125 protein-coding genes and 1 pseudogene (1 of these 126 only partly in view) are annotated in these 109778 nt (G+C 67.8%); 64 read left to right on the top strand and 62 right to left on the bottom strand.

Going from position 1 to position 109778, the window contains the following annotated elements; translation table 11 throughout:
* From gltB to ACNTAO_RS03150, 7 genes are all read right to left on the bottom strand, one after another.
* Window positions 1–514: the 5' end (the start) of a glutamate synthase large subunit gene (gltB, locus tag ACNTAO_RS03120; protein WP_435160491.1), read on the bottom strand. 4112 nt of this gene lie to the left of the window's left edge; only the first 514 of its 4626 coding nucleotides appear in the window; it begins with the start codon at window positions 512–514; its stop codon lies off the left edge, out of view.
* Between the two features lie 220 nt (window positions 515–734).
* Window positions 735–902, bottom strand: coding sequence for an HEWD family protein (locus tag ACNTAO_RS03125; protein WP_435160492.1), 168 nt, complete (start codon window positions 900–902; stop codon window positions 735–737).
* Window positions 903–1123: 221 nt separating this feature from the next.
* Window positions 1124–3037: a hypothetical protein gene (locus tag ACNTAO_RS03130; RefSeq protein WP_435160493.1), complete on the bottom strand. Its 1914-nt coding sequence runs from the start codon at window positions 3035–3037 to the stop codon at window positions 1124–1126.
* A gap of 1965 nt (window positions 3038–5002) precedes the next feature.
* The gene (locus tag ACNTAO_RS03135; protein ID WP_435160494.1) at window positions 5003–6043 is read right to left on the bottom strand and encodes an NAD(P)-dependent alcohol dehydrogenase; all 1041 of its coding nucleotides are present in this window, start codon (window positions 6041–6043) and stop codon (window positions 5003–5005) included.
* 61 nt (window positions 6044–6104) lie between these two features.
* Window positions 6105–6812, bottom strand: coding sequence for a metallophosphoesterase (locus ACNTAO_RS03140; RefSeq protein WP_435160495.1), 708 nt, complete (start codon window positions 6810–6812; stop codon window positions 6105–6107).
* Window positions 6809–7480 (bottom strand): J domain-containing protein, encoded by a 672-nt coding sequence (locus ACNTAO_RS03145; protein WP_435160496.1) that lies wholly within the window; start codon window positions 7478–7480, stop codon window positions 6809–6811. Before ACNTAO_RS03145 ends, ACNTAO_RS03140 begins: the two co-directional genes overlap by 4 nt.
* A 116-nt stretch (window positions 7481–7596) precedes the next feature.
* Entirely contained in the window at window positions 7597–7854 is a 258-nt protein-coding gene (locus ACNTAO_RS03150; RefSeq protein WP_435160497.1) for an MTH865 family protein, read from the bottom strand.
* A 120-nt stretch (window positions 7855–7974) separates the two neighbouring features.
* Here ACNTAO_RS03150 and ACNTAO_RS03155 point away from each other — a divergent pair, with 120 nt between their 5' ends.
* From ACNTAO_RS03155 to ACNTAO_RS03190, 8 genes are all read left to right on the top strand, one after another.
* On the top strand, window positions 7975–9030 hold the full coding sequence (locus ACNTAO_RS03155; protein ID WP_435160498.1) for a M42 family metallopeptidase: 1056 nt from the start codon (window positions 7975–7977) through the stop codon (window positions 9028–9030).
* Window positions 9031–9147: 117 nt separating this feature from the next.
* A complete protein-coding gene (locus ACNTAO_RS03160; RefSeq protein ID WP_053771189.1) occupies window positions 9148–9429 on the top strand; it encodes a 50S ribosomal protein L44e in 282 nt (93 codons plus the stop codon).
* A gap of 2 nt (window positions 9430–9431) precedes the next feature.
* Window positions 9432–9605, top strand: coding sequence for a 30S ribosomal protein S27e (locus ACNTAO_RS03165; RefSeq protein ID WP_435160499.1), 174 nt, complete (start codon window positions 9432–9434; stop codon window positions 9603–9605).
* Window positions 9606–9622: 17 nt separating this feature from the next.
* Window positions 9623–10423 carry a translation initiation factor IF-2 subunit alpha gene (locus ACNTAO_RS03170; RefSeq protein WP_435160500.1) on the top strand — a complete coding sequence of 267 codons (801 nt, stop codon included), beginning with the start codon at window positions 9623–9625 and terminating at the stop codon, window positions 10421–10423.
* 20 nt (window positions 10424–10443) lie between these two features.
* Window positions 10444–10626, top strand: coding sequence for an RNA-protein complex protein Nop10 (locus tag ACNTAO_RS03175; protein ID WP_435160501.1), 183 nt, complete (start codon window positions 10444–10446; stop codon window positions 10624–10626).
* Window positions 10627–10696: 70 nt separating this feature from the next.
* Window positions 10697–11452, top strand: coding sequence for a proteasome assembly chaperone family protein (locus ACNTAO_RS03180; RefSeq protein ID WP_435160502.1), 756 nt, complete (start codon window positions 10697–10699; stop codon window positions 11450–11452).
* Between the two features lie 64 nt (window positions 11453–11516).
* Window positions 11517–12683 carry a thiolase domain-containing protein gene (locus tag ACNTAO_RS03185; RefSeq protein WP_435160503.1) on the top strand — a complete coding sequence of 389 codons (1167 nt, stop codon included), beginning with the start codon at window positions 11517–11519 and terminating at the stop codon, window positions 12681–12683.
* Window positions 12680–13117: a Zn-ribbon domain-containing OB-fold protein gene (locus tag ACNTAO_RS03190; protein ID WP_435160504.1), complete on the top strand. Its 438-nt coding sequence runs from the start codon at window positions 12680–12682 to the stop codon at window positions 13115–13117. The genes ACNTAO_RS03185 and ACNTAO_RS03190 overlap by 4 nt, the downstream gene beginning before the upstream one ends.
* 37 nt (window positions 13118–13154) lie before the next feature.
* Here the strand turns inward: ACNTAO_RS03190 and ACNTAO_RS03195 are convergent, their stop codons facing one another.
* Entirely contained in the window at window positions 13155–13916 is a 762-nt protein-coding gene (locus ACNTAO_RS03195; RefSeq protein ID WP_435160505.1) for a VOC family protein, read from the bottom strand.
* 146 nt (window positions 13917–14062) lie between these two features.
* Here ACNTAO_RS03195 and ACNTAO_RS03200 point away from each other — a divergent pair, with 146 nt between their 5' ends.
* The 5 genes from ACNTAO_RS03200 (at window position 14063) to ACNTAO_RS03220 (ending at window position 19455) form a co-directional block, all read left to right on the top strand.
* On the top strand, window positions 14063–14494 hold the full coding sequence (locus ACNTAO_RS03200; RefSeq protein WP_435160506.1) for an EamA family transporter: 432 nt from the start codon (window positions 14063–14065) through the stop codon (window positions 14492–14494).
* Between the two features lie 96 nt (window positions 14495–14590).
* Window positions 14591–16036, top strand: a complete 1446-nt coding sequence (locus ACNTAO_RS03205; protein WP_435160507.1) for an MATE family efflux transporter — start codon at window positions 14591–14593, stop codon at window positions 16034–16036.
* 449 nt (window positions 16037–16485) lie between these two features.
* Entirely contained in the window at window positions 16486–17355 is an 870-nt protein-coding gene (locus ACNTAO_RS03210) for a hypothetical protein (protein ID WP_435160508.1), read from the top strand.
* A gap of 15 nt (window positions 17356–17370) precedes the next feature.
* Window positions 17371–18357, top strand: a complete 987-nt coding sequence (locus ACNTAO_RS03215) for a glycosyltransferase family 4 protein (protein WP_435160509.1) — start codon at window positions 17371–17373, stop codon at window positions 18355–18357.
* On the top strand, window positions 18358–19455 hold the full coding sequence (locus ACNTAO_RS03220; RefSeq protein WP_435160510.1) for a glycosyltransferase: 1098 nt from the start codon (window positions 18358–18360) through the stop codon (window positions 19453–19455).
* A gap of 40 nt (window positions 19456–19495) precedes the next feature.
* On the opposite strand, the gene ACNTAO_RS03225 is transcribed toward ACNTAO_RS03220, so the two are convergent.
* From ACNTAO_RS03225 to ACNTAO_RS03260, 8 genes are all read right to left on the bottom strand, one after another.
* Complete coding sequence (locus ACNTAO_RS03225; RefSeq protein ID WP_435160511.1) at window positions 19496–20323, bottom strand: metallophosphoesterase; 828 nt, start codon at window positions 20321–20323, stop codon at window positions 19496–19498.
* Window positions 20323–22062 carry a hypothetical protein gene (locus tag ACNTAO_RS03230; protein ID WP_435160512.1) on the bottom strand — a complete coding sequence of 580 codons (1740 nt, stop codon included), beginning with the start codon at window positions 22060–22062 and terminating at the stop codon, window positions 20323–20325. Before ACNTAO_RS03230 ends, ACNTAO_RS03225 begins: the two co-directional genes overlap by 1 nt.
* Window positions 22059–23330, bottom strand: coding sequence for a Single-stranded DNA binding protein (locus ACNTAO_RS03235; protein WP_435160513.1), 1272 nt, complete (start codon window positions 23328–23330; stop codon window positions 22059–22061). Before ACNTAO_RS03235 ends, ACNTAO_RS03230 begins: the two co-directional genes overlap by 4 nt.
* Window positions 23331–23464: 134 nt before the next feature.
* Window positions 23465–24187, bottom strand: coding sequence for an ABC transporter ATP-binding protein (locus ACNTAO_RS03240; RefSeq protein WP_435160514.1), 723 nt, complete (start codon window positions 24185–24187; stop codon window positions 23465–23467).
* Window positions 24184–24951: an ABC transporter ATP-binding protein gene (locus ACNTAO_RS03245; RefSeq protein ID WP_435160515.1), complete on the bottom strand. Its 768-nt coding sequence runs from the start codon at window positions 24949–24951 to the stop codon at window positions 24184–24186. The genes ACNTAO_RS03240 and ACNTAO_RS03245 overlap by 4 nt, the downstream gene beginning before the upstream one ends.
* Window positions 24948–25973: a branched-chain amino acid ABC transporter permease gene (locus ACNTAO_RS03250; protein ID WP_435160516.1), complete on the bottom strand. Its 1026-nt coding sequence runs from the start codon at window positions 25971–25973 to the stop codon at window positions 24948–24950. Before ACNTAO_RS03250 ends, ACNTAO_RS03245 begins: the two co-directional genes overlap by 4 nt.
* Window positions 25970–26842: a branched-chain amino acid ABC transporter permease gene (locus ACNTAO_RS03255; RefSeq protein ID WP_435160517.1), complete on the bottom strand. Its 873-nt coding sequence runs from the start codon at window positions 26840–26842 to the stop codon at window positions 25970–25972. Before ACNTAO_RS03255 ends, ACNTAO_RS03250 begins: the two co-directional genes overlap by 4 nt.
* Before the next feature lies 1 nt (window position 26843).
* The gene (locus ACNTAO_RS03260; RefSeq protein ID WP_435160518.1) at window positions 26844–28154 is read right to left on the bottom strand and encodes an ABC transporter substrate-binding protein; all 1311 of its coding nucleotides are present in this window, start codon (window positions 28152–28154) and stop codon (window positions 26844–26846) included.
* 245 nt (window positions 28155–28399) lie between these two features.
* On the opposite strand from ACNTAO_RS03260, the gene ACNTAO_RS03265 reads away from it, so the two are divergent.
* Window positions 28400–28735, top strand: coding sequence for a DUF7510 family protein (locus ACNTAO_RS03265; RefSeq protein WP_435160519.1), 336 nt, complete (start codon window positions 28400–28402; stop codon window positions 28733–28735).
* Between the two features lie 17 nt (window positions 28736–28752).
* On the opposite strand, the gene ACNTAO_RS03270 is transcribed toward ACNTAO_RS03265, so the two are convergent.
* From ACNTAO_RS03270 to ACNTAO_RS03295, 6 genes are all read right to left on the bottom strand, one after another.
* A complete protein-coding gene (locus ACNTAO_RS03270; protein WP_435160678.1) occupies window positions 28753–29781 on the bottom strand; it encodes a glycosyltransferase family 4 protein in 1029 nt (342 codons plus the stop codon).
* A 103-nt stretch (window positions 29782–29884) separates the two neighbouring features.
* On the bottom strand, window positions 29885–30163 hold the full coding sequence (locus tag ACNTAO_RS03275) for a DNA-directed RNA polymerase subunit L (RefSeq protein ID WP_435160520.1): 279 nt from the start codon (window positions 30161–30163) through the stop codon (window positions 29885–29887).
* Between the two features lie 111 nt (window positions 30164–30274).
* A complete protein-coding gene (locus ACNTAO_RS03280; RefSeq protein ID WP_435160521.1) occupies window positions 30275–30913 on the bottom strand; it encodes a 30S ribosomal protein S3ae in 639 nt (212 codons plus the stop codon).
* Entirely contained in the window at window positions 30910–31227 is a 318-nt protein-coding gene (locus ACNTAO_RS03285) for a KEOPS complex subunit Pcc1 (protein WP_435160522.1), read from the bottom strand. The genes ACNTAO_RS03280 and ACNTAO_RS03285 overlap by 4 nt, the downstream gene beginning before the upstream one ends.
* The gene (locus ACNTAO_RS03290) at window positions 31227–32387 is read right to left on the bottom strand and encodes an exonuclease RecJ (RefSeq protein WP_435160523.1); all 1161 of its coding nucleotides are present in this window, start codon (window positions 32385–32387) and stop codon (window positions 31227–31229) included. Before ACNTAO_RS03290 ends, ACNTAO_RS03285 begins: the two co-directional genes overlap by 1 nt.
* 34 nt (window positions 32388–32421) lie before the next feature.
* Window positions 32422–32892 carry a 30S ribosomal protein S15 gene (locus ACNTAO_RS03295; RefSeq protein ID WP_435160524.1) on the bottom strand — a complete coding sequence of 157 codons (471 nt, stop codon included), beginning with the start codon at window positions 32890–32892 and terminating at the stop codon, window positions 32422–32424.
* 301 nt (window positions 32893–33193) lie between these two features.
* Between ACNTAO_RS03295 and ACNTAO_RS03300 the strand changes: the two genes are divergently transcribed.
* Both ACNTAO_RS03300 and ACNTAO_RS03305 read left to right on the top strand, forming a co-directional pair.
* Window positions 33194–33877 (top strand): PHP domain-containing protein, encoded by a 684-nt coding sequence (locus ACNTAO_RS03300; protein ID WP_435160525.1) that lies wholly within the window; start codon window positions 33194–33196, stop codon window positions 33875–33877.
* A 37-nt stretch (window positions 33878–33914) separates the two neighbouring features.
* Window positions 33915–35243 (top strand): asparagine synthase C-terminal domain-containing protein, encoded by a 1329-nt coding sequence (locus ACNTAO_RS03305; RefSeq protein ID WP_435160526.1) that lies wholly within the window; start codon window positions 33915–33917, stop codon window positions 35241–35243.
* 309 nt (window positions 35244–35552) lie between these two features.
* Here ACNTAO_RS03305 and ACNTAO_RS03310 read toward each other — a convergent pair whose 3' ends face one another.
* Window positions 35553–36179 carry a uracil-DNA glycosylase family protein gene (locus ACNTAO_RS03310; RefSeq protein WP_435160527.1) on the bottom strand — a complete coding sequence of 209 codons (627 nt, stop codon included), beginning with the start codon at window positions 36177–36179 and terminating at the stop codon, window positions 35553–35555.
* A 317-nt stretch (window positions 36180–36496) separates the two neighbouring features.
* On the opposite strand from ACNTAO_RS03310, the gene ACNTAO_RS03315 reads away from it, so the two are divergent.
* Both ACNTAO_RS03315 and psmB read left to right on the top strand, forming a co-directional pair.
* Complete coding sequence (locus ACNTAO_RS03315) at window positions 36497–36670, top strand: hypothetical protein (protein ID WP_435160528.1); 174 nt, start codon at window positions 36497–36499, stop codon at window positions 36668–36670.
* A gap of 114 nt (window positions 36671–36784) precedes the next feature.
* Window positions 36785–37516 (top strand): archaeal proteasome endopeptidase complex subunit beta, encoded by a 732-nt coding sequence (psmB, locus tag ACNTAO_RS03320; protein ID WP_435160529.1) that lies wholly within the window; start codon window positions 36785–36787, stop codon window positions 37514–37516.
* Window positions 37517–37589: 73 nt separating this feature from the next.
* On the opposite strand, the gene ACNTAO_RS03325 is transcribed toward psmB, so the two are convergent.
* Together ACNTAO_RS03325 and ACNTAO_RS03330 are read right to left on the bottom strand one after the other, a co-directional pair.
* Window positions 37590–38324: a protein sorting system archaetidylserine synthase gene (locus ACNTAO_RS03325; RefSeq protein ID WP_435160530.1), complete on the bottom strand. Its 735-nt coding sequence runs from the start codon at window positions 38322–38324 to the stop codon at window positions 37590–37592.
* Window positions 38325–38392: 68 nt separating this feature from the next.
* Window positions 38393–38770 (bottom strand): SlyX family protein, encoded by a 378-nt coding sequence (locus ACNTAO_RS03330; protein ID WP_435160531.1) that lies wholly within the window; start codon window positions 38768–38770, stop codon window positions 38393–38395.
* 244 nt (window positions 38771–39014) lie between these two features.
* Between ACNTAO_RS03330 and ACNTAO_RS03335 the strand changes: the two genes are divergently transcribed.
* Both ACNTAO_RS03335 and ACNTAO_RS03340 read left to right on the top strand, forming a co-directional pair.
* Entirely contained in the window at window positions 39015–39791 is a 777-nt protein-coding gene (locus tag ACNTAO_RS03335) for a bacteriorhodopsin (RefSeq protein WP_435160532.1), read from the top strand.
* 47 nt (window positions 39792–39838) lie between these two features.
* On the top strand, window positions 39839–40063 hold the full coding sequence (locus ACNTAO_RS03340; RefSeq protein ID WP_435160533.1) for a hypothetical protein: 225 nt from the start codon (window positions 39839–39841) through the stop codon (window positions 40061–40063).
* Window positions 40064–40081: 18 nt separating this feature from the next.
* Here ACNTAO_RS03340 and ACNTAO_RS03345 read toward each other — a convergent pair whose 3' ends face one another.
* On the bottom strand, window positions 40082–42154 hold the full coding sequence (locus ACNTAO_RS03345; protein ID WP_435160534.1) for an AAA family ATPase: 2073 nt from the start codon (window positions 42152–42154) through the stop codon (window positions 40082–40084).
* Between the two features lie 248 nt (window positions 42155–42402).
* On the opposite strand from ACNTAO_RS03345, the gene ACNTAO_RS03350 reads away from it, so the two are divergent.
* The 4 genes from ACNTAO_RS03350 to ACNTAO_RS03365 all read left to right on the top strand — a co-directional run bounded on the left by ACNTAO_RS03350 (window position 42403) and on the right by ACNTAO_RS03365 (window position 46865).
* Window positions 42403–44385: a bacterio-opsin activator domain-containing protein gene (locus ACNTAO_RS03350; protein ID WP_435160535.1), complete on the top strand. Its 1983-nt coding sequence runs from the start codon at window positions 42403–42405 to the stop codon at window positions 44383–44385.
* On the top strand, window positions 44382–44831 hold the full coding sequence (locus tag ACNTAO_RS03355; protein WP_435160536.1) for an SRPBCC family protein: 450 nt from the start codon (window positions 44382–44384) through the stop codon (window positions 44829–44831). The genes ACNTAO_RS03350 and ACNTAO_RS03355 overlap by 4 nt, the downstream gene beginning before the upstream one ends.
* Window positions 44832–44917: 86 nt before the next feature.
* On the top strand, window positions 44918–46051 hold the full coding sequence (locus ACNTAO_RS03360; RefSeq protein WP_435160537.1) for an SPFH domain-containing protein: 1134 nt from the start codon (window positions 44918–44920) through the stop codon (window positions 46049–46051).
* 196 nt (window positions 46052–46247) lie between these two features.
* On the top strand, window positions 46248–46865 hold the full coding sequence (locus tag ACNTAO_RS03365) for a winged helix-turn-helix transcriptional regulator (RefSeq protein WP_435160538.1): 618 nt from the start codon (window positions 46248–46250) through the stop codon (window positions 46863–46865).
* A 54-nt stretch (window positions 46866–46919) separates the two neighbouring features.
* Here ACNTAO_RS03365 and ACNTAO_RS03370 read toward each other — a convergent pair whose 3' ends face one another.
* From ACNTAO_RS03370 to ACNTAO_RS03380, 3 genes are all read right to left on the bottom strand, one after another.
* The gene (locus tag ACNTAO_RS03370) at window positions 46920–47174 is read right to left on the bottom strand and encodes a DUF7123 family protein (protein WP_435160539.1); all 255 of its coding nucleotides are present in this window, start codon (window positions 47172–47174) and stop codon (window positions 46920–46922) included.
* A gap of 144 nt (window positions 47175–47318) precedes the next feature.
* Complete coding sequence (locus ACNTAO_RS03375) at window positions 47319–47969, bottom strand: DUF84 family protein (RefSeq protein ID WP_435160540.1); 651 nt, start codon at window positions 47967–47969, stop codon at window positions 47319–47321.
* Window positions 47933–48814 (bottom strand): helical backbone metal receptor, encoded by an 882-nt coding sequence (locus tag ACNTAO_RS03380; protein ID WP_435160541.1) that lies wholly within the window; start codon window positions 48812–48814, stop codon window positions 47933–47935. The genes ACNTAO_RS03375 and ACNTAO_RS03380 overlap by 37 nt, the downstream gene beginning before the upstream one ends.
* Window positions 48815–49030: 216 nt before the next feature.
* On the opposite strand from ACNTAO_RS03380, the gene ACNTAO_RS03385 reads away from it, so the two are divergent.
* From ACNTAO_RS03385 to ACNTAO_RS03475, 19 genes are all read left to right on the top strand, one after another.
* Entirely contained in the window at window positions 49031–50002 is a 972-nt protein-coding gene (locus ACNTAO_RS03385) for a transcription initiation factor IIB (RefSeq protein ID WP_435160542.1), read from the top strand.
* A 39-nt stretch (window positions 50003–50041) separates the two neighbouring features.
* On the top strand, window positions 50042–50455 hold the full coding sequence (locus ACNTAO_RS03390) for a DUF7994 family protein (protein ID WP_435160543.1): 414 nt from the start codon (window positions 50042–50044) through the stop codon (window positions 50453–50455).
* 24 nt (window positions 50456–50479) lie between these two features.
* Window positions 50480–51223 carry a type I 3-dehydroquinate dehydratase gene (locus ACNTAO_RS03395; RefSeq protein ID WP_435160544.1) on the top strand — a complete coding sequence of 248 codons (744 nt, stop codon included), beginning with the start codon at window positions 50480–50482 and terminating at the stop codon, window positions 51221–51223.
* Between the two features lie 75 nt (window positions 51224–51298).
* Complete coding sequence (locus ACNTAO_RS03400) at window positions 51299–51907, top strand: trimeric intracellular cation channel family protein (RefSeq protein ID WP_435160679.1); 609 nt, start codon at window positions 51299–51301, stop codon at window positions 51905–51907.
* A gap of 71 nt (window positions 51908–51978) precedes the next feature.
* Window positions 51979–52383, top strand: coding sequence for a DUF4864 domain-containing protein (locus ACNTAO_RS03405; RefSeq protein ID WP_435160545.1), 405 nt, complete (start codon window positions 51979–51981; stop codon window positions 52381–52383).
* Window positions 52380–52865 (top strand): metalloprotease family protein, encoded by a 486-nt coding sequence (locus tag ACNTAO_RS03410; protein WP_435160546.1) that lies wholly within the window; start codon window positions 52380–52382, stop codon window positions 52863–52865. Before ACNTAO_RS03405 ends, ACNTAO_RS03410 begins: the two co-directional genes overlap by 4 nt.
* Before the next feature lie 75 nt (window positions 52866–52940).
* A complete protein-coding gene (locus ACNTAO_RS03415) occupies window positions 52941–53894 on the top strand; it encodes a rhomboid family intramembrane serine protease (RefSeq protein ID WP_435160547.1) in 954 nt (317 codons plus the stop codon).
* A 10-nt stretch (window positions 53895–53904) separates the two neighbouring features.
* The gene (locus tag ACNTAO_RS03420; RefSeq protein ID WP_435160548.1) at window positions 53905–54768 is read left to right on the top strand and encodes an endonuclease V; all 864 of its coding nucleotides are present in this window, start codon (window positions 53905–53907) and stop codon (window positions 54766–54768) included.
* An 80-nt stretch (window positions 54769–54848) separates the two neighbouring features.
* Entirely contained in the window at window positions 54849–55865 is a 1017-nt protein-coding gene (locus ACNTAO_RS03425; RefSeq protein ID WP_435160549.1) for an aldo/keto reductase, read from the top strand.
* Between the two features lie 92 nt (window positions 55866–55957).
* Window positions 55958–56395 carry a hypothetical protein gene (locus ACNTAO_RS03430; protein ID WP_435160550.1) on the top strand — a complete coding sequence of 146 codons (438 nt, stop codon included), beginning with the start codon at window positions 55958–55960 and terminating at the stop codon, window positions 56393–56395.
* A gap of 43 nt (window positions 56396–56438) precedes the next feature.
* The gene (locus tag ACNTAO_RS03435; protein ID WP_435160551.1) at window positions 56439–57479 is read left to right on the top strand and encodes a zinc-dependent alcohol dehydrogenase family protein; all 1041 of its coding nucleotides are present in this window, start codon (window positions 56439–56441) and stop codon (window positions 57477–57479) included.
* A 77-nt stretch (window positions 57480–57556) separates the two neighbouring features.
* Complete coding sequence (locus ACNTAO_RS03440) at window positions 57557–57829, top strand: DUF7385 family protein (RefSeq protein ID WP_435160552.1); 273 nt, start codon at window positions 57557–57559, stop codon at window positions 57827–57829.
* A gap of 153 nt (window positions 57830–57982) precedes the next feature.
* Window positions 57983–58696, top strand: a complete 714-nt coding sequence (locus ACNTAO_RS03445) for a cob(I)yrinic acid a,c-diamide adenosyltransferase (protein ID WP_435160553.1) — start codon at window positions 57983–57985, stop codon at window positions 58694–58696.
* The gene (locus tag ACNTAO_RS03450; RefSeq protein WP_435160554.1) at window positions 58696–59046 is read left to right on the top strand and encodes a DUF8152 family protein; all 351 of its coding nucleotides are present in this window, start codon (window positions 58696–58698) and stop codon (window positions 59044–59046) included. The genes ACNTAO_RS03445 and ACNTAO_RS03450 overlap by 1 nt, the downstream gene beginning before the upstream one ends.
* Window positions 59047–59054: 8 nt before the next feature.
* On the top strand, window positions 59055–60713 hold the full coding sequence (locus ACNTAO_RS03455) for a cobyric acid synthase (protein WP_435160680.1): 1659 nt from the start codon (window positions 59055–59057) through the stop codon (window positions 60711–60713).
* A gap of 32 nt (window positions 60714–60745) precedes the next feature.
* Complete coding sequence (locus tag ACNTAO_RS03460; protein WP_435160555.1) at window positions 60746–61405, top strand: metal-dependent transcriptional regulator; 660 nt, start codon at window positions 60746–60748, stop codon at window positions 61403–61405.
* Window positions 61406–61467: 62 nt separating this feature from the next.
* A complete protein-coding gene (locus ACNTAO_RS03465) occupies window positions 61468–62160 on the top strand; it encodes a LysE family translocator (protein WP_435160556.1) in 693 nt (230 codons plus the stop codon).
* 97 nt (window positions 62161–62257) lie between these two features.
* Complete coding sequence (locus ACNTAO_RS03470; RefSeq protein ID WP_435160557.1) at window positions 62258–63310, top strand: NAD(P)-dependent glycerol-1-phosphate dehydrogenase; 1053 nt, start codon at window positions 62258–62260, stop codon at window positions 63308–63310.
* A gap of 45 nt (window positions 63311–63355) precedes the next feature.
* A complete protein-coding gene (locus tag ACNTAO_RS03475) occupies window positions 63356–63991 on the top strand; it encodes a DUF420 domain-containing protein (RefSeq protein ID WP_435160558.1) in 636 nt (211 codons plus the stop codon).
* A gap of 53 nt (window positions 63992–64044) precedes the next feature.
* Here ACNTAO_RS03475 and ACNTAO_RS03480 read toward each other — a convergent pair whose 3' ends face one another.
* Window positions 64045–65349 (bottom strand): M28 family peptidase, encoded by a 1305-nt coding sequence (locus ACNTAO_RS03480; RefSeq protein WP_435160559.1) that lies wholly within the window; start codon window positions 65347–65349, stop codon window positions 64045–64047.
* Window positions 65350–65466: 117 nt separating this feature from the next.
* Here ACNTAO_RS03480 and ACNTAO_RS03485 point away from each other — a divergent pair, with 117 nt between their 5' ends.
* The gene (locus tag ACNTAO_RS03485) at window positions 65467–66240 is read left to right on the top strand and encodes an NAD(+)/NADH kinase (protein ID WP_435160560.1); all 774 of its coding nucleotides are present in this window, start codon (window positions 65467–65469) and stop codon (window positions 66238–66240) included.
* Between the two features lie 14 nt (window positions 66241–66254).
* Entirely contained in the window at window positions 66255–66698 is a 444-nt protein-coding gene (locus ACNTAO_RS03490; RefSeq protein WP_435160561.1) for a DUF7313 family protein, read from the top strand.
* Window positions 66699–66896: 198 nt separating this feature from the next.
* On the opposite strand, the gene ACNTAO_RS03495 is transcribed toward ACNTAO_RS03490, so the two are convergent.
* The 9 genes from ACNTAO_RS03495 to ACNTAO_RS03535 all read right to left on the bottom strand — a co-directional run bounded on the left by ACNTAO_RS03495 (window position 66897) and on the right by ACNTAO_RS03535 (window position 72948).
* Window positions 66897–67832, bottom strand: a complete 936-nt coding sequence (locus tag ACNTAO_RS03495) for an RNA-guided endonuclease InsQ/TnpB family protein (RefSeq protein ID WP_435160681.1) — start codon at window positions 67830–67832, stop codon at window positions 66897–66899.
* 33 nt (window positions 67833–67865) lie between these two features.
* Window positions 67866–68219 (bottom strand): hypothetical protein, encoded by a 354-nt coding sequence (locus tag ACNTAO_RS03500; protein ID WP_435160562.1) that lies wholly within the window; start codon window positions 68217–68219, stop codon window positions 67866–67868.
* Between the two features lie 279 nt (window positions 68220–68498).
* Window positions 68499–68771 (bottom strand): DUF7314 family protein, encoded by a 273-nt coding sequence (locus tag ACNTAO_RS03505; protein ID WP_435160563.1) that lies wholly within the window; start codon window positions 68769–68771, stop codon window positions 68499–68501.
* A 4-nt stretch (window positions 68772–68775) separates the two neighbouring features.
* A complete protein-coding gene (locus ACNTAO_RS03510; RefSeq protein ID WP_435160564.1) occupies window positions 68776–69207 on the bottom strand; it encodes a DUF7315 family membrane protein in 432 nt (143 codons plus the stop codon).
* A 20-nt stretch (window positions 69208–69227) separates the two neighbouring features.
* Complete coding sequence (locus tag ACNTAO_RS03515) at window positions 69228–70016, bottom strand: cytochrome b family protein (protein WP_435160565.1); 789 nt, start codon at window positions 70014–70016, stop codon at window positions 69228–69230.
* Window positions 70017–70020: 4 nt separating this feature from the next.
* The gene (locus ACNTAO_RS03520; protein ID WP_435160566.1) at window positions 70021–70830 is read right to left on the bottom strand and encodes a cytochrome b; all 810 of its coding nucleotides are present in this window, start codon (window positions 70828–70830) and stop codon (window positions 70021–70023) included.
* A 7-nt stretch (window positions 70831–70837) separates the two neighbouring features.
* A complete protein-coding gene (locus ACNTAO_RS03525) occupies window positions 70838–71227 on the bottom strand; it encodes a DUF7318 family protein (RefSeq protein ID WP_435160567.1) in 390 nt (129 codons plus the stop codon).
* Entirely contained in the window at window positions 71224–71877 is a 654-nt protein-coding gene (locus ACNTAO_RS03530; protein WP_435160568.1) for a halocyanin domain-containing protein, read from the bottom strand. Before ACNTAO_RS03530 ends, ACNTAO_RS03525 begins: the two co-directional genes overlap by 4 nt.
* A 96-nt stretch (window positions 71878–71973) precedes the next feature.
* Window positions 71974–72948 carry a DUF7319 domain-containing protein gene (locus tag ACNTAO_RS03535; RefSeq protein ID WP_435160569.1) on the bottom strand — a complete coding sequence of 325 codons (975 nt, stop codon included), beginning with the start codon at window positions 72946–72948 and terminating at the stop codon, window positions 71974–71976.
* A 104-nt stretch (window positions 72949–73052) separates the two neighbouring features.
* Between ACNTAO_RS03535 and ACNTAO_RS03540 the strand changes: the two genes are divergently transcribed.
* The 7 genes from ACNTAO_RS03540 (at window position 73053) to ACNTAO_RS03570 (ending at window position 78818) form a co-directional block, all read left to right on the top strand.
* Window positions 73053–73535, top strand: coding sequence for a DUF7321 family protein (locus ACNTAO_RS03540; protein WP_435160570.1), 483 nt, complete (start codon window positions 73053–73055; stop codon window positions 73533–73535).
* A 56-nt stretch (window positions 73536–73591) separates the two neighbouring features.
* Window positions 73592–74212: an HAD family hydrolase gene (locus ACNTAO_RS03545; protein WP_435160571.1), complete on the top strand. Its 621-nt coding sequence runs from the start codon at window positions 73592–73594 to the stop codon at window positions 74210–74212.
* Window positions 74209–75249, top strand: a complete 1041-nt coding sequence (locus tag ACNTAO_RS03550; protein WP_435160572.1) for a CobD/CbiB family cobalamin biosynthesis protein — start codon at window positions 74209–74211, stop codon at window positions 75247–75249. The genes ACNTAO_RS03545 and ACNTAO_RS03550 overlap by 4 nt, the downstream gene beginning before the upstream one ends.
* On the top strand, window positions 75246–76049 hold the full coding sequence (cobS, locus tag ACNTAO_RS03555; protein WP_435160573.1) for an adenosylcobinamide-GDP ribazoletransferase: 804 nt from the start codon (window positions 75246–75248) through the stop codon (window positions 76047–76049). The genes ACNTAO_RS03550 and cobS overlap by 4 nt, the downstream gene beginning before the upstream one ends.
* Window positions 76050–76128: 79 nt before the next feature.
* Complete coding sequence (locus ACNTAO_RS03560) at window positions 76129–76845, top strand: NTP transferase domain-containing protein (protein WP_435160574.1); 717 nt, start codon at window positions 76129–76131, stop codon at window positions 76843–76845.
* A 93-nt stretch (window positions 76846–76938) separates the two neighbouring features.
* Window positions 76939–77946, top strand: coding sequence for an aminotransferase class I/II-fold pyridoxal phosphate-dependent enzyme (locus tag ACNTAO_RS03565; protein ID WP_435160575.1), 1008 nt, complete (start codon window positions 76939–76941; stop codon window positions 77944–77946).
* Entirely contained in the window at window positions 77943–78818 is an 876-nt protein-coding gene (locus ACNTAO_RS03570) for an adenosylcobinamide amidohydrolase (RefSeq protein ID WP_435160576.1), read from the top strand. Before ACNTAO_RS03565 ends, ACNTAO_RS03570 begins: the two co-directional genes overlap by 4 nt.
* Here ACNTAO_RS03570 and ACNTAO_RS03575 read toward each other — a convergent pair.
* The 3 genes from ACNTAO_RS03575 to ACNTAO_RS03585 form a co-directional block, all read right to left on the bottom strand.
* Window positions 78815–79636, bottom strand: coding sequence for an MBL fold metallo-hydrolase (locus ACNTAO_RS03575; RefSeq protein WP_435160577.1), 822 nt, complete (start codon window positions 79634–79636; stop codon window positions 78815–78817). The genes ACNTAO_RS03570 and ACNTAO_RS03575 overlap by 4 nt on opposite strands.
* A 39-nt stretch (window positions 79637–79675) precedes the next feature.
* A complete protein-coding gene (locus ACNTAO_RS03580) occupies window positions 79676–81508 on the bottom strand; it encodes a radical SAM protein (RefSeq protein ID WP_435160578.1) in 1833 nt (610 codons plus the stop codon).
* An 87-nt stretch (window positions 81509–81595) separates the two neighbouring features.
* Complete coding sequence (locus tag ACNTAO_RS03585) at window positions 81596–82510, bottom strand: DUF429 domain-containing protein (RefSeq protein WP_435160579.1); 915 nt, start codon at window positions 82508–82510, stop codon at window positions 81596–81598.
* 54 nt (window positions 82511–82564) lie between these two features.
* Here ACNTAO_RS03585 and ACNTAO_RS03590 point away from each other — a divergent pair, with 54 nt between their 5' ends.
* The 3 genes from ACNTAO_RS03590 (at window position 82565) to ACNTAO_RS03600 (ending at window position 84318) form a co-directional block, all read left to right on the top strand.
* The gene (locus tag ACNTAO_RS03590; RefSeq protein WP_435160580.1) at window positions 82565–82720 is read left to right on the top strand and encodes a DUF7559 family protein; all 156 of its coding nucleotides are present in this window, start codon (window positions 82565–82567) and stop codon (window positions 82718–82720) included.
* 4 nt (window positions 82721–82724) lie between these two features.
* Window positions 82725–83156, top strand: coding sequence for an Hsp20/alpha crystallin family protein (locus tag ACNTAO_RS03595; protein ID WP_435160581.1), 432 nt, complete (start codon window positions 82725–82727; stop codon window positions 83154–83156).
* A 139-nt stretch (window positions 83157–83295) separates the two neighbouring features.
* Window positions 83296–84318: a glutathione S-transferase family protein gene (locus ACNTAO_RS03600; protein ID WP_435160582.1), complete on the top strand. Its 1023-nt coding sequence runs from the start codon at window positions 83296–83298 to the stop codon at window positions 84316–84318.
* Between the two features lie 60 nt (window positions 84319–84378).
* On the opposite strand, the gene ACNTAO_RS03605 is transcribed toward ACNTAO_RS03600, so the two are convergent.
* Entirely contained in the window at window positions 84379–85080 is a 702-nt protein-coding gene (locus tag ACNTAO_RS03605; protein ID WP_435160583.1) for an HD domain-containing protein, read from the bottom strand.
* A 170-nt stretch (window positions 85081–85250) separates the two neighbouring features.
* Between ACNTAO_RS03605 and ACNTAO_RS03610 the strand changes: the two genes are divergently transcribed.
* The 3 genes from ACNTAO_RS03610 to ACNTAO_RS03620 all read left to right on the top strand — a co-directional run bounded on the left by ACNTAO_RS03610 (window position 85251) and on the right by ACNTAO_RS03620 (window position 87128).
* Window positions 85251–86048: an alanyl-tRNA editing protein gene (locus ACNTAO_RS03610; RefSeq protein WP_435160584.1), complete on the top strand. Its 798-nt coding sequence runs from the start codon at window positions 85251–85253 to the stop codon at window positions 86046–86048.
* A 102-nt stretch (window positions 86049–86150) separates the two neighbouring features.
* Complete coding sequence (locus ACNTAO_RS03615; RefSeq protein WP_435160585.1) at window positions 86151–86474, top strand: transcription factor S; 324 nt, start codon at window positions 86151–86153, stop codon at window positions 86472–86474.
* Between the two features lie 105 nt (window positions 86475–86579).
* On the top strand, window positions 86580–87128 hold the full coding sequence (locus ACNTAO_RS03620) for a DUF6517 family protein (RefSeq protein ID WP_435160586.1): 549 nt from the start codon (window positions 86580–86582) through the stop codon (window positions 87126–87128).
* Here the strand turns inward: ACNTAO_RS03620 and ACNTAO_RS03625 are convergent.
* The 3 genes from ACNTAO_RS03625 to ACNTAO_RS03635 form a co-directional block, all read right to left on the bottom strand.
* A complete protein-coding gene (locus ACNTAO_RS03625; protein WP_435160587.1) occupies window positions 87125–87676 on the bottom strand; it encodes a DUF7332 family protein in 552 nt (183 codons plus the stop codon). The two genes, ACNTAO_RS03620 and ACNTAO_RS03625, sit on opposite strands and share 4 nt — an antisense overlap.
* A gap of 74 nt (window positions 87677–87750) precedes the next feature.
* On the bottom strand, window positions 87751–88170 hold the full coding sequence (locus ACNTAO_RS03630) for a methylglyoxal synthase (RefSeq protein ID WP_435160588.1): 420 nt from the start codon (window positions 88168–88170) through the stop codon (window positions 87751–87753).
* Between the two features lie 48 nt (window positions 88171–88218).
* A complete protein-coding gene (locus ACNTAO_RS03635; RefSeq protein ID WP_435160589.1) occupies window positions 88219–90144 on the bottom strand; it encodes a beta-CASP ribonuclease aCPSF1 in 1926 nt (641 codons plus the stop codon).
* A gap of 212 nt (window positions 90145–90356) precedes the next feature.
* Between ACNTAO_RS03635 and ACNTAO_RS03640 the strand changes: the two genes are divergently transcribed.
* Window positions 90357–90866 carry a DUF7984 family protein gene (locus tag ACNTAO_RS03640; RefSeq protein ID WP_435160590.1) on the top strand — a complete coding sequence of 170 codons (510 nt, stop codon included), beginning with the start codon at window positions 90357–90359 and terminating at the stop codon, window positions 90864–90866.
* 83 nt (window positions 90867–90949) lie between these two features.
* Here the strand turns inward: ACNTAO_RS03640 and ACNTAO_RS03645 are convergent, their stop codons facing one another.
* On the bottom strand, window positions 90950–92269 hold the full coding sequence (locus ACNTAO_RS03645) for an RNA-guided endonuclease InsQ/TnpB family protein (protein WP_435160591.1): 1320 nt from the start codon (window positions 92267–92269) through the stop codon (window positions 90950–90952).
* 38 nt (window positions 92270–92307) lie between these two features.
* Here ACNTAO_RS03645 and ACNTAO_RS03650 point away from each other — a divergent pair, with 38 nt between their 5' ends.
* Complete coding sequence (locus ACNTAO_RS03650) at window positions 92308–92451, top strand: hypothetical protein (protein WP_435160592.1); 144 nt, start codon at window positions 92308–92310, stop codon at window positions 92449–92451.
* Window positions 92452–92597: 146 nt separating this feature from the next.
* On the opposite strand, the gene ACNTAO_RS03655 is transcribed toward ACNTAO_RS03650, so the two are convergent.
* From ACNTAO_RS03655 to ACNTAO_RS03690, 8 genes are all read right to left on the bottom strand, one after another.
* Window positions 92598–93464, bottom strand: coding sequence for an SDR family oxidoreductase (locus tag ACNTAO_RS03655; protein WP_435160593.1), 867 nt, complete (start codon window positions 93462–93464; stop codon window positions 92598–92600).
* 87 nt (window positions 93465–93551) lie between these two features.
* Window positions 93552–94034, bottom strand: coding sequence for a GNAT family N-acetyltransferase (locus ACNTAO_RS03660; protein ID WP_435160594.1), 483 nt, complete (start codon window positions 94032–94034; stop codon window positions 93552–93554).
* A 56-nt stretch (window positions 94035–94090) separates the two neighbouring features.
* Window positions 94091–94867, bottom strand: a complete 777-nt coding sequence (psmA, locus tag ACNTAO_RS03665; protein ID WP_435160595.1) for an archaeal proteasome endopeptidase complex subunit alpha — start codon at window positions 94865–94867, stop codon at window positions 94091–94093.
* A gap of 4 nt (window positions 94868–94871) precedes the next feature.
* Window positions 94872–95351, bottom strand: a complete 480-nt coding sequence (locus tag ACNTAO_RS03670; RefSeq protein ID WP_435160596.1) for an Rpp14/Pop5 family protein — start codon at window positions 95349–95351, stop codon at window positions 94872–94874.
* Window positions 95348–95992 (bottom strand): class I SAM-dependent methyltransferase, encoded by a 645-nt coding sequence (locus ACNTAO_RS03675; RefSeq protein ID WP_435160597.1) that lies wholly within the window; start codon window positions 95990–95992, stop codon window positions 95348–95350. Before ACNTAO_RS03675 ends, ACNTAO_RS03670 begins: the two co-directional genes overlap by 4 nt.
* Window positions 95976–96728, bottom strand: a complete 753-nt coding sequence (locus ACNTAO_RS03680) for an RNase P subunit p30 family protein (protein WP_435160598.1) — start codon at window positions 96726–96728, stop codon at window positions 95976–95978. Before ACNTAO_RS03680 ends, ACNTAO_RS03675 begins: the two co-directional genes overlap by 17 nt.
* A 74-nt stretch (window positions 96729–96802) precedes the next feature.
* Window positions 96803–97672, bottom strand: a complete 870-nt coding sequence (locus tag ACNTAO_RS03685; RefSeq protein ID WP_435160599.1) for a DUF6498-containing protein — start codon at window positions 97670–97672, stop codon at window positions 96803–96805.
* Between the two features lie 35 nt (window positions 97673–97707).
* Window positions 97708–97905: a DUF5800 family protein gene (locus tag ACNTAO_RS03690; RefSeq protein WP_435160600.1), complete on the bottom strand. Its 198-nt coding sequence runs from the start codon at window positions 97903–97905 to the stop codon at window positions 97708–97710.
* Window positions 97906–98116: 211 nt separating this feature from the next.
* On the opposite strand from ACNTAO_RS03690, the pseudogene ACNTAO_RS03695 reads away from it, so the two are divergent.
* Window positions 98117–99037, top strand: a pseudogene (locus ACNTAO_RS03695) (polymer-forming cytoskeletal protein); the annotation flags it as partial.
* Window positions 99038–99740: 703 nt separating this feature from the next.
* Here the strand turns inward: ACNTAO_RS03695 and ACNTAO_RS03700 are convergent.
* Window positions 99741–100520 carry a ribonuclease H-like domain-containing protein gene (locus tag ACNTAO_RS03700; RefSeq protein ID WP_435160601.1) on the bottom strand — a complete coding sequence of 260 codons (780 nt, stop codon included), beginning with the start codon at window positions 100518–100520 and terminating at the stop codon, window positions 99741–99743.
* Between the two features lie 156 nt (window positions 100521–100676).
* On the opposite strand from ACNTAO_RS03700, the gene ACNTAO_RS03705 reads away from it, so the two are divergent.
* Window positions 100677–101186, top strand: coding sequence for a CBS domain-containing protein (locus tag ACNTAO_RS03705; protein WP_435160602.1), 510 nt, complete (start codon window positions 100677–100679; stop codon window positions 101184–101186).
* A gap of 46 nt (window positions 101187–101232) precedes the next feature.
* Here the strand turns inward: ACNTAO_RS03705 and ACNTAO_RS03710 are convergent, their stop codons facing one another.
* Window positions 101233–103395 carry an alpha-amylase family glycosyl hydrolase gene (locus tag ACNTAO_RS03710; protein ID WP_435160682.1) on the bottom strand — a complete coding sequence of 721 codons (2163 nt, stop codon included), beginning with the start codon at window positions 103393–103395 and terminating at the stop codon, window positions 101233–101235.
* Between the two features lie 126 nt (window positions 103396–103521).
* On the opposite strand from ACNTAO_RS03710, the gene ACNTAO_RS03715 reads away from it, so the two are divergent.
* Entirely contained in the window at window positions 103522–105606 is a 2085-nt protein-coding gene (locus ACNTAO_RS03715) for a DUF7997 domain-containing protein (RefSeq protein WP_435160603.1), read from the top strand.
* Between the two features lie 56 nt (window positions 105607–105662).
* Here ACNTAO_RS03715 and ACNTAO_RS03720 read toward each other — a convergent pair whose 3' ends face one another.
* The 4 genes from ACNTAO_RS03720 to ACNTAO_RS03735 form a co-directional block, all read right to left on the bottom strand.
* A complete protein-coding gene (locus tag ACNTAO_RS03720; RefSeq protein WP_435160604.1) occupies window positions 105663–105845 on the bottom strand; it encodes a DUF7511 domain-containing protein in 183 nt (60 codons plus the stop codon).
* Window positions 105846–105954: 109 nt separating this feature from the next.
* The gene (gene hisF, locus ACNTAO_RS03725; RefSeq protein ID WP_435160605.1) at window positions 105955–106773 is read right to left on the bottom strand and encodes an imidazole glycerol phosphate synthase subunit HisF; all 819 of its coding nucleotides are present in this window, start codon (window positions 106771–106773) and stop codon (window positions 105955–105957) included.
* Between the two features lie 129 nt (window positions 106774–106902).
* The gene (locus ACNTAO_RS03730; RefSeq protein WP_435160606.1) at window positions 106903–107904 is read right to left on the bottom strand and encodes a glycosyltransferase; all 1002 of its coding nucleotides are present in this window, start codon (window positions 107902–107904) and stop codon (window positions 106903–106905) included.
* Between the two features lie 55 nt (window positions 107905–107959).
* Window positions 107960–108232 (bottom strand): MarR family transcriptional regulator, encoded by a 273-nt coding sequence (locus ACNTAO_RS03735; protein ID WP_435160607.1) that lies wholly within the window; start codon window positions 108230–108232, stop codon window positions 107960–107962.
* Window positions 108233–108407: 175 nt separating this feature from the next.
* On the opposite strand from ACNTAO_RS03735, the gene ACNTAO_RS03740 reads away from it, so the two are divergent.
* Complete coding sequence (locus ACNTAO_RS03740) at window positions 108408–109124, top strand: class I SAM-dependent methyltransferase (protein WP_435160608.1); 717 nt, start codon at window positions 108408–108410, stop codon at window positions 109122–109124.
* A gap of 71 nt (window positions 109125–109195) precedes the next feature.
* Here the strand turns inward: ACNTAO_RS03740 and ACNTAO_RS03745 are convergent, their stop codons facing one another.
* Window positions 109196–109597 carry a TRAM domain-containing protein gene (locus ACNTAO_RS03745; RefSeq protein WP_435160683.1) on the bottom strand — a complete coding sequence of 134 codons (402 nt, stop codon included), beginning with the start codon at window positions 109595–109597 and terminating at the stop codon, window positions 109196–109198.
* Window positions 109598–109778 lie beyond the last annotated feature (181 nt).

The following is a 109778-nucleotide window of genomic DNA, read 5'->3' on the forward strand; positions in this document are numbered from 1 at the left end:
TGAATCGCTCGGCGAGTCCCGCACCCTCGACCGGAGCGACGAAGAGTTGGGCGACGTGTGGCTCGGATTCGAGCGCGGTCTCGCCGAGCCCCTCGTTGTTCGTCGGCACGTCTCGCCAGGTGAGCACCTCGAGTCCGTATACCGAGAGCACCTCGGCGATGACGTCGTGAATCTCTGCCTGGACGCTCGGTTCGGTCGGCATGAACACCGACCCTACTGCGTACTCCGAGGGCAACTCGGCGTCGACGACGGTTCGGAAGAAGTCGTCCGGGCGTGCCACCATGATCCCGGCGCCGTCACCGGTGTTCTCTTCTGCGCCGGTCGTTCCCCGGTGTTCGAGGTTCTCTAACAGCTGTACTGCGTCCGATACCGTCTCGTGAGTCGGTCCGCCGTCGAGATCGACGACCCCACCGATACCACAGTTCGACCGGTCGTCAGCCGGGTCCGCGAGCCCCTCTCGCTCGCGACCGGCGTCGGTCGGTGACGTGCGGGTGGTACTACGTGACTTGGTCATACGTACACACACGGAGCGCCGCTTAAATGTATAACCCTGATACGGGTAGGATCTATCGCATACACATTAGGGAATATAAGGTAATTATTCATCAGGGGTGGATATCAGGACATACAGTCACGGATCGATCAGTTATATCTCCAGCTGCGACAGATAGTACTATCATCGTAGAGAATACTGGGCGGACGACGCGCGGCTTCGGATATATATCGCCGTATGTTCACCGTTCGATCGGCACGTACGTACCGTTGATGTCCCAGTGGTGGATACAGTAGACGTCTCCTACCTCGGTTGCGATCTGCCAGCCGTCGGCTTCTTCGTCCCAGTGTTCGGTACGGCCACATCGTTCACACGTTCGCTCCGTCGGCGGTGCAATCGTGACGCCCATGACGCTCGCTACGCGGCTCCGTACAAAAAGCGTACCGTCGTCGACTCCCGACGAACCACGATGTCCTGCTCGCGACGTCACCGTGTGTCACGTGCAGTTGCGCACCCACCGCGTCACCGTACGACATTGACGTCACCCTGCACGAGAGATCCCGATGCAACTCATGCACGCGCGACAAGCCTACAATGTCGTCGTGAAAGGAGGTCAGACGGGCCGCGGTCTCACTCCGCTCGTATGCGCGCCGCAATTCCGGCCACGACGAGGAGTGCGACGACGGCCGGTACGATACCGAATCCAGAGACGTCGTACGCCGTTCGGCGAATCGGGGCGTCTTCGAAGCCCGGAAGTTCGTCCGACCGAGCGGTGCCGCTCAGTTCCTCGGCCCGTGACTCTCCACCGTCGGGAGTCGAAGAGACGGCCTCCGAGGTGGCGTCGGATTCTTGATCGGCGGGCCCGGACCGTCGCTCCTCGTCCACAGAACGTTCGCTCGGATCGACGGCGGGAGTGGTGTGAGTGGTGAGCACGGACTGAACGCCAGATCGCTGACTCGTGTTCGTCGCTTCCCCACTGCTTCTTGTACCTGCTGTGGCTGTGCCATCGGCGGGTTGGCCGCCACCACCACCGCCTCCGCCACCACCACCACTACTGCCGCCTCCGCCACCACCACCACTACCGCCGCCTCCGCCGCCTCCGCCGCCACCACCACCGCCACCACCACTCCCGCCAGCACCACCGCCACCACTGCCGCCTGCGTCCGCCCCAGTACCGTCGTTACCTCCTCCAGGACCGGCCGCTTCGTCTGGGCCACCTTGCGTGTGGTTGCCGTCCGTGGTGCCGTCGTCGGCCTCACCGCCCGAGATGCCGGCACCGCCGCTACTACCGTCGCCGTCGGCACTCCCGTTGGTACCACCGCTAGTGCCACCCGCGTCCCCAGTCTCGTTGCCTGGGTCGGCACCAGAGCTGGTGTTGCCACTGCCCCCCTCGACCCCACTGCCGGTCTCACCCTCGGTGTTTCCACCGTCGGTCCCGCTCGCGTCCGTCCCATCGCTCCCGCTTTCACTACCACTGTCTTCACCACCGCCACTCCCTCCCCCACTCGTTCCGCCACCACTCGCTCCGCCACCACTCGCTCCGCCACCACTCGTTCCGCCACCACGGCTGCTTCCCCCGTCGCTCGTCCCGCCATCTCCGCTCGTCCCGTCGGAGCTACTGCCGGAGGTCCCGGTACTGTCGCTTTCGTCGCCGTCTGCGCTCCCACCAGTGTCGCCGTCGGTGGGCGTCGAGGTGTCCGTCGTCGAGTCTGTGTCTCCTGTGGTAGCGTCCGGGTCGGTGGGTTGTGTCTCGTTCGAGTCGGACGAATCGGTGGTGGTCTCGTTTGTGCCAGTCGTGTTCGACGGCGACGAGCTGGTGTTCGTCGCGTCGGCATCGGCGGTCGACGGCTCGTACCGGAGCGGTACGGACACGGTCTCTGCTTCCGGGTCACTGCTACCCGAGAGCCCCCGGAGTCGGTCGTCTGTCACCGAAAACGTCGGTGTGAGAGACGCCGTGGTCCCGTCTGCGTGCGTCGACGATCCGAGCGTCTCGGCCACGCTCCCGACGAGGTACAGCCCGTCGGTGTGAGTGACGACCGTCGTCCCCGCAGCCGTCGTCCAGACGCTTCGATTGGTTGGTGTGTCGTGAGCGGTCCACACGGTGAACTCGAGCCCGGCGATCTCGTCTAGGTCGGTCCCCGTCTCGAGCGATCCGGGTTGCGTCGCCTCGTAGCCATCCAGCCCGGTCGCCTCGATCGCGTACACGACGGTGTCGTCGTCCGTCACCGTCGTCGCCGGTGTGAGGGTCCCGTTCGAGCGTGCCTCCGCGATCGCAGCCGGTGAGTCGAAGGCCGTCGGCTCGCGTGACGTCGCGTAGACGGTCAGGTTGCTCGTCGACCGGTTCTCGAGGCTGACTGTCGTCGTCTCCGTCGCACCGCTCGGATTCGCCGTAGCAGTGAGGACGTACGCTCCAGGTGACAGGGATCCATTCGTCGACGTGGTCGACACCGACGTCACGGTCGTGGAGGGAGACACAGAGAGGAGTTCGCCGGCGAGAGACGGGTCACCGAGTGCGTAGGTGTTGACCCCGATCGGAGTCGGCACAGACCGTGGAGTCGAGACCGTCGCAGTCGCGAGCGCGCCGGTATCGTTAACGGGTGAGAAGGCGAGAGAGGTGGTGTTTGCATCCGCGGATATGTTGGCGTTGACAACTTCACCAGCAGTGTGGCTTGAGCTGGTCAATGAAACGTTGCTGTACGTATCATCGCTACTGACAAATGTAAAGGTGTAGTTGATCTCATGAGCAGAACTGTTGAAGTAATATTGACCAGTTTTGAACTGTGTGGTGTTGTACGTGATATATGATGATTCGCTGTTATGTGTTCCTATTCCAGCTAGTTCTGAGTGCGCACTGTCTATTACTCGATAAGCTTCTACTGTGTCTATCTGGCCACTTACATTCACAGCAAGGGACCCAGTATCGTAGATAATCTTCCCATCGTACGAGCTCTGAGTATCGAATGTGTGTGAACTGGCTACGTCACCAGAAGGAGCAGGGACAGATATAGTCGCGCTGTCGGAAACACCATTTGATACAAAACCTCGAATGGTGTCTGAATTTGGCAGAATAGAGAGATCCTCGTGAGAAAGAGAATTATTCTCCAGTCGATCTTCAACTAGTCGCACGGTGACTGCGTATCGGTTGGATTGCGAAATAGGGCCACCCCGGTTAAATCTGCTTGATAGGTTTATTCTAACATCTGTGTTTGCTCCAGAAATTATTTCGGAGGCTCCGATATACTCTGATTGCAACATATTATTATTCTGATCTACTGGATGTGCCGTCAGAATATACGAGGTATTTCCGTTGTTTCTATCATCGACTTCGACATTTTTAATTCTGAGCTCACGTATGTTAGAATTATTATACTCTACATCAGTAAATTCGACCTGAGAAAAATAGAGATCCCGCGTCTTACTTACAATTGCCTCTTGTTTGAGATTATCTGGAAATAACTCTCCGGGAGAATAATTACTCTCGTTCATCAGCTGTCTAGGAATTAAGTAAGCCGTCTGAGGGCCTGGGAATCTATTCAGGTATCGGATTGGGATCGATATCTGATGCTGCCCATTAAGATCGTCAGCAGAAAACGATTTGATACCTGCAATGTTTGTGTTGTTTTGCTTATATCCAATGACAATCGTACTATTGATGTTTGAATTAACCCGATCAAACGTTACCCCAGGCATAGTATGTCGGCCAGTGGTTAGATCACTAGAACCGGTGGCCTGATCCCTAAAGTCAACAGACGCATCAGCAATCGTAAACTGTTCAGTTAAGTTATATTCGGCAGCGCTTGACAACGGCTCGCTACGGGGCCGTGTGTGGTGACTGCTCACCTCAATCGGGTACCGAAGTTCAGAGCCACCGGTTGCATTCACTGACGACAATCCATCTATGATGAGTTGGTCGATATGGATACCTGACTCAGATTCGGTACCGTTAATTACCATATGGAGGCTTCTGTTCCCGTCTGAAGATTCATACATTTCCTGACGTACTAAACTCGCGTTCGAAACAGCCGTTACTCTAGCTGATGAAGTATCTACGCCTCTGGACTGAATTACTGACAGATCAATGCTTAATAGGACAAGTTCATCCTCAAAGCCAGGGCCAGGTGTATCAATGCCGACACTGTGTATTACGTGAGCCGAGTCACCAGGCACAAACAGTTCTGGTGTGCCTGAGTTGCTCAGATAGATATCATCTGTTGATGCTGCACTCACACTAGACAGTTCTGTAGCAAGCATGCCACCAGCAACAACCAACAGCACGATCACCGTTACCCAGAGCGTATTGTTAGCGTTCATGTGTGTCTCCCCCTCCGAGAGCCGTCGCTAGCGAAGAACGCGACCTCCTACTCCGCTCCGCCCACGGACTGGCGGGCACCGACGGGTGGTGGGGCACGTTCACCGAGACGTATCGATTATAAATTTATTTCGAGCCGAGTAGTTTCTTCGTCGTGAAACGTCTCCAGCGCCCAGAAGTGGTGACCGGTTCTCGGGGCTCTACGGCGTGATGACGGCTCGCCCGTCGATCTCGCCGTGTTCGAGCTTTTCGGCGACCGTGTTCACGTCGTCGAGGTTGTATCGGCTCGTGTGTAAGTCGACGTCACCCTGCTCCACGAGCGCGACGAGCTCTTGCAGTTCGGCGTATCGCCCGACGATGTTCCCGACGAACGAGAACTCACCGTTCACCAGCGCCTGGGCCGGCTCGTGGACGTGGCCGCCGTAGCCGATGATGTGGTGGTCGCCGCCAGCCGCGGTGATGTCCGGCGCGTACGCGGTCGTCATGTCCTCGCCGACGAAGTCGAGCACCTGTGCGGCGCCGGTGTCGTCGGTGATCGCCGCCACCTCCTCGCGGACGTCGGCGTCTGTGGGATTGACCACGGCGTCGGCACCGTATCGTTCGGCGAGGTCCAGTGCTGAGTCTTTCACGTCGACTGCGGTGATCCGTGCGGCACTCATCGCGTCGAGACACTGCAGGCCGATGTGGCCGAGTCCCCCGATACCGATGACGACCGCGTGGTCGCCCGGGTTGAGCGCTCGGGCGGCCTTCTTCGCGGCGTGATACGCGGTAATACCGGCGTCGGCGTGCGGCGCGATGTCGGCCGGGTCGACCCCGCCGGGTAGCGGGATCACCGACCGCTCGCTCGTGTGGAGGTAGTCGGCGAAGCCGCCGTCCGTGGTGAGCCCGTTGAACGCGTCGTTCTCACAGTACATCGTCTCGCCAAGCCGGCAGGGCCGGCACGTCCCACAGGTCTGTACCGGGTGACAGATCACCGCGTCACCCGCCGAGACGAGTTCGACGTCCTCACCCGTCTCGACGACCGTTCCCGCGTTCTCGTGACCGAGCGTCATCGGGAGCTCCTGAGGGACGTACTCTGCCCACATTCCCTCAATGATGTGATTGTCCGTCTGACACCAGCCGGCACCCTCGACGTCGACTATCACGTCGCTCGCACCTGTAGCACTCGGTCGGTCGACCTCGTCGATTTCGAGTCCCTCGGTCATGTCGTCGGTGTACGCGTGGAGTCGTGCTGCTTGCATGCACGGCACACTTCGCGGAGGGCTGTCATAAACGTTCGTTATGAATGGTCGAGGCGTCCGCTCACAGGAGCGGCCGGAGGTCGCCGAGCGGCGGAAATCGCAGCGATTCGCCGGCGTCGTCGTCGAACACGATCGGTTCGAGCGCGTCTGCGTCGGTCACCAGTGGTGAGCCGAACGCCTCGGCGGTCAAGTCGTTGACGACGACGCCGGACGCGAGCCGGGTGAACGCCGGGAGACACACCACGTCCGCGCCACGGAAACACGCCCGACCGTGGAGCACACACGGGTGGCGGGCGCCCTCGAGGACGATCGTCGGGTGGACGTGTCCGATCAGGTAGCTGTCGGCCGTCGTCGTCGGCAGTTCGTGGCCGTGACAGACGACCGTGTGTGAGCTCGTACCGTCGTCTGCGAGGACGTACTCGTCGTGGAGGGGGCCGTCCCACGCGTTCGTGAGTCCGACGTCGTGGTTACCGGCGACGAGGACGAGGTCGGCACCGGCGTCTTTACACGTGGTCTCGAGCGCTTCGAGCGCCTCGCGGCTGTGGTCGCTCACCCGACCGAACGTGTGGACGACGTCGCCGGCGATCACGACCGTTTCGGGGTCGAACCGGGCGAGTAGTCTGCCGAGCCGCTCACGCACGTCTGTCGCCGCCCCGAGCGGCAGTGAGACCGCAGACGATTCGTCGCGACCGACGTGCGTGTCGGCGATCACGAGCGTCGCAGCCGTCTCGAGGTACGCCCCTCGCCCAACAACCGTGAACGCCGTCACCGACCGAACCCGGGTCGTGTCGTCCGTGCACCGCCCCGGGTGGGTTCCGGTCGGCTCCCGTCGGCGTGGTCGCTCGCCGTGGCGTACGCCTCCTGTACCCGCCGAAACGCCTCTTCGTCGCCGCCACGGTCGGGGTGGGCGTCTTTGACCCGCTCGCGATAGGCGTCTCTCACCGCGTCGGGGTCGGCACTCGGGGGGAGCCCGAGCTCGGCGAAGGCGTCCGCGACGGACCGGTTCGGGACCGACCGACCTGCGGGCGACGCCCGGTCCGGCTCCGAGACGTCGAACGGGAGGCGTCGACCGAGACCACGGCCCGGCATCTCGTGTTCACACAACACCGCGTAGACGTCTGTATCGTCGAGCTGGAAGTAGTCGCGCGCATCGAAGGTCACCGCGACGTTCCGCGCCGGAAGGTAGAACGGGACGCTGACCCCATCGACAGCGTGGTTTTCGTGGAATTGCTCGTCGATAGCCGTCAAGTACGCCCGTATTTCGGCGTGTCGGCGTTCTCCGATTCCGCCGGACCCGTCTCCGCCTGGCCCTTCTTGAGGCGGGGAGAGCCGGCTGCCGAAGTAGAAGACGAGTGCGACGCCGACCGAGGCGACCGCTCCGAGCGCGACGCCGGCGATCACCCACGGCGGAAGGCCACTGGGTCCAACCACGGTCACGCCCGATGTAACGCGGCTGGGAGTATGAATCCCTCGGAGCTGGTCGCGTCGTCGACGGCCGTACTCACGTAGGGTGCGTCAGAGACACGTGTGACCAGCCGAGCACACGTCACCGGTCAGATCAGTCCGTTCGCCTCGACGGCAGCCATCACGTCGTCGACGAGCGCCTCGACGCTGTCGTACGGAAACTCTTGTTCGCCGGCGAGCTTGGTGGCGAGCTCCATGGCCGTGAAGCTGACCTCGCCCGCCTCGAATCGCGTCGCCGGACCGTCCGGGAGCGCCGGAACGAGGTCCATCTGGCTCTCGACGGGGAAGTCTGCGCCGGCGAACGCGTCGAGGAACTGTTCACGAAGCTCCGTTTTGGCCTCTGTCATGTGCACACGTGGCCAGAGCGCCCGCAAAAGGATTGCGACCAGACTCGTGCGAGCTCGCTCGCCGCGATGTCGGATACGGAATCCTACGATACTTTGCCGCTGGAACCGATAACATCACGTATGGATTCGCCGTTCGACGACGACCTGCTCCGTGAACTCACCGACGCCTGTGGCGTCCCCGGCTACGAAGACGACGTGCGCGATGTCGTCCGTCGCGAACTCGACGAGACGGTCGACCGCGTCCAGACCGATGCGATGGGAAACGTGGTCGGCACCCTCGAGGGGTCGGGCGATACCAGCGTCGCGGTGGCAGCACACATGGACGAGATCGGGTTCATGATCCGACACGTCACCGACGAGGGGTTCGTCCAGGTCGATCCGCTCGGCGGGTTCGACGCGCGGGTGCTCCGAGCCCAGCGCGTGACGATCCACACTGCGGACGAGGACCTCACCGGCGTGATCGGATCGGTACCACCCCACACGCTCACCGACGAACAGCGCGAGGCCGACGACGAGGTCGCCGACGTGTACATCGACCTCGGACGCGACGCCGAGGCGGTCGCGGAACTGGTGAGCGTCGGCGACCTCGTCACGCTAGACCAGACGCTGACCGAGCTGGGCGACTGTGTGACTGGCAAAGCGCTCGACGACCGCGTGTGTCTGTTCGCGATGCTCGAGGCGGCCCGACGGGTCGAGGACCCGGCCGTGACGATCCACTTCGCCGCGACGGTACAAGAGGAGGTCGGGCTTCGTGGGGCCAACGCGCTCGGCGTGGACATCGATCCCGACCTAGCGATCGCCCTCGACGTCACCGTCGCCAACGACGTCCCGCAGATCGGCGAGCCGGCGGACGCGGTGACTGAAGTCGGCGAGGGAGCGGCGATCAAGCTCAAAGACTCCTCGGTGATCACGAGCCCGAAGGTCCATCGACGCCTGACCGCGGTCGCCACCGAACGCGACATCCCCCACCAGCACGAGGTGCTCCCGGCCGGTGGGACGGACACGGCGGGCTTCCAGAACAGTCACGGCGCGAAGCCCGTCGGCGCGATATCGATCCCGACGCGGTACCTACACACCGTCACCGAGACGGCCGCCGTCGACGACGTCGTCGCCACGATCGACCTCCTGACCGGATTTCTGGAGACCGAGACCGGCGAGCACGACTACACGCTGTAGCGGTCGGGCGTCTCGTCGAAGCGGTGAGAGGCGGAGCCGTCCACGGCTCCCCGTGGCCGGTGCAGACCAAACTCGTTTTAACTGTCGGCGTCGAATCACGGGATAAGGTAGTTATCTATGGAGATGCCACGCCGATTCAATACGTACTGCCCGCACTGTGACTCCCACCAGGAGCACGAGGTCGAGAAGGTGCGCTCTGGCCGCGCGACCGGAATGAAGCGCGACGCCCGACAGCGGCGCCGCGCCCTCGCGACGATCGGGAACGCCGGCGGGTACTCGAAGGTGCCCGGTGGCGACAAGCCGACGAAGAAGACCCACCTCAAGTACCGCTGTGGCGACTGCGGGAAGGCACACATGCGTGAAGGGTGGCGCGCCGGCCGACTCACCTTCCAGGAGTGAGCATGGCAGGAAGCTTCTACCGCGTCGTCTGTGCGGACTGTGAGAACGAACAGGTCGTCTTCGGCAAGGCCGCGTCCGTCGTGTCGTGTGCCGTCTGCGGCACGACGCTCGCGACCCCCACGGGTGGGGACGCCGAACTGCAGGGCGACGTCGTCGAAACCGTCGAGGCACGGTAACCGCCTCACATCCACTCATGAAGTACAGCGGCTGGCCCGAACCCGGTGAGCTCGTGGTCGGCGACGTCGACGAGATCGCCGACTTCGGCGTCTTCGTCGACCTCGACCAGTACGAAGAAAAGCGCGGCCTGTGTCACATAAGCGAGGTGGCGTCCGGCTGGATCAAGAACGTTCGCGACCACGTCCGCGAGGGACAGACGGTCGTCGCGAAGGTGCTTGAGGTCGACAAGTCGTCGAACCAGATCGACCTCTCGATCAAAGACGTCAACGAACACCAGCGCAAAGAGACGATCCAGGACTGGAAAAACGAGCGGAAGGCCGACAACTGGATGCTCATCGCGCTGGGTGAGGACGTCGCCGACGACCGCTACACCTCGGTCGCGAACGCCCTGTTGCGCGAGTACGACTCGCTGTACGACGCCTTCGAGGCGGCGGCGATCCGTGGAGAGGAGGCCCTCGAGGACGCCGACATCGACGCGGACGCGGCCGAGGCGATCGTCGCCGCGGCCCGCGAGAACGTGTCGGTGCCGTACGTCGACGTGACGGGGTACGTCGACCTCGAGTCGACGGCTGCTGCGGGCGTCGACGACGTGCGTGAGGCCCTCGAGGCGGCCGCAGGGAACGGCGAGATACCCGACGGCGTCGACCTCGACGTGGCGTACGTCGGCTCGCCGGAGTACCGGATCACGGTCCGGGCGCCCGACTACAAGACGGCCGAAGCACAGCTCGAGGCGGCCGCCGAGCGCGCCCGTGAGACGATAGCTGCCGCGGGCGGAACTGGCGCGTTCCACCGTGAACGCCGCGAAGACGACGAGTAACGCCGGTACTGGAACGCCCGATGCGATCCGACATTCGCGTGTGCTCGACATGGGAGACCGTTCACGACCGACCGGTGTACACGCTCACCGATACCTGTCCGATCTGTGGTGCGCCGGCCGAAAACAGCGCACCTGCACCCTTCGATCCGACGGATCGGTACGGGAAGTACCGTCGTCGGGCGCGTTCTGACGCCCCCGAGTGACGACCGGCCGTACGAGCGAGGAACGTCCAAATAGCCACGCTCTTGTGACCGCCGACCGGACGGACGCGGTATGGACGACATCGAGATCGACGAGGTGGCGACGCCGACACTCGCGGAGCCGGTGCTCATCGAGGGGCTCCCGGGTGTCGGGCACGTGGGGAAGCTCGCCGCAGAGCACCTGCTCGAAGAGTGTGACAGCGAGCTGGTGCGCCGGGTGTACTCGACCGAGTTCCCACCGCAGGTGAGCGTCGATGGCGACGACGGGGTCGCATCGCTCACGTGTGCGGAGTTTCACGCGGTCGAAACCGGGGGATCGGACCTACTCGTGTTGACCGGCGACCACCAGGCGGGGTCGAACGAGGGACACTACCGGCTGACGTCGACGTTCCTCGACGTCGCCGAGTCGTTCGGGGCGACGCGCGCGTTCGCACTCGGTGGCGTCCCGACCGGCGAGTTCGTCGAGGAGTACACCGTCCTCGGCGCGGTGTCAGACGAGGCGCTCTCCGCGGAGCTCCGCGAGGCCGACGTCGAGTTTCGGACCGACGAGCCGGCCGGCGGGATCGTCGGCGTCTCTGGGCTCGTGCTCGGACTCGGATCCCGTCGCGGGCTTGAGGCGGCGTGCCTGATGGGCGAGACGAGCGGGTACCTCGTCGATCCCAAGAGCGCCCGGGCGGTCCTCGAGTCGCTCTCGACGCTGCTCGAGTTCGACCTCGCGTACGAATCGCTCGAAGACCGCGCCGAAGAGATGGAAGAGGTCGTCGGAAAGATCCGAGAGATGCAAGACGGTCCGGCCATTCCCGACGACGACCTGCGGTACATCGGGTGAGTCGGCCGCGCAGGGTGTTCGGGTTTCGGCAGAGCTAAATCGGGTCCACGGTCATCGATCGTGTATGACCGAGGTACGCGTCGCCGGCGTCGGACTCACGCGGTTCGGCTCGCACCCGGACCGAACCGGCCGGGACCTCTTCGCGACGGCGGCCGAGCGGGCGTTCGCCGACGCGGACGTCCCGCGTGCAGACGTAGCGCGGCTCAACTACGGCAACTTCATCGGCGCGCTTGCAGAACAACAGGGACATCAAGCGCCGTTGATGGCTGAAGCCGCGGGAATCCGTGCGCCCGCCACCCGCTACGAGTCGGCGTGTGCGTCCGCCGGGGTCGCAGTACGGGAGGCAGTTCGGACGATCCGTGCCGGGGATGCCGACGTCGTCCTCGCCGGCGGCATGGAACGGATGACGAACCTCGAGACGCCGGCGGTGACGGAGGGCCTCGCGATGGCCGCCGACGACCTCTTCGAGGTTCACGCCGGCGTGACGTTTCCCGGGGCGTACGCGCTGTTGGCCCGGGCGTACTTCGAAGCACACGGTGGCACCCGACGCGACCTCGCACACGTCGCCGTAAAGAACCACGCGAACGCGGTGCCGAACGAGTACGCGCAGTTCCGCGATCCGATCTCCGTACGAGACGCGCTCGACGCCCCACCAGTGGCCGACCCGCTGCACCTCTACGACGCCTGTCCGATCACCGACGGGGCGAGCGCTATCGTGCTCGTCTCGGCGTCGTACGCCGCCGACAACGACATCGACGCGCCGGTAGCCGTCACCGGAGCCGGCCAGGGGTCAGACCGGATGGCGCTCGCGGACCGAGCGGACCTCACGCGAACGCCGGCTGCGGTCGCCGCCGCGGAGACGGCGTACGACGCGGCTGGCGTCGAACCCGACGACGTCGACCTCGCGGAAGTTCACGACTGTTTCACCATCGCAGAGGTGCTCGCGATCGAGTCGCTCGGGCTGGCCGAACCGGGTGCCGGCGTCGCTGCCGCTCGCGACGGGGTGACGACTGCCGACGGCGACACCCCGGTGAACCTCTCTGGCGGGCTCAAAGCGAAGGGACACCCCGTCGGTGCGACGGGTGGCTCACAGATCGTCGAGGTGACCCGACTGTTGCGCGGTGACCACCCGAACAGCGAGCACGTCCCGGACGCGCGGGTCGGCGTCGCACACAACGCCGGCGGCACGGTCGCGAGTGCGGTCGTCCACGTGCTGGAGGTGGCCCGATGAGCGACCGCAAGGGGGGGTACAACGAGTGGCTCGACGCGCTTCGAGACGACGACGGACACGCACTCGTGTGTCCGGACGGGCACGGGTCGCTTCCGCCGCGCCGGGCGTGTCCGACGTGCGGGGCGACCACGCTGTCGCGTGAGCCGCTACCGGAGACGGGTACCCTGAAGACGTTCTCCGTGGTCCACGTCCCGCCGCCGTCGTTCGCCGGTGACGCCCCGTACGTGACCGCGATCGCGTCGTTCGGTCCGGTTCGGCTGACCGGTGTGCTCCGCGGCGTCGACCCGGGTACTGTCGGCGGTGGCGAAGACGGCCGCATCGACGACGGTGCCGACGTCGACGTGGGCACGCACGTTTCGGCCGATGTCGAGACGCGGGACGGAACGCCCGACCGCGTCGTCGTGTTTCAGCTGATCGAAGAAGACGCCGAGTGAAGCGTGGTCGTCGGAGTCGCTGCAGTCTGGCCGTCAGCTACTCCGTGACGATCTCGACCTCGTGGCCGTCGGGATCCGTGGTGAACGCGTAGCGGTCGTCACACGACTCGGGGTCGCGGTAGTCGGGCGCTTCACGTTCCATCAGCGTCTCCCAGGCGTCGTCGAGGTCGTCGACGGCGACCGCGAGGTGGCCCCATGCGTCGCCCATCGTGTAGCTTCGCCCGTCGTAGTTGTACGTGAGCTCGATCGACATCGCCTCGTCGGGAGCGGCCGCGGGCTCGACGAAGTAGTTCGCGAACGTGTCGGATTCCCAGCGGCTCACCTCGCCGTACTCGAACTTTCGGCTCCAGTAGCCGAGCGCCTCGTCTGCGTCCTCGACCCGGATCATGGTGTGGTCGAGACTCCACTTCGCACCGTGGTCGCGTGTTACTATCTCGACTTCATGGCCGTCGGGGTCTTTGACGAACGCGTACCGGTTGTTACACGACTCGGGATCGCGGTAGTCTTCGACGCCACCTGCAAGCAGTTCGTCGTACGACGACTGGAGTTCGTCTTCCGGCACGCGAACCGCGATGTGGCCCCAGGCGTCACCCATCGTGTATTCCCGGTCGTCGTGGTTGTACGTGAGCTCCAACAGCGCGCCGGACTCGTGGACGGACTCCGGACCGAGGAACACGTTCGTGAACGTGTCGGCCTCCCACCGGCCCTTCTCTTCGTAGCCGAGGTGCGTCTGGTACCACTCGAGGCTCTCCTCGAGGTCTTCGACGCGCATCATAACGTGGTCGACGGTAGACTCCATACGTGACAGATCGGCGGCTCGACGCAAAAACGTACTGAAGCCGGCGTGGCTCGTCGGCGACGACCCCCGCACGTGATCGTCGACCGTGATCGTCGACCGTGCCGCGATGTCGGCACACACTTGCCCGCGCCACGGAAATGACTGGTATGGACGTTAGTTACCTTCCGTACGCGATCCTGGCGATGGCCGCGTACACATTCGTGTCGCCGCTCATGCGACTCGCGACCACCGGTCCCGACGCCGTGCCAAGTGACGTCGCTGTCATCGTCTCCAACACGCTGCTCATCGGGATCGCCGTCGCCGTCGTGTGGTACACCGATCAGGGCTTCAGTGTGCATCTCGGGTCACCAAACCTGTCGTACGTGCTCGTCGCCGGCGTCTTCCTCGCGGTCGGGATCCTCGCGCTGTATCGGGCGCTCTCGCTCGGGCCGGTGAGCGTCGTGACGCCGATCTTTGCGCTGTTTCTCGTCTTCTCTTCGCTCATTGGAGTGGTGTTGCTCGGTGAGAGCTTCTCTGCGCGGAAGGCACTCGGGATCGGGTTCGCCGTCGTCTCGGTGTACCTGGTCTCCGGTGCGTGAGCCGCGCGTCTCCGGGGACGGTCGCCCGGTCGATCCGGAAACGACCGCCGCGTGAGCAAACGCCTTTGATACGTGGGCGATAGTCCCATCGGTTCAGTGGTCTCCGTCCCGAATCCGATTCGCCTCGTCGTACTCGCCGTGGGTCTGCTGCTGGCTCGACTCGGCGTCATCGACCGCCACCGAGTGGTCCGGACGACGGATCTGGCGTGGCCGCGGGTCGTCACCGGCATCGCCCGGATGTCGAAGAACGCGGTCGACGTCGCGATGGTCGGGGTCGCCATCGGCACCAGCGCAGTCGCCGGGGTTGGGTTCGCCGGGCCGTTCTGGGGGATCGCGTTCGCGATCGGCGGGGGTGCCGCCGGAGGCACGATCGCGCTCGTCTCCCAGCGCTACGGGGCCGAGACGTTCGGGGAGCTCGGAGACGCCGTCCGCGCAGGCGTGCTCCTCGTGGTCGTCGCCAGTCTCCCCGTGACGGCCGTCTTTTACGCCGTTCCCCACGAGCTCATCTCGCTGCTCTCCAGCAACGAGCGGGCGATCGCCTACGGCGCCGACTACCTGCGAATCGTCGGGTTCGGCGTCCCGTTCGCCGGACTCAACCTCGTCGCCAGTCGGGTACTCGTCGGCTGTGACGACGCGTACACCGCGATGCAGCTCCGAGCCGGCGGGGCGGCTGCGAACGTCGTGTTGAACGCGGGGTTCATCTTCGGGTTGGGCTGGGGCGTCGAGGGCGCAGCGCTCGGGACCGTCGTTTCGAACCTCGCGGTCACAGCCGCGTTCGCGCTCGGGATCGTGCGCGGGCGGCTTCCCGTGCTCGGCGCGTTCCCGGTCGCGATCGACCCGTTCGGGTCGTATCTGAACCGTGAGATGCTCGCTGATCTCGTGGAGATCGGACTCGCAGTCGGCGCGCGCAACCTCGTCTGGGTCGCCGCGGAGTTCCCGATGTTGTTCGTGCTCGATATTTTCGGGGAGACGACCGTGGCCGCGTTCGTGATCGCCCGTCGGATCTGGGGCATTATGAACACGCCTGGCTGGGGGTTCGGGCTGGCGTCCTCGAGTCTCGTCGGGCAGGCGCTCGGCTCCGAGGACCCGGCCGAAGCCGAGGCGTACGCCCGCGACATCATTCGGTTCTCCGTCGGGACGTACCTCGTGAGCGCCGGACTCGTCGCCGTCGTCGCGCCCGACGTCGTGGCCCTGTTCGTCAAGGACCCGACGGGTCCGGAGGTACCGATCGCCGTGGACCTCGTCTACGCGGCCTGTATCGCGGTCGTCTTTCAGGGCGTCTCTGGGGGCGCTGCGGGCCCGCTCGACGCGGCCGGCGACACCACCGTTCCGTTCGCGAGTCAGTTCGTCGGCATGTTCCTCGTCGCCATTCCGCTCGCGTACCTCGGGGCGACGACCGCACTCGGCCTGTGGGGGCTCTACCTCGCGTTCCTCGCCGAGACGTCGATCCCCGCGTCGATCAACTACTGGCGCTTCCGGTCCGGCCGCTGGAAGCGGATAAGTGAGGCGTACCGTCCGGATCCGGTGGCCGCAGACGACTGACAGACGGTGACACCCACGTCGTGCGGCACCCCGCTCCGAACGCCAACTCTCGCGGTGGCGCGCGCCTCGTGGGCCGCGAAGCGTGCCCACGAGCGCGTGCGAGGGATGAGCGAGTCGCCGGCGGCGACTCGCGAATCGGCTGGGGAGGGTGTGGCCCGAGTGACGCCCGGGTACCGCGGGTCGTCTCGGTCACATACCTACCACACACGTATGAGAGCGAATCGGTCCGGGAGGGCGTGGCCCAAGTGGCACTCGAGTACCGCGGTTCGTCCCGGTCACACGGCTACTCCGGACGTATGGAATCGGCTCGCGAACGCGTTGCCAACCAGCGTCTCCGGGTGTCTCGGGTCGACGCCATCACGCGGTCACCGACCATACGTCCGCTCACCTCGACGTCTCGGGGACTTCGATACACATACAACGGTCGATAGAAAACGTGTCCACAACGGATGACCGACCACCGCTTTCTCGAGTCCGACTGGGACTACTGTCTCGTGTTAGACGCCTGCCGGTACGACGTCTTCCGCGACGTCTACGACGAGTACCTCGACGGCACCCTCGAGAAGCGTCAGAGCGTCGGTTCGTCGACGCCCGAGTGGGCCTCGAAGACGTTCACCGGCGACCACGACATCGCGTACTTCTCCGGGAACCCGTTCATCAACGACCTCGGAATTCCCCTCAACGAGCTCAAGTGGGGCGCGAGCTGTGACTACGAGTGGACCGCGAGCGACCACATCACCGACATCTTCGACGTCTGGCAGACCCACTGGGACGACGACCTCGGCACCGTCCCACCGTCTGGCATCGAAGCCGCGTTCCGCGAGGAGTCCGCCGCCGTCGCCCGCGCCGACCGCACCGTCCTCCACTACATGCAGCCGCACGCTCCGTACCTCTCTTACGGCTCCGGCGGGAAGCTCAAACAGATCCAGAAGGGGATCAAAGCCCAAGGCGAGGCCGCCGACGAGGATGGCACCGACGCTCAAGACGACGGCACGCTCGCCGCCCTCTCTGACACCATCCGCCCGAAGATCGAGTCACGGCTCGAAGACAGCGAGATGGCCCAGAAGGCTGGTCTCTGGCTGGAACTCGACCCGAAAGAGCTGCTCTCGAACGGGACCCGCGTCGCCGCCTTGGAGCTGTACGAAGCAAACCTCCGGATCGCACTCGAGTCGATAGCCGACCTCGTCGACGACCTCGACGGCGACGTCGTCGTCACCGCGGACCACGGCGAGGCGTTCGGCGAAGAGGGCGTCTGGGAACACCACATCGAGACGCACATCCCCCCGCTCGTGGAGGTGCCGTGGCTCGACGTGGCGTGAGCCGATGAGGCCGCGATGAGGGTCAGCCACTACCTGGAGTTCGAAGCCCACGTCACCGGCGGGATCCGTGAGTCGGTCGCCCACCAACGGACGATGCTCGAACACCTCGACGTCGCCTACACGACCGAGCCGACGCTCGACGCGGACGTCTTCCACTGTAACCTCGTGGGCCCGCGATCCGTGTGGTACGCGAAGCGCGCGGCCGCCCGAGGCGTCCCGGTCGTCGCGAACACCCACGTGACCGCCGAGGACTTCGGCGACAGCTTCCGGTTCACGAACGCACTCGCGCGTCCGCTTCGGCCGTACCTCGCGTGGGCGTACGGCCACGCCGACGCGCTCGTTTGCCCGTCGACGTACAACCGTGAGGTGATAGCCGACTACACCGACGTGCCGACTCGCGTCATCTCGAACGGGGTCGACCACGAGAAACTCGCGGGTGCCGACGCGCTTCGCGACGAGTACCTCGACCGCTACGACCTCTCCCCACCCGTCGTCTTTCTCGTCGGCCACGTGATCAAACGCAAGGGCCTCGAGACGTTCGTCGAAGCCGCCAGGCGCCGACCCGACCTCGACTTCGCGTGGTTCGGCCCGCTCGACCGCTCGCTGAAGGGGCGTGAGACCACCCGGCTCATCGACACCGCCCCCGACAACTGCACCTTCACGGGCTACGTCGAAGACATCCGCGGCGCGTACGCCGCCGGCGACGTCTTCTTGTTCCCGACCCACGAGGAAAACGAGGGGATTGCACTCCTCGAGGCGATGGCCGCCGGCACGCCCGCGCTCGTTCGCGACATCGAGCCGTTCGCGTGGCTCGAAGACGGCGAGGAGTGTCTGAAAGTCGACGCCGACGCCGACGTCGACGCCGTCGTCGAGGCACTCGACGCGCTCACCGACCCGGCGCTGCGCGATCGGCTCGGGGCGAACGCGGCCGTCCGCAGCGAGGCGTTCGACCTCGAGACGCTCGCGGACGACTACGCCGACCTCTACGCGGAGGTGGTGTGAGTGCGGATCGGCTTTTTCACCGACAGCTACTTTCCGGGGATCGACGGCGTCACCTACACGATCGACCTCTGGCGGGCGGAGCTCGAATCCCGGGGTCACGAGGTGTTCGTCGTCTACCCAGACGGTGACTACGAACCGGGCCCGCACGAACTCCCCGTCCGGTCGCTGCCGAACCCGTTTTATCGGGGGTACCGCGTCCCGACGCTCCGCCGGCCGTCGTCGCTGCCCGACCTCGACGTCGTCCACTGTCACGGGCCCGCGCCGGTCGGCCTGCTCGGCCGCTACTACGCATACGCGAACGACCTGCCCGCGATCTACACGCACCACACCCCGATCGAGGAGTACTTCGAGCAGAGCGTCGGGCGCGAGGCGATCGCAGGCGCGCTCTCGCGGCTGTACGTCCCACTCGAGACCGCGCTGCTCGCGAGCTTCGACGTGGTGACCGCCTCGACCGCGCGGATCGACCGGGACGTCGAACACGTCCCCCTACCCGTCGGCATCGACACGGACTTCTTCGAGCCGACGGCGACCGACTGGTACTCCGAAGCGACCGTGATCGGCTACAGCGGTCGGCTCAGTCTCGAAAAGCACGTCGAACACGTGCTCCAGGTCGCCGAGCGGCTCGACGAGTACCAATTCGTCGTGGTCGGCGAGGGTCCCCGACGCGACCAGCTCGAACGCGAGGCGCCCGCGAACGTCGAGCTCCGTGACTTTCTTCCACGCGAAGACCTCCCGACCTTCTACTCGTCACTCGACGCCTTCATTACCGCCTCGACGGGCGACACGCTCGGGTTGTCGACGCTCGAGGCGAACGCCTGCGGGACGCCCGTCGTTGCGGCCGACGTCCCGCCATTCGATCAGACCATCGGTCCAGAAAACGGCGCGCGGTACGCCCACGGCGACCTCGAGGCGATGGCCGACGCCATCGAGTCGTGTCTCACGGCCGAGCGGGACACCCGGGCGGCAGTCGAGGCGTACGACGTGACCCACACCCTCGAGAGTCTGGAGTCGCTGTACCGACACGGCCGCCTGCCGGCCGACGAGCGAGCGAGCGAAGCCGAAGACGACTGGTCGCTGTCGGACGATACGGTCGAGTGAGCGTGCCGACCTGCCCACTACGACCGCGGCCGCACGCCGCTCAGATCGACCGAAAGTCGCCGAGGCGCGTCCCGTCGAGGAGGTAGGCGTCGCCCGTCACGAGCCCGTCTGGGAGGAACGGCGCGAGGAAGTCGTCGCCCGCGACGTTGATCCAGGTCCCGCCAGAGCGCTCGTTGAACGCCGGGAACACCACGAGCTCCGGAGGATCGCCGGTGAACGACTCGGAGGCGTCCGACTCGCCTGCGTCCGGTGTGCTCCCGTCCGTCTCGTAACCGAACGCCGCGGGCGACAGCGGTCCGCGGAGCCACGCGCGGGCCGTCCGTGACCCACCGACCGCGTCCTCGAGTCGAACCTGTGGGTGTTCGTGACCGACGCAGATCACGTCGGCTCCCCACAACGCGGGATCGGGCCAGGTGTGGCCGTGGAGGACACCGACCGAACCACCCCCCGGCAGGTCGTGCGTCGCGTCGGCTCCGCCGAGTACCCCGCCCCGTGGGTCGACCACGTCGATAGCCGGCCCGATCGCCTCCGCGACGCCCGCGTCGTGGTTCCCCTCGACGAGCGTCAGTGGGACGCGATCCGTGACCGCCGCGACGAGCGCCTCGAGTTCCGCCTGCTCGTCGCCGTCCGGCGCGCCGATGCGGTGGACGAGGTCGCCGAGGACGACGACACGGTCTGGGGTCGTCGCTGCGATGAGCCCCAGGAGTCGGCTGCGACGCTCGTCGGCTCGGTCGGCGAGTTCGACGCCGCGCTCGTACCGGAGACCGGCCTCGATGCCGGCGTGGACGTCGGCGACGAGCAGGGCTCGTTCTGTACCGAGGTCGGCGACCGCGGCCGGCTCGCCGACGACGGGTTCGACCCGCGCCATCAGATGGCTTTGAGCACGCCCTCGCCCGGCTCGTAACACTTGCCGCTCATCAACGCGTCCTGGACCGCGTCCTCGACCGCCTCGCGGTCGGCCCCGTGCCCGGTGACGACCTGCTCGACGACCGCCTCGCGGTCGGCCCCGTCGCCGTCGTCGAGCGACGACATCGCCTCGACGACCGCGTCTTCGAGGTCGACCGCCGGCGCACCGGCATCCGCGTCGGCCACGCTCGGATCGGCGTCCGTATCTGCAGAGGCGGTCGCGGTCGAATCGGTGTCCGTGTCAGCGGTGGTGGTCGCGGTCGAATCGACGTCTACGCCCTCGGTCAAATCGGCGTCCGCGTCTGCGTCGGTAGTCGACGCCGCGTCAACACCGGCGTCGTCTGCGACCGCAGCGCCCGCGTCTGTCGCGCCCGTCTCGACCGCCTCAAACTCGTCTGGGCCCGGCACGTCGATGTCGGCGGCACCGGGTTCGTCGACCTCCGACCCCGTGGCGAAGTCGGTGCCGAACTCTGCTTCGATCTCCTCGCGCTCGTCGTCGTCGAGCTGGAACAGCTCGTCGTCACCCGTATCTGACGCCCCGGTCGACGCCTCCTCGCTGGCCGGCGACGCGTCGTCGAGTCCTGCATCGAAGTCTCCGAGCTCGTCGAGTTCGTCGAGGCCGTCGTCGTGCTCGGCGGTGTCGGTCGGCGGCGACGACGCAGGCGTCGGCTCGGTCGTACTAGTGGTGTCGTCGACGTCGGTGGCGTCACCCGCCGTGGCGTCGACGTCGGCACCCTCGGAGTCAGCAGCTTCCGTCGCGGGTACGGCCTCAGGGGCCGCAGGCGCAGCATCGGTCTCGGGAGCCGCAGCTCCGGCCTCAGACGCAGAAGCCTCAGCCTCGGCCTCGGTTACAGCACCATCGACACCGGCGTCAGACTCCCCGATAGATTCGGCCTCGTCCACATCGACGTCGGGGTCGGCTGCGGTCTCCGAGGCGATCTCCGTCCCGACGTCCCCAGCGTCGGTTCCGATCCGGACGTCCGTCTCCGGGAGCGGCCCGATGTCGACCGAGCCGGCCGCATCGGGCTCGATCGAGGGGGCTCTGACGTCGTCGCGCTCGCCGGCGACGAGCGCCAGTGCGTCCACCGCGAGCTGGCGAACCGCCTCCACGTACGCCGATCCGGTGCCGTAGTGGTCGAACGCCAACGGAATCCCGGCCGCGAGCGCCGCCGGCGCGCCACCCGCCGTGAGCGCGTTCCGGAGGTCGTCGCCACGGAGCGAGGATTTGAGCGCGCGTTCGACCACGGCGAGCCGGTCGAGCGTCGCTTTGGCCGCCGAGACGACCCACCGGTCGCGCGTCGCCGCGTCGACCTCGCTCAGCCGTTCGGGGCGCACGGAGGTGAACACCCGATCGCCGTCGTCCGGCTCGAACGTCCGCGCCTTCCCGGTCAACGCGACGAACGCCGGCGGCTCCGCCCGCGAGAGGAACGCCTGTTCGTCCGGCTGGTACTGGCCCGCATACGTGACGAACGCGCCCGAGGGGTCGACGAGGCGGCCGCGACTCGTCTCGTCGTTGACGCGCTCGACCTCCGTGAGCACGCCCGCGACGAACAGCCGATTGACCCGCGCGCCGGTGGGCGTCACCACGTAGTTCGGCGCGCGCTCCTCGTCGCTCTCGGAGTATGACAGCGAGGCGTCGTCGAACTCGGCGGCGAACACCCGGTGTGCGACCTCTCGCGTCCCCGGCCCGTCGTCGCTCATTCGCGCACCTCCGCGAGCGCGTCTCGAGCGGCCGCCGCCGGGTCCGCCGCCGCCGGCTCGAAGTTGGTCGCGTCCAGCGTGGCGCCGTACTCGTCGACGGAGAGGCTCCCCCGAACCGTGTACGTCCGACCGACCAGGTCGGCCGCGATCGATTCCGCGACCACGTCTTTGTCCATCGCCTCTGTGGCGGCCGCGAGCGCGTCTTCGAGCCCCCCGCCGTACACGTCCGCGGTTAGTTCGTCGTCGAGCACGACGGTGACCGTGTCGGTGCCGTCGTCGAGGATCGCTTTCACACGGAGGTCGTCTTCGCCGTCGACCGCGCCGTGACTCCGGCACTGGCCGTTCTGGATCACGCGGCCGCACGTCGGACAGCGCTCGATGAGCCCCGAGCCGTCGCGCACTTCGAGCACCGTGCCGGTCACCGTGACGTCGAAGATCCCACTGGTGTCGACCGCCGCGGCGATCGAGTGGTGTGGCGCCTCGTTCGTGACCGCTATCGACGCCGACAGCGGCGTGACCGTCGAGAATCGCGTGAGGTTGATCGAGGGGACCCCGCGGAACTCGCGCGCGTAGACGTCTTCGATTCGAACGTCTGCGCCCGCTTCGAGTGCCGGCGTCGGATCCCAGTCGGTGAACGGTAGTTTACCGGTCTCGTCGCCGAGAACCCCCTCAAGGATATCCGTCTCTCCGTCGCGGCCGGAGATCGTCTTCTCGTCGACGTCGAGCACACGCACCTCGACGGTCCGCCCACGGTCGCCGGCGTCGATCTCGACAAGGTCGCGCTCACCGCCGACCGGCCGGTCGACCGCGACCGGCTCGTCGGCGATCGCGACCGTCGTCGACTCGTTGAGGTTGAGTTCGGGAGCGCCCTCCCACTCGCGAATGCCGGCGTTGCCGATCGTCAGCGAGTCGCCCGGCTCGAACCCGAAGTCCTGCCAGGCGGTGTAGTCTATCGTTCCCGTCTCGTCTGCGAGCTCGCCCTCGTGGATCGTGAGGTCGTCGCCCTGGTAGCGTATCGAACGCGTCCCCCGGGTGAGCACGCGCACGGTGACGGTGACGTTCCCGTGGTCGGTGGTGATCTCCGCGAGGTCGACCGACGTCGGCGTCGCGCCGCCCCCGTCGCCGCCGCCGTGTTTTCGTCGCACGCTCTGTACCGCCTCGTCGAGGGGTACGCTGTACTCGAGGAGGTTCTCGAGGTCCGCTTTGACCTCCGCGGTGTCTGCGCCGAGGTCGGAGGCGAGCTCCTCGGCACGGTCGGTGACGTCCATCACGACGCTCTTCGCCGGCACCGCACAAAAGGGTTCACTCGCGGCGACCGCGGCACATCGAGCGCGAGCAGCTCCCGAACGCGAGCGGCTCCACCCGCGAGCGGCCCCGAGCGCGCGACCGCAGCTACCGCCGACTACAGATCGGCGCCAGAGACCGAGAGGTAATCGCGCATCAGCTGGTCGCGCTCGCGGATCTCCGCGGTCGTCCCATTGAACACCATCTCGCCGTTGTCGATGATGTAACCCCGCTCTGCCAGCTCGAACGCGAACTGCACGTTTTGTTCGGTGAGTAAGACGGTGACGTTTCGCTCGACGACGTCTGCAAGCACTGACTGCAGGTCGTCGACGATCACGGGTGCGAGCCCCTCTGTGGGCTCGTCTAAGAGCAACACGTCCGGGTCCTGCACCAGCGCCCGAGCGACAGAGAGCATCTGTTGTTCACCGCCGCTCAGGTTCTGGCCTGCACTTTGTTTGAGCGCGGCGAGCGGCTCGAACACCTCGTACATCTCTGCGACCGTCTGTGTCGAGTCGGGTGCGAGCCGCTTCGCCAGCGTGAGGTTCTGGTGGACCGAGAGCGTCGGGAAGACGCGCCGATCCTCCGGAACGAGCTTGATTCCACGGTCGGAGATCGCGTCCGGTGACTCGCCGGCGATCGGCTCGCCGCGGTAGGTGACGGTCCCCTGTCGCGGCGGGGCGACGCCAACGATTCCACGCATCGTCGTCGTCTTGCCGGCACCGTTGCGACCGAGCAGCGTCACCACCTCTCCTTCGTCTATCGTCAGGTCGACCCCATGGATGATGTGGCTGTCGCCGTAGTAGACGTGCATGTCAGAGACGGCGAGTACGGGGTCGCTCATGGCTGTTCCCCCAGGTACGCCGTGGTGACCGCCTCGTCGTCCATCACCGTCGCTGGCGGCCCGTCGGCGATCAGCTGCCCCTGGTGTAACACGAGAATGCGGTCGCTGATGTCGAGTACCATGTCGATGTCGTGTTCGGTGAGCACGAACGTCGTCTCCGTCGTCTCGTCGATGTCTTTGATTAACTCGACCATGTCCGCAGACTCCGAGGGATTCATGCCTGCGGTTGGTTCGTCGAGCAACACGACCGTCGGGTCGGTCGCCAACGAGAGCGCGATTTCGACCTTTCGTTTGTCACCGTGACTGAGGTTCGAGACGGTCGTCTCTGCGACGTCCACCAGATTCATCATCTGGAGCACCTCACGAGCGCTCTCGGTGAGCCCTGTGTCGTCACGATAGCGCGTGCGGAGCTCCTTCGACCGGCCGGTCGCCGCGATCCGGGCGACTCGGAGGTTGTCGAGCACCGACATCCCCGGGAAGCTGTTGTTGATCTGGTACGCTCGCGAGAGCCCGCACCGGGCGATCTCGTGGGTGGGCCGTCCCGTGAGCTCGTCGCGCTCGTTGTTCGCGTCCGTAATAAACACCCGGCCGTCAGTTGGCTCAAGCGCCCCCGTGAGGAGGCTGTAAAACGTTGTCTTACCGGCCCCGTTCGGGCCGATTATCGACGTGATCTCCGTCGAGTCGATCGCGACGGAGACGTCGTCGACGGCGACGAGGTCACCGAACTGCCGTCGGAGCGACTCGGTCTCGAGCACCGTCGTCACGCCGACTCACCCCCGGTGGCCCGCGAGACGACCCAGGAGACGAATCCGGAGACACCCCGCGGGGCGAACAACACGATCCCCAAGATGAGCGTCCCGAAGATCAGCTGCCAGTGGGCCTCGAGTACGGGGAACTGGGTGATCCCCCACCGGATGTACTCGAAGAAGAACGCGCCGATCGTCGGGCCGATGAACGTGTAGGGGCCGCCGAAGACGGTGATGATCACCGGCTCCGCGCTGATCGACCAGTGGAGGTTGGCACCGGGCGACAGCGAGCCGTGTAGCGGCGCGATCAACACGCCGGCGACCCCGGTGAACAACGCCGAGACGACGAACGCCGCCCAGCGGTGGGTACGGACACCCACGCCGAGTGCGCCGGTGCGTTCTGCGTTCTCGCGGATCGCCTCCGAGACCAACCCGAACGGCGACCGAACGATCCGCCACAGCAGGTACATCGCCGGAGCCACGACGAGAAGCGTCAGGTAGTAGTACGTCACCCGGTCGTACAGCGCGAGATCGAACCCGCCGAGCGTCGCCGTGCCGAGGATGACGGAGAAGCCGTCACTGCCGTTCGTCAGCCCGAGGTAGTTCTGGATCGCGAGCACGTACAGCGCCATGCTGAACGACAGCGTGATCATCGCGAAGTAGATCTCCTCGAGTCTGACGCTCAGGTAGCCGACGGGCACCGCGACCGCGACCGCGACGAGCACGCCGAGGACGCCGGCGATCAGAAAGCCGACGAGGGGCGTCGCCCCGCCGAGGCCGAGCCCGGGGGCGACGTCGCGCATGAATATCCCAACGGTGTAGCCGGCGGTCCCGAAGAACATCGCGTGCCCGAACGAGAGCAGCCCGGTGTAGCCGTACAGCAGGTTGAACCCCGTCGCGAACAACGCCAGCGCCAGCACCTCGGTGAGGAGGTACGTCTGGAACGACGGGAGCACGAGCGGCGCGACGACGAGCAGCACGCCGACGACGGCCACCACCGACCGGGGTGGGCGCTCGACGAGCGGGTGGACATCGCTCACAGCTCTTCACCTCCGAAGAGTCCCTCGGGTCGGAAGATCAACACGAGGATCATCGCCAAAAACGGCAGCAACTGGTTGACGCCGGTGGCGACGAGCACGCCGAAGCTCTGGAAGAGCCCGATGAGCATCGCACCGACGAACGCGCCGGTGAACGACCCGAGCCCGCCGATCACGACGACGACGAAGGCGTTGATGATCACCTGGTCGCCGAGTGCGGGCGTGAACGACTGGATCGGCGTCGTGAGTGCGCCGCCGAGTCCGGCGAGCACGCTCCCTACGGCGAAGACGCCGGTGTACAGCCGCGGGACGTCGACGCCGAGAAGCGCCGCCATGTCGCGGTCACTCGAGGTGGCGCGCACGAGCTGGCCGACGTACGTTCGCGTGAGGACGTACCAGAAGACGCCCATCGCGAGGAACGCGACGACGATGACGAACAGGCGGTACGCCGGGAAGCTCACGCCGAGCACCGGGACATTCGTCGCGAACGCGGCCGGCGTCTCGACCGTTTGGGTGCCGGAGCCCCAGATCGTGCGCGTGAGGTCGCTGATGATCAACACGAGCGCGAACGTGAGGATGAGCTGATCGAGCTCGTCACGGTCGTATATCCGGCGGATGAGCCCGAACTCGACGACGGCACCGAGGAGCCCGACGGTGAGCGCGGCGCCGACCGCAGCGACCCAAAAGTTGCCGCCAGCGGCACCGACGATGGACGCAGTCGCGTACGCCCCGACCATGTAGAAGGCACCGTGTGCGAAGTTGAGCACGCCGAGCACGCCGAAGATGAGACTCAACCCGAGCGCGACCAAAAAGAGTCGGCTGCCGATGCTCAGGCCGGTGAGGATCTCCTGAATCGGGAGACCGGCGGTCATCTTAGACGCCCGCCGGGTACTCGGAGTCGGCTAGGAGCGACCGGATGGTCTCCGGCGGCGCGTCGATGCGCTCGACCGGGTCGAGCCGGCTCAGCCCGAGCTCCTCGGAGTAGGCGGTCTGTCCCCAGACGGCCGGGAGGACGGCCTGATGGCTCTCCGGATTGATGCTGAACTCGCCGATCGGTGCCGACGTGCTCATGCCTTCGAGCGCACCGGTGACGTCGTCGGCCGTGGCACTGCCGGCGGCCTCGATCGCCTGTTTGTAGAGGTACAGGCCGACGTAGGCGTTGTGGGCGTTGTACGACGGCTGCTGGTCGTTTCGCTCGACGAACGCCTCGACGAACGTGCGGTTCGCCTCCGTGTCCGGCGTCTCGAACCAGTAGCGAGTCCCCGCCCAGAGCCCGTCCGGGATGTCGCTGCCGAGCGGCCGAAGCGCGTCGGTCGCGGCGCCGAGCGTCAACACGACGTGGTCGACTTCGTCGAAGAAGGCGGTGTCTTGGGCCTGGTTGATGAACGTGACGAGGTCGCTGCCCCAGAGGCTCACGACGACGCCGTCGGGTTCGCCGTTGAGCACCTTGTTAATCTGTGGGGTGTAGTCGCTGGCGCCAAGTTCGGGGAACGCGGCAGCGTCATCGAGGTAGTCGTAGCCGAGTCCGAGGCCCTGCGTGAACGCCTTGAAGTAGTCCCACGACTGGGTCCCGAACGCGTAGTTCGGGCCGAGCGTCGTCCACGACTGCCCGTCGAGCCGCTCGGCGATCTTCGCGGCGCCGTAGACGTTCTGTGAGAGATTGACGCCGTCGCGGAACACGTAATCGTTGCCGACCGCGTTCTCCCCCTCGGTCGCGGTGACGAACGGCGTCGCCGCGTGCGTGATCATGAACGGCGTCTGGAGCTGTTCGGCGATCGGGGCGACCTGCTGGGCGACCCCGCTCGAGTCGAGGCCGATCAGGCCGTCGACGTTCTCCTCTTCGACGAGCGACCGGGCGGCCTCGATGCCGGTCGGACCACTCCCCTCGCTGTCGCGGTAAATGAGCGGCTCGATCTCTTTGCCGTCGATGCCGCCGTTGGCGTTGATCTCCTCGCGGGCCATCTCGTAGCCCAGCTGTGCGGACTCGCCGTACACCGACGCGAACCCGGAGAGAAGGTGGATGGCACCGAACGTGATCGTGTCGTTGCCGCCACCGCCGCCCGAACAGCCGGCGAGTCCGGTGATCCCTGCGGCGGCTCCTGCTTTCAGTACGGTCCGACGGTCGAGTCGCCGCGTCGAGTCCCGCCCGGTCGCCGACGTCTCGTCTGTCGTGTGGTCGATCATGATAATTTGGCCTCGCATCGTCGGAGTTGAGAGCGGTATATATTGCTTGCGAATCGGTGGTAAAATAATTACTACTATCGTACTAAATGGCCCGACAGCGCGGCGATCGTATTGGATGCTCGACGTGACGAGTGTCGCCAGGTCGGACGCCAGACGCGTCGCTTCGAGCCGACCACGACACCCACACCTAAGCCACCGACCACCACACCCTCACATCTAAGCCGTTCGCCGCCGCACTCGTGGGCATGGAGGATGTCGACATCGACACGCACGTCACCGCCGACCGGACCGTCATCGAGGTGAGCGGGAGCCGCGACGTCGCCGTCGTGGTGCGCTCTGCTGGCGGCGAACGGATCTACTTACCGCCGGAAGACTTCGACGAGCCCGTGGAGGACTCGCCGTACGCCTCACCGTACACGTCGCCGTATCAGAGCGCGGGCGCGCGTGAAGACGACGGCACGCCGTACCGAGGCGCAGTCGAGAGTACGCGGGGCGTCGTCGAGACCGTTGCGGGATTCCGCATCAGCCACCCGGAAGCGGTGACCGAGATCGACGTCTACCGGCCGAGCGAGACGGCATAAGGACCCAGCTACCCCGGCTACGCGACGTCTTCGTACACCGCGAGCGTGTCTTCGGCGACTGCTGACCAGTCGCGGCGCTCGTACGTCGGGGGCGACTCGCGGTCTAACGCCGTGATGAGCCCGTCGACGATAGACTCGGAATCCGGCGTAACCTCGACGAGACAGTCGTCGGGGAGGACCTCCGCGGCGCCACACCGCGTCGAAACCACCTGGGTGCCAGCCTCAAGCGCCTCCGTGATTGTGATCCCGAACGGCTCTGCGAACGACGGCGAGACGAACGCGTCGGCGGCGGCGTAGTAGTCGCCGAGTTCGGCCTCGGGGACGTACCCGACGAACGTGACCCGGTCGTCGACACCGACGAGCTCGACGAACCGTTTGAGCTGCTCCGTCTGGTGGCCAGAGCCGCCGACGACGAGCGTGACATCGCGGCCCCGGAGTTTCTTCATCGCGTACAACAGGTGTGCGATCCCCTTCTGGTCCGTGTGTCTACCGACGAAAAAGAGCATCTCGCCGTCGATGCCGAGGTCACCGCGGACGTCCCGACCGGAAAACTCCGGCGTCGAGAAGCCGTTGTACACCACCCTGGCGTCTGCGCCGTACAGCTCGCGGATGTCCTCGCGGACGATCTCGCTCACGGCGATGTTCGTGTCGGCGGCGTTCGCGAGCCGACGCTCCGTCTCGACCTCGCGGGTCGGCGGGTCGATGTTGCGGTCGCTCGCGAGCGAGTGGAACGAGGACACCCACGTCGCGTCCGAGGCGCGGGCGGCCTCTCGGCCGGGACCGTACCCGAACCAGTCGTGTGTGTGTATCACGTCGTACGACGGCGCGAGCTCGACGAACCGGTCGCTGAGCCGGCCGACTCGGGCCGCGACGTCGCCCTCACCGGTCTCGACGCCCTCGAGTCCCGGCTCGTCTTCGGGCGCGAGCTCGGCGGGCAACACGAGCTTCGCGTCCACGTCGAAGGCGTCGCGGAGTCCAGAGAAGAGCTCTCCGACGTGAACGTCTAACCCGCCGGTGATGTTCGGCGGATACCCCCACCCTAACATGAGCACGCTCGGCGACATACCTCACGATCGGGGAGTCGGTACTTAGATATGGTCCCTCGAACCGGGCGAGTGAGACGGCCACATAATGATCGATCGGCCGATCCTACGCCGCCGAGACGGCGTCGCGCAGCGCGCTCGTCTGGTCGGTGATCGCGGTCGCCGCCGTCTCGAGTGCGTCGAGCGGATCCTCGTCCGTCGACTTCACCGTGAGCACCGGGTCCGTCTGGCCACCCGACTGCTCTGGGTTCATGTCGTACGTCGCCGCGTCGACGGAGTCGGTCTCTAAGAGCGCTCCCTTCAGCACGTTCATGAACGTGTGGTTCTCACCGGCGATCTCGATCCGCAACTCGGCGTCCGTCTTCTCGATGACCCGCAGTTCCATACCGCAGGGTCGAGAGAACGCCGCTTCAACGTTTCGTCTCCCGGACGAGCGGGCGAATCGGTCCGCTGTTACGGCGGCGCATCGTGACGAAAGATACCGGTCAGAACCGGCTCACTCGACGGCGACGTCGCCCGCGTCGACGTCGACGGCCGCCTCCTCTTCGGCGGCGATCTCCTCGGGACGCGCCTCGAGGGTCAGCTTCTGGACCTCGACGCGGCGCAGCGGGTAGATCGTCTTCGCGTCGGCGTACACCGCCGACGAGAGGTTGCCGTCGACGATGGCGTCGACGAACGATTCGAAGGTGCGCTCGGCTGCGGCGGCGTTCACCTTGTCGATCATGACGCGGCGGATCGCCTTCTCTTGAGAGCGGTCGGCCTTCTTCGTCGTGAGCGCGACCGGCTGGACGCGGACGCGGTAGTCGTCCGTCGTCACGACCGTGATCGACGCCTCAACCTTCGAGGCACCGCGGCGGACGAGCGAACGCAGGTAGTCGCGCGTCAGCTCGTAGGTCACGAACTCGGAGTACGCCGTGTCGCTGCCCACGTCGGTCACTTTGAACGTGAGCTTGGTGTTGTTCGCGCTCGAGTCGCCGGTGAGCTCGCCGAGCGTGGTCGTGATCGTCCGACCGACGACCTGTGTCGGCTCTTCGGCGAGCGTCTCGCCGAGGGTGGCGCGGTCGAACTGTTCGGGTGCTAGTATCTCGTACCAGCGTTTCTCTCCTCTGCTCTTGGATACGGATCGTTCACTCATGTGGTGTCTGTGTGGTCTGTCTGTGTGTTCGTGTCGACTGTACTGTTCGGTCGTGTGTCGGTCGCCGCTGCGTGTTCGCTCGCGCGATCGACGACGCGGGTCGCGACCCGAAGGTTCACCACGTAGTCGTCGACGGTGGACCGGAGCCCGCCCGTCGTCGGCCGCTCAACCCGACAGACGACGGCGTCGCCGTCGGCGGTGACGGCCGTCGACTCGGTGTCGTCGGGAGCGAGCGCCCGGGCGACGAGGTCGGCCGCGGGGTGTGTCGCCCGGATCGTCGCCCGGCGTGCGTGTGACGGCGAGTCGCCGCTCATCACAGGGCCTCCCGAAACGCGGCGAGCGCGTCCGTCGGGTCGCCAGCGACGTCCATGCCACCGCGGGTGGGCGTCCCCCAGCCGGTACCGTCGGTCTCGCGGGCGGCAGCCCGACAGGCGTCACCGATCGCGCACGGTTCCGTCGCGGAGACCGCGGCGCGACCGGCAGTCTCGTCGACGGCGACCGCGACCGGCTCCGGCGACCGAAAGTCGCGAGCGATCCGGGCGACCGTCGGCAAGACCGCCCGTGTCGCGTCCACCCGGAACACGGCACACCCGTCGTACCGACCGACGGTCGCCGCATCGAGGGCGGCGTGTGCCGCGGCGCCGTGTGCGCGCCACGCGTCGAGAGCGGCGTCGACGAGGTCGTCGTCGGGTGTGGCCGACAGCGCGAGCGCCACGCCGGTTCCGGGTGCTTCGCGTGCGAGTGCCTCGAGCACGTCGGCGTAGCCGCCGACTGTCTCGAAGGGGACGTCATCGTCGTCGACGGCGTACGGACCGAGCGCCCGTTCGACCGCGGTCGCACTCCGCGCACTGGCGCCCTCGCCCGTCGCGACGTCGACGGCAACGAGCGACGCGAGCCGGCGGTGGGCGTCCGCCCCGAACTCCGCGGGGAGCTCGAGAGACTCGACCGCCGCGTGGGTCGCCTCGCGATCACCGGAGTACGGCGTCCGGACCAGCGTCGAGGCCGCGAGGTCGTCGATGACCGCCGCGGTCGGCACCGCGACGCCCGGTCGTCGGACGACGCGTCCCGCCGACTCGGCCGCGGTGAGCACGGCGTCGGAGCCATCGCCGCCGGGCGTCGACCCGGCTGCGACGACGCCGGCAAGCGCGGTCACTGGGTCCGGGTCGGCGCCCAGCGCCCGAGCGACCGCGAACGCCGTGACGCTCGCCGGGACGTGTGTCCCTGCGACGGCGTGTGGTCCCCGGTCGGCACCGACGACGACCGCGCGGTCGTCGTCGGTCGGCTCCGGACGCGGATCGGCCGCGACCCGAAGGTGGAACGGCACCGAGTGCGTCCGGAGGGCACGAGCGAGCACACCCGCAGCGGCGAGCGCGTCGCCGTCGTCGGTCGCGACGAGCCGCACGAACGGCGCCTCCGCTAAGGTGCGCGCGAGCGCGTCCGGGGCAGGCGTCGTATCGGTGGTGGCGTCGGTCACGTCTCGGGTGGCGGTCGGTTGGCTGCCGGCGTGCTCACTCGTCGGCGAGCAGTTCGGCCGCGTTCTCGTAGGTGTAGACGAACGACTCGTCGAGTTCGTCCCCGCGGTAGTAGTTCACCAGGCGGCGGATCTTCGACTCCGTGTTCTGGAGCGCGCGCTTGTTCTGGTAGTCCTGGCCGTTCTGTTCGACGTGTTCGTGGAGGCGCACCGCACGCGCGAGGAGGTGTCTGAGGTCCTCGGGGATGTCCGCGGCCGCGTCGTGCGCTTCGAGGATCTCGGTGATCTTCTTGCCGGTCGCGAGCTTGACGTCCGGGACTGGAACGCCCGTGACGCCTTCGTCGCGCAGTTTGATCCCGATGACGCTCGGGTCGTGTCCGTTCTCGTGTAGTTCGACGACGCGGGACTCGATGTCCTCGGGGTCGACGTCGCTCCACGCTGGGCTCTCGTCTGCCGTCGGCTTGTCCGAACCGGACGAGCCGCGACGGCGTGTGTGCATTCGTGCCATTGGTCGGGTTGGAACGGCACAACCGCGTCGACGGTGACCGCGCCGCCGCGAGAGACAGACCACGAATCGGCTCGTCGATACGAGCCGCACGGGCTGTGAGGCGGCGACGGCGGCGCACTGCTACGTTCCCAAGCCGTGGGTGAAAGGTCCCCGGCGCGTCGGATCCGCAGCTGTGCTGTTCCCGTCGTGAGCGACGCCACACGGGTTCTTAAACGTGTCCGTGTCGGGTCGTCGTCGATGCGGCCGGCACGACGTCTCTCGTACCGGGGAGTTTTTTTAGCCGAGATGCGAACGACGCGTCGTGTTATCGGTCGAGCTCCACGCCCACTCCGCGCTCTCGCACGACGGTCGTGACCCGGTCGACCTCCTCTTAGAGCAGGCGGCCGCGGTCGGGCTCGACGCGCTCGCGGTCACCGACCACGACGAGATCGACGCGAGCATCGAGGCGGCCGAGCGCGCCGCCGACTACGGACTCGTCGGCATCGTGGGCATGGAGGTCACGACCGCGGCCGGCCACGTCCTCGCGTTCGGCATCGACGACCTGATCCCGAGCGGCCTCGACTTCCGGGAGACGCTCGACCGGATCCACGCCGACGACGGGATCGCGGTCGTGCCGCACCCGTTTCAGAAGACGCGACACGGCGTCGCCGCCCACGTCTCCGAGGAGGCGCTCGCCAGTGCCGACGCGATCGAAGCGTACAACTCTCGGCTGTTCACCGGCCGAGCGAACCGACGAGCCGAGCGGTTCGCGCTTCGAAACGGTCTCCCCACGACCGCCGGCAGCGACGCGCACATCTCGGAGATGGTCGGGCAGGCGGTGACCGAGGTCGACGTCGACGAGCGCGACGCCTCGGCGATCCTCCGTGCGGTCGCCGACGGCCGCACGAGCGTAGTCGGCCGCCGAACCCCGTGGCGCGTCTCGCTCAGGCAGTTCGCCGGCGGCGCCAAACGCCGCGCGCTCCGAACCATCGCCGACCTGCGGTGACGGCCGACCGACGACCACAGCAGACCGCCCTCACTCGATGTCACGAGACCACACACGGCTCCCCGGCCACGACGACTTCCGCGGAGCCGACGCCGCCACAATCAGAGCCGCGATGCGAGCCCGCGATCCACTCCCCGGCACCGGCGGATTTGCCGGGAGCCTGCGAGTAGACGCCTCGGCGGTGCCCGGCGACCGGTCGACACGGGCTGGCCCCGACCGAGAGGCCGACCGGACCTCCGTGCTCGTCCGGGACGTACTCGGCCGCCAACCGCTATTCGTAGAGGCGACGGCCCCAGATCCGACGGCGCCGGACGCGTGGGGGTTCGACCCCGGCTCGCTCGCGACTCCCGAACCGGTCCCGGCGGGAGCGGTGGTCGCTGCCGATGGAGTCGTCGAGTGCTGGTCGCTCCCGGAGCCGCCGGCCGCCGAGCCGGCACAGGCCCAGGGTGCCGTCGAGTCGGCGCTCACGGCCGCACTCGCGACGCTCAATGGAGACGACGCTGCCGGGGGTGCCGATGCTGCCGGAGACACCGATGCTGCCGAGGACGACGCCCAGGGCGGACGCAGCGGCCAGGGGTCCACCGGACGGCTCGCGGTAGCGTTCTCCGGGGGCGTCGACTCCGCGCTCGTGGCGAGCGGGGTGCCGGACGCCCCGTGTTACGTCGCCGGATTCGATGGGAGTCACGACGTCGCGGCCGCCCGTGAGGCGGCGCGCGCGATGGATCGGACGCTTCGGGTGGTGACGATCACGCACGATGCGCTCCGACGGGCCGTCGTGGACGTCGCACTCGCGACCGGACGACGGAATCCGATGGACCTCGCGATCGCCGTGCCGCTGTACCTGACCGCGGAGGCGGCCGCGGCCGACGGCGTCGACCGACTGGCGGTCGGCCAGGGGGCCGACGAGCTGTTCGGCGGGTACAGCAAGGTCGTCGACCCGGCCGACGACCACCGCGTCGACGCCGATACCGTCCGTGGAGCACGAACCGAGACGGTGCGGACGCTGCCTGCACAGCTCGAACGCGACGTGCTCGCGCTGCGAGCGGCCGGCGTCGAGCCGGTCACACCGCTGTTGGACGACCGACTCGTCGCGGCGGCGCTCCGGCTGCCGGCCTCGTTGCTCGCGACGCCGACGCGGCGGAAGATCGCGCTTCGACGCGCCGCGTCTGGTCTCGTCCCCGAATCCGTGCGGACGGCCGACAAGAAGGCCGTACAGTACGGCACGTACGTCTCGCGGGAACTCGACCGACTCGCGCGCCAGCGCGGGTTCAAACGGCGGCTGGATGACCACGTCGGGCAGTACGTCGAGGCGCTCCTCGCGGAGGCGACCGAGACCGGCGAGCGTTCGGACTCACGGGGCGCGTAGGACCTCGATCGAGAAAGAACCGACTCGGGTGAGTCGGCCCTGACCAAGCCGCGTGTGGAGTACCAGTCCTGCGGCCGACGCCCGATCGTTCCGGGCGTCGTCTCGTCGGAAGGGTGGTGTGGTATAAAATCCGCGGTCTTGCGACAAATATGACCCCCGAAACCGGATGACTCCGGGCGATCGTAACAAATTACGCGCGGTTTCAGTTCGAACGTCAGGTAGCGTCGCCAGACGGGGGTCAGAATTCGACGGTTTCGATCGACGCGAGCCGGCCGACGTCCCGGTTCTCGTGCGGTCGTCGGCGTCGACTCACCGAACGAGGTACGGGTCGTTGCCGGCGAAGAACCGACCGAGGTCGCTCTCGCGGCGGAAGTCCGTCGACTGGACGTCGCACAGCGCCTCGACCAACTGGGCCCCCTCGTCTGCCTCCCAGGCAGCGGGGTCGCGGACCGGGACGACGAGCCAGCCGGAGCCGAGGAGTTCGGTGGCGTGGAGTGCCTCCATGTCGATCGTCGTCTTCCATGCGCGGGCCGTGTACGTCTCGAGGACGTGTTCGGTCGCGCGTGCGCCCACGGGCAGCAGGACGTGTGCGGCGATAGCGCGAAGCTCCGCGTCGAAGAACCGCTCCATGTCGTCGTACGACGACGGCGCGGGGTCGCCGTCCGGAAGACACATATGGAGGTACGAGAGGAAGGTACGATTCATCGATACCGGGTCGACGTCGGTCACGAGCCCGGCGTCGGCGAGCGCGTCGAAGAGGGTCGGGGACCACGGTTCGCCGGTGAACGGTATCGACGCCTCGAGGCCGCCGTGCACGCCGGGGTGGTCGCCGACGACGTGGAAGTCGGCGTTGGCGTCGCCGTATCCGGGCACGAACGACGGACAGTCGGGCTGCATCCCGAACGGGTTGTGCGTGCGGTCGGTGACGTTCTTCACGACCGGGACACAGATGCGAGTGATAATAGCCGGTTCGGTAGCGATCGGCACGCGACCGGACGGGGCAACGGGCCACGCGGCCAGACGAGGTGACTCACAGCGGACGGATGCGAGGCGGACGTACGCTCGAATATTTGGATACGTTATGCCGACGACGCGTGTCTACTGGCGCGCTGATACGCCACACACCGGCGTCGGGGGCGGAAGACGGCCCCGCGACGCCGCGTCGACGAGATCGCCAGACTGCAGCCGGATCACGCGATCTGCGCACCCGGAAGGTTTACGTGTAGCACCACACTGGCGACGACAGAGCAGTCATGTTCGATCGCATCCGCACCGCGGTGCTCTTCGGCGCACATCAGGCGACCGTCGCCGTCGGGATCTCGGCGTTCCCGGTGGCCGTGTTCGCTCGTCAACGACTCGGAATCACGCTCCCGATCCGGCGGCTCGTCGAGGCCACCGGCGAGGCGTACGACCGGATGGAGTCGTGAGGTCTTCCGACGAGTGACACTGCGGCGGGTCGCCGTCACACAAAGGCCCGTCGGAACCGGTGTCCGGTCCACGAAGGGTTGCCTTTATGAACGCGAGGGGCGAACAATCTGATAATGCGAACACCGACCGACGACTTCTCGAACGGGCTGTCCGCCGATCTCGGCCGCGACCAGCCGGTCTTCGGACCGGAACTCGGCGAGTTCGAACACACGGAACGTCGCGCCGCACAGGCTGACGGCGAGGGCGAGACCAAGACCGGGACGACGACGGTCGGGCTCAAGACGGCCGACGGCGTCGTCATGGCGACGGACATGCGGGCATCTCTCGGCGGGATGGTCTCCTCGAAGGACGTCCAGAAGGTCGAGGAGATTCACCCGCGTGGCGCGCTCACGATCGCCGGTTCGGTCTCCGCCGCTCAGAACCTCATCTCCACGCTCAAAGCCGAGACGAGCCTCTACGAGACCCGTCGCGGCGACGACATGTCGATGGAGGCGCTCTCGACGCTCACGGGGAACCTCCTGCGAACGGGCGCGTTTTTCATCGTCCAGCCGATCCTGGGCGGCGTCGACGACGAGGGGCCGCACGTGTACTCGATCGACGCACTCGGTGGCACCACAGAAGAGGAGTACACCGTCACCGGCTCCGGGTCACAGTACGCACTCGGTGTGTTAGAACAGGAATACGACGAGGACCTCTCGATCGACGAGGCTACCGCCGTCGCGGCGAAAGCGATTCAGTCGGCCGTCGAGCGCGACCTCGCGTCCGGAAACGGCATCAACGTCGCCGTCGTCACCGAAGAGGGCGTCGACATCACCCGACACGACGACGTCGACGCGTTGCTGTAAGCGAATCGACGAGTCGTCTCCTCCGTGCGCGCTCACCGTGAGCCGCCGCTATCCGGCGACGGTACCCACCGACTCACAACCGGTCGACGTCCGCCTCGCGTCGGCGCGTTTCGTCGCCCCAGTACAGCCATGGTCCCAACAAGAGATACCCAGTCGCGAGAAACAACAGCGCGAACGCGAATCCCTCGCCGATCCACGCCGGGAGTGCCCTCGCGACCGCACGGACGGCGGGCGTCACGACCACGGCCGCCTGCACCAGTCCCATCACGAGCGCGTCCTGCGCGTGGAGGTCCGGGTACCGGACCGACGATCCCATGAGGAGCGCGAAGACGGCGGCACCGGCGACGAGCAGGATCGGGTCCGTGTACCCGGCGAGGACGGCAGCCGCCAGCACCGTCGCGGCGAGAGTCGTCGGCACGCCGACGGTCTCGCCACACTCGCTGTCGTACGCGGTGTACATGCCGAGCCGGGCGACGGCCATCGCGACGAACAGGGCGGCGACGCCGATCCCCGCGGTGACGAGCCAAGGTGCCGGCGCCGCGAGCGCGGCACCGCCGACGATCGTCGCGGGCGCGACGCCGAAAGAGGCGACGTCGGCTAACGAGTCGAGGTACGGACCCGCGGGCGTCGATCCACGGCGGCGGGCGACGACGCCGTCGAGACCGTCGGCGATGGCAGCGACGAGGATCAACCTGGCGGCGAGCGCGAGGTCGACGGTGGCGGCGAGCACGGCCAGAAAGCCGACCGCGGCGTTGGCCACCGTGACCGCGTCGGCGAGCCCCAACCGGTCGACGGCCCGCATAGGCATGCGAGAAGGTCGACGACGCCGCTCTTAGGGCTTGTTATATCGGCGGCATCGAGGATGGGTGTGACCGGTCAGTACGTGTGGACCACGTGTCCACACCGGTTACACTCGATCGTGTCGCTTCGGAAGAGCCGCTCTTTCTTCTCGGTCGGTCCGTTACACTCCGGGCACACGCCGAGGTTTCGGCCGTCGGCCACGCGAGCAGAGAGGTCGAGGAACTGACTTTCGAGCCGGTCGAGCTGCGCTGATTGGGCCTCGACGACCGACTCGAGCTCCTCGATGGTCTCTTCGCGGTCCTCAAGCGCGTCGGTGAGTTCGTCCACGCGCGACTCGTACGCCTCGAGCGCCTCGACGTCGAGCGCCATCGCGTCCCCCGTCTCCTCTGCCGTCTGCTCTTCGGCAGTCGATTCGGCCTCCGTCAGCTCTTCTTCGGCGTTTTCCTCGGCCATGTCGGTACATGGAGTGCCTCGGAGATGTGATTTTGGGTTACTAGTAAGGGTCGGCGAGGTGGAGGCGTCGTCGAGTGTTGCCGGATCGATGTCACGTCCGGTCGATTCGCCCCCGATCGTGGCCAAGCGAACGTCCGGGATGCCCGATGGTGGTGTCGTGAGCGCTCCTCACCGGACTGTGTAGCGATCCTTACTATGTCGGCCTACCGTTCATTACCTAATAGTGTATATATCGAGATGCAACATGGATCCGACAGTGATGCAGGCAGGGTTCGACCTCCTGGGGGATGGTCGACCAGAAACGTTGTGGCTGGGAATCGGAACGCTACTGATGCTCATCGGGACCTTCTACTTCATCGCGAAGGGATGGGGTGTCACCGACGAGGAGGCCCGTGAGTACTACGCGATCACGATCCTGGTGCCAGGAATCGCGACGGCTGCGTATCTGTCGATGTTCTTCGGCGTCGGGTTGACCGAGGTCGAAGTGGCCGGACGTGGTACGCTCGACATCTACTACGCCCGGTACGCGGATTGGCTCTTCACCACGCCGCTGCTGTTGCTTGACCTCGCGCTGCTCGCGAAGGTCGACCGCGTCACGATCGGGACGCTCATCGGCGTCGACGCCCTGATGATCGTCACCGGTCTCATCGGTGCGCTCTCGAAGACGATGCTCGCACGGTACAGCTGGTGGCTCGTCAGCACGATCGCGTTCATCTTCGTGCTGTACTACCTGCTCACCAGCCTCCGGAGTGCCGCAAAAGAACGCTCGGCTGAAGTTCAGAGCACGTTCAACACACTCGCCGTGATAACCGCAGTGTTGTGGACCGCGTACCCAATCCTGTGGATCATCGGCACCGAAGGTGCCGGCGTCGTCGGCCTCGGCGTCGAGACGCTCGGCTTCATGGTGCTCGACGTCACCGCGAAGGTCGGCTTCGGCTTCGTGCTGCTGAGCAGCCGCGCCATCCTTCCGGACACCGACGCACCCGAGCCGTCCGCCGGTGAGGCGGCGACCGCCGACTGAGACACCGACCGACGAACCGACCCGCTGCCGACGTATTTTATCACGCAATGTCAGACACACCAGAGACCGAAGTCGCGGTACTAAACGTTCGATCCGCCGTCGGCATCGGCATTAGCTTCGTCATCGCGGCCGGAGCGCTGTTCGCGCTGCCAACGCTACAGAACACCGGGATCGGGTTCAACACCGCCTTCTGGCTCGTCTCGGCGGTCGAGCTGGTGACGGCACTCGCCATCGCGTACTTCGTGCTCAACCTGCACGAGACGCGCGGGTGAGCCGACGCCGTACCGGCATCACTCCGCCGGGACGTCCCACCGACCGTCGGTGTCGACCGACGGTTCGGTTTCGTCGAGTGCGCGCTCGACGTCCGCACGACCGACGGTGACGTCCGCGGCTGGATCGGCGGCCGCGGTGCCGTCGGTCAGCGTCGTCTCGATCGCGAGCATCGCCGCCTCCCGAACCAATGCGGCGAGGTCACCGCCGCTGTACCCGGCGGTTCGTCGGGCCACGTCGTCGAGGTCGACGTCGGGGGACAGCGGCGTCTCTCGCGTGTGGATAGCCAGTATCTCGCGGCGAGCCGTGCGGTCCGGCAGCGGCGTCTCGACGGCCGTCTCGATGCGACCCGGCCGCAACAACGCCTCGTCGATCGTCTCGGGGCGGTTCGTCGCCGCGACGACCACGACGTCCGTGAGCGGTTCGAGCCCATCGAGCTCGGTCAACAGCTGTGAGACGACGCGCTCGCCGACGCCGGTGTCGTCGCCGCGACGGGCCGACGAGATGGCGTCGACCTCGTCGAAGAAGACCACGGCGGGAGCGCTCTCGCGGGCGGTCGCGAACAGCTCTCTGACCGCGCGCTCGCTCTCGCCGACGTAGCGGTCGAGCAGCTCTGGCCCGTTCACCGAGATGAAGTTCGCGTCGCTGAGGCCGGCCGCGGCGCGCGCGAGGAGCGTCTTTCCGGTTCCCGGAGGGCCGTACAACAGCACGCCCGATGGCGGCTCGATCCCGGCGCGCTCGAAGCGGTCGGCGTACGCGAGTGGCCAGTACACCGCTCGGACGATCTCGCGTTTGGCAGCCGAGAGACCACCGACGTCCTCGAGCGACACCGAGGGGAGTTCGAGCGAGACGGTCCGGAGACCGGTCGGCTCGATCTCGTCGATGGCGCGATCGAGGTCTGCCTGCGCGACGGTCGGCTCGCCGGTCCGCCGAACCGCCCGCTCGAGAGCCGCGTCGACGACGGCAGCGACGTCAGCGAGGACGAAACCGCTGATGCGAACCGCCGTCGCCTCGAGGTCGACGTCGGCTGCGAGCGGGACGTCCCGGGTGAGCGTCTCGAGTGCGTCACACCGGTCAGCACCGGTGAGGTGGTCGAGCGCGATCTCGCGGTCGAATCGACCGCCACGACGCAGCGCCTCCGGAACTGATCCGGGGTCGGTCGTCGCCCCGACGACCGCCGTCCCGTCGGTCGCACGGAGCTCGTCGACCGGCTCACGGAGCCGGCCACCGAGCGACGACCCGGTGTCGTAGCCACCGAGTACCTCGAGATCGTCGAGCAGGACGACACACCGGTCCGCCTCTCGTGCCGTGGCGACGACGCGGTCGAGTCGGTCGCGCTGGTCGGTGCTCGGCGCCGCCCGGAGCGTCGCCGTCGAGACGGGAACGAACTCAGCGTCGGTCGCCGCGGCGACGGCCTCGACGAGCGACGTCTTCCCGGCCCCGCGCGGCCCGGAGAGCAGAATGCCGACCGACGCCGGGCGGCCGGCGGTCGTGAACGTCGACGTCTCGTCGAGCCGCGTCGCGACGACCTTGCGGAGGCGTCGGTACGTCGACTGCGGCACGGTTCGGTCGGGGTCGCCGACGCTCGTCTCCACGGCGACCGCGTCGGGCTCCTCGTCGGTGACCACGTCGAGGTCGGTCGAGGACTCGACGACCGCCGGCGACGACGGCTCGACCGCGTCCACGACGAACCGAAGCGTCAGCGCTCCGTCGAGGTGGCTCACCGTGACGGCGTCGCCGACGGTGACGGCCGTCTCCGTGAGTCGACGGCGCAACGACTCCTCGACGCGGGTGAGCGAGAGAGAGCGGTCGAGTCGGAGCCGGACGGCCTCGGCGGTGACGGGCGGTTCGCGCTCGAGTGCGACGCTGTCGCCGACGGAGACGTCCGCACCCTCGCGTAGCGACGGCCCGAGACAGACGCCCTGGTGGTCGGCACCGACACGCTCTACGACGGCCGCGGTCCGGTCTTCGCCCGTCACCGAGAGCAGGTCCCCGGTGTCGACGCCGAGTGCTGCACACACCGACGGAGGGACGCCGATGCGGCGGGACGGCAGCGACGTCGGCGGCTCAACGACGGCGACCCGGGTAGTCATGCTCTCACCGGTCTCTCGACCGTCGGCACGGCGACGAACCGCGGGTGGTGGTCGGTGTGTCCCGATCGACCGGGTGAAGCCAACATGTCGCGAGCTACGAGCGGGAGCGTCAAAGAGGCCTCGCCGTCCGGCGACGATGCCGGGCGACGGTCGCGTGCGGTCTGCAACAGAGCGCGCCGACGCCACCGATCGACGGATCGGCGACGTGACTACCAATCGTTAATGTACCCGAGCCCGAAGCGGGGGTAATGTCGGATTCGCGGGTGCTCGTCGTCCACGGAGCTGACGGGATCGACCGGGTCGTGTCGGCGCTCGAGACGGAGGGGTTCGACGTGACGGCAGCACACACGGCTGCGGCCGGCGTCGCGAAGGCCGTCTCTGGCGCGTTCGACTGTCTGATCGCCGCACACGACCTGCCGGGGGACGACGGTATCGCGCTGCTCGACGCCCTCGCGGAGTCGCGTGTGGACCTGCCGACGGTGATGGTGGCCGACGAGGCGGGCGTCTCCGCGGACGCGTACGACCGCGGCGCAGATCGGGTCGTCCGGCGCGACGGTGCAGAGACCGCCGGTCGATTGGCAAACGAGGCGGCCACGGTGAGTGCGCGCGACGGGATCGCACAGCCACAACAGGACGTGAGCGGACACGAGCCGACCTCCGCGGAGATCGAGCGGGCGATAAGCGAGTCGCCGATCGGGATCAGCCTCTGTGATCCGGACATCCAAGACTATCCGCTCGTGTACGTGAACGGTGCCTGGGAGCGACACACCGGCTACGAGCGCGAGGAGGTGCTCGGTCGAAACCCGCGGTTCCTCCAGGGACCAGAGACCGACCCAGCGACGATCGATCGGCTCGGCGAGGCGATCGGCCAAGAGGAGCCGATCACCGTCGAGATACGGAACTACCGGCGAGACGGGACCCCGTTCTGGAACGAGCTCACGATCGCTCCCGTGTACGACGACGGCGAGTTGGTCCACTACGTCGGCTTTCAAAACGACGTGACCGACCGAAAGATGGCCGAACAGCTCGCCGAAGAGCGCGCCGAGCAGATCGCCGCCGAGCGGGAGGCGCTCGACCGCGTGCTCGGGCGCGTGAACGGCCTCCTCAACGAGATCAGCCGCATCCTCGTCGAGGGCGAAAACGGCGAGACGGCCTCGCGACGCATCTGTGAGAAGATCGCCGAGGAGCCGGGGTACGCCGGCGGGTGGATCGGTGAGGTGTCGAAGAGCACCGGCCGGCTCGAGATCACCGCCTCGAGCGGGGTCGACATCGACGGCGAGGCGTCGTTCGACCTGGAGTCGGTGCCGGCGGCGGTCGAGCGAGCCGAGGAGACCGACGAAGTTCGGGGCTGTGCGCCGGGTGAGGCGGCCGGCCGATCGTTGGCACCCGACGTCATCGACGCCAGGAAGCTCCTCGTCGTCCCGATCACCTACGGCCACCACCGATACGGCCTGCTCGGGATCTACAGCAGCGAGGCCGACGCGCTCGATCGGCGCGAACAGAAGGTGTGTGAGTCGCTCGGAAAGATGATCGCGAACGGGCTCCACTCGCTGGAGACGACCCGGATGCTGACCACCGACCGCGTGATCGAACTCTGTGTCGACATCGCCGACGAGGAGTTCACGTTCTCGCAGATCGCCGACGCGGTCGGCGGACAGATAGCGCACCTCGGCACCACGCGGCTCGACGACGACGGCTGTGAGCTCTACTTTACCACCCACGTGACCGACTTCGACCGGGATCCGGTAGAGCGGCTGTCGTTCGTGGCGTCGCTCCGCGTCGTCTCGGAGACGGACGACGACGTCACCTTCGCGGTGACGACGACCGAGTCGCCGCCGTTCGCCCGACTCGCCGAACACGGCGGCGTCGTCGATGCGGCGACCGCAGAGTCGAGCACGGCGAGCCTGACGGTCGAGGTCCCGCCAGAACAGAACGTCCGGTCGATACTCGACGTGTTCCGCAGCGAGTACGACGGCGTCACCCTCCACTCGCGCGTCGAACGAGAGAACCGCGACCGCAGCCTCACCGAGTTCGCCGCCGCGGTCGACGGCCGGCTCACCGACAGACAACGCTCGGCGCTCAAGACCGCGGCGTTGAATGGGTACTTCGAGTGGCCGCGACCGGTCGACGGCGACGAGATCGCCTCACAGATGGGTATCACCCGCCAGACGTTCCACCAACACCTCAGGGCGGCCGAACGCAAGCTCGTCGAGGCGTACGTCGACCCGTGAGTCGACCGATAACGGCGGCGGACACGCGCCGGATCACAGCCGACGCCGAGACCGTGTTCGCCTTCCTCGACGACCCGCACAACCACGCGGCGGTAACACCCGGGCTCACCGACGTCAGGGACGTCGAGCGGCTCGAAAACGGCGGGAAGCGGCTGACGTACACCTATCGGATGGCGGGAGTGGGCGTCGACGGTGAGATCGTTCAGACCGTCCACGAGCCGGGCACACGGATGTGTTTCGAGCTTCGAGGGCGGCTCACCGGGACGATCGACCTCACCTTCGAGGCGGTCGACGACGAGACGATCCTCGGGTACGAGGCGGCCTACCAGCTGCCCGAGTCGCTGCTGACGGCCGCCGGTGCACCGGTGTTCAGGCGGTTCAACGCGCGGCAGCTGCGAACGACGCTCGACAACGTCGCGGCCCGCTTTGCGGCCGACGACGAGTGACACGTGGGCGAGTTCAGGCGCGGGAGGAGATCAATTCGAGCGGTTCGCAGGCGAACAATTAAGCCGCCGATAGCCCAAACAGGTGTATGTTATCGTTCCTCCTGCAGGCCGGGTTCGGACTGGCCGGTGTCGGGCTCCTCGTGCTCCTCCTCGCGGTCGTCACGATCTGGCAGTCCGTCGCGATCGTCGACGCGTACGACAAGGAGGCGCTCACCGTCTTCGGCGAGTTCCGGAAGCTGCTCGAACCGGGGATCAACTTCATCCCGCCGTTCGTCTCGCGGACGTACGCGTTCGACATGCGGACACAGACGCTCGACGTGCCGCGACAGGAGGCGATCACCCGAGACAACTCGCCGGTGACGGCCGACGCGGTCGTCTACATCAAGGTGATGGACGCGAAGAAGGCGTTCTTAGAGGTCGACGACTACAAGAAGGCCGTCTCGAACCTCGCACAGACGACGCTTCGGGCCGTCCTCGGCGACATGGAGCTCGACGACACGCTCAACAAGCGCCAGGAGATCAACGCGAAGATCCGACGCGAGCTCGACGAGCCGACCGACGAGTGGGGGATCCGCGTCGAGAGCGTCGAGGTCCGCGAGGTGAATCCCTCGAAGGACGTTCAACAGGCGATGGAACAACAGACGTCGGCGGAGCGTCGTCGTCGCGCGATGATCCTCGAGGCACAGGGTGAACGACGCTCGGCGGTCGAGCAGGCGGAGGGTGACAAACAATCGAACATCATCCGCGCGCAGGGCGAAAAACAAAGCCAGATCCTCGAAGCACAGGGCGACGCCATCTCGACGGTGTTGCGCGCGCGCTCGGCCGAGTCGATGGGCGAGCGCGCCATCATCGAGCGCGGGATGGAGACGCTCGCCGAGATCGGCCAGGGCGACTCGACCACGTTCGTCGTGCCACAAGAGCTCACCAGTCTCGTGGGCCGCTACGGAAAGGGCCTCTCGGGCTCGGACGCCCAACAGATGGAGGGACTCGAGGGGCTCGAGTTCGACGACGACACCCGCGCGATGCTCGGCCTCGACGACATCGACGAGATTCTCGGTCAGATCGACGAGGCGGCCGAAATGGACGTCGAGGAGCTCGAACAGGAGGCGGAGGCGGTAAAGAGCGGGTCGGGAGCGAACATCCGGTCGGCAGACGAGGTCATCCAAGAGATGGACGAGGAGGTTCCCGACGGCGAGGTCGAGCGGGCCGAAGAGGAGTGAGCGGGCCAAAGAGGAGTGAGCGGGCCGAAGAAGTACGAGAGACCAGTCAGTGCCAGCGGCGGTGGCCGCTGTCGGTGAGGTGAACCGATGTCAGCGGAGACTACCGCTAGTGGGGTGTGAGCCGGTCGAAATCGATCGTTTTCATCGCGATGAACCCGGCGAAGCCCTTTTTATTCACCCTGAAGTATCGACGAGTGTGACGGACGAGGTCGACGAACGAAAGCGGCGAACGCTTCGACAGTTCGCCGCGGTGGGGGCCGCAACACCGCTCGTCGGGACGACGAGTGCAGCGGCTGCTGCGGGGGACGAAGCGCCCAACGAGACCCGAGAGGCGATCCGCGGGTACGTCGCCGCCACGCCGGGCGTTCACTTTTCCAAGCTTCGCGACGACCTCCACCTCGGGACCGGCGAGACCCAACACCACTTGCGGCGACTCGAGCGAGGCGGGATCGTCGAGTCACACAAAGAAGCAGACTACCGGCGCTACGTCCCTGCCGGTCGGTTCTCCGACCGCGAGCGGCGGACGCTCAGGGTGTTGCGCCGGACGACACCGCGACGGGTGGCGATCGCACTCTTGCGTGACCCCACGGCGACCGGCGCGACCCTCGCCGAGCGGCTCGGTGTCTCACGGTCGACGATAAGTGCGGCCGCAAGCACGCTGGCCGAGGCCGGGATGCTCGACCGCACCGACGGGTACGAACTGGTCCAGCCGGAGACGACGCTCACGCTGCTCGTGCGATACGCGGACTCCTTCGACGACGAGACGGTCGCACTCGCCGACGACGCGGCCTCGATCATCACGCACGACCCGTGACTGGCGGGTGCGTCGGCTCGCCGTCGGCAGGTCGTCGACGGTCGCGGTCCAGGCTCAGGCGGTGACCATCCACGTCGTTCCCGAGGAGTACCCCCACTTTTCGACGTCGAGTTCGTCCGCGGCTTCGACGACCGCACGCATGTTCGCGCCGACCTCCTTGGCCGAGAGGCCGAGGTCGTCGGCGATGAGTCGCGACTTGAAGTAGGTCTGGTCGTCGACGTGAGCGCGAAGGTACTCGAGGATGCGAGCCTGCGTCGTCGAGAGTCGGGCGTAGTCGGCCGCCGCGGGCTCCGTGTGTGCCGTGCTCATACCGATCGGAACGGACGGACGGGTCAAAAGCCGGTTGGTACGATCGGTTAACCCGTCGTCTTCGTGCGGTTTGGGCCGCGCCCGACGGCGGAAGACCGACCGTGGACACCCCGTGTAGGTACGGACGGCGAATCCGCCGCGCGTTCAGTACAGTGGTGAGACGAAGCGGCCGAGTGCACCCGCGACGGCGACGGCGAGCGCGTCGGCCCGGTCGACGGCACCGGCGGTCAGGGCCGCCGCGGCGCCGCCACGTCTCGCGACGCCGGTCGTGTCGAGGACGTCGTCCATCACGGCTCCGAGCTCGGAGCCGTCGTCGAGTCGCGCGGCGACGTCTGCGGGAAGTTCGATGCTCGGCCCTGCGGCACGGCCAACGTGATCGCCGTCGTCGACGGCCGCCCACATCACCAGGTACCGGCCGTCGATCCCGTCGTAGGTGGCGACGCCGCCCTCGAGACCGACGCCGAGATCGTGCGGGCCAGCTTCGAGGACCGCTGCGGCGCGGTTCACGGCGCCCGTCGCGGTCTCGGCGTGGCCCGTCGGCTGGTCGCTCACCCCGGAGGGAACCGGAACGGCCTCAACGGCCGGTATCCGGTCGTCGTCGTCGTCGGGTGCGCCAGCCGGGCTGCCGTCGACCCCGTCGACGGCCGACTCGGGTTCAGCGTCGGCCGCGAGCCAGGCGAGCGCCCGGGTGGTCGCTCGACGCTTCGCCGGATTGCCACTCCCGACGCCGATGCGTCGGTCGTGGAGCGGCGCTGGGATCACGACGGCCCCGTCGAGTCGAGTGCGGTCGTACACGAGTCGGGCGACGGTGCGTCGATTGGTGCCCGAGGGTCGGCCGCCGTCGGCGGCCCAGCGGGGACCGAGTCGGGGTCGACGACCCCGAAGAGCCCGGCGAGTCGCTCGATGCCGACGACGAGCACGGGGCTCGGTTGGTTCAACAGCGAATCGTCGATCACGTGCACCGGGGCGTCGACCCAGTCGCGCTCGGCGACGGTCGCCGGGTCGACCCGCTCGCCGTGCCCGCACACGTGGACGACGACGTGGTCGGGGTCGGCAGCCGCGACCGCCGACGGGTCGACCTCGCGGGACCGCGCACCGGCCTCGACGAAGGGGTAGGTGCCACCGGCTGCGGCGACCGCGTCCGGAACCCAATTGCCCGCTGCCATCGGCGGGTCGGACCACTCCTCACAGTAGACGACGGGACGCGGCCGGTCGGCAGCGGCCGCGGCGACGCGGTCGAGCCGTGCGCGAGCGGCCGCGACGAGTCGGTCCCCTGCGGTCGGCCGGTCGACCGCCTCGGCCCGGGCGCAGAACCCCGTGATGACGTCGTCGAGCGTGGCCGGCTCCCGATGAGAGACCGGGAGCCCGCGCTCGCGACACTCGGCCGCCACCTCGGCTTGTAGGCCGTCGCTCGTGAACACGACGTCGGGAGAGAGCGCTTCGACGCGATCGAGTGCAGGCGTCGTCCAGCCGCCGACGGCGACCGGCGACGCATCGTGTGCGGACCCGGCGGTCGCCGGTGGGTCACAGCGGTGGGTGACGCCGACGAGACACTCGGCCGCCCCGAGCGCGGCGAGCGTCGCGGTCGCACTCGGGGCCAGCGAGACTACACGGAGTGGGTCCGAGCGGGTGGCAGTCATGACGCGAGCGTTGGGTACGAGTCCTCGAAAGCGTTCGGTTCGTGGCGGGGGACGTCGACGACCAGCCCCGATCGACCGCGTCCGCGCGGCCGGCGTGAGGGATCGTGATATCCGCCGACCGCGCCGGGAGTCGTTTCGGGTCTTTTAAGTTACGTTCTGCCGTCTACCTGGTAAGACTGCTCCCGTGCGTTTTCGATTACGGGCAGACAGATAGCCATGACCGAACGACTACATACCCGGGGGAGTCGCGCCCGCGGAGAGACCGAAGAAGAATCGGACCGAACCGACGAGACGCTGCGGTGTCCAGAGTGTGAGGGGCGCGTCGTCACCGACGAAGAACACGGCGAGACCGTGTGTGAAGACTGCGGACTCGTCGTCGAGGCGGACTCCGTCGATCGCGGGCCGGAGTGGCGCGCGTTCGACTCGCGTGAGAAAGACGAGAAGTCTCGCGTCGGCGCGCCGACGACGAACACGATGCACGACAAGGGGCTGTCGACGAACATCGACTGGCGGGACAAAGACGCCTACGGCCGCTCGCTCGGCGCACGCCAGCGCCAGAAGATGCAGCGGCTGCGCAAGTGGAACGAACGCTTCCGTACGCGCGACTCGAAGGAGCGCAATCTGAAACAGGCGCTCGGTGAGATCGACCGCATGGCGAGCGCGCTCGGCCTGCCGGACAACGTCCGTGAAACCGCCTCCGTGATCTACCGACGCGCGCTCGACGAGGACCTCCTCCCTGGCCGCTCTATCGAGGGCGTCTCGACGTCGTGTGTGTACGCCGCCGCCCGAATGGCGGGCGTCCCGCGCAGCCTCGACGAGATCGCCGACGTCTCTCGCGTCGAGAAAGCAGAGATCGCGCGGACCTACCGGTACGTCGTTCGCGAGCTCAAACTGGAAGTAAAGCCGGCGGACCCCGAACAGTACGTGCCTCGGTTCGCCTCGGACCTCGAACTCTCTGAGGAGTCGGAGATGCGGGCGAAAGGCCTCCTGAAGAACGCGAAAGAAAAGGGCGTGCACTCCGGAAAGTCGCCGGTCGGGCTCGCCGCCGCCGCCGTCTACGCGGCCGCGCTGTTGACGAACGAGAAGACGACACAGGCCGCGGTTTCTGCGGTCGCCGACATCTCCGAGGTCACCATCCGCAACCGCTACCACGAGCTGCTCGAGGCCGAAGACGGCCTCGTCGCGTGACGCGGGAGAGCCGATCGGTCCCGTCGTGAGTCACGAATGATGCACATCCGCGACGTCGTCTCCGGGCTCTCGGTACTCGCCGTCGCCGGCTGGTTCGCTCGTACCACCGGCACCGGTGGTGGACGACCGGCGCTCGTCGTCGCCGTCGCCGGGTGTGTCGTAGCAGGGGGTGCGTACCTCGCTGCAGCGGTCGTCGATGCGGAGCAACACTCCATCGCTGGCGTCGGGATATCTCACGAGCGGGCGCGCGGCCTCGCCACCGCGAGCCTCGGGGTCGCCATCGTCGCACTCGGTGCCGACGGCCTGGCAGACGGGCTCGACGCGCTCTCGGCCGTGTTGATCGCCGGTGGGTCGCTGGCCGCAGCCGCCGGCTGGCTCCGCGTGCGACGCGGACGGTCGGCTCGTTCCAGACCGGACGCGAGCGAACAGCCGAATCCAGACGACGAGAGCTAAGTCGACGCGGGGACACGGTCGCGTATGTTCGAGGAGTTCGTGCTGGCGGCGAGTACCGACACGCTGGCGACGGCGGCTCGGGCCGACGCTGCCGACGCGGTCGAGTTCCGGATGGACCTCGCGAGCGATCCGCTGGACCAGCTAGCCGCCTACGAGGGCGCGCTGCCGCTCATCGTAACCAATCGCGCGGCGTGGGAGGGCGGTTCGGCCGAGGGACCGGCCCGCTACGACGCGCTTTCGGCGGCAGTCGACCACCCCTCCGTCGTCGCCGTCGACGTCGAACTCGCCGCGCTGGCCGGCACCCTCCCGGCCGACGGGTCGATAGACGCGGCGACAGCGCAGTCGCGTGCGAGTGCACTCCGGTCACGGGCGCGGGAGGCGGGCGTCGAGGTGGTAGCCTCCGTCCACGATTTTGAATCGACGCCGGCCGTCGACGAGCTCGTCGACCGGCTCGCGACCGCGGCAGCAGCCGGCGACGTCGGGAAGCTGGCGACGACCGCGAGAGACCGCGGCGACGCCCTCGCGATGCTCCGCGCGACCGACCGGGCGACCGCCGCGGGCCACCGGGTGGCGACGATGTGCATGGGCGAACCGGGACGGCACACCCGTGCGGTCGCACCGGTGTACGGGTCGGTGATCGGCTACGCGCCGGTCGTGGCTGCCGAAGCCACGGCTCCTGGGCAGTATCCGCTCGACACGTTGCGGCGGCTCGTCGACGACCTTCGCGGCGCAGCCGAGATGGGTGACTACCCCGAACCCGAGCACTGAAACCCGTCGGGGACCGACGCGTACACAGTGACTCACGCGGTACTCGTCGTCCCGACGCCCGACCCGTTCGCGGTGATGAACGCGGTTGGGCTGGTCGCGTTCGCGCTCGTCGGGGCCGCGAAGGCGATCCGCGAGGAGTTCGACCTGTTCGGGATCGGTGTCGTCGGACTCTCGATGGCGTTCGCCGGTGGGGCGACCAGAGACGTGCTCGTGGGACGGATTCCGCTGGTGTTGCGGTCGCCGAGCGAGGTCGCGCTGGCGCTCGTCGGCGTCGGGGTCGCGATCGGACTGAGCGCCGTCTTAGCCTCTCCGGACGACCACCCGGTCACGCTCGTCTCGGACGCGATCGGGCTGGCGGCCTTCGCGACGACCGGCGCCATCGTCGCAACCGAGGCTGGCGTCTCCGCGTTCGGCGTCGTCGCCATCGCGACGATCAACGCGGTCGGCGGCGGCGCGTTCGCAGACGTGTTGCTCGACCGCGCGCCGTTCATCCTCTTCGACGACTTCTACGCGACGTGTGCGCTTCTCGGCGGTGTCACCTACTGGGGGGCGACGACGGCCGGCACGGCGGCCGGAACCGCGGTCCTCGTCAGTGCAGGCGTCACCGTCGGCACGCGGTTGGTCGCGGTCGCGCGGGGGTGGCAGCTCCCGACGGCACAGTGGCTACATCGCCGAGGTCGATGAGACGGGCCAGCCGGCGGTGCCGAGACAGCTTGAAGTGGCCCGAGCGCGTGACGCACGTACTCACGCGTGCTATGGACGACTCATCGTATCCAGTCGAGGGGCTTCCCACACCGGACCCGTCGCGGGGACCAGGTGCCGTCGTCGAGACGCAGCTCACGGCGCTGGCAGACAACGACGCGCCCGTCGAGAACGCCGGGATCAAGACGGCGTACAACTTCGCGTCGCCGGCGAACCGCCGAGCGACGGGTCCGCTCGACCGATTCATCGAGATGGTCGAGGGGCCGCAGTACGCCCCAATGATAGACCACGTGTCGGCCGTTACGGGACCCGTCGAGCGGGACGGCTCACGGGCCACACAGCGCGTCACGCTCACCGGACCGCGAGGCCGAACCGTGACGTACCGGTTCGGCGTCTCGAAGGGAGCTGACGGCCCGTTCGACGGCTGCTGGCTCACCGACCGCGTCGTGCTGGAATGACGAGGCGGTCGCCGTCCAGTCCGCGACGCCGCGTCGCCCGAGCCCTCGTCGCGCCGATCGTGCTCCCGCACGAGCTGGCTCACGCACTCGTCGCGCGCGTCGCCGGACTCGACCCCACGATCGAGCTCCTCCCGCGGTGGGAAGGACAGAGCGTCCCGCTCGGCCGGTTCGACGCCGTCATCGACGCGACGACACCGACGTGGGTGATCCGTGCGGTCGCGGTCGCCCCCGCGCCGATATCGCTCGGCGTCGCCGTCATCGTCCGAGCGACGGGGACGCTCGAGGGCGTACTCGCCGTGCCACTGGTGCTCGCGCTGGGGTACACGGGGAGCCTCTCCGGCGGTGACATCGCCGTGATCGTGAACCCGACCGCGGCACAGGAGGCCGGCAGATTCGTCGTCCCACCGACTCGATGGCAGGCGTTGTCGATCGTCATCGCACCCGCGACGACCCTCGCGGTCGCAGCGCTCCTGGTCGGCTGACGGGAGTGCGTAGCCGTGTCGGGTCGCGACGCCGAGAGCCAAACCGCTTTACCAGCCCCGGCGTAAGTGTGCGTAATGGCGACGTGCGACGAGTGCGGGGCGTACGAGAACCTCCCGTACCAGTGTCGACGGTGTGGGCAGACGTTCTGTGCGGATCACCGCCTGCCGGAGAACCACGACTGCCCGGGGCTCGCCGAGTGGAACGACCCGGGCGGCGTGTTCGACAGCGGCTTCGACGACAGCGTCCAGGCCGAATCCAGCGCCGACGCGGGTGGTATCGTCGACCGGCTCAAACGCCGCCTCGCTCGCGAGCGGGGGACCGGCGGTATCGCGGGCTACGTCCGCGGAAACGCGACGTACGTGTTGCTCGCGGCGATGTGGCTCACGTTCGTCGCACAGTGGGCCGCACTGCTCGTCGGCGGCACAGAGCTCCACAGCACGCTGTTCGTGCTTCGTTCTGACGCCCTCGGTAACGTCTGGACGTGGGTGACGTCCGTCTTCTCACACTCGCCGACGGGGCTGTTCCACATCGTCGGCAACAGCTTCGTGCTCTTCTTTTTCGGACCGCTCGTTGAGCGCGCGGTGGGCTCGAAGCGGTTCGTGGGGTTCTTTCTCGTGGCGGGCGTTCTCGCCGGGCTCGGACACGTGCTGTTCGTGCTCGCGACCGGTGGGGTCGTCGGCGTTCTCGGCGCGAGCGGGGCGACGTTCGCGCTCTTGGGCGTGTTGACGATCTGGCGGCCGAACCTCGAGGTGCTGCTGTTTTTCGTCGTCCCGATGAAGCTCAAGTACCTCACCTGGGGGATCGCGATCGTCTCGGCGCTGCTCGTGGTGCAGTCGGGTGCGGGCGGCGTCGGCGGCATCGCCCACGTCGCGCACCTGATCGGCTTCGCGATCGGCCTCGCGTACGGCACGCGCAACGAGGACCTCGCGAGCCGAGCGGGCGGGTCTGGCGGTATCCAGATGGGCGGGGGACGGGTGCGCGGTCCCGGCGGTCCGCGGGGGCCGGGTGGACCAGGGGGACGACGGTGAATTCGATCCGATGACGCTCGCGCGTCCGTCGTTTCGACCGGATCCGAACCGCACGCGCGACGAGATGATCGCGCTCCAGCGCGACCTGGCGGCCGTCGCGACGTTCGGCGACGACCACGACTGCACGCCCGCGTCTGTCGCCGTCGACGGGGCCGCCTCCCTCACGAGTGGGCTCCCCGAACCGGACTCGGATGCCGGCGGTCCGAGCGACCCGGTCGTCGTAGGCGTCGACCAGGCGTTCTGTACCGACCGCGACGACGAGCCCGACACCGCGGTCGCTGCGGCCGTCGCGATGCGCGGCGGGCGCGTGATCGAGTACGCGAGCGCGGTGACGCCGGTCGCGATCCCGTACGTGCCCGGACTGCTCTCGTTTCGCGAGGGCGAACCGATCCTCGCCGCACTCGAGTCGCTCGCCGTCGCACCCGACCTCCTCGTCTGTGACGGCTCCGGACGGATCCACTACCGCCAAGCCGGACTCGCGACCCACGTTGGGGTGACCGTCGGGTGTCCGGCGGTCGGCGTCGCGAAACGGCTGTTGTGTGGCACCCCCGAAGAGTCGGTCGACGAACGGCCTGCAGGCTGGCGGACGCCGATACGCGCGGACGACTCGGTAGAGCCGGTGGGCGACGCCGACGACGAGCGCGCGGAGCCGCCGGTGATCGGGTACGCCTACCAGTCGCGTCAGTATCCCAACAGCAAGCGGGTGAACCCGTTGTACGTGAGTCCCGGCCACCGCGTCTCAGCGGCTGCCGCCGTCGACCTCGTCGCGGCCCTCTGTGCCGGCTACAAGCTGCCGGAGCCGACCCGACTCGCCGACGCTCACGCCGACCGCGTGAAGCGCCGGCACGAGGAGCGCCAGCACGAGGAGCGCTGAGCACCGCCACCCCAAGAGCCGCCGCGGCGTCGGGAGCCGCAACGCGGACGTTTTTGTTCGATGCCGCAGAATCGAGTCGTATGGATTACCGACAGCTCGGGGCGACCGGGACGCGCGTCTCGGAGCTTTGTTTCGGCACGTGGCGGTTCGGCCGACGAACCGGAGGCGTCCTCGAAACCGACGAGACGGCCGCACACGAGCTCCTCGACGCGTTCGCCGCGGGTGGCGGCACGTTCATCGACACCGCGAACATCTACGGCGAGCCGAACGGGACGAGCGAGGAGTACATCGGCGACTGGCTCGAGACGCGCGAGCGCGACCGGTACGTCCTCGCCTCGAAGGTGTACTTCGAGTTCGACGAGGCGAATCCCAACGGGTCGGGGCTCTCACGGACGCACATCCGCGATCAGATCGAGGGGACGCTCGACAGACTCGGGACCGACTACCTCGACCTGTACTACGTCCACCGCTGGGACGAACACACGCCGATCGAAGAGACGCTCTCCGCGCTCGATGGGCTCGTCGAGGACGGCCGCGTGAACTACCTCGGCGCGTCGACGATGGCGGCCTGGCAGCTCACGAAGGCGCTCTGGACGTCGGACGTCAACGACTACGCGCGCTTCGACGTGACCCAGCCGTTGTTCCACGCCGGCTACTACGAGGACGTCGAGCCGTACCTGGACGTCGCCGCCGACCAGGACCTCGCGGTGTGTCCGTACTCGCCGCTCGCCGGCGGCTTCCTCACCGGGAAGTACACCAGGGCCGACCCAGAAGACCCGAAATCGGTGCGCGCACCCGACGGCTCCCGTGGGAGTTTCGACGAGCGGTTCGAGCGATTCTACCTCTCCGAGCGGGGCTGGAAGGTGCTCGAGACGGTGCGGGAGGTCGCCGACGAGCTCGACGCGACCCCGGCACAGGTGGCACTGCGGTGGCTGATGGACCAGGAGGCGTTCACCTGCGTCCCGATCGTGGGCGCACGGACCGTCAACCAGCTGGAGGAGAACCTCGGTGCGACCGCGGTGTCGATGAGCGAGGCCCAACACGACCGGATCACCGACGCCCGCTACCGCGAGGACGGCCGGCGCTGGGGCCACTGACCCTGCCGATCGTCGACCCGACCACTCACCAAGGCGATCGTCGACCCGACCACTTACCAGGCTCGCGACCGTGTGTACGATACTTCGAACTGATGGACCAGACAGACCCTTCACCGCCACGATCCGACGACTCGGACGACCGCGTGCCGGGCTCGTGTGGGGCGTGTGCGGCCGCGATGCGGTCTCCCACGCGCAGTGAGCTGTCCTTCCTGCTGTTGGACCACCTGACCGTCCCGCTCGTCGGCTGTACGGACCACGTCGAGCGGTTCGCGTCGGTGTGTGGATACACGACGGCGGATTCCGCGACGGTCGTCGAGCACCGGCCCGCAGGCGGCGTGAGCTGTCCCAGCTGTCGGCTCGTGCCGTACAGCCCAGACCAGCTCGTCGTGCCGGTCGAGTCGGGGGCGGTCGGCGTGCTTGCCTGTCCGGAACATCGCAGTGAGCTGGTCGAACGGTTCCACGCTGGGCTCGAGACCCGCCGACAGCTCAGCATCGACCCGACCGAATCCACCGGCCACGTCGGCCGCTAGGACGCTCCGTCACGCCTATCCGTCGACTCGCCGTACGGTCGATATGCGCGCAGCTGTCTTTCACGGGCCAGGCGATATTCGGGTCGAAGACGTCGAGAAACCGGCGCTTCGGGCGCCGACGGACGCGATTGTCCGCGTTACACACACAGCGATCTGTGGATCTGACCTCTGGTTCTACAACGGTGACAGCGATCGAGAAGCGGGCTCGCGGGTCGGTCACGAGCCGATGGGAATCGTCGAGGCCGTCGGCGACGAGGTGCGCCGGGTCGAACCCGGTGACCGGGTCTTCGCACCGTTCGTGATCAGCTGTGGACGATGTGAGTTCTGTCGGCGAGGCCTCCACACCTCCTGTGTGAACGGCGATTCGTGGAGCGGTGCCAACGGCGGGGCACAGGGAGAGTACGTGCGAGCGCCGCACGCCGACGGCACGCTCGTACGCGTCCCCGACCGCTACGCGGACGACGAGGACGTGCTCGAGTCGGTGTTGCCGCTCACGGACGTGATGGGAACTGGTCACCACGCGGCCGTCAGTGCCGGCGTCGAACCCGGGAGTACCTGCGTCGTCGTGGGCGACGGCGCAGTCGGGCTCTGTGGCGTCCTCGCTGCCAACCGACTGGGAGCCCGTCGGATACTCGCCGTCGGTCATCATCGAGACCGACTCGACCTCGCCAGCGACTTCGGGGCGACCGAGACGGTGCTCGGCGACGAGACCGCCGCAGTCGAACGCGTGCTGTCGACGACGAACGGCGGTGTCGACCACGTGCTGGAGTGTGTCGGCGCGGCGTCGTCGATGGAGACCGCCGTCGACGTCTGTCGGCCCGGTGGCACGGTCGGGTACGTCGGCGTCCCGCACGGCGTCGACGAGGCCGGACTCGCGCTGACGGACTTCTTCCGCGACAACATCACGCTCCGGGGCGGTGTCGCACCGGTGCGAGCGTACGCCGATGCACTGCTCGAAGACGTCCTCGGCGGAACGCTCGATCCCGCGCCGATATTCACCGAGACCGTCGACCTCGACGGTGTTCCCGAAGGGTACCAAGCGATGGCCGACCGCGAGGCGCTGAAGGTGCTCGTCGAACCCTGAGCGGCCACGCGTGAGCCGACAGGCGAGATCGTAGGGGCGCGGATCGGATTTATGTTCGCGGCCGCAAATCATGGTCTATGAGCGACGAGAACGCGGCTGGAGCGATGTCGGCCGAGGAGTTCCGGTCGCTGACCGACGGGCTGGTTCGCCAGGGGTCCGGTGGCGGGACGACGGTGTACAAGAACGCGGCGGGCGTCGGCTGTCCCAACCCCGAGTGCGACCTCGGCGTGTTTCAGACGCTGTTCGTCAGCGACCACGGATGGCAACGGATCGGCGCGACCCGCGAGGGGATCGAGTTGTGTATCTGTAACACCGAAGACCGCAGACTCGTCTTCATTCACGACGAGTGACCGCGACGACCGGGCCGGGCCGATCGACCCACGCCGGGTGGACCGACCAGCCGAGACCCATTGCCGGCGGGCCGGCTCACGGGAGCCCAGCCAGTGGAGACCCAGCCTACGGGGGACCGCACTCATAAGCCCGTCGGCCGCCAACGCCGTCGCATGACGAACGACGCCGACCAGCCGGCCGACGCCGACGACACCAGCGCACAGACGCGACAGCACACCCCAGGACGCGGCGTCTCCCCGCCAGCGAGTCCGATCGAGGCGAGCGCACCCGAGGAGTTCGGCCTCGTGCAAGCGTGGTGGGGTGACGGAAAAGGAAAGACGACGGCAGCGCTCGGGATGGCTGCCCGCGCGGTCGGCCACGGGTACCGGGTTCACATGCTTCAGTTCATGAAAGGCGGGGCAGACTCCGTCGAGGCGGTTCGCGGCGAGTACAACGCGATTCGTGCACTGCCTGGCTTCTCGTACGAAAACACCGGTCACTACGGCTGGCATGGACTCGCGGACGGTTCCGCAGATGACGACCACGAGCGCGATGCGCGCGCCGGACTCGAGCGAGCTCGTGAACTCGTCGACGCCGCCGCGGAGGCAGCCCTCGAGTCGCCAATTCCGCTGGACGCCGAGCCAGAGGCGGGAGTACACATGCTGATCCTCGACGAAGTGCTCTACGCCGCCGACCGCGAGCTCGTCACGCCGGCGGAGGTCTGTGACCTGATCGACCGCGCGCCCGAGCAGCTCGAACTCGTGCTCACCGGGAGTCACACGCGACCAGCGTACCTCGAGGGCGTCGCAGACCTGATCACCAACGTCCGCAAGGAGATCCATCCCATGGACGCCGGCCAGCGCGCCCGCAAGGGGACGGAGTACTGATGACTGGCGACGACGTCGACGCAGACGACGACGCCGACGATCCGTCGACGCGAGCCGCGGCCGCCGAGGCACTCGCGTCACACCTCGTCGCGACGGAGACCCGGCCGGTCGACCGGGAAGCGGGGTGGCGACTCGGTGAGGCACAGGCGCTCGCGGAGGCCATCACACCGGAAGAAACTGCTGCGTCTGTCGTCCGCGACACCGCCGGCGAGGTCGAGACGTTACTCGCCGCGATCGACGAGACGGGCGACGAGGCGGCCGACCGCCACGTCGACGCCGCGATCTCACTGGCCGCGAGCCTCGCCGCGGGAGCGTGGGACACGGACGACACTGTGGACGAGCCGTCGTGAAAGACGACATGCCCGATGGATCGGCCACGCCAGGGCGAACCCTGCTCGTCGCAGGCACTGCCTCGCACGTCGGAAAGTCGACCGTCGCCGCCGGGCTCTGTCGACACCTCGCGGACGCCGGGGTGGCCGTCGCCCCGTACAAGGCACAGAACATGTCGAACAACGCCCGGGCGGTCTCGACTGCACCGGGTGCCGACGTCGACGCCGCGTTCGGCGAGGTGGGGATCTCCCAGTACGTCCAGGCCCGAGCGGCTCGGGTGACGCCACAGACCGATCACAATCCGGTGTTGCTCAAGCCCCGGGGCGAAGGGGAGAGCCAGCTCGTCGTGAACGGACAGGCGCTCACCCACGCGTCTGCGGCCGACTACTACGGCGGACGATGGGAGACGGCCCGCGCGGCCGCGGCCGCAGCCCACGAGCGACTCACCGCCGACGCCGACGTAGTGGTCGCCGAAGGGGCCGGGTCGATAGCCGAGATCAACCTCCACGACCGGGACTTGGCGAACGTCGAGACGGCGCGGGCGTTCGGCCGGGCGGGAGACGAGTCGACGGACGGGCCTCACGTCGACGTGCTGCTGGTCGCAGACATCGAGCGTGGAGGCGTTTTCGCGTCGATCGTGGGGACGCTCGAGCTCCTGCCGGCCGACGTCCGCGACCGAGTGGCCGGCGTGGTGATCACCAAGTTCCGCGGGGACCGGTCCCTCCTGACCCCGGGTATCGAGGCCCTCGAAGAACGAACTGGCGTTCCCGTACTCGGCGTGCTCCCGTACGACGACCCGGGGCTTCCAGAAGAGGACAGCGTCGCACTTCCCGCCGCCGGCGAGCGAGTCGTCCGCGGTGACGAACACGAGGCCGACGAGGTGGTGACCGTCGCCGTCCCACGGCTGCCGCGCATCTCGAACGCGACGGACGTCGAGCCGCTCGCGGCCGAACCGGGGGTGCGAGTCGCGTACGTGCCGCTCGACGACCCGCTCGAGGACGCCGACGCGGTCGTGCTTCCGGGCACGAAGAACACCGTAGACGACCGCCGCGCCTGCCGTGCGGCCGGCCTCGACGAGGCGCTTCGTCGATTCGACGGCCCGATCGTCGGCCTCTGTGGGGGGTACCAGCTCCTCGGCGAACGGATCACGGGTGCCGACGTCGAGAGCGCGGCCTCGGACGCGCCACGGGTAGTCGACGGGTTCGGCCTGCTCCCCGTCGAGACGGCCTTCTCGGCCGAAAAGCGGGTCGTGGCCACGGAGCTTCAGGTCGACCCCAGAGCAACCGACGTCGTCGCCGGGGGAACGGCGAGCAATGGGGAGGCGATCCCCGTGACCGGCTACGAGATCCACATGGGAGAGACGAGTCGATGTACCGACACTACCTCGGTCTCGACGCCCGTGTCTGATCCCGACGCCGATCGCGAGGGTGTCGCGCTCGGTGCGGCAGCGCCGGACGTGTTCGGGACGTACCTCCACGGACTGTTCGGGAACGACGGGTTTCGTCGTGGCTTCGTCGCGCGCGTTCGCCAGCGAGCCGGAATGTCGCCGGCGAGGCCCGAAAACGGCGGGTCACGGACACGTTCCCGCGATCCGATCGATCGTGCGGCACAGCTCGTGTGCGAGCACGTCGACCTCGAGGCGCTCGGGTTGCCCCCTCTGACGTCCGACTCGACCACGGGTCGGTAGGTATTTGCCTCGCCTCCGACTACGGCCGACGAATGCTGAGTGACGTGATGGAGGACTACCTGAAGGCCGTCTACGTGCTTCAGGCGGAGGAAGGGCCTCCCGTCTCGACGTCCACCATCGCGGAGTACCTCGACAAGAGTTCGCCGTCGGTGACCGACATGATCGGGAAGCTGGCGGACCGGGGGCTTCTCGACCGCGAGCCGTACCAGGGCGTCGAGCTCACGGCCGAGGGCGAGGCGGTCGCACTCGAGGTCGTCCGCCACCACCGCCTGATCGAGGCGTTTCTCGCCGACCAACTGGATTACGACTGGAGCGACGTCCACGACGAGGCCGACGCGTTAGAACACCACATCTCCGAGGAGTTCGAACGACGCGTCGCCGACGCCCTCGACGACCCCGAGGTCGACCCACACGGCGACCCGATCCCCGGTGCCGACCTCGAGCCGATCCCGGAGTCCGGCGGGCGACGACTCGTCGACCACCCAGCGGGCGACCGGCTCGTCGTGACGCGCGTCTCCGACCGGGACGAGGCCGAGCTCGACTACCTCGCCGACGCCGGCATCACGCCGGGGACGACCGTCGAGGTCGTCGACGTCGCTCCGTTCGGCATGGTCACGGTGCAGACGCCGGCGGGCGAACAAAGCCTTCCTGCCGCCGTAGCGCGCTCGATTCGCGTCGAGGACGCGCCCTGACGGCCCACCGACGACCCTGCTGGCCACGGGATTTTTTACAGCGCCACCCGTTCCTGCGCGTCGTGAACACGGTCGGGACCCTCCTCGTCGGGGTGGTGTTCGGGTTAGCGCTCGCGGCGCCGCCGGGACCGATGAACGCGGTCATCGCCGAGGAGGCGGTGTTGCGCGGGTGGGTCGCGGGCACCAGGGCGGGACTCGGCGCGGCGACCGCCGACGCGATATTCTTCGTGCTCGCGTACCTCGGCGTCGTCTCCGTGGTGCGGTCGGTCCCCCGGCTACAGACGGCGATGGTCGCCGTCGGCGGCTGTCTGATGTGTTATTTCGCGGTCGGTGCGGCCCGCGGTGCGCGCGCGTCGTTTCGGCCGACGTCGGACGACGAGCCGCGCCTCGCCGAGGGACAGGGGTTCCGGAAGGCGCTCGCGCTCGCGCTCACGAACCCCTTCCAGGTGTTGTTCTGGCTCACCGTCGGCGTCGGCATGTTGCGCCCGGGCGAGCTCGACGTCCTCGCGCGGCTCCCCGTCGTCGGCACAGACCTCGCCGGGACGCTCGTCGTGGCGACCGGCTCTCCGGCCCTGCTCGGCGGGTTCTTCCTCGGCGTGCTCTCGTGGATCACGCTGTTTCCGGCGGGACTCGCCGCCGCAGAACGCCGAATCGAGACGGTCGCACCCGTCGTCGCCGTCGGCTCCGCGCTGGTGCTCGCCGGGTTCGGTGTGTTCTTTCTCGTCGACGCCGCGACGACGGTCCTCTCGTGGTGAGCGACGGTGCCGTCGTCGTGGTGCTCGAGACACGTTTCGGGCGACGGTTACGGCGGCGAGGAACAACGGCTTTCCCCGCCCGGCGTGAGATGCCGGTATGTTCGAGAAGTCGACGTGGATCAAGCTCCCACGCACCGTGCTCGTCGGCCACGACGTCGTCGGCGACCTCGGCACCGCGGTCGACGAGCTCTACTTGAGCGGCCGGCCACTCATCGTGACGAGCCCGACCCCGGAGTCGATCGCCGGCGACCGCGTCCGCGCGCAGTTCGACGACCCTGAGACCGCGGTCGTCGAGTCCGCGTCCTTCGACGCGGTCGAGTCGCTCAAAGAGACCGCAGAGGCGGTCGATCCAGGGTACCTGATCGCGCTCGGCGGCGGCAAGCCGATCGACATCGCGAAGATGGCCGCCGACCACCTCGGCGTCGGCTTCGTCTCGGTCCCGACCGTGGCCTCTCACGACGGGATCGTCTCGGGTCGGTCGTCGATCCCCGAAGGGGACACCCGTCACTCGGTCGCTGCCGACCCGCCGCTGGCGGTCGTCGCGGACACGAGCCTGCTCGCGGAGGCGCCGTGGCGGCTCACCACCGCGGGCTGTGCGGACATCATCTCGAACTACACTGCGGTGAAAGACTGGCGGCTCGCACACCGGCTGCGCAACGTCGAGTACAGCGAGTACGCCGGGGCCCTCTCGGAGATGACCGCGGAGCTGCTCGTCGAGAACGCCGACCTGATTCGACCTGGCGTCGAGGAGTCATCGTGGGTGGTGGTGAAAGCGCTCGTCTCCTCGGGCGTCGCGATGTCGATCGCGGGGTCTTCGCGGCCCGCCTCGGGCGCAGAACACCTGATCTCACACCAGCTCGACCGGATCGCTCCCGGGAAGGCGCTGCACGGCCACCAGGTGGGCGTCGCCGCGATCGTGACCGAGTACCTCCACAGTGGCGAACACGGCGAGTGGGCTGCGATCCGCGACGCGCTCGCCGAACTCGGCGCTCCGACGACCGCGGGCGACCTCGGCGTCGCCGACGACGAGCTCATCGCCGCGCTCACCACCGCCCACGAGATCCGCGACCGGTACACGATCCTACAGGGCGGGATCACGGAAGCGGCCGCGATGGAGGTCGCGACGGCGACGGGTGTCGTCGAGCGGTGAGGCCGGGCTCGAAAGGACGATAACGGTCCCGTTCGTACCGGAGGTATGTCCACCGTCACCGTCCGCGATCGGGCAAAAAGGCGGACCCGCGAGATCACCGTGTTGCTCACCGTCGTCGGGTACGGAGCCGTCCTCGGAGCGTTCCTCGTCCCCGAGTTCCAGGCGCTGTTCCCGGAGCTGACGCGGGGACAGGTCGACCTGCTCGCACACGCGATCGCCGTCGTGAACACGATCACGATCGGAACGCTCTCGCTCGGGTGGTACTGGATCCGCACCGACCAGGTCCGAAAACACGCCGCGGCGATGGTCTCGTCGTTCGCGCTCATCCTGATCTTTCTCGGAATGTATATCCCGAAGGTGGCCGGCGGTGGCACGAAGTACTTCGTCGGCCCCGACCCGGCGTACTACGCGTACCTGATCATGCTCGCCGTCCACATCGCGCTCTCTATCCTCTCGGTGCCGGTCGTGCTCTACGCCATCGTCCTCGGGCTCACCCACACCGAACACGAGCTTCGGACGCAGACGCCCCACCGAACGGTCGGCCGGATCGCCGCGAGCGCGTGGCTGCTCTCACTGGTTCTCGGCGTCGTCGCGTACGTCCTGTTGAACCACGTCTACGACTCGACGTTCCGCGCCGCCGAGACGGCCGCGGTGATGCTGCCGGCGCTGCCGGGGGTCTGAGTGTCCGGTCGCCTGAGTGTCTGCGTGTCTCCCGTCGGCGCTTGAGCTGAGACTCAGTACGGCCAGTCGCCGATGATCCGCATCCCCTCGGCGAGGTCCTCGGCTTCGAGCTGTTCGGCTATCGACGTCGGATCGCGGGGAGAGATCGTCGTCGAGTCGGCGGCCAGTTCCACGACCAGCTCGGTCAGCAGTATCGATTGTTCGCGGACGGTGCGCGGCTCGAGTTTGTCGAGCGTGTCGGCGAACGTGTGCCCCCAGCCGCGTCCCTCGTCGCCCGTCTCGCTCATCACGTGGATTCCCGGCACGCCCCACTGGACGTACGGCCAGTGGTCGCTGTGCGGCCCGAGCTGTGGGACCGTCGTGATCGGGTGATCGAACCGCTCTGCGACCGTCGTCGTGGCCGTCTCGAGCGTCTCGAACCCGTGTGTGTACAGTCGGAGCGTACGGCCTCGCCCGACGCCGTCGTTGTTCACGATCGCCTTAACCGTCCCGTGATCCCGCGCGTCGGCGTCGTGACCGGATCCCACGAGGCCGACCTCCTCGGCGCCGTACACGACACAGTGGACGCGGGTGTCGAGCTCGTCCTCGCGGGCGGCGAGCGCGCGTGCGACCTCGACGACGACGGCGGTCCCAGCGCCGTTGTCGCCGGCGCCCTCGGCGATGTCATGGGCGTCGACGTGACTCGTGAGCAGCACGGCTTCGTCGGTGTCGGGACCGACGTCGGCGTGCACGTTCTGGCTCGTCGCGTCGTGAATCGTCGCGTCGACGCGGACCGTCACCGGTTCGCCGGTGAACCGTCGGCCGAGTCTGGCACCGACCTCTTTCGAGACGCCCACGGCCGGGATCTCGCCGATCGGTGACGCCTCCGTGCCGACGCTTCCGGTCGGCGGGAGACACCCCTCGACGTGGTTGCGGAAGACGAACCCGGCCGCGCCGGCCTCGACGGCGTAGTAGTACTTCTCGCGGCGGTGGACGAACCGGTCGTAGTGGTCGGGCACGTTCGAAGCGACCATCACGACACACCCCTCGAGGTCTGCGTCCTCGAAGTCGGTCGGGAGACCGTAGCCGAGGTCGACCAGCTCGCCCGTCACGGTCGTCGACGGACTTCGCGGGAGCGCGATGCTGTCTTGGGTCGTCTCTCCGGCCTCGACCGCCGATGACCCCCGCGTCCACCCCTGGACGTCGAAGGGGTCGAGCCGGACGTCGCGGGCGCCGACCGCGGCGAGCGCCTCGCGCGTCGCCTCGGCCGCTCGGCGCTCACCGTCGCTTCCGGCCATGCGGTTTCCGATGTCGACGAGGGTCTCCAGGTGGTCCCAGCCGACGTCGCTCGTGAAGGCGTCACCTATCCACGTGCTCATGGGTGACACGGTCCGTCCGCGGGCGGATTGAGCGTTTGGAAAGCGGCCAGGCGCGTGGCCCGCGGCGGGTCACCCGAACCGGGACCTTTTCGAGCGTGCCGCACACACGCCTCACGCATGGAACAGCCGCCCACGCGCGTCGCCGTCGTCGGCGCCGACGCGTCGTTTCGACCGCGAGTGCGACGGGTCGTCGAGGACGCCGGGGCCACCCTCGTCGACCCGACCGCGGCCGACGCGCTCGTGGCGATCGGGACGGAGGCGGTCGGCGAGGCGGTCCGTGCGCGCGTGTCACCGGCCGGGTCGTCGGCTGCGGGCGACGCTCGACCGACCGTGGTGCCCGTGGTCGACGACGAGGGCGCGCCCGGCTCGACCGTACTCCCCGCCGTAGAGGGGCTGCTCGCCGCCGAGACCCGACGGGTCGAACATCCGGTCCTCTCGGTGGTCGGCGCGTCCGGGACGGCACGAGCCGCACTCGACGTCGCCGTGGTCACGGACGAGCCCGCCCAGATAGCCAGGTACGGCGTCGAACGGCCGAGCGGCCGGCACGTGTCGGTTCGAGCCGACGGCGTCGTGGTCGCCACGCCGCTCGGGAGTCGTGGATACGCCGCCGCCGTAGGAGGGCCACAGATCGACGCCGACACGGGCCTCGCCGTGGTCCCAGTGGCACCGTTTAGCACACAGAAGCCGGTCTGGGTCGTCGACGGTGGCGTACACGTGGGACTCGAACGTGGCGACGGAGCCGTCGCGCTCGTCGTCGACGGCGAGCGCCGTTCGGCGGTCGAACCCGGTGAGACGGTCGCGGTCACCGTCACAGACCACGTCACCGTGGCGGTACCTACTCGACCGGGTGACGCGGCACACGCCGATCGGAAAGGTTCTAATAACCCGTGACCGGATGGATCGATATGGACCCACTGCAGTTCCTCGTTCCGCTCGGCTGGCTGTCGGCCGTCGGGCCGGCGCTGCCGTTCGCCATCTTCGTGATGGCGGTCGCGAACCTCGCCACCCGGCACGTCGCACACAGTCGCCACGTCGAGCAGGCGAGTGTCGGCGACAGCGTCGAGCCGTACGGGCCACACGCGTTCACGAACTTCGGTCTCGTCACGCTGAGTTTCCTCTTCGCGATCCACCAGCCCACCGGCGGCGCGATCCTCTCGATCCTCGCCGTCACGCTCGTGCTCGCCGACCTCTTCGAATTCGAGTCACGGAACGTCGAGGCCCGCAACGACATGCCGATCGAAGCGCCGAAGAGCGCCATCGTCACCTCGGCGCTCATCCTGCTGTACGCCGGCTACTACGCGTTCTTCTTCCTCGTCGCAGACGTCTGGAACCAGGCTATCCTCGCGTGAGAGCCGTCGCGGTCGACCGCGTTGTCCACTCCTGTCGATCACCGCTCGTGAGCCATAGTCGGTCAGCGCAGATGCTCGCCTGCGAGTGATCGAACGCTGGTGCCGAGAGCGTGTCGGCGACTAGCTGGCGTCCTGAGACCAACATAACAGATGGTCGCTCAGTACGGATCGTCGAAACGCCGAGTGAACTACCCCTGCCTACTCGCTCGCGCTGACGCGCTCGCTCCTTGAGGCAGGGGCTTCCGTCGAAGGTTCCTCCATATCCGAGAGGCTTATTCGACGCGGGGCGTCCACAGCCCGCTCTACACCCTCCTCGGACTCGAACAAGTCCGAATTGGGCTTACCTGTGGCTTTTCGAGCCATATTCACCGCACCGTTTACGTCGGCATTGTAGCGCGTCCCGTCCGATGCCTCGAACAGTCCACGCCCGACACGTTCGCCAACGTACTCGTCGTGGTGTTCGACGGCTTCCTCGTCGTAGAATGAGCATTTCGACGTGTGGGATTCAGGCACTAACTCGAACGCGATACCTCGGGTTTCGAGTTTATGCTTCAACTTTTGTTTCAATTTGTCAAACGGAATCTGGACGAAATTCTGGTTCGTCCTATCCCCAAGTTTCACGTTCTGCTTCCAGCCTTTCCCGTCACCGACGTACACCCTCTCGATACGGTTTTTGATGCAGTAGTCGGTGATGGTACGAACCGTCTTGTTAAGGTAGTCGTTGACGACGTACCGACGCTTCTGATGCAGTCGTTCAAGACGACGAGTCGTGCCCTCGATACCCTGTTTGTCCTTAATGGACTGGTAGTGGGCGAGTCGTTTGTTGAACCACCGATTTTGGGATTTGAGTTGCCGACCGTCCACGATGAACGAGTGGCCTCGATGGTCAACGCACGTCGCCAGATTGTCCACGCCAAGGTCGATACCGAGCCACGACCCATCGACTGTCTCGACTTCCTCTACATCTTGCTCATACAACACACGGTACTCGAAGTATTGCGCGTCGGCCTTCGGAAGAATCTGGACGCGCTTGATGTTCGCGTCCCGTACCTCGTCGTAGGTGAACGGGATTTGAATCTCGGTCAGGTCACAGTCGAACTCGTCGCGGTATGCTCGCGGGATACCGAGCCGGATATAGTCGTCTTTGACCTGAAACGACTGCGACGGCTATTCCAGCGTGTAGAATCCGTCTTTTGGCAGGTACGACGGAGGACTCACCTCGGCGTCGTACTTGTTCTCGCGCTTTTTCTCCACGAGATTGAAGAACGACTTGAAGCCCCTATCGACCTGCTTCATCGTCTGTTGAGCGACCTGACTTGGGAGTACCTCGTAATTCCAGTTTGTCTTCAACTGGTCGTAGGCGTCGTAGTAGTTGAGGTACTCGCCGTTGTCGAAGTAGTGCTGTCGGACTTCGTAGAGCGTTTTATTATAGAGGTTTTTCGAGAGATGGCTCAGACCCCGCAGTACCTCGTACTCGTCGGCGGATAGCCCACGGAGGTTTTGCTGGAGCGTCTGAACCATTCTATTACACTATTTGTTAGAACAAATGTTAAATGTTGGATTCGGGGTGTTTTCTGGTGGATGACGGCGGGCGTATCCCCTCCCTACTGCGTCCTCAGAACGCTTTGCGTTCTGATGTGCGAACGAGAGCTTTGCTCTCGTTAACGCTACTCGGTCGCTTCGCTCCCTGCGTTGTCGTCCGAAAATCTCCGATTTTCGGGATCACGAGAATCAAAGATTCTCGAACGACTCCTTGAGGAAGGGGTCTTGCCCGCCTGCATTTTAGATAAGAACGCAGTCTCAGTTCGCGGCGTCTTCGCCGACGCTGTCACGGATCTGTCTAGTGATCGGGATGAGCACCCAGAAGGTGAGCGGCCCGAGGATCATCAGCCAGTAGAGTGCGTCACCGGTGAGCACGCCCACCTGGCCGTACACCGTCTCCACCCCTTCTGCGGGGTTCACCAGCTGGACGACCTCGTAGTAGGAAGGCGTCCGGTACCACGCGCCGAAGGTGATCCAGCCGAGGCCCCCGAGCGCGAACAGGGCCAGTCCTTTAATGAACTCGTCTGCCATTGGTTTACCCTTCGGTGGAGTCCTCTTGAGGCTTTCCCATTCCCTGAGCGCGGAACCGCGTTCCGAGCACGTACACCGCCGTTCCGAGCAGTATCGAGCCGACGCCGACGATCGCGAACGCGGCGGTCAACACGTCGTCGGGCGGGGTGACACCGACCCGTGAGAGGGCGTAGACGAGTATCCGACGAAGGATGCTCACCTGCAGCGTCGCCGCGTCGATCAGGATGAACCCCACGAGGTACGTCACCACTGCGACGAACGTCGACAACGCCGTGACGGTCTTGTACAGTGAGAGCGGGACGACGATTTCGCGGCCGTTCGGGCCAACGCGGGCACCGACCGGTTCGGTGCGCGGGTCGGCCTCGTCACCGGCGGCTATGGGGTCGCCGGTCGCATCCGTGGGCTGGACGTCGTCGTAGTCGTCGGACTCAGACATGAACAAAGCGGACGTGCCGATTACTTCGGCGGCCGCAGCATGAAGTAGCGACGGTTGAGGTCGTACATGTACCCTTCACGCATCGTCTTCAACACCGCGTAGGTGATGACCCCCGCGAGCACCGGGAGCATGAACGTCAGCGTGACGAGCAGCTCAAGCTCGAACGGGAAGAAGTTCTGGATGGCGAGCGCCGCCAGCGTGAGCGACAACACGACGCCAGCCATGCCGACGCCGGCCCAAAACGGCTCTTCGACCGGACGTCGCGCGTTCCCTTTGTTCAAGAACGGAACGAGTCCGATGAAGCCGAACAGGATGCCGTGTGCGACGATCCCCAAGAACTCGTTGCCGATGAGGATGTTGCCGCCGAGCACGGCGAGTTCCGGGTTCAACGGGTTGAGCTTCAACAGCCCGAACGACCAGTACAGGTACCAGTCGGGCAGGATGATAGCCGGGGTCGAACCCGGGTTCGCCGGGTGGCCGAAGTGCGGCGGCATGAGCGCCGCGATGAACAGCATCATTCCCACAAAGAAACTCGCGATAGCGAGGTTGCGGATCGTTTCGTGGGGCCACGTCGGGAAGCCGAGCACGTCGCGCTCGACGTACGTCGACTCCGCGCGGAGGTCTTCGTCCTCACGGCGGGATCGCTCGAAGTACTGGTACGTCAGCTGTGCGAGCCCTTGTGAGTGTTCTTTGCGCTCGGTCCACGACGGGGTTTCGTCGTCCGGTGGCACCGTCGCTGGGGCGCCGCCGTCGGTCCGTGCGCTCTCGTCGGTTCCGCCGTCCGTCATCGGTTCGGTGTCGTCGGTCATTGGCTTAGTGCGGCTCCGCGATACCCTGCACCCAGACGATGCCCACGTGGAGCGCGATGAGCGAGGTCACCACGAACGGCAACACGAACACGTGCAGGATGTACATTCTCACGAGCGTCGCCTGCCCGAGCGTGAACCCACCGAACAGGAGCTGTGCGGCCCACTCCCCGACGATCGGGGTTGCGAGCGCCATCTCGACGCCGATCTGTGCGGCCCAGAAGGAGAGCTGCTTCCACGGTAGGACGTACCCGGAGAAGCCGAAGAACAGCGTCAATCCGATCAGGATCACGCCGAGGATCCAGTTGACCTCACGCGGCTCCTTGTACGCGCCGGTGAAGTAGACGCGGAGCATGTGGAGGAACACCGCGGCGACCATGAACTGTGCCGCCCAGTTGTGGATCGACCGGAGCATGAAGCCGAACTGGACGTCCTGGAGGATGGTCACGACGGAGTTGTACGCGGCCGTCGGGTCGCCCTGAGCGGCGGCACCCGCCGTCGACGGCGAGTAGTAGAACCCGAGTAAGGCACCGGAGACTGCGGCGACCAGGTACGCGAGGATCGACAAGGACCCGAGCGAGTACAGCGGGTACCAGTACCAGAACTTGTTGTCGAGGTCGTACTGTTCGGTGTGGCTCTTCGGCATCTGAAGGTTCGCGCGGTAGTACATCGTCTCCAGCAGCTCGAGGTAGTCGACGATGCGAAGCCGCTTGTCGATCCAGATGAGCGTGGTCAAGAACGCCGTCTCGATGACCGTGAGGTCCTGGCTCTTGAGCCACGCGTTGTGGTCCATCTCGTCGCGTTTTTTGAGGCTCATTGGGTGATCACTTCTTGTAGTACGGGTAGACGGCGCGTTTCACCGTCTCCCAGGCGTCGTCTGTGCCGATCTCCACGCCGTCTTTGTCCTCCTCGCGGATGTAGAGGTCTTCCCACTTCCGCCGACGCTTCTTTACGATCATCACGTCGGGGAGGAACTCCTTGCGGTACAGAAGCAGGATGAACGCGAGGTCGAGGAAGATGAGCGCCAGTACGGCGCCCATGAACATGTTTCCGAACTCCGTCGACGCCCACGAGAACATCAGTCCGTAGACGAAGAGGAAGACGAAGACGACCTCGATGACGGTGAGGAGGACGATGGCGATGGCGGCCGCGGTGCTCTCTCTGGCCGGCTCGTATCGGTGGATGTCACCGTACGACGATCCGCTCGAGCTCATTGGGTTCCCCCGTGTCCCGTGTGTGCGGACTCGCCGTACTTTAACGTATAGAACGTGAAGACGAACGTCAACACGATCCCGAGACCAGCCGCGACGCCGACCCAGTGGGCGTGGATCGGCATCCCGACGTCGGCGATGTCCTCGGGCCACCCGGTGTTCGCGGCGCCGCCGCCCGCCTCAACGGTCGGGACGTCACCGCCGACGGCGAGGCCGGCGTGCATGCCGACGGCCGTGTGCGGCACACAGTGGTAGTGGGTGATCCCGGCGTCGTCTTCGGTCACCTCGTATTCGTAGGTGTATCCTTCTTCACCGACCGGGTCGCCGCTGTCGAGGCCCGCCGGGCCGCCGTCCTCGACCGCCTTCACGTTGTGGGCACCGCCGTTACCCGTCCACTCGAAGGTGATCGTCGTGCCCGGGTCGACCCACAGCTGGGTCGGGTCGAACGCCAGGCCGCTGCCGCCGGCACCGACCTGGACGGTCACCTCACTTTCGCCACGAGCGTCTTGGTAGGTCCCGAGGTTGCCGTTCGTGACCCCGCTCGGCCAGTCCGGTTTGACCTCCTGTGCGGCGGCCGTTCCGGCCGTGCCAGCGGCGGCCGTGGCCGCGGCGGTTGCCCCGCCGGCCGTCCGCACGAATTCCCGCCTTTTCATACAGATTTACTGCGCACGGGGTGCGCTTAAACCCACCGACTATCGACGTCCGTCTGGTGCCACATACGGGGTGTGAAACCCCCGAATTCGGCCGTTTCACTGATCGTCTCGAGCGTCGGTCAACGCGGCCTCGTCGACGGGGACGAACTCGGGCCGTTCTTCGGCTTCTCGGAGCGCGCGAAGGCGGTCGCGGTACTCCGCCGAGCGGAACCGATCGGAGAGTCGTGCGTTTGCGACCATGGCAAACAAGAAGCCGCCGACGAGGAGGAAGACGACCCCCATCGCGGGGCCGATGATGCTCTCGAGGTCGAAGAAGAACGAAGCACCGAGGAGCACCGCGCCGGCGATCACCTGGACGGCTGCGATCACCTGTATCATCAGGTTGCCGAACTCACCGGACCCCTCGGGAACGCTCTCTGGGTGCGGCAGCGACCAGTCTGCCGGCGGCTCTGGTACCTCGTACGCCTCCATCGCCGCCATCGCGACGAGCGGCTCGACGTCGCGAAGCACGGTGCCACGGCCGCTCACCTCACCCGTCGGGCGGACGATCGCGTACCCCTCGTCGGAGTAGACGAGGACGCGCTCTTCGCCGTCCTCACGGACGCGCTCGAGGACCCCGAACACCTCCCGTCGTGCGATTCGCGACTTGAGTTCCGCCTCGACGCGGTCGAGCAGCCGCCCGCCGGTGATCCACGTCTCGGGGTCGAACGCGGCGGTCCACTCCTCGGCGGTCATGCGTGCCATGTCCGCCGGCCCGAAGTCGTCGAAGTCGTACTCGGCGTCGACGCGCTCGCGGAGCGCATCGAGGTTGTCGGGAGCGTCACCGGAACCGTCGCGGTCTGCGCCGTCGGAGCTACCCGCGTCGTCGGAGTCGTCACCATCCGCGTCGTGGGGGGCGTCGGCCGCTGCGGTACGCGCGTCCGACTCGGGAGCCACCTCGTCCGCGTCTACGTTCGTCGTGACGCCACCGTCGTCGTGCTCGCCGTCCGCCCCCTCGCCGGGATCGGTAGCGTCCTCGGTGGCGCTCCGATCGGGGTCGTCCGACGCCGCCCGCGTCGAGGTGTCCTCCATCATCCCCACGTACGGGCTCGGGGGGCTAACTGTTTTCGTCCGGGACCGCCTCGTGGGTGACGGCGGATCGGGGAGTTTTACGCGTTCCGGCCCGATCGACGTACATGGTCGACGAGTCGGTGATCGCGGCGGTGGCCGGGCTGTCCGTGACGGCGAGCCTGCCGTTCCTCCTGTACGGCGCGTGGATCATGATCGACGCGGAGGTGGTGACGTGGAACGTGCTGACGTACCACCTCAAGTTCATCCTCGTCGGCCTCGCGCTCACGACGATCCCGATAACGACGTGGATGCTTCCGCGGATACTCGACCAGTTGTCAGGCGGGGCAGTGATACACGCCGTCTTGGGGCTACAGGCGTACGCGATGTTGACGCTTGCGCTCACCGGTATCGTTCGGATCTTACAGGCCAAACGCAGTGCTGATGCCTACGACGACCCCGACGTCGACATCGACGAGATTCACGAGGACATCGGTCACTGGCGGAGCCGGCTTCGGCTCGGCGTAGCCGGGTTTATGATCTTCTGGCTCTGTGCGTGGCTCACGGGACTCTACCGGTTCTACACGCTGCACATTGTTCCTGTCCTCTAGTCGGGCCGGCGAGCGACCGACAGCTTAAATCCCCGATTGCCCCTATACCGTCTATCGTGGCAGTTACGTTCGATCTCTTTGGCACGCTCGTCGACGTCGACTACCCGACAGACCCCGCCGAGGTCGTCGCGCGCGAGCTTGAGTCGCGCGACGTCCCCGTTCCCGACGACTGGCACGTCGCGTACGGCGAGCACCACGTCGAGGCGCCGGCGGGCGCGGAGACGCCACTGCCGGCGCACGTGAGCGCAGCTCTCGACTCGCGCGGCGTCGCGGCCGCAGACAACGTCGTCCGACACGCCGTCGTTGCCGCCTTCGACCCGACGGTGACCCGACGCGAGGGGGCGCTCGAGGCGGTACGAGCCGCGGCCGAGCGCGGCCCGGTCGGGCTCTGTTCGAACTGCTCGGTACCCGAGCTCGTTCCTCGAACCCTGATACGCGCGGACCTCCGCGGAGAGTTCGACGCGGTCACCACGAGCGTCGGCTGCGGCTGGCGGAAGCCGCACCCGTCCGCCTTCGAAGCGGCGGCCGACGCGCTCGGGGTCGCGCCGGACGCGCTCGTGCACGTCGGCGACGATCCGGCCACCGACGGTGGGATCGTCGACGTCGGCGGTCGGCTGTTCGACGTGACACAGACTCCGCTCTCGGCACTCGCTGGCGAACTGGAGGCCGAGCCGTGAGCCTCGCGGCGGCCAGCGCGATCGCGCTCGCCGCCGCCGCGGACCGGGCGTTCGGCGAACCGCCGACCCGATTTCACCCCGTGGCGTGGCTTGGGCGGCTCGTCGAGTGGCTCGACGCCAGCGTTCCCGACACGCGGCTCGCCGGCGTCGGGATCGCGGCGGGGACGCCGACGGGCTTCGGGCTCGCACTCGCTGGGGTCGTGCTTGCGGGCGCAGCGGCCGCACGCGTGACGGTCGGATCCGGCGACGGCGTCACCGCGACGGTCCTGGCTGCGGCCGCGTTGTTCGTCTGTTCGAGCCACCGGATGCTCCTCGCGGTGACGAGAGACGTGGTCGCGCTGAGCGCGTCCGACGTCGAGGAGGCACGCGGGGAACTGCGTGCACTCGCCGGCCGAGACGCGAGCGATCTCTCGCCAGCACACGTCCGGTCGGCGGCCGTCGAGAGCGCGGCCGAGAACCTCGCCGACGGACTCGTCGCACCGCTGATGGGGTTCGCGGTCGGAGCACTCGCCGCCGGCGGACTTGGACTCGCGACCGTCGAGGGGCTGTCGGTCGCCGCCGGCGTGGCCGGATGGGTAAAAGCCGTCAACACGCTCGACTCGATGCTCGGGTATCGCCACCGCATCGCAGGGTGGGCGCCGGCTCGTCTCGACGATGCGGTCATGTGGCTCCCGGCCCGAGCGAGTGCGGTGTTACTCCTGGCCGTCGGCCGGCTCACCCCCCAGCAGCACGGGAGGCGACGGGGTTCGCTTCGGGCCGTATGGCCGTCGGTCAGACGGGCCGCCGGCGTGCCAGCGTCGCCGAACTCCGGGTGGCCGATGGCGTCGATCGGAGCCGTCCTCGACTGTCAACTGGAGAAGCCGGGCGCGTACAGCCTTCACGCGGACCGGCCGCTGCCGACGGTCGAGGTGGCGCAGGCTGGCGTTCGGGTCGTCTCGCGCGCGGGTTTACTCGGGATCGGGACCGCGAGCGTGGTGGTCGCGGGGATCGGCAGGGCCGTCCCTCGACTCGGAGGGTCCGGGGTGGTCCCGGCGTGACCGACCGGGCGGACCATTCGGGACCGGCGAGGCCGATCCCGGCGCTTCGCGGCGCGTTCACCTTCCTGACGCGCGTACCGATTCCAGGTGGTGTGCCCGCAGATTGGCACGCGTTTCGTCGGTCGCCGTGGACGTTTCCCGTCGTGGGATCGGGACTCGGGGCGGTCGCAGGGCTCGCGCTGCTCGCGCCGTCGGCGTGGAGCGCCGCGGCGGGCTACCTGCTCGCGCTCTACCTGCTCGGTGGCGTCACTCACGCCGACGGGTTGGCTGACCTCGGAGACGCGATCGCCGCACACGACCCCGAGCGCCGTCGGGCGGCGCTCGACGACGCCGCGCTCGGCGTTGGCGGCGCCCTCGCGCTGGGCGTGACCCTCGTCACGACGACGCTCGGTGTGTTGGCACTCGCCACCGGCTTCACCGGCGGACAGTCGCTCGCCGGGACGACGGCGTACCGGGTGGTGCTCGCGGCCGAGGTGGGAGCGAAAGCCGGGATGGCGCTGCTCGCCTGCGTCGGTCGGCCGGCACACGAAGGGCTCGGTTCGGCCGTCGTCGGCGACGTTGGGCCGTGGTCGCTGCTCCCGGTCGCCGTGCTCTCGGTGCCCGTCGTGCTCGCGCCACCTGCCGGCGCGCTCCCCGCGTTGGTCGCAGCCGTGCTCGCGGGACCGGCCGTCGCGTTGCTCGTGTATCGTCGGGTATCGCCGTGGCTGGGCGGCGTGAGCGGTGACGTACTCGGGGCGACCAACGAACTCGGGCGAGCCGTCGCGCTCCACGTGGGGGTGGTCGTGTGGGCGTTCGGGTGAGCGTGGACACGGTGCGTGCACTGCGTGCGTCACCGAGCGTCGGCGCGACGGCACCACGGCACCGACGACACACCGACCGATGACGGACACTGCAAACGCGGCTGCACACGCATCGAGCCGTCCTGTGATGCCGGCAGTCCTCCTCTGTGGCGGGCGGGGAACCCGGCTCGACGAGGACCGGGAGAAGCCACTCGTTCCGGTCGACGGTCGACCGATGGTCGGACGGGTGCTCGACGCGCTCACCGCCGCGCGCGTCACACGAGTCGTCGCAGTCGTCTCGCCGCACACACCGGAGACCGCCGACCGACTCCGCGGCGAACTCACCGAGGCGGCTGCCGTTCCCTGTACCGTGCTCGACGGACGCGGTGACGGCTACGTAACGGACCTCAACCGTGGCCTCGACGCGGTCGGCAAGCCGGCGGTTACGGTCGCCGCCGACCTCCCACTGCTCCGTGGTTCCGATGTCGACGCGGCGATCGACGCCGCGATGAGGCCAGATACCGGCGGCGACGCATGCGCGTCGGGAGACGCGCGAGCCGACACCGAGGGGGGCTTCTCGGCACGGTCCGTAACGGTCTGTGTACCAGCAGCACGGAAGCGCAAATTGGGCGTAAGCGTCGACACGGCGTTCGAGCACGAGGACGGGACGCTCGCGCCGAGCGGGCTCAACGTCGTCGGAGACGACCCCGATCGGATCCTCGTGAGCGAGAGTCGGTCGCTCGCGATCAACGTCAATCGGCCGCGAGACCGCGCAGTCGCTCGTGCAGTCGCCGCGGAGCACGCCGAGTTGCGGTGATGGACGTTCGAACACAGTCGATCGTCGTCGCATGTTTCGGCGAACGTGGTAACAAACGGAGAGATTTTCATGCAGCGGCCGCACGAGAGGTGTATGGACACCACTGCGCTCGACGAGGTCGACTGCGTGGCACACGGGGGGACCACCGATCCTCACGTGGTCGACTTCAGCGCGAACACCAACCCGCGGTCACCGCCCGGGGTGGCGGGCGTGTACGAGTCTGCACTCGCGGCGGCGCGCCGGTACCCCTGTGACGGGTACACGGACTTCCGGACGGCCGCCGCGGAGTACGTCGGGTGTGACCCGAAGGCGGTGATACCGACCGCGGGGGCGACGGCCGGGATGCGGCTCCTCTTTTCGATTCTCGTCGGGTCGGGCGACTCCGTCGCCGTCCCCGTCCCGTCGTTCGGCGAGTACGAACGCGAGGTTCGGCTCCAGGGCGGCACCCCGGTTCGGGTCGCTCACGACGCGATCCTCGAGGTCGACCCGACCGACCACGCGGCCGTCGTGGTCTGTACGCCGAACAACCCGACCGGCGAGCTCCCGCCACGTCGGGGGCTCGAGCGGCTCGCCGAGCGGTGTCGCGACGCCGACACCACGCTGCTCGTGGACGAGGCGTTCCTCGATTACACGCCGCAGGCGTCGCTCGCGGGCGAGCCCGGCGTCGTCGTCGCGCGGTCGCTCACGAAGGTGTTCGGGCTCCCGGGCATTCGTGCCGGCTTCCTCGTCGCCACCGGCCGGCTCCGGGATCGGCTCGACACCGCACGCATCTCGTGGGGGCTCTCGACGGTCGCCACCGAGGTGAGTACGCACTGTCTCGAGCGGACTGCGTTCGTCGAACGCACCCGCGAGCGGGTCGCCACGGAACGCGAACGAATCCGCGAGCGTCTCGAGACGCGCTGGGAGGTGTACCCGTCTCGGGCGCCGTTCTTACTCGTCGATGCCGGCGAGGAGGACGTCGACGAGATCCTCTCGACCGCGAGAGAGCGCGGGGTCGCACTGCGTGACGCCCGCACCTTTCCGGGGCTCGACGACCACCTGCGAACCGCCGTCCGCGGTCCCGGAGACAACGACGTCCTGCTCGAGGCGCTCGGCGTGTGACGGCCGCAGACGACCCCGCCGGCCCGGACGGCGAGTTTCAGGCGGCAGTCGCCGACGGCGTCTGTCGGTTCTGGCGGCCACACCGGTCGACGCGGTTCCTCTCGACCGGCTTCGACGGCGGCGAGTGCGTCGCGAGCGCGGCGTACAACCTGACCGTTCCAGCGGGATGGGGTGACGACGGCCGCCGCGACCTGCGGGCCTACGTCTCGAAGCGAGTGGCGGCGGCCGGATTCGACGACGACGGCGTGCGGACGGACGAGTTGACGCAGACGGACGAGTCACCGGCGTTGCTCACCGGGGTCGACCAGCGGCACGCACGGGTGGCGCGGCTCGACGGTGCGACCGTCCTCGCGACCGCCGGCGTCTCGAATCCCGCAGCACTCCCGGTTCCACCGGTCCCGGCGGACGACCCCTCGACGGCCGAAGGACGCGACGAGCGGGGCCGACGCTCGGAGGACCGAGCCGAACGAGACCGACCGGTAGATCGACAAGTAGATGGGACGGTCAACCTGCTCGTCGGCGTCGACCGCCCGCTCGGACCCGGCGCGCTCGCCAACCTCGTGTCGGTCGTCGCGGAGGCGAAGGCGGCGACGCTGCTCGCGACGGTCGGCGTGCCCGGGATGACGAGCGACGCCGTCGTCGTCGGCTGTCCGCCGACCGACGCACCCAGGGGTCGGCCGGCAGCACCGTTTTCCGGGTCGGCGACGCCGGTCGGGGCGGCAGTCCGGGCCTGTGTGCGCGACGCCCTTCGCGTGTCGCTTCGCTCGCGATACGGACCGGATGTCGGCGACGCCCCTCCGTCGGTCGCGGCCGCCGAGTACGGCGTCTCGACCGAGCGCATGGCAGCCGTGTCGGTCCCCACGGAGCGCTAGTCTTCATCCGTCCACGACGTCGCAACACGGCCCTCGGCGACTAACTTCTCGAGGTGGGCGCGAACGGTCCCCCGTGCGAGGTCGGCCACACCCGAGAGGTCGCGGTCGTACGCGGCGTCGAGGACGGCGTCGACGTCGCTCGCACCGGCGTCGACCACCCGGAGCACGCGTCGTTCGCGGTCGAGTCGGTGCTCGGCGAGCCGTCGGCACGTCACGGCCGGATCGTCGACGACCGGCCCGTGTGCCGGATACAGTCGGTCGACGACCCCATCGCGAACGCGGTCGAGGCTGTCCAGATACGCGGCGAGATCACCGTCGGGCGCGGCGACCGCGACGCTCCCCTCGGCGACGACGAGATCGCCGACGATCCCCACGGTCCGGTCGGGTCCGTCCGTCACGAAGGCGAGGTGGTCCGGCGCGTGTCCCGGCGTCGCCCAGACGCGAACGTCGGTCGAGCCGACCGTGTCGCCGTCGACGACCGTCTCGTCGGGGTCGACGCCGGTCGCCTCGCGAAAGCGGTCGACGTGGTCTGCGTGCGCGTACACGGTCGCGCCGGTCCGTGACGCGTACGTGGCGACCGCGCCGACGTGGTCGGGGTGGGCGTGTGTCACGGCGATCGCCGTCACCGGGGAGCCGTCTGCGGCCGCCGTAGCCACCGCTTCGTCGAGTGCGTCGGTTCGTGTCGCCGGATCGACGAGGAGTCCGTCGACGAGGTGTGCACTCGTGGTGCCGCTCGGGGCACGGGTCTCCACCGGGAGCGGAACACGGGTGACGTGTGCGGCCTCGTCTGCAACCGAGTTGGCTTCGTCGTGTGACATCGTGTGGGGAGTCGCAGTTCGTGTCTGCCGTGAACGCTGTCAGTCACCACGACCCAGCGAGGACCGCGTGCCGGGACCCGGGCCAGAGCCGCTTCGGTCAGATCCTGGGATCGCGGCCAGCGAGTCACCGGCCACCGCGAACCGCGAGAGGTCGGTGACGCCGTCGTCGACGGCCTCGACGGTCTCGTACGGGCGGCCGACGACGACGTCGCCGGCGCGGCTCCGGGTGATCCCCGGAATCGCGGTCAACTCGGCCATCGACGCCGCGTTGACGTCGAGCGGGTATGGCACACCGGTGACCGAGCGGTAGCCGTGGTCAGTGACCGCGACGTCGATGACGGTGCCGAGCTCGCGCTCGCCCGGAACCGCCACGAGCAGGGCGTACGTCCCGAGCTGTCGACCGAACGTCTTCCCGTCCTGGTGGTACTCCAGGTGGACATCGGGGAGGATCGTTCCCGGCGGGACGACGCGGTCGAGCATCGGGTTGTCGACGGTCTCACGAATCTCGCGTTTGTACGCCTGGAACTGGTCGCGGTGGGCCGTCGCGATCTCCGCGCCGGTCTCTGCCATCTCCGTGCCCGCGAACGCCATCACCTGCCGGACGTTGATCCGTCGGAGCATGAGCCCCTCGTCGTAGACGGACTGGAGGAAGCGCTTGTTGTGTTCGTACGTCTCGGGCCGCTCGCCTTTGAGGCCGTGAACGAGGTTGATGCCGGGCAGGAGCTTAGGAAGCCGCGGCGAGGCGTCGGGGCCGGTCGAGGGGCCGTAGCGGCGGTCGGGGTCGGGACCGGAGACGCCACCGGGCTCGCTCGCTGGCGGGTCTCCCGGCCGCCAGCCACCCTCCTCGTTGACGACGCGAACGGCCGCCAGACACTCCTCGGCGGTGACGAGCAGGTCGTTCTGGGCTTTGACGACCGGGTCCGCCGACTCGAGCCCGAAGGCGGCCGTGTCGCCCGGGGTGTTGTGTTCGGCGATGATGCGGATCGCCTCGCGAGAGGCGTCCGGGTACTCGGTGATCGTCACCGGATTCATGTTGTCGAGGTGGAGCGTCTCGAGGTCGGGTGCGACCCGGCGGATTCCCCCGTAGAGGTCGCGGAGCGCGTCGGGATTGGGGGCTTCGCCGTCGCCGCCGAACGCGAGGATGTCGGCCTGCCGCCCGAGCCGAAAGTGGCGCACGCCGCGGTTGGAGAGGGCGTCGACCTCGTCGACGACTGCGCCGGCCGTCCGAAACGACGGGTTCCCGTAGAGCGGCTCCGTACAGAACGAACAGCGGTACGCACACCCCCGGGCGGTCTCCAGCTCACAGATGAGGTAGTCCGGGTGGTTCGGGTGCTGTTCGACGACGAACGCGCCGAGTGACGCCCAGCGGTCGGCTTCTTCGGTGTCGCGCATACGGTCACCGAACCCCTCGAGTCCGTTCGCGACTAGGTCGTGGGCGGCCGCCTCGACGTCGCCTTTCGCAACGAAGTCGTAGTCGAGGTCGTCGCGCTCCATCTCCTGTGCGCCGGCGTTCTCCTCGCCGACGCCGAACCGGACGGGACCGCCGAGGAGGGTCGTGCCGTCCGCGGTCCACGCGAGGTCGCGCACCTCGTCGGGCTCTGCGGGCGTCCCACCGACGTACTTCCCTGGGACCGTCATGCCGCCGACGTAGACGACGAGGTCGGCGTCTGCGACGTCCGCACGCGTCTGACGGTCCGCGCGAAGCTCGTCGATCGTGTGATACGTGATCGCCGACTCGGGGACGCCCGCGTCGACGAGCGCGCCGGCCGTGTACCGCGGGTACGTCGAGAGGTACGGCGGCACCCCGAAGTGTGCCGGTTCGTCGACGTAGCCGTCGACGATCGTGACGGAGATGTCAGCCGGGAAAGTCATGTTGACACTGCGTACGCCGTGGAGGCCAAAAACGCGTGCGGAACGGCGGCGCGGCGCTGCTCGGCCCAGGCGGTGTGGCGAGGACGCTCAGTAGTGGATGAACCCCTCGCTCGGCGGGGCACGGTGGTCGGCGGTGGGCCGGTCACCGCGGACCCAGGCCGCGGCCGCCCACGCGGCGAGGAGACTATCGAGTGCGTCTCCGCCGGCGTCGTCGGCGACCACGGAGCGAATCGCCGTGGCGGTCGGGTGGGGGTCGACGGCGACCGCGTCGTTCGCGAAGACCTGATCGAGCACGGCGCGTCGAAACGCCGGGTCGTCGTGGGCGTCTTTGTACGTCGTCGAGCGGACCGCGAGCCGCGACCCGAGCACGGCGGCGGGATACGTCTCGAGGAGCACCCGGTCGGCCGTCGCCGCACCCGGTTGGAACGGCCACGCGGCGGCCGTCTCCGACCGGACGAGCGGCACGAGGAGGTCCCGGAGGGCGTGATAGGTGATCCGAAAGACGAATCGGTTGTACGGACAGAGGCCGTCGAACCGCTCGTCACACCGTCGTCGAATCTCCTTGCGGTCGCCACCGGTGGCGCGCTTCGTCAATCGGTGACACGTCGTTTGAAAGTCGTCTGCGTCCGAGAATGTGTCCGGAACGGTCTCGAGGAACGCCCGCCAGTCGGACTCGGCGACGATCGGCTCGGGCAGTGAGAACGGCGCGTCGAGCCCCACGACAGCCGGCGGCTCGGCCTCGGCTATCGTCCGGCGGAGCGCGTCGAACACGGCGTCCCGACTCCGTGGCTCGCTCGGTAGCGTCCGTGCCGGAACCGGCTGATCGAGGGCGACCGCTCCGTCGGTGACGGTCGCCCGCGTGATCCACGTCTTCCGGTGGGCGGCCGACGCCGACGCGCTGAGGTCGACGCCGAGCACCGTGACGGGGGCCTCGACCGACACGTCGTGAGGGGACGGACCGTCGTCGGCCGACGCGTCGCCGGCCGTCGGGTCGTGTGGCACATTCGATCGAGTGCTGCCACGCCGTTTAAGCCCTCGCCCGCACTACGTCCGCGCATGCCAGCGACGATGGAGGTCAAGTGCGTCGACGATGACTGCGAACTCGACATGTTCGAGAACCACTACACGTACGACGTCCCCGACGAGCACGCGGTGGACGACCTCTCGTGTCCGTACTGTGGCGGGGCCGAGCTGGTCGAAATCGAGGTGTGATCACGTGTCACAGATCGTCGAAGCCGGCCGTACCGTCGTACACCGAGCGCTCGACCGAGCGGGACGCGGCTGGAGCAAGCTACAGGAGCGCCGACCGCTCTCGGTCGACGTCCTCGAGAGCGACGACGCCTACCTCGTCGTCTTCGACGCCCCCGGCGTCCGCGGCGAGGACGTCAACGTGCGGTTTCGCGACCACACCGTCGAGGTCCAGCTCGACCGCTTCCGTGACTTCTACGAAGACGCCGAGCTGGTGTTCCCCGGCCGCGGGCTCGAACTCACCGGAACCGCGACGCTCCCCGAAGACGCCGACGTGACCCCGCGTGGAGCGACCGCGACGGTCACCACCTACGGCACGCTCGAAGTCGAGATCCCCAAAGACGACGCGGTCGAGTCGGTCGACGTCGTCGAAGCGGACGACGCGGACGACGGCCACTGACGGGGTGCGCTGCACGCACGCGTCAGGCCGCGCGCGCTGCCCGTCCGCCACGCGCGTGTCGACACCGAGCGACGCACACCGATCCGGGTGACACGCGTGTCCCCGCCCCGACTATACGTCTCCAGGCCGTCAATAGGGTATGAACCAACTCGTCGACGGCGAGTGGCGAACAGACACCTTCGAGGCGACCGACGAGACGGGGGCCTTCGACCGGCAGACGACCACCTTCCGGAACTGGATCGCCGGCAGCGACGTCCCCGATCACGTCGACGCCGACCCCGACGACCGCTTCCAGCCGGAGGCGGGTCGGTACCACCTCTACGTCTCGTACGCCTGTCCGTGGGCACACCGGACGCTCCTCGCGCGGTCGCTGCTCGGACTCGAGGACGCGATCGGCGTGAGCGTCGTCGACCCCTGGCGCGGCGCGGACGGCTGGCAGTTCACGCCCGACAAGCCCGGCTGTACCGTCGACCACCTCCACGGGAGCGACACCCTCCGCGAGCGGTACGTCGCCGCCGACCCGGACGCGACCTGTCGGGTGACCGTCCCCGTGCTCTGGGACACCGTCGAGGAGACCATCGTCAACAACGAGTCGCGCGAGATCCTCCGGATGCTCACGACCGCCTTCGACGACCTCGGAGACGACGTCTCGCTGCTGCCAGACGACCCGGCGGCCCGCGACCGGGTCGACGAGGTCATCACCGACATCTACGAACCGATCAACAACGGCGTCTACCGCGCCGGCTTCGCGACCAGCCAGGCCGCCTACGACGAGGCGATAGACGACCTCTTCGCCGCGCTCGACCGGTGGAACGACCACCTCGCAGACCAGCGATACCTCGTCGGCGACACCCTGACCGAAGCCGACCTCTGTCTGTTCACGACGCTCGTCCGGTTCGACCAGGTGTACCACACCCACTTCATGTGTAACCGGAAACAGATCCACGAGTACGAGCACCTGTGGCCGTACACCCGCGACCTGTACCAGACGCCGGGCGTCGCCGAGACGGTCGAGATGGCTCACATCAAAGAACACTACTACACGACCCACCCCGACGTGACGCCGACCGGGATCGTCGCGCGTGGACCGGATCTCGACTGGGAAGCCCCACACGACCGTGACCGGCTAGGCGGTGAGACCCCGGTAGCCGCAGACGACTGAGTCGATCGAGTGACTCGGGAGACCGCGTCGGTAGCGTGGCCGCGAAACCACGGGTACCCGCTATCGGTCGGTGACGCCCGCGGCGTCCATCTCGGCGACCTCCATCTCGAGCCACTCGCGGAGCCACCGGACGCGCTTGAGCCGCTGGTGTGCGATGCTCTCTGCGGTGTCCGAGACGACCCGGTCGACGTGGTCGCGGCCGCGCTCGAGCACCCGGTCGACCATCTTCGCGGCGTCCATGTGCGTTCGGGATTCGTACCCCATGCGCAACAACATCAACACAGCGCCGTTCGCACCGACTTTGTCGAGCACGTCGGCCTCCATCAGACACCGGCTCTCGAGGGGGACGTCAGCGAGGTCGCCGGTGTACGAGTGGTCGACGACCGCGCCCGCCACCTCCTCGATGAACGACTCGGGGTACGCCCCACGGCTCTGGAGGTACTCCCGGGCGACCCGGGCACCGGCCTCGGCGTGGACGTCCTGGTCGGCTTCGAGCTTCGCGACGTCGTGGAACACGGCGGCGACCCGGACCACGTCGACGTCGGCCCCCTCGGCGTCGGCGATCTCCTCGGCGAGGTCGACCACGTTGAGGATGTGGTTGAACCGGTACGCGGCCGAGTGCCAGGGGTACCACCGCATCCGACCGCCGTCGTCTTCGGCTTCGACGCTGGCGGCGAGGTAGTCCCGCACGAACTGTTTCATCTCCGTGAAGTCCGCATCGGTGACCTCCGTCTGCTTAATTTCGACGCCCACACAGACCACCCCGGGCGAGAGACTCGTGATTCATTACGCTACTGGACGGGCGTTTCGTTCTTAGGCGTTACGACGCCCGCCGTCGGGCGGCAGACGGCGGACGGCACCCGGATCGTCACGCGAGCCGCGACCGGCAGCACCCCCGAGAGGTATAGGTGTGCCGACCGAGTAGCGCTGCCGTGACCGACCAGCGCTACCTCACCGACGACACGGTCGCGACGTTCGAGGCGACCGTCGAGCGAACCCTCGACGACCGACTCGTCCTCGACGGCACCCACTTCTACCCGACCGGCGGCGGACAGCCACACGACACCGGCACGCTGGTCGTCGCCGACGACCCCGATCGACGGTTCCGCGTCGTCGACGTCGAAAAGCAAGATGCCGTGTATCATACGGTCGAGCCGGCCGGCGGAGATGCCGACGCGACGGCGGCGGACCCCGACGACACGTCGACGCTTCCCGCACCGGGCACGGCCGTCGTGGGGACGATCGACTGGGAGCGACGACGGGCACACTCGCGGTACCACACCGCCCAGCACCTGCTGTCGGCGGCGTTGCTCGAGTCGTTCGACGCCCCGACGACCGGAAACGCGCTCTACGCGGACCACGCCCACCTCGATGCCGCCTACGACCGGTTCGACGACGCCGACCTCGAGCGAATCGAGGCGAGACTCAACGAACTCGTCGACGCCGACCTCCCGGTCGAGCGCTACACGTTGGACCGCGCGGCGGCGGAGACGACGCTCGACACCGAGCGGACGCGGATTCACCTCCTTCCTGACTCCATCACCGAGCTTCGCATCGTCGAGATAGGGGGGACTGGCGGCACAGAACCGTACGACCGCACCGCGTGTGCGGGCACGCATGTCGAGACGACCGGCGAGATTGGCGAGGTGGTCGTCACCGGTCGAGAGACAAAAGGATCTGACGAAGAGCGGATTCGCTTCGCGCTCACAGCCCACAGAAAAGCGCCCTGAGCCGGCGGGTGCGGTCTGCAGAACGCAGATCCGGTCTGGGCGGTGCCGCCGGGCGACACGACGGATCCCGCCGCTTATGTATCGTGCGGGGTTGTGACCGCCATGAAGTTCTGCGACGAGTGCGGATCGATGATGAAGTCGGGCGAGGGCGAAGACCACTGGGTCTGTACGGCGTGCGGCTACGAGGTCGGTCGCGACGACGACGACGAGGCCGTCTGGACGACGGAGTCGCAGGTCGAATCCGAGGTCGTCGACGTCAGCGACGCCGAAGACAAGGGGCTCCCGACGACGACCGCGCAGTGTCCCGAGTGTGACAACGACCGGGCGCACTGGTACATGCAACAGATCCGCTCGGCAGACGAGTCCGAGACCCGGTTTTTCGTCTGTACCGCCTGCGAGCACAAGTGGCGCGAAGACGACCACTGAGCGGGTCGCCGAACGCGGACGCCGGGTGCGTCGAGCGAAGACGACGAGACCGTCACGAGTGTGCTCACCCCGGTGTTTAACCCGCCTGCGCGGGACATATCGCGTATGGACCCGCCGGTCGTTCCCGCCGATCGGCTCGACGACTGGCACCGCGTCGAGCACACCACAGAGCGGCCGTTTGCCGCCGGTCCGGTGTCGGTCGCGGCGACGACGGTCCGGTACGAACGACCGGCCGAGCAGCCGCCCGCGCCGTTCTTTTTCGCGAGTCGACTGGCGATTCGACCCGAGACATCGCCGAACCGGGCGCTCACGCGGCTCGTCGAGCGTCGCGCACGCGCCGGATTTCGTGACCGTCTCGCGGACCGCGACATCGAGGGGGTCGAGTCGCACGGTGAGCGACGGATCGGCATCAAGGATCCGGCCGCCTCGCGCGCGACGCTCGTGACCTACCGCGGACAGGCCGTGATCGAGCCGGTCGAGGACCCACCCAGTGAGACGGGTACGAGCACGCCCGGGCGCGTCCCCGTCGAGGCCCTGCTCGCCGTGTGGACGGCCGACGACTACCTGCTCGCGGGAGGCGGTTATCCGCTCGACGACGGAGCCGAGGAGGCGCGTCGAACGCTGCTGAGACTCGTCCGTCGCGTGCGAGGCTAGCGTCGACACGGGACAGCGTCGGCGGCGCTTCCCACCGGCGGACCGTCGCCCCGGTACGTGGCCGTGTCGAGTGCGCCAGCGAACATCGGGAGCCGGAACTCGTAGGTGTACAGGAGGTCGAACGCGGCGAACGGGTTCGCGCCCGCCGCGAGGATCCCCGGCGCGTCGAGGCGGACGCCGGCCGCGAGCGTCACGATCCGTGCTCGGTCGAGGCTGCCGGCGAGTTCGACGCCCACCTCGTCGCCAGCGCCTGGATCCGTGAGGACCGACGCGTGGACCGCCGCGTCGATCTGTGCCGAGCCGTTCCCGATCGCGAGCGGGTACCCGTCGCCGGTGAAACACCGCGTGATCGGACCGACGTCGCGGGCGGGTGACCCAGCGGGTGACGGGTCGATCGAGTCGCCGGCGAGCAGGTCGTTGGTCGACCCGTCATCGACGACCTGCTCGCCGACGACCACGCCCGACCCCACCGCGGCGGCGAGACAGCAGACGCTCACGAGAACGACGACGAGCGTCGACCGACCGCGCCGCGTCGACGGTCCGTCCATGGTCGCGTCGACGTGACGTGCGGGATAAACCCCGCCGGACCAGGTATCAGCACTGAGAAGTGGGACGCGACTCGTCAGTCGGTGAGCGGCGACTCGTCGGCCAAGAGGTCGGTGTCGAACGACCCGCCGCGTTCGAAGAGCCCCTGTACCAGCAGCTCTGCGGTCGCCATGTTCGTTGCGACGGGGACGTCTTTGACGTCACAGACGCGCAAGAGCGCGGAGATGTCGGGCTCGTGCGGCTGGGCCGTGAGCGGGTCACGGAGGAAGATCAGGCCGTCGACGTCGCCGTCGGCCACCATGGCACCGATCTGGAGGTCACCGCCGAGCGGTCCAGAGGCCTGTGGCGTCACCGACAGCGACGTCTCGTCGGCGATCCGACCGCCGGTGGTGCCGGTCGTCACCAGCTCGTGGTCTGTGAGGACGTCCGCGTGGGTGCTCGCGAACGCGACCATCTCGTCTTTCAGTTCGTCGTGCGCGATGAGCGCGATGCGCATGTACTGTCGCTCTCTCGGTGGGGGCTTAAGCGCTCTCGTCGCGTCGAGTCACTTGAACCGGAACGTCTCCAGGTTCTTCGGGGCGAACGTCCGCATGTTGTAGTCGTGGTACAGCGCCGACGAGAGGTCCTGAACGGAGCGCTCGTCGCCGTGGACACAGAGCACCTTCTCTGGGCGCGGGTTCATCGTCTTCACGAAGTTCTCGAGGCCCTGGCGGTCGGCGTGTCCGGAGAAGCCGTCGACGGTCTCGACGCCCATCTCCAACGAGAGGGTGTCGCCGCGGCCGCCGTTGCCCCAGTCCGAGACGGGTATCTCGTCCCAGCCGTTCTGGATGCGTCGACCGAGCGTCCCCTGCGCCTGGTAGCCGACGAAGACGAGCGTCGAGTCCGGGTCGGGGCCGAGGTGGCGAAGCCACGACATGATCGGGCCACCCTCGACCATTCCGGAGGTCGAGAGCACGATACACTGGTCGCCGTCGGCGACGTCCTGGCGCTCGTCTTCGCCGCCGTCGATGTGGTTGAACTCCTCGGCGAGGAAGGGGTTCGCGTCCTCGTGAAAGATGCGGTCGCGGAGGTCGTCGCGCAGGTACTCCGGATACGTGGTGTGGATCGCGGTCGCCTCCCAGATCATGCCGTCGAGGTGGACCGGCATCGACGGGATGTCGCCCTCGCGCATCGCCTCCTCTAAAACGAGCATGATCTCCTGTGAGCGTCCCACCGCGAACGCTGGAATGACCACCTTCCCACCGTCTTCGTACGTCTCGTTGATGACCCGCTTCAGCGCACGCTCGGAGTCCGCCTGGTCGGTCTGATAGTCGTTACGGCCGCCGTACGTCGACTCCAACACCAGCGTCTCGACCCGCGGGAAGTCGTTGACCGCGCCGTTGAACAGCCGGGTGTCCTCGTAGTGGATGTCGCCGGAGAAGGCGACGTTGTAGAGCCCGTCGCCGATGTGGAAGTGGGTCACCGCGGAGCCGAGGATGTGGCCCGCGTTGTGGAAGGTGATCTTGACGTCCGGTGCGATGTCGGTGACGTCACCGAACTCGAGCGGGATGGTGTGTTTGATCGTCTCTCGAACCTGTTCGGACTCGTACGGCGGCGTCCGTCCCTCCTTGGCGGCGACGTCGAGGTAGTCGAGCTGGAGCAGCCCCATGAGGTCACGGGTCGGCTCCGTCGTGTAGACGGGACCGTCGTAGCCGTACTTGTACAAAAGCGGAAGCAGCGCCGAGTGGTCGAGGTGCGCGTGGGTCAACACCACCGCGTCGATGGTCGCGGCACCGGTCCCGAGCCCCTCGGGCACCTGCAGGTACGGAACCTCGCCCTCCGCGCCCGGCTTGTCGCCGCAGTCGATGAGGATTCGCGTCTCCGGCGTCGAGAGCACGAACGCGGCGCGTCCGACCTCCCGACAGCAGCCGAGCGTCGTGATCCTGACCCACTCGTCGTCCGCGAGCTCCTCGCGGTGGATCTGTCTCCCGACGCGCTCGAGGATGTCGCGGCGCTCGTCGCGCTCGTTCTTTAGGAAGCCGCGGACGTTCGAGACGGTCGACGACTCGATGGGCGGCGTCCGCACCACCTCTGGCGTCCACCCCACCTCCTGGGTGATCTCACGGAGCGTCGACCCTCGTCTCCCGATCACCATCCCGGGCTTCTGTGCTTCGATCACTACCTCACCGGTGTCCTCGTGAAAATCGAGGTCCGTCACGCCGGCTGCCTCGGGGATCACCTCACGGACCTCCGCTTCCGCCCGGTCGGGCGAAGAGAGCACGGACGGGTCGGGACGGACCGTGATTCGTTTCCGGAGTTTGGAGGCGAGTCGGCGTATCAGGTCACCGTCGCCGGCGAACTCCTTGGGGTCGCGGGTGTACACGACCAGTTCTGGGCCCTCGTACTTTACGTCCGTGACCTGGACGTCGCTCGGGACCTCCTGTTCTATCGTCGACTTCAGATTCTCGAGTTGCGTATCGACTTGGCTCATAGCTCGTCCGCGGGCCGTAAGGTGCCGTCGCCGTCTCGCCGCCGGGTACGCGACGCGTCCGAGTGCGTACGGGTGTCGGAAGACATCGGTGACGGACTCTCTGTATGTATCGATGCGGGAACAGCCAGCGAAAACCCGCTTGTATCCGAGTAGACCCCCGCCGTTATAAAACACTTCGCAAAACGGATATCCGTTCGCGGGCATCGAGACGCATGCGGATCACCCCGACGCTCGTCCGTGCAGAGCGCGACTGGCTACGCGAGCGCGCGCCGGTCGTCGTCCCGATACTGAACGAGACGCGCGACCGCCTCGCCCGGCGCTTCGACACGGAGGTGGCACACGTCGAGCCGGAGACGTACCGTCGCGAGGTCGACGCCGTCTTCGCGGACGGCGCGGTCGCGGTGAACGTGGCCGGCTACGTCAGACTGCTGCGCGACCTCGACGTCGAAAGAGACTACCCGGGCTTCGTCGTCGACGAGGTGCTCGGACGCGAGTTGGCCGCGACGATAGCTGGGGGGCAGCCGCTCTCGGTCCTCGCGGGGGCGACGTTTCACGTCGCCGATACGTTCGTCGACGACGACGCCACTGCGGCCGGTGCCGGCACCGCGGGTGCCGACGACCTCGACGCCGCGGTCGCCGCCGGATTTCAGACGCGGCTCCCCGGGTGGCCGTGGCGTGCGCGTGAGAGTCCGTTCGCGCTCGACCCACACGACGAACCCTAGCGACGTCGACCCGGCTACGACCGCCGCGCGTTTGACATCCTCCCACGGCTGAAGCCGTGGGATTCCTCCGGTGGGGATGTTGGCTATGCCGTCCCCACGGAGGCAAGTTTCCCGTCGTCGGTACTCCGGTTTGTGCGCTCCTCGTTGGGACTTGCCCTCTCGGGAGAGTGTGGTGTCTCCGACCAGTTGTGGTCGTCCAACTTGAGGCGCACGGGCCGTGCCATCGACCCGACTTCTTTGCCAACCTGTCGTTCCAGGAACACCCGCGACGCGTCGAGATCGGCGTGGCCCTCGTAGCCACACGAACACCGGAACGCGTCGCCGTTTCGCTCTGTCTCGTCACGTTCGCCACACATCGGGCACTCTACCGTCGTGTACGCTTCTGACTCGGCTTCGACCGTGATGCCGTACTCCTCGGCGGTCGTGGCGAGACGGTCGATGAACGAGCGATACGCCCAGAACTGGTGCGTCTTCTCGTTCACCTCTGCTGACCAATGTTCCGACAGCACGTCGGTAAGGTCGCCCACGTACACTGTGGCAACGCCCTCGTCGTACAGTCTTTCCACCAGGTCACGTACGAGTGCGTCCTGTGCGTGGTCGCGTCGTCGCGTCCGCTTGCGGTACAGGCGTTGAATCCGGCGACTGATGTATCGGCCCTCGCGGAGTTTGGACTGCAGGCGGGCAATCTCTTCGGTGGTTTCGCGGAAGTTGGCGAACAGGTCACGTCCCTCGTAGAGGTACTGCTGGCCGGTCGTGGTGGTACAGGCGACGATGTTGTTTGCTCCGACATCCAAGGCAGCCGATTCCTCGGCTAGTGGTGAATCCCGTCGAGAATCAGGTACGGTGACAGGCTGAATGGCCCTGAACGTATCGTCCACCTCGTCGTAGTACAGTTCCAACCGGCCCTGTTCGCCCTCCCATTTTGGGTCGCCAGCGACTTCGAGGCGCAGTCGGTCATGGTAGCCAAACCCGTACTCGTCTTTGAGGTCTTGGCCGACGGGGATTTCGAGGCGGCTCCGTTCGCCGGTTTCGAGGGTGTACTGGTCGTTACGGATGTACGTTCTCAGCTTACGCCCCTCGTTCTCGTTGCCCCAGTACCCCGGCAGGCCGTTGGCTTCGCCCTTCTCTTTCAGGGAGAAGAACGACCGCCACGCTTCGCTGTTCTTGTGAATCACCTGTTGGGCGGTGGCGCTTCCGAGGACACCGACGTACTGCTTGCGGTAGTCTTCGGTATCCCACACAGACGTGTCGATGTTGGGGTCGGTGAAGTTCTGGCGTCGCTCATAGGTAAGTTCGTTCCAGAGGCTGGCGGAGGCGTCCAATAGGTCGCGGAGCAGTTGCTCGTCCTCCGTGGTGAGCGGGCGCACTGCGAACGTATTGGTTCGCCTCACGACAATAGACATTTGTAGCTCTACGTCTAAATGTCTTTTGGACACAGCCGATGAGACCGAACATCGACATCTCGCACACGCTGAACGGGCGGGTAAAGGACTACGCCGAACGGCAAGAAATTGGCCTCGAAGACGCCTATCAAGAGATTATCGAAGCGGGGTTGGAAGCGGTGGAACATCCTGACGAGTCGTAGCGCGTGGACTGGTGGGCGATGTTGTCGCTGACACCCACCCCTGAAGGGGGTGGGCTTGCGCTCGCCACGTGTCACGACCCGACACCCCACGTCGCTCCTCCACGGAGCGGCTCTCTGTGGGTGCGTCCCGGCCACAGATCGGTCACTCAGGAGGTGAGCTTTCGGAGGAAGTCGAATCCGCGGTCCCGAACCGAGTCGGGGAGGAACCGCGCGAGGACGCCAACCCGCGCGGGTGTCCCGGGTTGGACGCGCGCCGGCGGGTTGCGTGCGGCCGCGGCGTCGACGATCGCCTCGGCGACGACGACCGGGTCGACCGCACCCGGTCCATCGCCACCGATCGCCTGGGCGTCCTCGAAGAGCGCGTAGAAGTCGTCGTACGCCCCGGATCGCTCGACGCCGTCGGTCTCGTCTGGGTCGGCTTCTCGGCGCACTCGGTCGGAAAACTGCGTGCGAACCGGCCCCGGCTCGACGACGACGACGTCGACGCCGAACTCCCGCACCTCGTTTCGAAGGGCGTCCGAGAGCGCCTCGAGGGCGAACTTCGAGCTCGAGTAAACCCCGCCGCCGGGGACGGCGACCCGACCGGCGACCGACGAGACGTTCACGATGGTGCCGTCGCCCTCGCGTCGCATCGCGGGCAGGGCCGCGCGGATCAACCGATGGGGACCGTAGACGTTCACGGCGAACTGGTCGTGAACCCCCTCGGGGGTGACGTCCTCGACGGGGCCGAACTGGCCGTAGCCGGCGTTGTTCACCAGCGCGTCGATCGTGCCCGTTTCGTCGAGCACCCGGGTGACGACGCGGTCGACGTCCTCCGGGTCGGTGACGTCGAGCGTCGCCAGCTCACAGCCCGCCTCGCCGAGCGTCTGTACGTCGGCCGGCCGCCGTGCGGTAGCGTACACCGTCCACCCTTCCTCGAGGAACGTCTCCGCCGTCACACGACCGATACCCGACGAACAGCCGGTGATGAGTGCCGTCTGCTGCACGGTCGACTCGTTGCGGGCCGTCGGCATAACTCTCCCGAAGACGCAGGTGGCGTGCGGTCACTCGTCTGGCGCACGGTCGCTCGTACAGCGGGCGCTGAATCGTGTGACGTTCGATTACTCGTTGGACGGGGTGAGCGATCGCAGCGACTCGCTGCGGACGCCCATGGCTCTGGAGTCGGGTGCCGTGCGCTCGAATCCCCACCGCCCGTAGAAGCCGTTGACGTCGGCGAGCAGGTCGACGTAGGCGCCGTCTGGAGCAGTCGCTCGTATCCATCGAACCACGGCGTCGACCATCGCGGTGCCGATCCCCCGTCCTTGGTGTGGCTCGGCGACCGCGGTGTCGACGAGGTGGAAGTTCGCGCCGCCGTCGCCGACGACACGCGCCATCCCGACCGCCGTCTCCGTGTCCGTCTCGACGACGTGAACGCCGAAGAGCGTGTTCGGGAGGCCGCGTTCGGCCGCCTCGCGGGACCGCTCGCTCATCCCGGCTGCGCGTCTGAGCCGACAGAAGGCGTCGGCCGTCGGCGGGGACGGCCGGAGTCGGTAGCCGTCTGGCAACAGCGCGGACGGCTTAGCCGTCGGATCGGGTTCAGTCATGTGACGCCACGTCCGCGGAGAAGCCTCGTCGTTTCGATCGTGGGGGCGCGACGCGACTATTCGACGTCGCCGGCGTCGTCCGCGTCGGACTCGTCGTCCGGCTCGGCGAGCAGGTCGTGGTCGGCAAGGATCGTCTCGAGTTCGTCGGCCGGCACCTCACGGTACTGCTCGTCGTCGACCGTGATCGTCGCGACGCCGACGCCGTCGGGCTCCATCCCCTCGTCCGTCGTCTCCGCGAGGGTGTCGAGTGCGAGTGCGACCGCCTCGTCCGTCGAGATGTCGGGCTCGTACTCGGCCTCGAGGTAGTCGCGGAGGTCGCTCCGGTTCGACCCGATAGAGAGCGCCTGCCACTCGTAGGGCGTCCCGGAGGGGTCCGTCTCGAAGAGGCGCGGGTCGCCGTCTTCGACGCCGCCGACGATCAGCGCGACCCCGAAGGGACGGGCGCCGCCAATCTGGGTGTACTGCTGGATGTGGTCGGTGATCGTCTTCGTGAGCGTCTCGATGCCGATCGCCTCGCCGTATCGCAGCCGATTGACCTGTGCCTGTCGGCGGGCGAAGTCGATGAGCTGTCGCGCGTCGGCGACGTGGCCCGCGCTGGCGACGCCGACGTGGTCGTCCGCCTTGTGGAGCTTCTCGATGCTCTCGGGCTCCATGAGCGGGGAGCGGGCGCGCTTGTCGGCCGCGAGGACGACGCCGTCTGCCGCCCTGATGCCGACGCTCGCGGTGCCGCGCTTGACGGCCTCACGCGCGTACTCGACCTGGTAGAGTCGGCCGTCGGGAGAGAAGATGGTGATGCCACGGTCGTACGCCTGCTGTTGGGATTGTCCCTGCATGATATCACTCGATGTCGAACGCGGTCGCGCCGACGGAACCCGACTCGGTCTGCACGTCACACGCGTCTCCACGCACGACGGCGGGCCGCTCGGCGCCCCCGAACGCGACGTCTCGCTGTGTCAAACTGGCGGCCGCGCGACCCATATATCTTTCTTCACAGGCTCGCACCGTCCCCGAGATTCCGCGCACGTGGATACCGACTGGGTCGCCGTCGACGGCACGCACACAGGCGATTGCGGCGCGAGCGGACTCGGTGTGGTCCCGTCGAACGCGAACGACCGCCTCGCCTGTACCCTCCGAAAAACGAAACGAAAGGAGTGTCAGCCCGGCGTCTGCGCTCCCCGGGTCACCGAGCAGGTTCCCCGCACTGTACCAGATCGCCCGCTGGAACGCCCGGCGGCCGAAGTCGGCGTCAGGCCACGCCTCGATCCCCACCGCGAGATAGCGCCACCGCGGCCGGAGGTGCTTCGGGAGGTGTTTCACAGGTCGCCGTCCGGCTGGTCGTCGTCGCCGAGTCGTTCGGCGACGATCACGCCCACCTGGTCGTGGACGCGCTCGACGTCGACCACCGCGAACCCCTCGTCGGTGAACGCCTCGACGAGCGTGCCGACCGTCGCCGGGTCGTCGACGTCGGGGCTGTAGAAGGGCTCGTTCGGGTCGGGGCCCGCGAAGAACATCACGTCGCCGAGGACAATTCGGCGCGCGCCCGTCTCGGCCATCGTCGCGATCGCCTCGCGCTTTTCGTCGTCATCGAGGTGGTGGAGCGCGAAGTTCGACGTGACGACGTCGATCGGGCGGTCGTCGGGCGTCGTGAGGTTCGGCTCACGGAACCGGCCGTACGCGAACTCGACGTTGGTGATCCGCGCCGCCGAGGCCTTCCGGCGACCCTCCTCCATCATCCCCTCGCTCACGTCGCGCGCGAGGACGTAGTCGGCGTCGGGTGCGACCGCGAGTGCGATCGCCCCCGTGCCGGCACCGATGTCGGCGACCACGTCGTCGTCGGTCGGATCGGCGCGGGCGACGACGAGGGACGCACAGGCGTGGTACTCGTCGCTCTTCGAATCGTCGTACGCGGCCGCTTTCTCCGTGAAGCGTGCCGCGTGCTCCTCAACGCTCCGTTTCATACCGGCCACGTCTGACGCCGGGCTCTATGAAACTCCCGGAGCGTCGGTGTCGATTTCGGGAGGCGATCGTCGCCCAGGCGGCCAGTCCGGCCTGGGTCCACTCGGGGTCGAACCCCGCCTCGGCGGCGACCGCGACGAGCTCCCGCGGCGCACGAAGCTCGAGGTGTGAGCGGGGGTTCGCACTCACGACGTGCGGGGCGTCGTAGTGTGTCACGATCTCTCGAAGCTTGCGGAGGCTCGCGAGCGCGCGGACCCGCGAGCCACCCGTCGACCGGAGCACCGGCCCGAAGTCGAACTCGACGTGGACGCCGTTCTCGCGGGCGGCCTTCGCGAGGACGTGGTTGAAGTCGCCGCCGGCCGCGGTCGGACGGGTCAACACGTCGACTCGCGGGGTCTCGACGGCGTATCGATTCAGCCGGTCGTCGCCGCCGACGACGCAGACGACCGTGTGACTCGAACGGGCGCTTCCGAGCGCACCCGAGACGCCGCCGGGGTCGTCGGCGTCGACCTCAACCGCGTCGACGACGTCGACATCGTACCGATCGGCGACGGCGGTAGCGGTGGGCGGCCGGTCGGTGTCGGACGCGTCGTCAACGCCGGCTTCCGTCGCTGACGCCGGAGAGAGCGCCGAGCGGGTCCGAACGACGATCCCGTCGTACCCGTATCGGGCGGCGGTGGCCGCGTGGCGCGCGACGGTGGCGTCGCCGTCTGGGTGGGCGTGGACCGCCTCGTACATACGGCTCGGTTCGACGCCCCGCGGTATCGTCGTTGCGCTTTCGAGTGCCGGGGCACGACACGCGGCTCTCGGTCTCACTCCGACCGGGGATCCTCGGGGAGGAACCAGGCCGCGAACCCGCTCGGATCGGACTGCGCACTCGCCAGCCGGCGCGAGCGGTCGACGACCGCCTTCGCGAGGGCGAACGAGAGGACGTACGCGAGCACGAGCGGGTCGACGCTCGCGGCCGGACCGAACGGGCCGGCGCCGGGGACGACGAGTTCGCCGCCGGCGATCGCGTCCCCGAGCAGGGCCGATCCAACGAGGAGTCCGACGAACGCGACCGGGACCGCGAGGAGCCCGACGGCGACGTAGAAGACGACGACCCGCTGGGCGGCTTCGACGGTCATGTACGCCGACCACGCCTCGTACCGCCGGGGGAGAAAGAACGTTCGGCGGATCCCGGCTAGCTGGCCGAAACCGACCGCGACAGCCGCGAGCACTACGGAGGGCGTGGTCGCGACGGCGACCGGGTCGACGCCGAGCGCGTCGGCGATCGCGATCGCCCCGAAGAGCAGGAACCCGACGACGCCGAGCGACCGGGTGACGACGGAGACGTTCCGGCGATACATCGGCGGCAGTCGCTCGGCGAGCTCGTCGGGAACGGCGCGGTCGACGAGACCGATCGGTTCGGGCTCGCCCGCCCATCGCTCCGGGTCGCGCTCGGAGCGCTTCGAGTACCCCGTGATGTAGAACGAGCGGTCTTCGAGGCGGATCGGCCGTTCGGCGAACAGCGCGGCGACGCTGTGGCCGGCGACGACCGCGGCGACCTCGACCCAGTAGACCGCGAGTACCTCGGCGGCGCGCCAGCCGAACAGCGCGACGCCGACGACGGGGACGAGCGCAGCGAGGAGGGTAAACGCGGGGGTAACGTGGTCGCGAGACAGGGCGTGTTCGAGTGTCATCGGTGGCCTCGACGTGGGGCGTCTCGGGGCGCGGCTCAGAGCACGTCGCCGATTCGGACCGGCTCGCCGTCGAGGGTCGGGTCGGACGCCACGATCTGTAACACCTCGTGGTCGGTGACGTCGCGGTACGCCTTACCCGTGGCCTCCTCGACGAGGTCGACGTCGAGCGTGAACGCCGTTCCCTCGTAGACGACGTCGACGCCGCGGTCGGTGAACGTCAGCTCGGTGGACATACCCCGGGTAAGTCGCCGGATCGTAATAGATCGTCGGATCGTCGTATCGACCTCGAGCCACCGGATCGACCTCGAACCACCGCGTCACTCCAGGTCAGCGCGCCGAGTCGCCAGAAACCGGCCACCGTCACCACCGCAACCGGCTCGTCGGCGTCAGACGCGCGACCGACGGCCCCTACCGTTTATGTGGTCGCGCGAAGTGACCACGGGTGTGTCACTGCGGGGACGCGGTCCGATAGACGCGCTCACGGTTCCGTCGGGGACCACCGTCGAAGAGCACGACGTGGTCACCGACGGCGACGTGCTCGTCGGCGGGCAGTCGACCGTGGAGCTGGGGATTCGCGGACGGAACGTCGCGCTCGGAGAGCGCGTGCGCGTCGCCGCCGACATCGAGGCCGAGGGAGACTGTCGGATCGACACCTGGGGGACGGTCGACGGTACCGTCCTCGTCGGCGAGGACGCCTACCTCGGCGAGCGGGTGACGATAACCGGCCAGCTGTTGGTCTCCGGCGACCTCGACATCGGCGACGACGTCACGATCGAAGAGGGGTTCGAGGCCAACGGCTGGATCGTGATTCGGAATCCGATCCCCACCATCGTCTTCTACTTCATCGTGCTCTCACAGCTGTTGCGCGCGGGCGAAACCGACGCCGCCGACGAGCTCGCCGCCGCCCTCGCCGACGGCGACGACGTCCGCGACCCCCTCGTGGTCCCTCGTGGGGCGGAGGTGTCCGACGACGCCTGGCGGGTGTCGACGCCGGCGACCGTCGGCGACGACTGTCGACTCCACGGCAACCTCCGCGCCGAGTCGATCGTCGTCGGCGAACGAAACGACGTGTTCGGGTCGCTCCGCGCCCGCGAGGACGTCCGCGTGAGCGACGGGACGACCATCCACGGCGACGTGACGAGCCGGAGCGGTACGGTCACCATCGAGGCCGGCGCCCACGTCCGCGGCGACGTGGCGGCGGGCGACCTCGTCGTCCACGAGGGCGCGACGGTCGACGGCACCCTTCGCGCCCGCGGCGAGATGAAGTTGGTCCAGTCGATCCCCGACGATCCACCGTCGACCGACGACGGGTCGACGGAGGCGGCGGCAGACGGCGAGGCCGACGAGAGCGGTGTCGACGAGGACGAGCCCAGCGAAGCCGGTGGACCCGAAAGTGCGAACGGCGAAGACGGCACCGACGAGCCGGCGGACGCGTCCGAGACCGCGGCCGACGAACAGACGGGGTCGCCGGCCGAGTCAGGTTCGCCGACGGAACCCACGTACACGGTCGAGCCGGCAGCGACCACGCCCACCGCGGCTCCAGCCGAGTCGGGGCCGAGCGACGACGCAGACGAGACGGCGGCGGCCAGCGCGAGACACACCGAGCCCGCGTCGGTCATCGACGACGCGGCGGCCGCGCTGGGCGCGGACGGTCCGGGTGCGTCGGCTGCAGACGACGCCGACGACGCCGACGACGCTGACGACGCCGACGACGCCGACGACGCCACCACCCCCACTACCGACGAGGAGCCAATCGACGGCGACGACCAGCGCGTCGACGAGAGCGGGGCCGAGGAGACGGCCGGGGTGTGGGACGGCTGGCCCGACCACGACGAGGCGGACCTGGCGGCCGACGCGGCGAGCGACCGGCTGTCGGACACGAGCGGTTCGCTCTCGTCGGTGATCGAGGAGGCCGAAGAACACGGCGACCGAAGCGAGGAGCCCGATCCGGGCGAAGCGGCCGCCGAGTCGGGAGACGTCACCGACGGGACCTAGCCGGTACGCGGTCGGCCACGAGTGCGGTTCGACCGGGAGGCCGCCACGTGGGGCGGTAGGTCCCTCCCGGGCACTACTCTTCTGTCGGCGGGGAGTCGTCGACTGCGGGCGCGAAGACGTCCCGATGGAGCGTCTCACACACCGCGTCGGCGAGCGCCCGGAGGTTCTCGGTGTCGGCGCGATTGTACGAGACCAGCGTCTCGAGGGCGTCCCGGTCTCCGCGCTCGTACTCGTGCCAGAGCCGAACCGCGTCGCGCCCGGAGAGGTCGCGGCGGTCGCGGTCGATACCCAACGTTCGCTCGATCGACTTGAGCCCGCCCGAGAGCCCCGCGCGACGACACGGGTACAGCAGGTCGAGGTGCGGGGTGTCGACGTCGACGTCGAACGACGCCTCCAGGAAGGGGACGTCGAATCGGGCCCCGTTGAAGCTGGCCAGCAGGTCGGCCTCGCGGAACTGTGCCGCGATGCGGTCGGCGGTGAGGTCGTCACCGGCGACGAGCGTGGTCGTCTCACCGGCGCGAGAGAAACTGACGGTCGTCACCCGATCGCGGCGTTCGTCCAGCCCGGTCGTCTCAATGTCGAAAAAGCAGGTGTGGTCTCTGAAGTCCTCGTACAGCCGCCACCGCTCGCCGCTCGGGAAGCAACGGTCGAAGTACGCCGCGTCGCCGTCGTCGAGGTGGCCCTGTGCGGTCGCGATGAACGACTCGATCCGGTCGGCGGTGGTCGCGCCGATACCGGGGACGTCGAGCCCGGGGTCGAAGGCGTCCCAGGTGTGGACGCCGCGCTCCCAGAGGCGGCGCTCGGTCGTCTCGCCGACCCCTTCGACGGGAATGAAACTGTTCTCGATGCGCATGGTCGAACGCGGGCGGCGGGCGAGTAAAAACTCGCGGGAGTTGGTCGCCGATCACGCCGTGAGGCGTTCTCGTCGACCCGATGATCGGCCGCCGGCCTACGTGACCAGCCGTCGACCGGCGTAACGCCTACCACGCGTCGCGGAGAGGTGGACGGTATGCAGGCACGCGACATCATGACGACGGACGTGGAGACGCTCGCGCCGGACGACGACGTCGCCGCCGCGTTCACCGCGTTCGGCCGACACGGGTTCTCGGGGTTCCCGGTCGTCGACGAGGCGAACCGCGTGGTCGGTGTGATCACCGAGTCGGACCTCGTCGACCTCTTCGAACCCGACGACGAGCCGCTGTGGATCCCGATCGGACTCCCGCCGTTCATCGACACGCTCACCTACCAGGTGAAGCCGCCGTGGGCCGACCTCGACCTCGGCGTCGACCTCGTGCGCAACGCCGACCGGCCGGTCAGTTCGGTGATGTCGTCGGCACCCGTAACGGTCGGACCCGACGCCGACCTCAACACGGTGCTGACGCTGCTCGCGGGCGACGACCCGAACGTCAACCGCGTCCCGGTCGTCGAAGCCGACGAGACGTTGGTCGGGCTGATCGCGCGCCAGGACGTGATCCGCGCAATTCGGGACGCGAGAGACGACGGCCACGACGCGACGTAGGTGAGTGGCCGTTCGGGCGCTCCCGCTCGTCGGTCGGCTCGCGGGGTCACGCCTGGCGAGCGAGGACGGCGACGCTGTCGACCGTCACGCGATCGTCGACGGGGCGCTCGTCGAACAGCTCGCGACCGACCCAATCCGGCACCGCGACGGTCGCCGTGTCGGCGGCGAAGTTGACCACGACGAGCAGTGACCCGCGCTCGTAGGCGGTCACCCGCTCTGGGTCTCCCTCGCGGACGGTGATGGCCGCCCGCCCAGCTTCGTGGTCGACCGGGGCCTCCGACAGCGACGGCTCGGCGGCGCGTACCGCGACGAGCCGACGGTGATACGCGGTGAGCGCGGCGTCGCCGTCGTGCCAGCGGAATGGCCCGCGGGTCGTCTCGTTTCCCCGCTCTTGGCCGGCGTAGATCATCGGTGCGCCCGGCAGGGTGAACGTCACGGCCGCGGCCGCTCGCAGCGCCGCCTCACCGTGTGCGGCAAGGTAGCGCTCCTCGTCGTGGTTCTCGACGTAGCGTAGCTGACCACTCGACGAGCCGAACCCGAGCCACCTCGCCCGGTCGAGGGCGTCGCCGATCGCGTCGGCCGGCGCGTCGCCGGCACCGATCGCGCGCAGCGTCTCGAACAACGTGGTGTCGTAGTGGACGTCGAACTCCCCCTCGCCGTAGAATGGGTCGTGTGGAAGCGTCTCGTCGAGGAGGAGGAAGTCGGTCGGCACCCGGGCCGCGACCTCCTTCCAGAAGCCGTGGGGGAGGCCCCAGGCGACGTCCGCCCGGAACCCGTCGACGACGGCCGCCCACTCGTCGACGACGTCCAACAGCCACGCGCGAACGGCGAGGCTGTCGACGTTCAGGTTCGGGATCCGCTCCCAGTCGAAGTAGTACTCGGGAATCGCCCCCGCGGGATGACTCGCCCAGTCGACTTCGGAGACGTCCGCCGACGCGTCGGCCCGGCGGTAGTAGTCACGGTACGCCGGGACGCCCGCGGCGTGCAGCTGGAACGCGGGATGGTCACGCGAGGTGTGGTTGATCACGAGGTCGAACAGGACCCGGATCCCGGCGTCGTGGCACGCATCGACGAGCGACTCGAACGCCGCGCGTGAGCCGAGATCGGTTGCCGTCCGAACGTAATCGGTGACGTGGTATCCGTGTTCGGTCGGCGAGGCGAGCACCGGTGTGAGCCAGAGGACGTCCACCCCGAGGTGCTCGAGGTACGGGACACGGCGTTCGATCTCGTGAAACGTCGTCGGGAGCGTCTCGCCTGCGAACGACCGTACGTACGCCTCGTATACGGTCGGTGACGACGCCCAGGCAGGCGATCGATGCGGGTCGGTGATCGACACCGACCCGTCCGGCCGGTGGCGAACCCGCAGCGTCGCCATCGGTCCGTGTCGGGCCGCGTGTGGTACCGCGTGGATCCGAACGTCGTTGGGAAGCACCGCGAGCGGCACCGACAGCGATCGTGTCGTCGCGTCCGGTCGCTCGACGGCCCTCGACTCGACTGCCGCGACCGTCTCCGGATCGGCGTCGCGGTCGTCGACGAGGAAGGAGACGGCGACGTCGGCGGGGTCGACCCCGGTGAGCGACGGGTCGGTGTCGAGTGTCGGCGACCCCTCGATCGTCGCGGTCACGACGAGCCGGGGGTGGGTCTCGTCCGTCGACGATCCATCGGCTGTCACGCGCCCGGACAGCGAGACGGACGGCCGGCCGGGACCGGGCACCGTGTGCGTGCAGTGATGTTCGGTCGCCCGGTCGTCGTTGAGGACGAATCCGACGTCGTGGCGTCCGGGTGGGACCTGCGTTCGGTACACCCACGCGTCGCCGTCGCGGGTCGGCCGATCGCGCGCGAGAAGCCGGTCGTTGTGCCGCCACATGATCGACACCCGGTGGACAGACGCATCTGGGAGCGGCAGGTCCGAAACGGGTACGCGAATCGTCGTCTCCCGCCGCTCGTCGGGGAAGACGCGCACCCGCTGTCTGTGGGTGCCGTCCGGTGCCTCGAGCGCGAGGTCGTACGTCCCGGGCACGTCGGGGTCGAGGTGAACCACCGGGTCGTCGGGTCGGCTCGTCTCTCCCGGAACCAGAACCGACCCCTCGCTCGCCGCCGGTGCGTGCTGGACCGTCCACGCGTAGCGTCCGTCTGGCTCCGGGTTCCGCGGCGCCAGCTCGACGGGCCGACCCGCGCTCGTCGCTCGTGGGGGACCGGGTTCGTGCATGCGTGGACTGGGGACGTCGACCGGATTGGGCGTTTCGCCGGTCGGCGCGGCCGAGGGGTCGCGTCGGATCATCACAGACGATCGTGACACCAAACGTTCATGTGCCGTCGGCACCTCGCCACGGTGATGCGACTCCGCGACGCGCTCGCCGACGTCGAGCGAACCGGCGCCCAAGACCGGCGCTTCCCCGGCGAGCGCCGCACGACGAGCGGGCGATTCATCGGCGGCGACGGGCGGCTGGTACACGTCGATCCCGCCGGAACGCTGCGTGACTTCGGCTCCCCACTCACCGGGCGACACGGACTCGCCTGGGCACGGTTCGGCGTCGCGGTCGACGACGACGTGACCTGGTTCGACGACGACCACACCGAGAGCCGGTACGTCGAAGGTGTCCCGCTCGTTGAGACGACACACCGCACCGACCGACTCGCCGTCCGCCGATACGATCTGACGATCGGCGAGACGCATCTCACGCGAGCCGCCCTCGACGCCGCGGCGGCCGTCGCCGCCGACCGGGTCTCGCTCGTGGTCCACGCGGCGTTCGCGCCGGATGGCCGCGAGGACCGAATCGGCCAGCTGCGGTTCGACGACGCCGTCGAAGTGTACCACGACGACGAACACGACTTCCTGGCGAGCGCGACCGGGCTCACGGCGATCCGCGGACGGCGCCCGCTCGACCCGGCCGATCTGCTCGCCGACCCGACCGCCGTCCGTCCCAGCGACGACCGGGAGACCTGGCGCGATGAACAACAGCTCTCCGGTGAGGTCCTCGTCGACGTCCCCTTCGAAGACGGGGTGGCGACCGTCGCGACGCTGCTCACCGACCAGCGAGAGACCGACCGCGAGACGGCCCGGGGTCGGCTCGAAACGCGGTTCGACGAGCTTGACTCCGTCGACGCGCTGGTGACCGCGGCCGGCGAGACCGTACCGTCGGTGCCCGAGGAGATACCGGCGCGGGCGGCGGTGACCGCAGACCTCACCGTCCTCTCGCTGTTGTCTGCACCGAGCGGTCTCCGTATGGCCGGCCCCGACTTCGACCCGCACTACCTCCACTCCGGCGGGTACGGCTACACCTGGTTCCGCGACGACGCCGAGATCGCCGGCTTCCTGCTCGCGGCCGACGAGCAGCTCGGACTCGGACTCGACGACTGGCACGCCCGCTCGGCGCGGATGTACGTCGCCACCCAACTGCCCGACGGCTCGTGGCCGCATCGGGTGTGGCCGCACTCCGGTGCGCTCGCCCCCGGCTGGGCCAACGGCCGGATCGAGGCGACCGACAGTCCGGACTATCAGGCCGACCAGACCGCGAGCGTCGTCGCGTTTCTCGCGCGAGCGCGTGACGCCGGCGTCGACGTCGACGGACTCGACGCCGCCATCGTGCGCGGCCTCGCGAGCCTCGACGAGTCGCTCGCGGTCGACGGCCGGTCCGTCGTCTGTCAGAACGCCTGGGAGGACGCGATCGGCCGGTTCACACACACGGCCGCGACGTTTCTCGAGGCGTACAGCGCGGTCGCGGTCCACGCGCCGGACCTCGAAGCGGGCGTCGCGGCCGACGTCGCCGACCGATTCGAGACCGCACCCGTGGCCCACGCCCGCGACCGTGCCGGGGCGGTGTACCGAGCCATCGACGACCTCTGGGTCCCTGGCCGGGGATCGTACGCGGTCTCCGAGGCACCACGCGGGGGGCTCGACGAGCGGCTCGACGCGGCGACGCTCGCCCTCGTGAGTGCCCACGGCGCGTACGACCGGCTCGAAGCCGGCGGCGCGGTCGAGGACGACCGCCTCGACCGGCTCACTGAACACGTCGAGACGGTCGTCGACGGGCTGGCCCGCGAGACCGACGCGATCCGCGGGCTCGTTCGCTACGAGGGCGACACGTGGCGACGAGACGGACAGGACGCCTCGAAGGTGTGGACCGTCTCGACCGCGTGGGGAGCACACGCCTGCGGCGAACTGGCGGCGCTCCTCGCCGACCGCGGCGACCCACGGAGCGCCGACGTCGCCGACCGTGCGCGCGACCTCCTCACGTGTATCGCGCCTCGTGGGCCGTTGTGTGCAGCGACCGGTTACCTCCCTGAGCAGTACTTCGACGACGGCACCCCGGACAGCGCGACGCCGTTGGGTTGGCCACACGCTATCCGGCTCGCGACCGTCGGGCTCCTCGATGCGACCGACCGACTGGCGGTCGACGAGCTCGCCGCGAGCAGGTGAGTGCTCGGGCGTCGAGCCGCCCGAATCGAGAACGAGCCGCCAGTCTCGACGCGAACTCAGGCCCACGCCGCGAGCGACATGCAATCCTGCTCGCGGAGTGTTATCCACCGCGTCGTCCGGTCGTCTGGCGGCCGCTCTGCCTCGAAGAACGTTACCTCGGCGTCACCGGTCTCCCCGTCCGTCGTTCGGGACACGAGCGTCGGCTGCTCTCCGTCGGCGCGCAGTGGTGACGCAGACATACATGAAAATTCGTGTGTGATTGGCTAATAGCTGTTGGTTCTTCTCGGCACTCGGATACGCGGTCGAGTCGCGCCGACGCGTCCCCCTCTCGGGCGTCTCGTCGACCGATCAGCGCCGAACGGGAACGTCGTGTTCGTCGAGGTACGCCTTCGTCTCCTCGATGGAGTACTCGTCGAAGTGGAAGATGGAGGCGGCGAGCCCGGCGTCGGCGTTCGCCTCGGTGAACACCTCGCGCATGTCTTCGGGACTTCCACAGCCCGACGAGGCGATGACGGGCGTCGACACCGCCTCACAGATGGCGCGCACGAGCGGGACGTCGTACCCGTCTTTGGTGCCGTCTCTGTCGATCGAGTTGACGAACAGTTCGCCCGCACCGCGCGACTCGGCCTCGCGTGCCCAGGAGACGGCGTCGATGCCGGTCCCCTCCCGACCGCCTTTCTTCGTGCACTCGAACCACACCGACTCGCCGTCCTCGTCGGTGACGTAGTGGTCGCCCGCGTCGTCGGCGCGCCGCCTGGCGTCGATCGAGATGACGATACACTGGCTCCCGAACGCGGCCGCGCCTTCCTCTATGAGTTCGGGCCTGTCGAGTGCGCCGGTCGTGATCGACACCTTGTCTGCGCCCGCCCGCAGCGTCTCTTTGACGTCGGCAGTCGTTCGGATCCCGCCGCCGACGGTCAGCGGAATGAAACACTCGTCGGCGACGGCGTTGACCACCTCGAGCATCGTCTCGCGGCCCTCGGCGCTGGCGGTGATGTCGAGAAAAACGAACTCGTCTGCGCCCGCGGTGTTGTACCGTTTCGCGAGCTCGACTGGATCGCCGGTGTACTCGAGGTTCTCGAAGTTGACCCCCGTGTAGACGGCGGCGTCGCCGTGCTCGTCGGTGTCGACGTCGATACAGGGGATGATCCGCTTCGTGAGTCCCATTCGTTGGCCTTACTTGCGTGCCCCGGGAGTTAAACAGCCCGGGGCGGTCGCGGCCGATACCGGACGACCCGTCGACCACCGAAACGGTGACCAGTCGGTCCCGCGACGTCGGTCCTCGATGCCTGCTGATCAATCGGTGCGCTCTGTGCACCCGTCGTACCGCGTCACCGCTCGGTCAGCACGGTCGGAGACCCCGTACGGGTTTCGCGCCGGGGTACGGTCGCGCAGGCGAGAGACGAGTCCGTCTGCGCCGCCGGCGAGGACGCCCGCGAGGACGTCGCGCCCGTTCGCCGCCCACCCGGACGGGGTCGCGTCTCCGCGGACCACGTCGGTAGCGACCGAGACGGCGTCACCGACGGCGTGTCTCGCGGTTCGTGAGACGACGGTCGGTCTGACGCCGTAGTTCTTCACCAGACGGTACGCCAGGGCGCGGTATTTCCAGCCCCAGTCGCGGCGGGCCCGACCGCCGTCGGCAGCGGTCGGACTCGGCGGCGCAGCCCACACGGCCACGTCGTCGGTCCAGTGAACCGCACGATCCATCCCGGCGAGTCGGTGAGCCGCGTCGCGCGCGGCGCCGACGCGCAGATACTCGTCGAACCCGTCGAGCGCCTCGAGCGCCTCCCGACGGAACGCGACGTTTGCGCCGGGAAAGTACGTCACCGACCGACCCCGTATCGCTCGCCGCTCCGGGCGTTCGACGAGCCGGCGGGACGTGTCTGCTCCACCCGAGTCGGCGTCACCGGTCGACCGGTCGGACGCCGGCCCACCGGTCGTCGACTGGTCGGGAGGCGCCGCACGGACCGGTCCGGTCACCACGTCCGCCCGCGAGAGTCCGTCGATTACGCCGTCGTACCACGGAGCCGTGACCCGGGCGTCGTAGTCGACGATGGCGACCGCGTCGCCACACGCGGCCTCGATGCCCGCGTTGCGAGCGACGGCGACCGTCCGGTCGGAAACTTCGACGAGTACGTCCACGTCGTCGCGCGCGCGAACCATGCCGGTCGTGCCGTCGGCGGAGGGGCCGTTGACCACCACGACCTCTGCCTCGGGCGCGTGGGTCGCCAACGCGTCGAGACCGGCGGCTAACCGGGTCCGGCCGTTGAGCGTGGGAACGACCACCGACAGTTCCATACACGCGTGAGTAGGGCTATAGGCTTAAAAACACCACCACGTTCACGCCCGCGCCTCAGATCGTCAGGAAGTACACCTGCTTGCGCGCGTCTTTGAAGCTGTATCGCGAGTCGACGAGTTCCTGCTCTTCGAGCCGGTTGAGCGCGTACCGAACGGTGCGGTCCGGAAGCAGTGACTCTTCGGCGAGACCACCCTGGGAGAGCGGCGCGTCTCCTTCGAGCACCTTCGCGACGAGTTTGGCACTCGGCGGCAGCTCGCGGAGGCGCTCGCGGTACTCGCTCTCTGAGAGGTGATCCTGATCGGCTGCCCCGACTGGACTGGTACTCATACTGACGACCACGGACCCACCTGTGGTAAAGGTTAACTACATATAGAGTAAGCTAATGGGTATTATATTAGGTGTATAAATTCGGCGTGGAGCGGGTGGTCGGTGCGGTCGGTGACGACGTGCTCGCCGGCGGTATCCAGTACGGTTTTGGTCGTCGGGTGTGCACCGACACGTAGTGAAGGGTCAGGACTGGTATCAGACCGACGAGGTGGCCGAGGGGTACGAAGCCCTCCGGTTTTCTGGCGGTGGTGCACTCATCGACCGGCGCGAGAAGGCGGCGGTGCGATCGGCGCTCGGCGACGTCGACCCGGGCCACCGCGTGCTCGAGGTCGCGTGTGGCACCGGCCGGTTCACGGCGATGCTGGCCGACCTCGACGCCGACGTCGTCGGGCTCGACATCTCCCGAGAGATGCTCGCACAGGGCCGCGAGAAGGCTGCGGCGGCCGGCGTCGACGACCGCATCGAGTTCCTCCGAGGGGACGCCTCGCGGCTCCCGTTTCCGGACGACCACTTCGACACGGTGGTCGCCATGCGGTTTTTCCACCTCATGGACGACCCAGCGCCGTTTCTCGCCGAGTTGCGCCGGGTGAGCAGCGAACAGGTGATCTTCGACACGTTCAACGCCCGGAGCCTGCGCGTGTTGTACACGTGGGCGTTACCGATGGGCTCGCGGCTCTACGCCGAATCACAGGTCGCCGAGCTGCTCGCCGATGCAGACCTGCGGCTCGCCGACGAACAACACGACTTCGTGCTCCCGTACGGCTTCTACCGGGGGCTCCCGGGATCCGTCGCAAAGCCGTTCCGGGCGGTCGATAGACTCGTCGGACGGACGATCCCCGGTGACTACGTCGCGACCGTCTCCTACTGGGACGCGCGGCTCGACGACGACTGACGGCCCGGGGGTCGGCCGGTCCGGGGTCGGAGACGCCGGTCGTGAGACGACCGGTGGGAGGCGGTTCGTCCTCAGACGTCCTCGTCGACGACCTCGCCGACCGCGAAGTTCGATTTGACCTCGGTCACCTCGATCTTCACGCGCTCGCCGACCTCGGTGCCGGGGACGATGATAACGTAGCCCCGCTCGACGCGGGCGATTCCGTCGCCCTGCTTGCCGAGGTCTTCGACTTCGACGTACCGCATCTCGCCCGGTTCGACCGGCGGCTGTGGGCCGTCGCTCACGTCCGTGTCCGTCTCGTCTGATTCGCTCGTCGTGGACGGCTGTCGGTCGATGAGCGCCACCCGGTAGGTTGCCCCCGGCTCGAGTGCGCCGGTCTCGACCTCCCGTTTCGGGACCTCGACGCGGTACTCGCCGCCCTCGTCACGAACTTCGGCACTGAACAGACAGAGGAGCTGCTCGGAGATTTCCATGATAGACTCCATCGACACGTGGGTTTGGTTCGACATAGGTGTACCGCCCCGTCCCGCCGTGTGGGACAGCCGGTGGCTCGATGCGTGGGACAGCCGGTGGCTCGATGCGTGGGACACCCGATGGCTCGGCGCATGAACGGTCGACGACCCGACAGCAACTCGCGACGGTGCCGATCCTGGC

It is taken from the genome of Halorubrum zhoui, assembly GCF_051194155.1.
Taxonomy (GTDB): domain Archaea; phylum Halobacteriota; class Halobacteria; order Halobacteriales; family Haloferacaceae; genus Halorubrum.

Bases quoted from the DNA above. Each gene is read 5' to 3' on its own strand.
- ACNTAO_RS03125 (WP_435160492.1), bottom strand. From the start codon at position 902: ATGGGCGTCACGATTGCACCGCCGACGGAGCGAACGTGTGAACGATGT.
- ACNTAO_RS03135 (WP_435160494.1), bottom strand. From the start codon at position 6,043: ATGCAAGCAGCACGACTCCACGCGTACACCGACGACATGACCGAGGGA.
- ACNTAO_RS03150 (WP_435160497.1), bottom strand. From the start codon at position 7,854: ATGACAGAGGCCAAAACGGAGCTTCGTGAACAGTTCCTCGACGCGTTC.
- ACNTAO_RS03155 (WP_435160498.1), top strand. From the start codon at position 7,975: ATGGATTCGCCGTTCGACGACGACCTGCTCCGTGAACTCACCGACGCC.
- ACNTAO_RS03160 (WP_053771189.1), top strand. From the start codon at position 9,148: ATGGAGATGCCACGCCGATTCAATACGTACTGCCCGCACTGTGACTCC.
- ACNTAO_RS03165 (WP_435160499.1), top strand. From the start codon at position 9,432: ATGGCAGGAAGCTTCTACCGCGTCGTCTGTGCGGACTGTGAGAACGAA.
- ACNTAO_RS03170 (WP_435160500.1), top strand. From the start codon at position 9,623: ATGAAGTACAGCGGCTGGCCCGAACCCGGTGAGCTCGTGGTCGGCGAC.
- ACNTAO_RS03175 (WP_435160501.1), top strand. From the start codon at position 10,444: ATGCGATCCGACATTCGCGTGTGCTCGACATGGGAGACCGTTCACGAC.
- ACNTAO_RS03180 (WP_435160502.1), top strand. From the start codon at position 10,697: ATGGACGACATCGAGATCGACGAGGTGGCGACGCCGACACTCGCGGAG.
- ACNTAO_RS03185 (WP_435160503.1), top strand. From the start codon at position 11,517: ATGACCGAGGTACGCGTCGCCGGCGTCGGACTCACGCGGTTCGGCTCG.
- ACNTAO_RS03190 (WP_435160504.1), top strand. From the start codon at position 12,680: ATGAGCGACCGCAAGGGGGGGTACAACGAGTGGCTCGACGCGCTTCGA.
- ACNTAO_RS03195 (WP_435160505.1), bottom strand. From the start codon at position 13,916: ATGGAGTCTACCGTCGACCACGTTATGATGCGCGTCGAAGACCTCGAG.
- ACNTAO_RS03200 (WP_435160506.1), top strand. From the start codon at position 14,063: ATGGACGTTAGTTACCTTCCGTACGCGATCCTGGCGATGGCCGCGTAC.
- ACNTAO_RS03210 (WP_435160508.1), top strand. From the start codon at position 16,486: ATGACCGACCACCGCTTTCTCGAGTCCGACTGGGACTACTGTCTCGTG.
- ACNTAO_RS03215 (WP_435160509.1), top strand. From the start codon at position 17,371: ATGAGGGTCAGCCACTACCTGGAGTTCGAAGCCCACGTCACCGGCGGG.
- ACNTAO_RS03225 (WP_435160511.1), bottom strand. From the start codon at position 20,323: ATGGCGCGGGTCGAACCCGTCGTCGGCGAGCCGGCCGCGGTCGCCGAC.
- ACNTAO_RS03230 (WP_435160512.1), bottom strand. From the start codon at position 22,062: ATGAGCGACGACGGGCCGGGGACGCGAGAGGTCGCACACCGGGTGTTC.
- ACNTAO_RS03235 (WP_435160513.1), bottom strand. From the start codon at position 23,330: ATGGACGTCACCGACCGTGCCGAGGAGCTCGCCTCCGACCTCGGCGCA.
- ACNTAO_RS03240 (WP_435160514.1), bottom strand. From the start codon at position 24,187: ATGAGCGACCCCGTACTCGCCGTCTCTGACATGCACGTCTACTACGGC.
- ACNTAO_RS03255 (WP_435160517.1), bottom strand. From the start codon at position 26,842: ATGACCGCCGGTCTCCCGATTCAGGAGATCCTCACCGGCCTGAGCATC.
- ACNTAO_RS03260 (WP_435160518.1), bottom strand. From the start codon at position 28,154: ATGATCGACCACACGACAGACGAGACGTCGGCGACCGGGCGGGACTCG.
- ACNTAO_RS03265 (WP_435160519.1), top strand. From the start codon at position 28,400: ATGGAGGATGTCGACATCGACACGCACGTCACCGCCGACCGGACCGTC.
- ACNTAO_RS03270 (WP_435160678.1), bottom strand. From the start codon at position 29,781: ATGTTAGGGTGGGGGTATCCGCCGAACATCACCGGCGGGTTAGACGTT.
- ACNTAO_RS03275 (WP_435160520.1), bottom strand. From the start codon at position 30,163: ATGGAACTGCGGGTCATCGAGAAGACGGACGCCGAGTTGCGGATCGAG.
- ACNTAO_RS03280 (WP_435160521.1), bottom strand. From the start codon at position 30,913: ATGAGTGAACGATCCGTATCCAAGAGCAGAGGAGAGAAACGCTGGTAC.
- ACNTAO_RS03285 (WP_435160522.1), bottom strand. From the start codon at position 31,227: ATGAGCGGCGACTCGCCGTCACACGCACGCCGGGCGACGATCCGGGCG.
- ACNTAO_RS03295 (WP_435160524.1), bottom strand. From the start codon at position 32,892: ATGGCACGAATGCACACACGCCGTCGCGGCTCGTCCGGTTCGGACAAG.
- ACNTAO_RS03305 (WP_435160526.1), top strand. From the start codon at position 33,915: ATGTCACGAGACCACACACGGCTCCCCGGCCACGACGACTTCCGCGGA.
- ACNTAO_RS03315 (WP_435160528.1), top strand. From the start codon at position 36,497: ATGTTCGATCGCATCCGCACCGCGGTGCTCTTCGGCGCACATCAGGCG.
- psmB (WP_435160529.1), top strand. From the start codon at position 36,785: ATGCGAACACCGACCGACGACTTCTCGAACGGGCTGTCCGCCGATCTC.
- ACNTAO_RS03325 (WP_435160530.1), bottom strand. From the start codon at position 38,324: ATGCCTATGCGGGCCGTCGACCGGTTGGGGCTCGCCGACGCGGTCACG.
- ACNTAO_RS03330 (WP_435160531.1), bottom strand. From the start codon at position 38,770: ATGGCCGAGGAAAACGCCGAAGAAGAGCTGACGGAGGCCGAATCGACT.
- ACNTAO_RS03335 (WP_435160532.1), top strand. From the start codon at position 39,015: ATGGATCCGACAGTGATGCAGGCAGGGTTCGACCTCCTGGGGGATGGT.
- ACNTAO_RS03340 (WP_435160533.1), top strand. From the start codon at position 39,839: ATGTCAGACACACCAGAGACCGAAGTCGCGGTACTAAACGTTCGATCC.
- ACNTAO_RS03345 (WP_435160534.1), bottom strand. From the start codon at position 42,154: ATGACTACCCGGGTCGCCGTCGTTGAGCCGCCGACGTCGCTGCCGTCC.
- ACNTAO_RS03350 (WP_435160535.1), top strand. From the start codon at position 42,403: ATGTCGGATTCGCGGGTGCTCGTCGTCCACGGAGCTGACGGGATCGAC.
- ACNTAO_RS03360 (WP_435160537.1), top strand. From the start codon at position 44,918: ATGTTATCGTTCCTCCTGCAGGCCGGGTTCGGACTGGCCGGTGTCGGG.
- ACNTAO_RS03370 (WP_435160539.1), bottom strand. From the start codon at position 47,174: ATGAGCACGGCACACACGGAGCCCGCGGCGGCCGACTACGCCCGACTC.
- ACNTAO_RS03380 (WP_435160541.1), bottom strand. From the start codon at position 48,814: ATGACTGCCACCCGCTCGGACCCACTCCGTGTAGTCTCGCTGGCCCCG.
- ACNTAO_RS03385 (WP_435160542.1), top strand. From the start codon at position 49,031: ATGACCGAACGACTACATACCCGGGGGAGTCGCGCCCGCGGAGAGACC.
- ACNTAO_RS03390 (WP_435160543.1), top strand. From the start codon at position 50,042: ATGCACATCCGCGACGTCGTCTCCGGGCTCTCGGTACTCGCCGTCGCC.
- ACNTAO_RS03395 (WP_435160544.1), top strand. From the start codon at position 50,480: ATGTTCGAGGAGTTCGTGCTGGCGGCGAGTACCGACACGCTGGCGACG.
- ACNTAO_RS03400 (WP_435160679.1), top strand. From the start codon at position 51,299: ATGAACGCGGTTGGGCTGGTCGCGTTCGCGCTCGTCGGGGCCGCGAAG.
- ACNTAO_RS03405 (WP_435160545.1), top strand. From the start codon at position 51,979: ATGGACGACTCATCGTATCCAGTCGAGGGGCTTCCCACACCGGACCCG.
- ACNTAO_RS03410 (WP_435160546.1), top strand. From the start codon at position 52,380: ATGACGAGGCGGTCGCCGTCCAGTCCGCGACGCCGCGTCGCCCGAGCC.
- ACNTAO_RS03415 (WP_435160547.1), top strand. From the start codon at position 52,941: ATGGCGACGTGCGACGAGTGCGGGGCGTACGAGAACCTCCCGTACCAG.
- ACNTAO_RS03420 (WP_435160548.1), top strand. From the start codon at position 53,905: ATGACGCTCGCGCGTCCGTCGTTTCGACCGGATCCGAACCGCACGCGC.
- ACNTAO_RS03425 (WP_435160549.1), top strand. From the start codon at position 54,849: ATGGATTACCGACAGCTCGGGGCGACCGGGACGCGCGTCTCGGAGCTT.
- ACNTAO_RS03430 (WP_435160550.1), top strand. From the start codon at position 55,958: ATGGACCAGACAGACCCTTCACCGCCACGATCCGACGACTCGGACGAC.
- ACNTAO_RS03435 (WP_435160551.1), top strand. From the start codon at position 56,439: ATGCGCGCAGCTGTCTTTCACGGGCCAGGCGATATTCGGGTCGAAGAC.
- ACNTAO_RS03440 (WP_435160552.1), top strand. From the start codon at position 57,557: ATGAGCGACGAGAACGCGGCTGGAGCGATGTCGGCCGAGGAGTTCCGG.
- ACNTAO_RS03445 (WP_435160553.1), top strand. From the start codon at position 57,983: ATGACGAACGACGCCGACCAGCCGGCCGACGCCGACGACACCAGCGCA.
- ACNTAO_RS03450 (WP_435160554.1), top strand. From the start codon at position 58,696: ATGACTGGCGACGACGTCGACGCAGACGACGACGCCGACGATCCGTCG.
- ACNTAO_RS03455 (WP_435160680.1), top strand. From the start codon at position 59,055: ATGCCCGATGGATCGGCCACGCCAGGGCGAACCCTGCTCGTCGCAGGC.
- ACNTAO_RS03460 (WP_435160555.1), top strand. From the start codon at position 60,746: ATGCTGAGTGACGTGATGGAGGACTACCTGAAGGCCGTCTACGTGCTT.
- ACNTAO_RS03470 (WP_435160557.1), top strand. From the start codon at position 62,258: ATGTTCGAGAAGTCGACGTGGATCAAGCTCCCACGCACCGTGCTCGTC.
- ACNTAO_RS03475 (WP_435160558.1), top strand. From the start codon at position 63,356: ATGTCCACCGTCACCGTCCGCGATCGGGCAAAAAGGCGGACCCGCGAG.
- ACNTAO_RS03480 (WP_435160559.1), bottom strand. From the start codon at position 65,349: ATGAGCACGTGGATAGGTGACGCCTTCACGAGCGACGTCGGCTGGGAC.
- ACNTAO_RS03485 (WP_435160560.1), top strand. From the start codon at position 65,467: ATGGAACAGCCGCCCACGCGCGTCGCCGTCGTCGGCGCCGACGCGTCG.
- ACNTAO_RS03490 (WP_435160561.1), top strand. From the start codon at position 66,255: ATGGACCCACTGCAGTTCCTCGTTCCGCTCGGCTGGCTGTCGGCCGTC.
- ACNTAO_RS03500 (WP_435160562.1), bottom strand. From the start codon at position 68,219: ATGGTTCAGACGCTCCAGCAAAACCTCCGTGGGCTATCCGCCGACGAG.
- ACNTAO_RS03505 (WP_435160563.1), bottom strand. From the start codon at position 68,771: ATGGCAGACGAGTTCATTAAAGGACTGGCCCTGTTCGCGCTCGGGGGC.
- ACNTAO_RS03510 (WP_435160564.1), bottom strand. From the start codon at position 69,207: ATGTCTGAGTCCGACGACTACGACGACGTCCAGCCCACGGATGCGACC.
- ACNTAO_RS03515 (WP_435160565.1), bottom strand. From the start codon at position 70,016: ATGACCGACGACACCGAACCGATGACGGACGGCGGAACCGACGAGAGC.
- ACNTAO_RS03520 (WP_435160566.1), bottom strand. From the start codon at position 70,830: ATGAGCCTCAAAAAACGCGACGAGATGGACCACAACGCGTGGCTCAAG.
- ACNTAO_RS03525 (WP_435160567.1), bottom strand. From the start codon at position 71,227: ATGAGCTCGAGCGGATCGTCGTACGGTGACATCCACCGATACGAGCCG.
- ACNTAO_RS03530 (WP_435160568.1), bottom strand. From the start codon at position 71,877: ATGAAAAGGCGGGAATTCGTGCGGACGGCCGGCGGGGCAACCGCCGCG.
- ACNTAO_RS03535 (WP_435160569.1), bottom strand. From the start codon at position 72,948: ATGGAGGACACCTCGACGCGGGCGGCGTCGGACGACCCCGATCGGAGC.
- ACNTAO_RS03540 (WP_435160570.1), top strand. From the start codon at position 73,053: ATGGTCGACGAGTCGGTGATCGCGGCGGTGGCCGGGCTGTCCGTGACG.
- ACNTAO_RS03560 (WP_435160574.1), top strand. From the start codon at position 76,129: ATGACGGACACTGCAAACGCGGCTGCACACGCATCGAGCCGTCCTGTG.
- ACNTAO_RS03565 (WP_435160575.1), top strand. From the start codon at position 76,939: ATGGACACCACTGCGCTCGACGAGGTCGACTGCGTGGCACACGGGGGG.
- ACNTAO_RS03575 (WP_435160577.1), bottom strand. From the start codon at position 79,636: ATGTCACACGACGAAGCCAACTCGGTTGCAGACGAGGCCGCACACGTC.
- ACNTAO_RS03580 (WP_435160578.1), bottom strand. From the start codon at position 81,508: ATGACTTTCCCGGCTGACATCTCCGTCACGATCGTCGACGGCTACGTC.
- ACNTAO_RS03590 (WP_435160580.1), top strand. From the start codon at position 82,565: ATGCCAGCGACGATGGAGGTCAAGTGCGTCGACGATGACTGCGAACTC.
- ACNTAO_RS03600 (WP_435160582.1), top strand. From the start codon at position 83,296: ATGAACCAACTCGTCGACGGCGAGTGGCGAACAGACACCTTCGAGGCG.
- ACNTAO_RS03615 (WP_435160585.1), top strand. From the start codon at position 86,151: ATGAAGTTCTGCGACGAGTGCGGATCGATGATGAAGTCGGGCGAGGGC.
- ACNTAO_RS03620 (WP_435160586.1), top strand. From the start codon at position 86,580: ATGGACCCGCCGGTCGTTCCCGCCGATCGGCTCGACGACTGGCACCGC.
- ACNTAO_RS03625 (WP_435160587.1), bottom strand. From the start codon at position 87,676: ATGGACGGACCGTCGACGCGGCGCGGTCGGTCGACGCTCGTCGTCGTT.
- ACNTAO_RS03630 (WP_435160588.1), bottom strand. From the start codon at position 88,170: ATGCGCATCGCGCTCATCGCGCACGACGAACTGAAAGACGAGATGGTC.
- ACNTAO_RS03635 (WP_435160589.1), bottom strand. From the start codon at position 90,144: ATGAGCCAAGTCGATACGCAACTCGAGAATCTGAAGTCGACGATAGAA.
- ACNTAO_RS03640 (WP_435160590.1), top strand. From the start codon at position 90,357: ATGCGGATCACCCCGACGCTCGTCCGTGCAGAGCGCGACTGGCTACGC.
- ACNTAO_RS03645 (WP_435160591.1), bottom strand. From the start codon at position 92,269: ATGTCTATTGTCGTGAGGCGAACCAATACGTTCGCAGTGCGCCCGCTC.
- ACNTAO_RS03650 (WP_435160592.1), top strand. From the start codon at position 92,308: ATGAGACCGAACATCGACATCTCGCACACGCTGAACGGGCGGGTAAAG.
- ACNTAO_RS03655 (WP_435160593.1), bottom strand. From the start codon at position 93,464: ATGCCGACGGCCCGCAACGAGTCGACCGTGCAGCAGACGGCACTCATC.
- ACNTAO_RS03660 (WP_435160594.1), bottom strand. From the start codon at position 94,034: ATGACTGAACCCGATCCGACGGCTAAGCCGTCCGCGCTGTTGCCAGAC.
- psmA (WP_435160595.1), bottom strand. From the start codon at position 94,867: ATGCAGGGACAATCCCAACAGCAGGCGTACGACCGTGGCATCACCATC.
- ACNTAO_RS03675 (WP_435160597.1), bottom strand. From the start codon at position 95,992: ATGAAACGGAGCGTTGAGGAGCACGCGGCACGCTTCACGGAGAAAGCG.
- ACNTAO_RS03680 (WP_435160598.1), bottom strand. From the start codon at position 96,728: ATGTACGAGGCGGTCCACGCCCACCCAGACGGCGACGCCACCGTCGCG.
- ACNTAO_RS03685 (WP_435160599.1), bottom strand. From the start codon at position 97,672: ATGACACTCGAACACGCCCTGTCTCGCGACCACGTTACCCCCGCGTTT.
- ACNTAO_RS03690 (WP_435160600.1), bottom strand. From the start codon at position 97,905: ATGTCCACCGAGCTGACGTTCACCGACCGCGGCGTCGACGTCGTCTAC.
- ACNTAO_RS03700 (WP_435160601.1), bottom strand. From the start codon at position 100,520: ATGCGCATCGAGAACAGTTTCATTCCCGTCGAAGGGGTCGGCGAGACG.
- ACNTAO_RS03705 (WP_435160602.1), top strand. From the start codon at position 100,677: ATGCAGGCACGCGACATCATGACGACGGACGTGGAGACGCTCGCGCCG.
- ACNTAO_RS03710 (WP_435160682.1), bottom strand. From the start codon at position 103,395: ATGCACGAACCCGGTCCCCCACGAGCGACGAGCGCGGGTCGGCCCGTC.
- ACNTAO_RS03715 (WP_435160603.1), top strand. From the start codon at position 103,522: ATGCGACTCCGCGACGCGCTCGCCGACGTCGAGCGAACCGGCGCCCAA.
- ACNTAO_RS03720 (WP_435160604.1), bottom strand. From the start codon at position 105,845: ATGTCTGCGTCACCACTGCGCGCCGACGGAGAGCAGCCGACGCTCGTG.
- hisF (WP_435160605.1), bottom strand. From the start codon at position 106,773: ATGGGACTCACGAAGCGGATCATCCCCTGTATCGACGTCGACACCGAC.
- ACNTAO_RS03730 (WP_435160606.1), bottom strand. From the start codon at position 107,904: ATGGAACTGTCGGTGGTCGTTCCCACGCTCAACGGCCGGACCCGGTTA.
- ACNTAO_RS03735 (WP_435160607.1), bottom strand. From the start codon at position 108,232: ATGAGTACCAGTCCAGTCGGGGCAGCCGATCAGGATCACCTCTCAGAG.
- ACNTAO_RS03745 (WP_435160683.1), bottom strand. From the start codon at position 109,597: ATGGAAATCTCCGAGCAGCTCCTCTGTCTGTTCAGTGCCGAAGTTCGT.